This is a genomic window from Acinetobacter sp. FL, assembly GCF_040744925.1.
GTDB classification, from domain to species: Bacteria; Pseudomonadota; Gammaproteobacteria; order Pseudomonadales; family Moraxellaceae; genus Acinetobacter; species Acinetobacter radioresistens.
The window spans coordinates 288,357-403,699 of record NZ_CP160437.1 but is presented as its reverse complement, the minus strand read 5'-3'; the positions used below and the strand labels follow the sequence as shown (position 1 = coordinate 403,699).

Genomic DNA, 115,343 nt, shown 5'->3' with positions numbered 1-115,343 from the left:
GCAATCAATCATGATTATTACAACCGTTCAATTGGTGAAACTAAAATTGGCGAGCTGCTGACCTGTCTTGAACATATTAAATATTATAGCAAGCATTTAAGCCAGTGGATGAAACCATCTAAACGTCATGTTGCCATGATTCATCAGCCTGCCAAGGCATGGGTACAATATCAGCCTATGGGCGTGATCGGCATTATTGCGCCTTGGAACTATCCCCTACTTTTATCCATAGGCCCATTAATCTGCGCATTGGCAGCAGGCAACCATGCCATGATCAAGATTTCCAGCGCGTCTTCAAATTTTGGCCAGATTCTGGAACGAGCTCTGGCAGAAGCTTTTCCGCAAGATCTGGTCGCAGTAGTCAATGGAGGCGGCCCTATTTCAGATGCCTTTAGCCATCTGCCTTTTGACAAGATTATTTTTACTGGCTCAACCGCAGTAGGTAAAACTGTAATGGCAGCAGCAGCTGAAAATCTGGTACCAGTCATTTTAGAACTGGGCGGCAAGTCACCAGTGGTAGTACACCCTTCCATGAATATGAAAGATCTGGCACAGCGGATCGCTGTGGGCAAACTCTGGAATGCTGGACAGACCTGTGTTGCACCAGACTACATGTTTCTACCCAAAGGTAAGACAGAGGAATTTATAGCAGAATTCCGTACGATTGCCACGACTATGTATCCTCATTTACGTAATAATCAAGATTACACCTCCATCGTAAATGACAAGCAATACCGCCGGGTACAGAGTTATTTAGATGATGCGCGTGAACAGGGTGCGCAGATTGTGGAAATTAATCCAAAAAATGAACTGCTGGAAGATGTCTATAAAATTGCACCGACCCTAGTGACTGGGGTCACCAGTTTTATGCAAATCATGCAGAATGAAATTTTTGGGCCGGTACTACCCATCATGGAATATGATCAGATTGATGAAGTGATTGAGTTTATTAATCAACGTCCACGCCCACTTGCGTTATACTATTTCGACTATGATTCAGCACGCGCTGATTATATCGCACAGCGTACGCATTCCGGACATTTTGGTATGAATACCGTATTAACTCACGTTGCTCAGGATGACTTGCCTTTTGGTGGGATCGGGGCCTCCGGTATGGGTAAATATCATGGACCGGAAGGCTTCTTCAGTTTGTCGCATGAACGTTCAATGATGTCAAATTCCAAGCTCTATAGCTTAAAATTTATTCTGCCACCATTTAACAAGCCGCTCTACAAATTGATTTCAAAAACACTGTTGCGTTAAATGATCAAGGCATGATCTATCACACCAGATCATGCTGTGTTTTAACCGAATTCGCTTGTCTTTTAATCGGATTTTTGGTATAAAACGCCCCTTGAATGAATTCATCCGTTTATTTTATGACTGGCCACACATTTGCTGCTGGCTAAATCAATGGAGTTCCACCATGTCTAAGGTTTGCCAAGTTACCGGCAAGCGTCCAGTCGTTGGTAACAACGTCTCACACGCCAACAACAAAACCAAGCGCCGGTTCGAGCCGAACCTGCACCACCACCGTTTCTGGTTAGAAAGCGAAAAGCGTTTTGTACGTCTTCGTCTGACCACTAAAGGTATGCGTATTATCGACAAATTGGGCATTGAAAAGGTTGTAGCTGATCTTCGTGCTCAAGGCCAAAAGATCTAAGGAGTCATTGCAATGCGTGACAAAATTCGCCTAGTTTCGTCTGCTGGTACTGGTTATTTCTATACCACGACTAAAAACAAACGTACAATGCCTGAAAAAATGGAAATCAAAAAGTTTGACCCAAAAATCCGTCAACACGTGATTTTCAAAGAAGCTAAAATCAAGTAATCTTGATGAAGCGCCAAGAAACGATCTCCCTAGAGGTCGTTTTTTTTTGCATTTTTTTTGCTTGACTTGCTACACTTTTTATATCAATAGATTTTGGCATCTTTTGTGCTTTATTTTTATTATTTTCTTTTCACCTCCATCTTTAAGGAGTAGGTAGTGCCTCATGACGTAGATCTCATTATTTTACTGGCAGTCGGTTTTGGTATTGCTCTGATCTTTGGCTATATTGCTGCCCGTCTACGCCTTCCTCCCCTGATTGGCTATCTTATTGCCGGTATCATTATTAGCCCCAACACCCCAGGTATGGTGGGTGATATTCAACTGGCCAACCAGTTAGCCGAACTTGGTGTAATGTTTCTAATGTTTGGTGTGGGCATGCATTTCTCGCTTAATGACCTGCTTCAGGTTAGGCGAATTGCTGTGCCAGGCGCAATTTTACAGATTACAGTAGCAACACTGCTGGGAATCGGTATTAGCATGTTATGGGGCTGGAGTTTCGGCTCAGCTCTGGTCTTTGGTTTAAGTCTTTCCTGTGCCAGTACAGTCGTTTTACTTAAAGCACTGGGTGACCGTGGCCTGCTCGAATCAGTCAACGGCAAAATTGCTGTAGGCTGGCTACTGGTTGAAGATCTGGTTATGGTACTGGTATTGGTGCTGCTTCCTGCTACTGCAGTGCTTTTAGGCGGAACACCACTATCTGATGGTAGTGGCGATGAAAATATCTGGCTTACTTTAGGTCTGACTTTACTTAAAGTGACCGGTTTTATTGCTTTTATGCTGATTATTGGAAAACGCCTAGTCCCAATGATTATGCAGTTTGTCGCACGTCTGGGTTCTCGTGAACTTTTTACTTTAACTGTGGTTGCTGCGGCAGTTTCAATTGCTTATGGCTCATATGCGGTTTTCGGCGTATCGATGGCACTGGGAGCTTTCTTTGCCGGTATGGTAGTCAAGGAATCAGATTTTAGTCATCGTGCTGAAGAGGAAACCTTACCACTGCGTGAAATTTTTTCGGTACTGTTTTTCGTTTCAGTTGGCATGTTATTCGACCCTCGGATTCTAGTCGAAGAACCTGTTCACATTTTAGGTGTAGTCGCCATTATTATGATCGGCAAGACACTGGCAGCGATGGCACTGGTCCTGTTCTTCCGTTATCCGATTAATACAGCCCTGACTGTCGGTGCCTCACTGGCACAAATTGGTGAATTCTCTTTTATCCTGGCCACATTAGGCTTATCTTTAGGTCTGCTTAGCCTGGAAGGCCAGAATCTGATTTTGGCAGGGGCCCTCATTTCGATTAGCCTGAACTCATTTATTTTCTCTGCCATTGAACCAGCACAGCGCTGGATTCGTGAACGATCTCATTTAGCCCGGCTACTGGAGCGTAGCGGTGACCCGCTTGCGATGCTACCGGATGAAGTATCTCAAGACTATCTGCGCGATCAGGTTGTAATTGTTGGGCATGGGGAAGTTGGCCGTCGCATCACTCGCACTTTAATGCAAGAGAATATCAAAGTTGTTATTGCTGAAGAAAACCGCGAAATAGTAGAGAAATTACGTGAGCGGGGTATTGCTGCGGTCAGTGGCGTGGCGACTGAGCCTGGTGTATTGATACAGGCCCATATTATGCATGCGCGACTGTTAGTACTGTCGCCCATGGACATTGTAAATGTGCATCGTATTATCGATATTGCCAAACAGCTAAATCCACAGATTCAGGTACTGATCTGTGCGGAAAGTAAGGAAGAGGCTGAAGTTATCCGGGCAGAAAATATTGGCGAGGTATTCTTTGCCAAAGAAGAAATGGCTAAAAATATGAGTAATCATATCTTGAACCAGATCGAAATTGCGCACCATACAGCCCCGACACACTAGTTAAAATATTTAAAAAAGCGTACTTTGATGTACGCTTTTTTAGTATAAATTTTAAGTTTGCAGTGCTTACTAGCTCAGGTATTTTGGTTTTTCATCAATAACCTGAGCCTGCCACTGATTAACCTGTTTTTCAAGCAGACCAAATAATGCGGCCTGTATCATATGCTGTGCTACTACAGCAGTTTCATCACCAAGCAAGGCTTTAACTTCATCATTAAACTGGATTTTAACCAAGGGTTCTTTTTCTGAACCTGCATTGCGCAATGCCAATTCACCACCTTCGAGCTGTACCAGTTCCAATACTGCTTCCTGATTACCAAATAATTTTTTCAACTGTTGTATAGACATAACTCCTCCATGCTCCGACATGGTGGCAAAGCATTGATACTTTGCATCTCGAAATATTTATATAAGAGCAGGTCAATCAAATTTCAAGTCTATCCAATAGACCGTTTTAGAACTCAACCATTTCATTACGAAAACCATCAATCAGCTGGGTCAGTTCACGGTGCCATTCTCGCAGAATTTTAACATCTGGCAACCAGCTTTGTGGGCCTTGGGTGACTTTAATAATCAGATTGGATGAGGTCTCTTCTTCAGGTACAGGAGCATTAGGTTCAGGTGCATACTGGCATAAGCGATAAGCCCGCTTAAGCTCGGCAATAAAGCCATGTTTGGCCAGTTGCTGCATAACGACCACTTCAGGCGAAACCTGTCCTTTATCTGCCATCTGTTCCTCAATTGACTTTAAGGTAGGCTGTGAATCATTTAAACGGTAATAACGGGCCAGTTCCTGTAAAAATGCCAGTAATGAACCATGCAGATGAAACACAGCAGCCTCACGATAAGCCTGTGCCTGCTGTACATGCTCAATCTGCTCTGCCTGCTGGCAAGCCAGACGTGCAAAATAGAGTTTCTGGTTAGTACGGTCAGCATGAAAGCGGGCAACACGGGACATGAAAAGTCTTCCTAAATTTTGTTTTTACTTACAAGATTAAGATAAACAGAATTAGCCGGGATTCACAATAAGAATTATGGATGAGTGACATAACCTAGATAGATTTTTTCTTTTGAATGATATGACTACATTGCTCTATAGTAATATTTTATTGATCGCTATCCATCTCAGCCAGAGAGTATTCTTCCACAATATAGGGCATATCAGATTTACTCTAATTATTCCAAGTATAAAAAAGGAGCATTATCTGCTCCATCTTTATTTAAGCCTTAGGCTTGTCTTCCGCAGCTTTTACGCGAATACCATGACCATGCAGTCGCAAGGTATTGAGACCCTTGATTGCTTTTACAGCTTCACGCCCATGTGGCATCTCAACAAAGGCAAAGCCTTTAGACTTGCCAGTTTGTGCATCAAGTACTAGCTGGCAGGAGTCAACCGTACCATAGGCCTTAAACAGCTCTAGCAGTTCAGCTTCAGTGACGGTACGTTCCAGGTTGCGTACTAAAATTTTCATAAATTACCTTTTCCAGCGGCAGGTATGTAACATCAAAAAGTATATGCCTACTCTACTTTTCGAGTGCATTAGCACAATCTGACTAGTTTAATCGAGATCTATACCAAAACCTAAATTTATTGCAGCTGAATTATTCCAGCGTTTTTGCACAAAACTGCGCGATGACGGTTGATGGATCTGCACATCGACCAGTGATTCAGGCAAGTCATTTAAAAAATAACTTTCAATAATACGGCCCTGTTCATCATATTTATCTTGTGCCCAGCTACTGAATTCCTGCTTGGTCAGAATCAGCTCATCCTGCGCCCGGGTCAATGCCACATACAGAACACGGCGCTCTTCTTCTACCTGGTCAAAATCACCCTGTGCACGAGCATGTGGATACTGACTTGGTGAAACATGAGGAACGTAACAGACTTTTTGCTCTGCTCCCTTGGCAGAATGGATAGTAATCAGGGTAACCAGATCCTGATCAGTGCTACGCTCCACTTCTGACACCGAAATAGGCTCCAGTACATATTCTTCAAGAAAACCGGCCAGGCTGTTATGTTTACGGGCTAATTGCTTGACCAGATCAAAGTCTTTCAGACGTCTGGACCATTCTTTGTTTTTGTAATTATCTTCTAGCTGTTCAGAGAGTGCTTCTACAGCAAGACTGATACAAACCTCGACTTCATGTTGTAAAACATCTAGCTGCTTCATCATCAGTATTGCCTTAAGTGCCACCCGGCCATGCTGTTCCAGCCGCTCACAACGCATATCAATATCAGACAACTGAATCAGTTCATGAGCGAGCTTGCTGGCACCTACATCCCCTACACCATTCCAGAGCGTCAGAAAACGCATCCAGGCAATATCATCCTGTGGATTAGCTACCACCCGCAGCATGCTCAGCATATCCTTTACATGCGCAGATTCAAGCAGTTTTACCCCACCCACAAATTTATAGGGGATATTGGCATTGATTAATGCACCTTCCAAATGCCGTGCAGTAAAAGAAGAACGTACCAGAATCATATGCTCATACCACTGGGCGCCTGTATATTGACGCTTGATCAGATCTTGAGCAATCCAGCTAGCCTCTTCAAATTCATTACTGAACAGGTGCAATTGTGGTTTTATTCCGCGGCCTCGAGCGGCAATCAGATGTTTATCGTAATGAAGTGGACTTTTATCAAGCAGCCAGTTAGATAAATCCAGAATCTCCTGAGTAGAGCGGTAATTAAAATCCAGATTTAATACCTCGGCATCAGGCACACGTTCTTTAAAATGATGGATATTCTCAAAATCAGCCCCCCGAAAGCCATAAATCGACTGTGCGTCATCACCCACACAGAATAGTTTGATTTTACCCACCAAGGGCTGTAGTAAAGCCCATTGCAGCGGATTAGTATCCTGCATTTCATCAACCAGCAGAACTGAACACAGTCGGGTTACCCAGTTAACCAGTGCTTCTGAATGTTGTAAGTGCACCGCTACAATTGCCAGAATATCATCATAGTCCAGAAAATTACGCTCACGCTTTCGCTGTTCATAAGCTTGCATGAGTTCAGCGATCTGTGCCTTATGTTCCAAAGCATCTGGCCATTGCTGTGCAATTGCTTCACTCAGTTTGTTCCGGGTATTACGGGCATATGAATAAATATCACAAAGCTGTGCTGCCTTGGGCAATACACTCTCTTTATCTTTGCCACGTAACAGCCGGAACATCAGTATCTGGTCATCACGGTCAATAATACTGAACTGGCCCAGTCCAAATGCCTGAGAATTACGGCGCAGCAGGTACATACAAAAGGTATGGAATGTTGAGGCACGCAGACCCCGGGCTTTTGCTCCGAGGTGCTGCTCTACCCGAGTGACAATTTCACTCGCAGCACGACGGGTAAAGGTCAAGATCTGAATCTGGTCAGCGGGAATACCCTGATCAATTAAGTAAGCAGCCCGGGCTACAATTGTTTTGGTTTTGCCACACCCAGCACCCGCTAGGACCAGACAATTCTGGGCAGTGGTGGTAGCCGCCTGTTTCTGTTTTAGATTTAACTCATCAATCAGGGTACTTAAACTCATGCTATCTGTTCATCCGCACTTGAAGCACCAGTTTAGCAGAGCCAATATAGAAAGGCAGGCTCATCTACCCTGCTTTTCAGCCAGTTTTAAAGTACGACCGATATTTTCGCAAGTACGCTCCAAATTAATGGCTCCATTTTGGCAAGCTACGATAATATCGCTGCACTGGTCCAGAATTCCGAAAATTGCAGTAAAACCTTCTTCATACAGAGTGTCAGTTTGTGGGCCAATACTCCCCGCACAGGCGATCACAGGTTTACCATACTGTCGAGCCAGACGAGCGACTCCCACCGGAGTTTTACCAAAACAGGACTGTTCATCCAGTCTCCCTTCACCAGTAAAAATATAGTCAGCCCGGGCAATATATTTTTCCAGCTGGGTTTCCTGTATAACCAGTTCAACACCTGACTGAATCCGGGCACCCGTAAAAACTAACAAGCCAAATCCAAGCCCCCCTGCCGCACCTGCGCCAGGAACTTCGCGTTTTCTCAGGTTTAACTGCTGTTCTACAATATCTGCAAAATGGCTGAGGTTATGATCTAGTTGTAAAACCATATCAGGCGTAGCGCCCTTTTGCGGACCAAAAATATAAGAAGCTCCCTGCGCTCCAGTTAACGGGTTATTGACATCACTGGCAATAATAATTTCTGTAGTCTTCAAGCGTGGGTCCAGTCGAGACCAGTCGATTGTTTTTACCCGATCAAGTTCCCCACCCCCTAAACATACTTCATGGCCATTATTATCATAAAAATGTACACCTAGTGCCTGCGCCATACCTGCTCCGGCATCATTAGTAACACTCCCACCGAGCCCAATAATAATTCTGGATACCCCTAAGTCCAGTGCCAGACGAATCATCTCACCAGTACCATAGGTTGTGGTTAAAAGCGGGTTACGTTCTGCCGGAGTAAGCAGATGAATACCATTGGCTTTAGCCATTTCAATCACAGCAGTCTGGCCAGCATCGATAAGACCAAAATAGCTTTCAACTTTTTGGGCAGGTAGAGGACCCGTGACCTGACATTTAACCTGCTGTCCCTGAGCAACGGCAATCAGGGTATCTAATGTACCCTCTCCGCCATCTGCCATAGGAACTTTTATAAATACAGCTTCAGGAAATATTTTACTGAGTCCGTTTTGCATGGCATGACAGGCTTGTAGTGCAGTCATACTTTCTTTAAAAGAATCAGGAGCAAGTACAAAAGTAGGTGACATAAAGTTTTCTTTTTATGGATAAATTTAAACTTTCAATGAACAGAAAGAGGCATATGTCTCTTTCTTGTTTTAAACATCTGCCGAACTTTTTGGAATACGCTTAATCGCAGCTGCCAGTGTTAAATAGTTCACTCCCTGAAAAAGGATATCGACAGCCAGAAACAAGCCTAACACCCAAAACGGCGCATCGGGCGACATCAAAATGATAATACCGGTAGCCAGAGTCAGCAGCCCGGAAAGCAGGATCCAGCCCCAGCCTATTAAAGGTTTTAATATAAAAGCATTTACGCTTCGAATTACACCCGCAATGATCAGAAAAATAGCCAAAATGTTGGTCAGGACAATTGCTGTTTTAACTGGTGTACTAAAAGCATAGTAACCGGCTACCAGATAAAGAATTCCAAACAGCGCCCACAGCCAGCGTGAACCGCCTCTAAAAATTTTAAAGGCAGCAACAAAGTGCAAGATACCGCCTATCATCATCAAGATACCGAACAAAAATACTGCGGACAACGTTGCGAAAGGCAAGGAGGCTAATAGTAATATTCCGAATAGCACTAAAAGGATACCAATACCTAAATACCATTTACGATTTTCATGGAATTGATGCCGGATGAGATCATTGCCTACAGTTTTCATTTTCATTACTCTTCTAGTTATTAAGTCTTTAACTACTGTAAGTAACAAGTCATCACTTGTCTGTATAAATAGTTTTTATACCGGTTTCATGCCTTGCGGATAAGTTGTTTTTTATCCCCAGTTTATTTTAGCCAGCCAATCTCTGTAGCTGTTTGTCGACTAACCATCGTTTGCTGGAGGTTTTCTGCCATTCTGCTTTTATCGGCTGAAAGCGGAATATGGCCAGTCATAATCTCGGCACGCTTTTGCGGATATAAAGGTTGAAGATGAGGATCAGTATAACCTTGCGGATATAAAGGTAAACCAGTATTGAGATCATATTTATCGGATGCTCCAAATGCATGGAGCAGCTCATGCACCAGCACAATCTGATTTTGTTGTGCCTGCTTACTCGAAGCAAACAGGTTGACTGAGCCGATTCGCCCTTTTTCAAGTGCTGTAGAATGTTTTAGTATCCGGTTAAATTGAGGATCATAGAAGTTCAGATAGAGCGTTACACTGGGAGAGCCTTCTTGGCTCATCGAATTTTTCCAGGCATAAAAGCGGAATTTTAAACTCCACAATATGACATCGATTAAACCCGCCTGTTCAGGAACTTTAGGTGGAAGCTGTTGTAGAGGCCGGCCCAACTGAAAATAAAAATAAACTGGTTGTATTCGGTACGGAGCGGCAGCACTGCTGAGATACTTCTGTATATCTTTAAACTGATCGATTGTGAGCTGATCAATATACTGCTGTGTGGAACTACGCTGGTCAGCATTAATAGGATGTAATAAAACAGTCACCGGGCGGTCCCAGTTCTGGTTCTGGTCACGCCAGGCATTTATGGCGACCACCAGCAAGATCAGCAATAAAGCTATAATCCGAATACTTTTCCACACTGCTGTGCTTCCCCATCAATCTCTTACAGATTCTATTATTTTCTTTTGTTTAGTCATAAAAAATGCCAGTCGAAACCGGCATCTTTTTAGTTAAATATCAGGCTTCGGTCCATTTACCATTTTGGAAGACTAAACTCCATTTGGTCTGTTTACCTTCTGGTGTTTCAGAGCCGATATACTGCTGTTGGTTTTTACGGCTGAATTTTACCACTGTCGGGTTACCTTCAGGGTCAGTATCAGGTGCCTGTAATAGAAACTGATATTTTGGATCCAGCTGTTCGGCTACTGTACGCAGCTCGGCAACTTTAGGTGCCCGGGTTTCACGGATTTTTGGAAACTTACTGGCTGCCAAGAACAGACCGGCTGCCCCATCGCGTAGGACAAAATAGTCATCATGCTTGGTAGAGCGCAGATGCTCCATCTTGATCGGATCAACACGCGGTGGCGCAGGCTGCCCGTTTTTCAAAACTTTACGGGTGTTGTCACAGTTATTACAGGCAAAGTATGGACCGAAACGTCCAGTCTTAAGCTGCATTTCACCATCACATTTATCACATGGAATTGTTGGGCCATCATAACCCTTAATCTTGAACTCACCTTCTTCAACTTCATAACCGTCACAATCCGGATTATTGCCACAGATGTGCAGTTTACGACCACCATCGATCACATAGCTGTCCATAGCAGTTCCACAGATCAGACAGCGTTTTTTCGACATCAAATCGGCTGTTTCTGCTCCATCGTCATCAGATAGTGCGGCCAGTGACTCAACTGGTACAAGATTCAATGTACCCTTACAGCGTTCTTTAGGGGGAAGGTTATAACCTGAGCAGCCCAAGAATACACCGGTGGTTCCGGTGCGGATCTGCATCGGACGGTCACATTCCGGACAATGTACGTCAGGCACTTCAACCGGTTGATTACGACGCATTCCCTGATCACCCTGTGCATTATTCAGCCGCTGCTTAAAGTCACCATAGAAACTGTCCAGTAGTTCCTTCCAGTTGCGTTCGCCTGTCGCGACTTTATCTAGCTGTCCTTCAAGGTCAGCAGTAAAAGCATAATTCATCAGGTTATTGAAGCTTTCATCTAAACGATCAGTAACAATCTCACCCATTTTTTCTGCATACAAACGGCGGTTTTCCAGTTTGACATAACCACGATCCTGAATCGTTGAAATAATCGCTGCATAAGTCGAAGGACGGCCGATTCCGCGTTTCTCCAGTTCTTTTACCAGAGAAGCCTCAGTAAAACGGGCGGGTGGTTTGGTAAAATGCTGACTAGGATCAAGTTTCTCCAGTTTAAGCACTTCACCCACTTTCACAGCAGGAAGCAGTACATCATCATCAGATTTGTTTGCACCACGAATTTTAGTAAAACCATCAAAAACCAGAATTCGGCCTTTGGCTTTCAACTCGACATCAGAAGCCGCGACCGTAAGAGTAGATGATAAATATTCGGCTGGTGTCATCTGGCAGGCTACAAACTGACGCCAGATCAGGTCATATAGACGCTGGGCATCACGCTCTACACCTGCAAGCTGGTCACCTTTAAGCTCTACACTCGATGGACGTATTGCTTCATGAGCTTCTTGTGCCCCGGCTTTACTGCCATAGCGGTTCGGTTTTGCCGGTAAATATTTATCACCATATTCACTTTTAATATGGTTACGTACCATTTTAATCGCGTCATCACTCAGGAAGGTTGAGTCCGTACGCATATAAGTAATGAAGCCGCCTTCATATAAGCGCTGGGCCAACATCATAGTTTTCTTGACTGAAAATCCGAGACGTGTGCTCGCTGCTTGTTGCAGGGTAGAGGTAATATAAGGCGCACTCGGATTAACCTTGGTCGGTTTGTCTTCACGCTGCGCTACGGTAAACTCGGACTTTTTCAGTACTTCAAGCAGCGTATCAGTCTGGGCCTTATTTTTTAGTTTTAAGGTTTTACCCGCCTGTTTTACGGCTTCCAGACGAATCTGGTCTTTTTTAGACAGGGTATCAGCAAATACCTGCCAGTATTCTTCAGGAATAAAGGCACGGATCTCCCGTTCACGCTCAACCACCAGTTTGACTGCAACAGACTGTACCCGGCCTGCCGACAGGCCACGGGCAATTTTTTCCCATAGCAAAGGCGAGATCATGAAACCTACAACACGGTCGAGGAAGCGGCGTGCCTGCTGGGCATGAACCTTATTGGTATCCAGGCGACCGGGCTGCTTAAATGCTTCCTGAATGGCATTTTTAGTAATCTCGTTAAACACTACACGCTGGTAGCGCGAGTCATCACCACCAATTACTTCTTTCAAGTGCCAGGCAATTGCCTCACCTTCTCGGTCCAAATCCGTCGCGAGATAGATTTCATCAACTTGGGATGCCAGCTTCTTTAACTCAGAAACCACATTTTCTTTACCTGGTAGCACTTCATAATGCGCTTCCCAGCCGTGTTCAGGGTCAACCCCCATACGGTTGATCAGAGCCTGCTGGGCCTTTTTAGCTTTGTCGGCTTCGGTCAGTTTGGTCCGGGCAGCCGGTTTCTTGTCGGTATTTTTGGCTGAACCACCGGTAGGCAGGTCACGCACATGGCCAACAGAAGATTTAACAATGTACTGCGAACCCAGATACTTGTTGATGGTTTTCGCTTTTGCAGGCGACTCCACAATCACTAAGGCACGCTTGTTGGCAGCACTTGACGAACTTGCTGAGGTGCTTTTGGATGTGGATCGAGGAGCATTCGCCATAATTAACTGTTATTCCTGTAGATAAATTAAGAGATTAGTGAGCAGCCAAAGCATGCAGATAAGCTTTGATATCTTCTAACTGTGTAGCCCTGAGATCAGTTTCTTCATCCCAGTAAATTCCAACACAGTTTGCCTGCATATCAATAGCATAAATCCCTTTTAATGCAATGGGAGAATCATCCAAGCTTTGATCTCCCTCGATGACTTTAAGTTTCTGGTCAACAACACGCGCCCGCATTAAAGGCAGACGGGCATCTGGAATCAGGATGCTGTAATAAGCCACCATACTGGCACGGTTTTCTGTAGCCATCGGAATTTTAGTCCAGGCAGGGGCTGCAACCAGTCGTGGATGCAGGCCAATCTTACGGGCTTTTTCTCGCATCAGGCCGAGTGCTTTTTCTCGCGGGCTAACTCTTAACCCGACAATAGATCCAAACACAAAAACAATAATGACGATTGCGACCCAAATTCCAACGTTTTCCATAGTTCAACCTTTTTATTCCTTTATTAGAGTTGCACAAGGCCAATATAAAACGCAAGTTTACTGAATAAATTAATGCTGGAGCTGTTCGGGACTATAAATGAAGAAAACATATGATTTCTGTATAAATTTGTGTTTTTCAATATAAAAAGCATTTAGTACCAGATTTCCAGCTGTTCAAATTAGCTTCTGTTTTAGGCGGCCTAACAGTTTAAAATGCCTTCTCTTCATCTAAATCTATTGTTTCAATACTGATTTAAACTTAGTTCTAGTCCAGAAGTTTTAACATTCAAAATACTAATGCAGTAGAATTTCCGGACTATAATGTATTTTATATCCATCCCAATAAATATAGCCTTTTTCAAGCATTTCCTTCAGTAGCAGCTGGATATTTGCCTCTGGAAAAATGCTTTTTAACAGATCACGCAAGGCATAGATATTGTCAGGTTTTTTATGTCCCGCCTGATCCAGCTGACGTATAATCTGCCATTGCAGCGGATCAATACGGGCAAATTCTGAATACAGGTCTTCCGTACGGCGCTGCTGTTTTAAAGCAGCTTCGAGTGATGCAGATGAATTTGTTGAAATTTCAGTAGTGTGGATATCAAAAGTTTCAACAGAAGGCTGTGAAGGTAAAGGCATCGTGTGCACTTCTGCCCGCATATACTCTTCAAGCTTTAAGTTCAGCCAGCGTGCCAGTATTCTTTTGCGATATGACACGTGTCCATCCTGTGACCTGACAATTTTCAGATTGATCAATAGTCCCACCAGCTGCTGTGCTGTTTCAGCGAATATATTTAAACTACTGATAATTGAATGCTTTAAGCCCTGTATAGTTGCCGGCTTACCCGGCATTTTCCCTAACAGATCACAATATTTTTTAACGAGCTGCAGCTGAGGCTTTTTTTCAAAGGCTTCTCTGCTCGGCAACCTGTAAATTACGATTCTTGACTTCTGTTGTGCAGAAGCTTCCATTTTTATCAGGCTGCAACTGACTGCCGAAGCGCCCAGCAGCTGCACCAGTAACTCACTTTCTGGCATTGCTGAAATAACATCAACATGCACATCAGCTTCCAGAAGAGCCAGACACTGCCCCACGACTAACGCATATTCAAACTCTTTAAAATCTGCTTCTGCAATTTCCAGTACCACAATCCGGCCTGCCTGAATCCAGCCAGCCAGCTCTGTCAGGTCAACCAGTGCATATTCAAACTGTTTCTGGCAGTTAAACAGATACAGGGTTGAATAGTGCTGAAGCAGTTCACGCAGCAGACTGGCAGCTGGCTTATTTTTTTCAAGATCAAAGAGTATGACTTTATTCATGGTATTTCAGCAGTTGTAACACAGCGCGCTGCATTACAGCTGTATTTCAGTTCAAGGTCAAATGAATTTCAGATTAATAATGTGGGGGAATATTGGTAGAAGGATCAAACGGGGCAATACCTTCTGAAAGATCAGCAGCTTCAACACGCTGATAAAGTAGCTGCATTTGCTGCTTCAGATGGGTAATCTCGACGCTTTGTCGGGTGACCTGTTCATTGAGCTGTTCAACTAAATCATCCAGAAATGCAATTCTTACTTGCAAATCTTCAATGGGTGCGGAAAATGTCGCCTGATTATTATGGTATGTTTGTTTAGTCATTTAATACTCCTCACGGATTTTTTCAGGAAACACTATGGCCTATATTACTTTAAGGGATGTCCAGCTTGCATTTGGTGGACCCGCCCTACTCGATGGCGCGAACTTTACATTAGAACGTGGCGAACGGGTATGTTTGATTGGCCGTAACGGTGAAGGTAAGTCTACTTTACTTAAGCTGATCGAGGGAAGCCTGCTACCTGACCGTGGTGAAGTTTCAATACAAAATGGCGTAACAATTTCAATGCTGGCCCAAGATGTACCGATGGATTCGGGCAAGGTTGCTGACATTGTAGCTGATGGGGCAGGCGAAGCTGCCCAGGTACTCAAGGATTATCATGAAGCCAGTGATGCCTGCGTACTTGGTGATATGGAAGCCTGTGACCGTATGGGCCTGCTACAGCATAAAATGGATCAGCTTGATGGCTGGGCATTAGAAAACAAGGTCAATAATATTCTTAGCAAGATGGGATTAGATCCGGATGCTGATCTGGCTGATCTGTCAGGTGGACGTAAGCGCCGGGTTCTTTTGGCCCGTGCACTGCTTACCCAGCCGGATGTACTGCTGCTTGACGAACCGACCAACCATCTGGATGTCGAGAGTATTGAATGGCTAGAAAAATTTCTTATGGATCAGAATAATCTGACCTTACTGTTTATTTCACATGACCGTTCTTTTGTTGACCGGCTGGCTACCCGTATTGTCGAACTTGACCGTGGTACCCTACGCAGCTTTGAAGGAAATTATTCACGTTATCTGGACCTGAAAGCCCAACAGCTTGAAGCAGAAGAAAAACAAAATGCCCTGTTCGAGAAAAAACTGGCTGAAGAAGAAGCTTGGATTCGTCAGGGTATTAAAGCCAGACGTACCCGTAACGAAGGCCGTGTCCGCGCATTAAAGACTTTACGTGAAGAATCCAAGGCACGCCGCTTCCAACAGGGCAAAGTCAATATGGGGGTACAGGAAGCTCAACGGTCTGGCAAACTGGTATTTGATATTGAGCATCTCAGTGTTTCTTATGATGACCAGGTGTTAATCAAGGATTTCTCGGCGATTGTACTGCGTGGCGACCGTATTGGTCTGGTCGGCGACAACGGTGTGGGCAAAACCACCCTGATCAAAGCAATACTCGGTGATATTCCACATCAAGGTACAGTCAAGGTCGGTACCCAGCTAGAAGTGGCTTACTTCGATCAGCTACGTAACCAGCTTGATCTGGAGAAATCAGTTTCAGAGAATGTATCCGAAGGCTCAGATTTCGTCGATGTAAATGGCCAGCGCCGTCATATTTACAGTTACCTGCAGGACTTCCTGTTTTCACCAGAGCGTGCCCGCACACCGGTTAAAGCGCTATCAGGAGGAGAGCGGAACCGCGTATTGCTGGCTAAATTACTGCTTAAACCGTCTAACCTGATTGTCATGGACGAGCCAACCAATGACCTCGATATGGTTACATTGGAGCTGCTTGAGGAAATGCTGGCTGAATATAAAGGTACGCTGCTTCTGATCAGCCATGACCGTGCCTTTATGGATAATGTCGTAACATCGACTTGGGTCTTTGATGGCAAAGGCCACATTGAAGAATATGTGGGTGGCTATCAGGATTATCTGATGCAGCGGCCAGACCAGAAAGTAGTAGACCAAAAAGCGGATGTAAAAAAAGCTCAAGCAAAAGCAGAGACCGTAACCATGCCTAAAAAGGCAAAGCTGAGTTACAAGGATCAGCGGGAACTGGAACAGCTCCCTGCCGAAATTGAGCAGCTTGAAGCGGAACAGGCTCAATTAAATGAAAAACTGGCAGATGGTTCCTGGTTTGTAACAGATGCAGATGCAGCAACACAGGCTTCACAGCGTTTGTCAGAAATTGAAGAGCTCTTGCTTGAAAAACTGGACCGCTGGACTGAGCTTGAAGCAATGTCGCAAAACGGCTAAACAAATAGCCTGAACTTGTTACCAGATACAGGTTCAGGCTTCAATTTTCAATTTGAGTTCCTGCTGTTCCAGGAGCCGCTGCTTTAATAATTCTTCATACAATTCAAAATTCTCCAGATCAAAACATACCAGTGCAACTTCCTGTACTGTTTCCGAATTTTTTAATAGTGGAATCAGAGTATCAATAGCTATGGCAGCTGCTTCCACCTTAGGAAAGCGATATACACCTGTTGAGATGTTGGGATAGGCAATGCCAGTCAGATAGTGCTGTTCAGCCAATGCAAAACTGTTTTGGTAAGCCTGCGAGAGTAGTGTACGCTCATTTGCCTTTCCCTCTTCCCATATTGGCCCGACAGTATGAATCACATACTGGGCTGGCAAGCGGCCCCCAGTTGTCATTACAGCTTCACCGACTGTGCAGCTTCCTTGGCGTGCCCTAATCTGTCTGCACTCTTCAATTATATCAGCCCCACCAGCCTGATGAATGGCACCATCTACACCATGACCTCCCAGCAGGGTACTATTGGCTGCATTTACTATGGCATCAATTCTAATTCCGGTAATATCTCCATGAATCAGACGAAACTGTTTCATGTACTGTCTCCTTCTTTATTTGAATTTTTGTTCTTTCATATTTAGCGGTAAAACACGTATGTAACCAGATAAGAAGTGCTACCAATTAAGTGTTTCAGGTAACGGACAGCGGTTTTTCTTTTCAAAAACAGTTCATGCTAAACTGTCGGCACTTTTGAGGCACAGTATTGTCAGGATTTATGAGCAAGAAGCAGCACTATACGCCAGGTGAATTTCAGTGGTCTTTTTTGTTACCACAGTATTGGGGCATTTGGCTTGCGATTGTCTTTCTGATGTTACTGGCAATACTACCTTGGGCAGTCCAGCACCGTATGGCAAAATTTCTGGGCAATGTAGCATTTGAACGGCTAAAATCACGTCGAAAAACTACTGTCCGTAATCTTGAAGTATGCTTTCCAGAGTGGACAGAGGAACAAGTTCAGCAGCAGGCCCGTGAGGTATTTATTGACATGATGCTGGGGGTTTTTGAAACCTTGAATGCCTGGTATAGCCCTACCTGGTTTAATGGCCGGGTGAGTATTGAAGGACTTGAATACTTAAACCAGGCACAAGCCCGACAGCAAGGTGTATTACTGCTTGGTACCCATAGCACCTTGCTAGATGCTGGCGGTTATATCTGCTCTCAATATTTCAGTCCAGATGTGGTGTACCGCCCTCAAAATAATCCGCTTTTAGATATGCTGATTTACCGCTGCCGGGCAACCATCTATACCCATCAGATTGATCATGATGACATGCGCGGCCTCATTCGACACCTGAAAAATGGCCGTGCGATCTGGTATAGTCCGGATCAGGATTTTGGATTAAAACAGGGTGTAATGGCGCCTTTTTTCGGAGTGCCTGCCGCTACAGTGACTGCTCATCGGCGCTTATTGAAAATTTCCAGGGCAGTTGCCATCCCCTTATATTTTTATCGTTATGGTGATATTAAGGATCCCAAGTATCGTATCTTGCTTGAGCCCGCACTTGAGCAGTTTCCAGGTGAAGACGAAGTAGCTGATGCAACCCGGGTAAATTCCATTATTGCGCAACAGCTACGGATTGCGCCTACACAGTACATGTGGTTTCATCGCCGTTTTAAAAGCCGTCCAGAAGGCTATGACAAAATTTATTGAGCTATTGAAAATAGTAATTCAACAGTGCAATGAGCCCCCTATTTAACAAGAGAATAAATATGAAAGTGATGCAACTGCTTCCAGAGCTCAATAGTGGCGGTGTAGAGCGCGGGACACTTGAAATTGCACGGGCACTGGTCAGCCAAGGTCATGAATCTCTGGTCGTGTCCAATGGTGGCCGGCTGGTAGCCCAGTTAGAAGCCGAGGGTTCTACTCACTTAACATTGGCTGTTCACAAGAAATCATTGTCCAGTTTATGGCAGATTCGTCCACTTCGAAAATTAATCACGCAGTATCAACCTGATATTGTTCATGTACGCTCGCGCGTACCGGCTTGGCTGATACATTTTGCCCTACGCGGCATACCCGCTTCACAACGTCCACATCTGATCAGTACTGTACACGGATTTTATTCAGTTAACCGTTATAGTGCGATCATGACTCAGGCAGAGAAAGTCATCGCAGTTTCCGATAGCGTGGTGCAGTACATTACTGAACATTATAAAAACTGCCCGCCTCAAGATATTGTACGGATTTACCGGGGTATCGATCCCAAAGCTTTTCCACATGGCTATCAGCCATCAGCGCAGTGGATTCATCAGGCTTTTGTAGATTATCCTCAACTTGAGCATAAATTTCTGCTCTGTCTGCCTGGACGGATTACCCGCTTGAAAGGTCATGAAGTGCTCATTGAAGTGATGGCTGCGCTTAAACCCTTTTATCCACAATTACATGCTGTCGTTGTAGGCGGCGCCGACCCGAAAAAACAGGCCTATCTAGAAGAGCTGGCTAACACTATTCAAAACAAAGGACTGGGCGATGATATTACGTTTGTCGGCTACCGTTCCGATATCCGCGAATGGCTGGCTTTCTCAGATGTAGTGTTGTCACTTTCAACTCAGGCAGAAACTTTTGGTCGTACTGCTTTAGAAGCTTTATCAGTTGGAACACCAGTTATTGGCTGGAATCGCGGGGGTGTGGCTGAAATTCTGGCAAAACTTTATCCGCAGGGACTAGTTCCCTCCGAAGATATGAATACTTTACTTGGCACCATTAAACAGCATATTGAACAGCCACAGCAGGTTGCACCTGTCACCCTGTTTAGCCTGAGTGATATGTCTCAACAGACACTGGATTTATATCAGCAGGTGATCAATTCTAAAGAGCAGCAATATTGAAATACTGTAAACTAAAAGATTAATAGTATTTAATCTATCCAGTAGATTTTTAATACGGATACTTAACTTTCAAATGGCTTAAACTCGATTTCAAGCTATACTCTAAAACATAAACCCGAGTTCTGCTTCCTGCAAAACTCGGGTACATGAGGTTGTGCTTTCAACTTACTTTATTCTTATAGAGTGGTTTTCCCTACCAACATCTTATCCTTGATGTATACCATCAGCATTTAACTATCCTTAAGGGATTTTCCATTCCCAGTTCCTTGTGCTGATAGACTTAGAGTAAGCTATACTTTGTGTTGCTACTAGCCGTTTGGTGCCTAAATCGATGTAAGCAATTTCGTACACTTTTCTATGGCTTGAAAGTAGGTGTAGGTACTTGTTCTTTATAAGGCTCTACAATTTCATCTGTTAAAGTTTTTTCTTCCTGTTCAGCTTTGGCAACTCCCTGTTCGATGGCTTCTTGCGCTTCCTGCTCATCGGCTGCACTCTGCTCCAGTTCTTGCTGTGACTGCTCAAAAACGCGGCCACTTTGTAAAACGATATAAACTGGAAAGTGGTCAGAGCCGACATGACTTAGCCGCTGCATATCAACCAAAGCAAAATCAGTACTATGAAAAACATGGTCTAACGACCAGCGAAATAAAGGATAATTGGCATGAAAGGTATTTACAAAATGTCGGCCTACCCGCGGGTCCAGTAAACCGCTAATACGCTGAAACAGGCGTGTTGTACGTGACCAGGCCACATCATTTAGGTCGCCCATTACAATACAGCTCTTGTCCATGTCTTTAATCTGATCACCCACAATCAGCAGTTCAGCATCACGCAAGGTTGAATCTTTGGCCTCAGTTGGACTTGGCGGTTTGGGATGTAGACAGAATAGCTGTACCGGTTGTCCTGAACGTAAACGTACAGTGGTATGGATAGAAGGAATTTCATCACTTAAAATAAATTTGACTTCAGTATCTTCAAGCTTTAAACGGCTGTACAGATGCATGCCATATAAATTATCAAGTGGTACAGCTACCCGGAAGGGATAATCTTTTTCGATTCCTGACAGTTCATTTTGCCAGGTCTGATCAGTTTCCAAGGTAAGTACTATGTCTGGCTGATATTTTTGAATCTGCTCAATCAATAGGTGATATTGAGTATTAGGGGTCAGAACGTTCGAAACGATCAGTGAAATCTGCCGTTCGGGATCCAGCTGTTCTGGTTTGACCTTTTTGACCTGTTTTTTCCAGACAAATGTATAAGGCAAAACCATTTTTAGCTGATAGGCAATCGCTGCAATCAGGCCAACAATCCAGATTTCACGCCATATAGTCCAGTCCGCCTCCCAAACCAGCATTAAAACAAGTATAACCATACCTGCTGATAATAACTGTAGCCGTGGAAAATCTGCACCACGAATCCACCATTCGTCACGGGGGATCAAGGACCAGAAGCTGAGCCAGATCACCATACCGGCCATAATTTCTATCCAGATCATATTCACACCAATAATTTATAATTTTTTGAATAAATCAAACAAGTTAGCGTTCTACTATCTGCTCTATGTAGCACAGTTATAAAATTATTCACAATATTATTTATGTAGTGCTTGAAGTTGCAAACACTTTTGTTACACTCAAACCCCCTTTAATTTTTTAACGCACCGAGGCAAAGAGACAATGAAAGTAGGTCTGGTCGGTTGGCGCGGGATGGTTGGTTCTGTCCTTATGCAACGTATGGTTGAAGAGAATGATTTTGCTCATTTTGAGCCATTCTATTTTTCTACCAGTAATGCAGGTGGTGAAGCACCTGTATTTGGTGGTAAAACTGCCCCAGCACTTATGGATGCTTCAGACATTAGCTGTCTGAAGCAGATGGATGTCATTATTACCTGTCAGGGTGGCGACTATACCTCTGAAGTCTTTCCAAAACTGAAAGCGGAAGGCTGGAAGGGTTACTGGATTGATGCGGCCTCGACCCTGCGCATGAGTGATGATGCCATTATTGTCCTAGACCCGGTCAATCTCAACGTGATTAAGGATGCGCTGGTTAAAGGCACCAAAATATTTGTAGGTGGCAACTGTACCGTTTCCCTAATGCTGATGGGCCTAGGTTCACTGTTCCAGCATAATCTGGTGGAGTGGATGAGTGCCATGACCTATCAGGCAGCTTCAGGTGCAGGTGCACAGAATATGCGTGAACTGATCACCGGCATGGGATATTTATATAATAATAGTAAAGATCTGCTCGATGATCCCAAGTCAGCTATTCTAGATATTGACCGCAAGATTGCAGACTTGCAACGTGGTGAAGGTTTCCCTTCAGCCAACTTCGGTGTGCCACTGGCCGGTTCACTAATTCCATACATCGACAAGCAGCTTGAAAATGGTCAGTCGAAAGAAGAATGGAAAGGTCAGGCCGAAACCAATAAAATTCTGGGAAATTCACAGATAGTACCTATTGACGGGCACTGTGTACGTATTGGCGCAATGCGTTGTCACTCTCAGGCTCTCACCATCAAGCTCAGAAAAGATGTACCTCTTGATGAAATTGAAGATATGATCCGTTCTTCAAACGAGTGGGCCAAGGTGGTGCCAAATACCCGTGAAGCCTCAATGACTGATCTGACTCCAGTGGCAGTTACAGGTACTTTATCTGTGCCAGTAGGTCGACTGCGTAAACTGAATATGGGTAAAGAATATTTAGGTGCTTTTACTGTAGGTGACCAGTTACTTTGGGGAGCTGCCGAACCTTTGCGTCGTATGCTTCGCATTTTAATTGACTATAAAAATGTTTAATTAATTTTAAGTATTTTAATAAATAGAACCGGTCGACCATGGCCGGTTTTTTGTAATTGTAGTTTGAATAATTTCCACTGCCTTTATGGCAAGATCATGTATACTTTTTGTGTTTGCATTGTTTTCAGCTCCAGATCAAGATGACTGTTTATAAGAAATTAAAAATTGCTGTCCTAGCCATCATGACATCGCAAACAGCTTCTGCGATCATCATTGAACCAATTCAAGTGCAGTCCGCACCTGGAGAGCTTCTGTATGCAGAAATGGCTTTCAGCCAAGCCGATACAGATGAAAACATGCAGGTCAGCCTTGCCAGCCCAGAAGATCTGGCGAGCTTGGGAATTCAGCATCAGCCACCGGGCCATCTTAATTTTTTTAACCGCCGTAACGGTCAGGGCACTGGTGTCATCGTGATTACCTCTTCTCGCCCTCTCACCAGTTCCGAACTGAATATTGTGGTTAAGGTTAAAGAAGGAAATGCTACCCGGCTACAGCACATAAAAACCACACTTAAACCTAGCCAGACAGTGCCATTGCAAGCCTCGGTTAATGAAAAACCGCTTGTGCCTGTCATGGTTACTGAAAAAGATATTACCCTGAATTTGCCAGAGAGTACGGCGTATCAGGCCACCCAGCAGAAAAGCCGTAGCCCGCTCCCTAGTAAGCAGGACCGGCCATTGTTAATCAATAACAGTCGTCCGCCTGCCTTAATAAGTGGTTCGGCTATTTCTATCGTTCAGCAGCCAAGTTCAGTTATATCTTCTGTCGTACAGCCAAAAAATACACTTCATAGACAAGAGCAGGCACTGAGAAATAAACCGCAGCTTTCCGCTACACCTAATACAAGGCCTAGTACAACAGCTTCTGCCAGACCGAACCCCACTACGCAGTCTGCATTAACAGCAAAAACAGGACCTAGCACCAAGAAAACTGCTGAACCCCAACAACGGAAATTAGCTACAAAACCGGTAATCGCTTCTACTACCAGTAGCAGGGCTCCGGTAGAACAGCCTCATACTTATGTAGTTCGAAATAATGAGTCACTCTGGACTATTGCATCACAGGTTGCAGCCCAAACCCAACAGCCTGTTACAAACGTAATGCAGCAAATCAAGGAAGCGAATCAGCATGCATTTATTCAGGGAGACGTGAACCGGTTACGTCGTGGTGCAGTTTTAAATTTAAATGCTCAACCTGTGATGACACAGAATAAATCTCGTCCCAAAGCTGTTTCTCCCTCTTATTCACCTAAGACAAAATACCGTCTAAATGAAGCAGAAATGAGCTTGGTCGCTGAAAGTACAAAAAATACAGCTCAAGGAAATGCTAAAAGAAATAACGACCAGTCCATGAGCAGTGCGGATTTAGTATTAAAAGTTATGACAGCTCGTGAAAAAACCGTTAAATTACAGAAGAACGTAACGCAGCTAGATCTGGCATTACAGAAAAAGGATCACAAGATCCAATTATTAAATGCCCGGCTGGCGCAGCTCGAACAGCAACTCAAAGCACAGCAGACAAAAAAATAGGTCAAGACGCAGTTAAAAAGATTTCAATCAGAAATTAGCTGCCATGATGGTTCAGTATTAAGGGGTTTAAATTATGTTGTTGTATGTGATTCCATTTGTCCTGCTCTTGGTCATCGCAATTTTTCTTAAAAAACGTGAAGCGGCCCAGCAGGATGACAGTTCTGCAACAAAAGGCAGTTCACGGAAAAAAGCGTCTAAAAAAGTTGCAAAAACCAAAGCAGTTAAAACTACTCACAAGCGTAAAGCGGCTCGCATTGTAGAAGATCCGATAGCAACTCAACAAAAAACATCCACCCCTATTCCTGCTGATGTTCATCGTAAAATTGAGAATCTGATTGAACAGCGTAATTACTTTTCTGCTGAAGCACAGATTAATCAGGCACTGAACCGTGATAACACTCAGCATGAATTATATTTATTATTACTTAAAATTCATCTAGACCAAAAAGATGAATTTGCCATAAATCAGCTAATTCAGCATCTTCACTCTTTGGGATTAGAGGAAATTGCCAGACAGGCAGAACAGAAGTATCAAGCTTATAATCAGCAACAACAACCTGATGCGATCGAGTTCGCTGTAACAACAGATGTTCCTGAACCTGCTCCTGTCACTCTATCACAGCCACATGCACACAATAGTGCTGATTTTGATGCTCTGGTACAGCAAGCTCCGGTAAATATTCCCGTTTTAACGCCTTCATTTGATGAGTTACAGGCAGAACCAGCCCCATCTGTACAACCCAAAGAAGCTGTAGTTGAACTTGCGCCCTTAGAGTTTAATTTCGGTGAAATCAAGACTAAACCAACAGAAACCGAACAGCCGCCACAAGCCACTGTCCTTGATCAAGATAGAACTGTTGATTTTTCTTTCCCACTTGAGAGTCAAGAAGAGCGATCTACAGACAAGACAGCTCTTGCTCAGGAGCAAAGTCAAAACCAGTCCGTACCACTTGCGCTGGACTTCAATTTTGGTGAGCTTCATCTGAGTCCTCAAGAGGAAGAGAAACCTGAAAGTGTCAAACCGGTAACTCTTGATTTTGAAACGGTTCCGTCAGCAACCCATGCTCCAGCATCCGGTTTAGATTTCAAACTTGAACCCGTTGAAATTTCGACTGAACCTGCCCTGTCTGAGCCACAAGTTTCATCTGTTCATGCTTCTGAGACATCAGCTGTAGTTTCAACAACTGATATTCACCAGAATGATCCCCTGGTTCAGGCATTTCCCGAATTGGCACAGATCAATGCCATTAATTTGGATCTGGAATTGGCGCAGCGCTATGTCGAGTTGGGCGCCTATGAGTCTGCACGTCATCTGCTTAGTCAGAATCAGGACCAGTTCAATCCTGAACAGCAAGAACAGTCAAAAAAAATACTCAATCAAATAGCTTCTTGAGTGTGTTCAATTTAGTATAGGGCAGTCATATGACTGCCTTTTTTTATGATGAAAAAGATTGCTTTACTTTATATGGGAGGAACTTTCGGCTGTGTAGGTGAGCCATTGACGCCCATGCCGGAAACAGAGTTTCTCCCTAAACTGCAAAATACTCTTCCTGCCAAGTATCAGGTCGACTGTCTTGCTGCACCCGTAATTAAAGATAGTAGTGCCTGTAGTGCTGCTGACTGGCTTTTGCTTGTACAGTATATACAGCAGCTTAAAGTACGCTACACTTACTTTGTGGTGATCCATGGTACAGATACATTAAGTTATGCTGCAGCATTGCTGGCACGTTTTTTAGGCCAGTCTTGCCATGTAATATTAACAGGTAGCCAGTATCCGTTGCTTGATATTCAGGGCAATGTTCCCCGGGTATTTACAGATGCTGCCGATAATTTATATTTTGCTTTGGAACAGGTTTCCCGCAAACCGGCCGGAGTCTATCTGGCATTTCACCAGCAGGTTTTTCATGCCCAGTCTGTCATGAAAATGCATACTACCGAACTGGATGCTTTTAAAGGAATAGAGGCTGACCAGGATTTCCCTGTTTATAAGGAAGAGATTTCCGTCCAGGATGACATAATTGAACAGGCGATGAGTTTTAACCTGATCAGCTGGCAACTTCAGCCTCAACCTGTAGAACATCTCATCAAGAATTTGGGCTTATTACAAGATGAACCCCCACACTTTTTAATTCTACAAGGTTTTGGCACAGGAAATCTGGCAGTTAACCAGGCTGTTATTGAATGCTTGCAAAAATTTCAGCATAAGGGCTGCTTACCTGTTCTGGCTACTCAGGTTCCTTTTGGCAGCATGGATCAACGCTATGCAGTCAGTAGCTGGGTTAAACAAGCCAATATTTTAGTCAATAACACATATAGCAATGCAGATCTTTATGCAAAAGCCCTGCAAATCTATTTAAAATATCCATCTTGCGAGCAACGGTATCAGGGCTGGTCTACGCAGCCTTAAAAGAGGAACAGTATGCAACGTTATGCAGTCGGTATAGAGTTTTGCGGCATTCGTTATCGGGGCTGGCAAACTCAGCAGGCCGGTGTCCCGAGTGTGCAAGAAACTCTGGAGCGGGTTTTAAGTAAAATTGCCGATGAAAAAATTATTCTGCATGGTGCCGGGCGTACTGATGCTGGTGTACATGCCACTAATATGGTTGCACACTTTGATACCCATGCCATTCGCACGGAACGCGGCTGGATGATGGGTTCAAACAGCCAGTTACCAAAAGATATTGCACTACAGTGGTTACAACCCATGGGTGAAGATTTTCATGCCCGATTCAAGGCCTGTGCCCGCCGCTATCGTTATGTCATTTACAATGCCCCATATCGGCCTGCCTTACTGCATAAACAGGTGACTCATGTTTATCAGCAGCTTGATATTGAAAAGATGAAGAAAGCTGCAAAAAAGTTTCGTGGTGTACATAACTTTGAAAGCTTTCGTGCTGCTGCCTGCCAGTCTAACCAGCCGATACGTGATGTAACTCACTGCGAGCTGTTCGAGCACGGACGTTATCTGGTCCTAGATATACAGGCCAATGGTTTTCTGCATCATATGGTCAGAAATATTGTAGGTTGTTTGCTAGAAGTCGGACAAGGCATGTATGACATTGACCATATTGATAGTATTTTTGCAGCAGAAGACCGCCGTGCTGCAGGTATGACTGCTCCTGCAGATGGGCTGTATTTTATTCAGGCTTATTATCCCGAGCAGTTTGCATTACCGCAATTACCACTTGGCCCACATTGGCTTAACTTGCCAGAATAGAAAATGCCGGTCTCAGACCGGCATTTTTTTAACGCTGTTTGCGTTTTCGGTACTCTACCGGTGTTTCATTGGTCCAGCGCTTAAAAGCCCGATAAAAGGTACTCGGTTCAGAAAAGCCTGTCAGATATACAATGCGTTCTACACTTTCACTGGTATTGGCAAGAAGCTTTTTTGCCAGTCGGCAACGGTAATCAGAGAGTATTTGCTGAAAACTGGTATTAGCTTCACTCAGTTGGGTGCGTAGGCGTCGAGGCGTGATATTCAACTGGGCAGCTACAGTTTCCAAGGTTGTTTCACCACTTTCCAGCGTAGAACCGATCGCACGCCGTACTTCTCCGACCAGGTCATAACGTGCCAGTTCCTGCAATTTTTCCAGTGCCAGCTGTTCATGTAGCTGTAATAATTCCGGCTCGGCCTGCCATAAGGGATAATCTAGAATAGAGGGGTCAAAATACAGGCGGGTTTCTTTCTGGCCCAGACTGACCGGACAACCGTAAACCCTCAGGTATTCATCTGGCGATGCGCCTTCACTAAAATTAAAATCAATGAAGATCGGGGTGAAATTCCCCTCGGTAATAAATTTGAAGAAGCGTAGCACGCCTGACATCGCACACTCAGAAAAATGGCGGTTAACCAGATTATCAGGAGAAGCTACTGATCCGTTTGTTAAATAGCAGCTGTCTTCTTCTATGATAAGTTTAGCATGAAAAGCATCACTGATCAGGCGCTGATAAGCCAAAGCACGTTTCAGGCCTTCGCCAAAATTATCACTACTAATAAAGAGATGTTCAATTACCTGGCCCCGATATAACGGCAGATGTTCACCTAGATGTAACCCGATATCAGCGTCTTTACTGACTTCTTCAGCTGCTGTCCAGAAAGCATGTTGTGCACTTAAAGGTGTACGTGCATTGATTTCAACCTGATTCAGTGCAACGCCTGCTTTTGTTAATATTTCTTCGGTTGGTAATCCCGCACGACGAATCGCTTGATAGCCAAATCGCAACACAACCGATGCATCAGTTAGCTGACCCACGCAATACCCTTCCTTGTATGTTATTCATTTATACTTAAAACATTAATTTTAGATTAACTGTGATTGGCCGAACTGACAACTCTATTCAGGTATTTTTTGTTGAAAATATTTATGAAATGACTTCGCTTAATTTACTAGCAGCTAGAACCTCGACAGGCCTGATGTGTCTTGTGTTTGACACAAAAATTGGCTATAATTTGCGCCTTTCCAATTTGATCATCAGGTAGGCTATGGCCAATAAAGAGGAACTCATTGAGTTCGAAGGCGTTGTCACCGAAACGCTTCCTAATACTATGTTCCGTGTCCGTTTAGAGAATGGTCATGAAGTGATTGCACATATTTCTGGCAAAATGCGCAAGCACTATATTCGTATTTTGACTGGCGACAGCGTTAAAGTTGAAATGACGCCTTATGACTTAACTAAAGGCCGTATTACTTATCGTGCCCGCTAAGTCTGAGTAAATATAAAAAGCCACCTCTATTTCGTGGCTTTTTTTATACCTGTTTTTATATTTTATAAATTACCTATCCGAATTTCTTTATAGATTCCTGTATTTGATCCCGCCTTTTATCGTGTTTTACTGTTCTATAACGCTTTATGGTTTTTAAAAATCTTAAGCTTGATACTGTTTTCTGATTTATAGGTTAGATCATGAACAGTTTAAAACTTGTTTTCCTGGGTCTGGGCTTTACCGGTTTATTGACTGCCTGCACTACAACCTATCAGGCACAGCCAAATCTCGATACTTATCTGGAACAGTTTATTGGGCAATCTGCTGAACAGATTAAAGCCAAGATTAATCTGCCAGCTTTAGGCTATGAGCTTAAAGGTTCACCAGTGCAGACTGCAAACCAGCTCAGCTATACGATTTTGCGACCCCTTGCTGTACCTATTCCGTCTGGCCTGCAATCTGTAGGCACAGGTGGAGCTGTCATTGCCCCTCCTACCAGTTTAGGTGCCAACTCTTATGAAATTGATATGTATTGTCAGATCAGTTTTATTCTTCAAAATAATATTGCCAAAGATGTGCAATATCGTGGCCGTTCCTGTTAGCTCATCCTATAACTAAAATGAAAAACGCAGCATAAGCTGCGTTCTTTATTTCTTTTTTAAATTAGCCGAGTGCCTGCACTACTGCCTGGCCCATTTCAGCAGTTCCGATTTTTTGCATGCCTTGTGACATGATGTCTGCAGTACGCAAGCCTTGGTCTAATACCTGGCCTACTGCATCTTCAATCGCTTGAGCTGCAGTTTCTTCACGGAAAGTATAGCGCAGCATCATGGCAACCGACAAAATAGTGGCTAGCGGATTGGCAATATTCTGGCCGGCAATATCAGGTGCTGAACCATGACAAGGTTCATACATACCTTTACCATGTTCATCCAGTGAGGCAGATGGCAGCATTCCAATCGAACCGGTCAGCATTGCAGCTTCATCAGAGAGAATATCCCCAAATAGGTTACCGGTTACGATGACATCAAACTGTTTTGGCGCACGTACCAGCTGCATGGCTGCATTGTCGACATACATATGTGATAATTGGACCTCTGGATATTGCTCCGCCTGAAATGCAGTTATTGTCTGCTTCCAGAGTTCAGTGACTTCAAGTACATTGGCTTTATCAACCGAGCAGACTTTTCCACCACGCAGTCCAGCAATCTCAAAAGCGACTTTAGCTATTCGCTTGATCTCAGATTCGCTGTATACATCGGTGTTATAACCCTGCTTTTCACCATTTTCCAGTTCCCGGATTCCGCGTGGCTGGCCAAAATAGATTCCCCCCGTTAACTCACGTACAATCAGGATATCCAGTCCAGCTACAATTTCAGGTTTTAAACTTGAAGCATCTGCCAGCTGGGGATATAAAATTGCCGGACGCAGATTAGCAAACAGATTCAACTCGCTACGGATTTTAAGAAGACCACGCTCAGGACGGATTGAACGTTCAATCGTATCCCATTTAGGTCCACCTACAGCACCAAGCAGAATCGCATCTGCCTTTTTTGCCTGCTGACTGGTAACTTCAGGGTAGGGTTCACCATGTGCATCAATTGCGGCCCCGCCCAACAGTCCCTGTTCCCAGCTCAAGTCCAAACTAAATTTTTCATTCACACGGTGAAGGACCTGTTCTGCTGCTGCAATAATTTCAGGTCCGATGCCGTCGCCAGCTAAAATGAGGATGTGTTTGGACATATGCATTTCCATAATTTTAAAACCAGCGTATATCTACAGCTGATGAGCGATTAAAGTTTCTTTTCCACAAACTCGCCCAAACCCGTCAATACATTATAAGGACGGCAGAACCGGCGAATCGTGCGTTTTTCCTGTTGCAGATCGACACAGAGCGGATCAGGTGCTGAAACATTTAGCAAGCTTCCGGTTCTGCTTGAACGATCACGAAACATATGAAAGGTGTAGCGCTGATTAGCCTTGAACTGATGAATGACATGCAGTTTTTCAGCCCGATCCTGCGATATAGGATAAAAACGGATTACCACTTCATACTGTTTGGCTGGAACTGACAGGTACAACGGATTCGGCTGGCTGAGGGAACTGCCCTGCAAACGTACAATTCCTTCACGGATTGCTTCCGAATTTACCCGATGTGTTAAGGGATCAACGATTTGAATATCACTAATCCGCTCAAATTCACAGTTTTCTGTTCCTGAACAGTAAATCAGCGCATTCGTCTGAGATTCTGGTTTTTCCGCATATTTAATACGGACAGTGTCTACCGCGTTCTGAGTACTTTGACATGCACTAAGTAACACGCCACATAAACTGATAATAACACTATGGCCGAATATCCTGTTCATCGTCCGAGCCCAACCTCATATATAGAGAAACTATAAATATTTTTATAGTCAAACATGTTAGCAAGACTTGGGCTCCTGCGCTACGCCTAAATGTCGAGCTTAACCTTGAATATTATTGAAAACCCATGGACGTGACTTTTGGATTTTCGCTTCATATTCACGGATTAAATCTGCATCCTGTAAAGTCAGACCGATATCATCAAAACCGTTTAACAGACAATGCTTGCGAAACGGGTCAACCTCAAAACTGAAGCTTTGACCATCAGGTGTACGCACCTGCTGAGCGGCCAGGTCTACTGTGAGCTGATAGCCTTCATGGGTATTTACTTCCTGAAATAACTGATCGACCACTGACTCGGGTAAAATGACCGGCAGCATGCCATTTTTAAAACAGTTATTAAAGAAAATATCAGCAAAGCTTGGTGCAATAACGGTACGGAAGCCGTATTCATTTAGCGCCCAAGGTGCATGCTCACGGCTGGAACCACAACCAAAGTTCTGACGTGCCAACAAAATATTGGCATCCTGATAACGTGGCCGGTTCAAGACAAAATCCGGATTGATCGGACGCACTGAATTATCCTGACCCGGATAGCCTTCATCCAGATAACGTAATTCATCAAACAGGTTATCACCAAAACCGGTCCGTTTGATGGACTTTAAAAACTGCTTTGGAATGATCAGATCAGTATCGACATTCGCACGATCTAATGGCGCAACGATTCCCTGTTCAACAGTATATGCTTTCATGGTGTGCTCCTTAGAAAGAACGAACATCAACAAAATGACCGGCAATTGCCGCAGCAGCTGCCATCGCTGGACTTACCAGATGAGTACGTCCACCATTGCCCTGACGGCCTTCAAAGTTACGGTTAGAAGTAGAAGCACAGTGTTCGCCTGGCTGTAACTTGTCTGCATTCATAGCTAAGCACATGGAACAGCCCGGTTCACGCCATTCGAAACCTGCTTCAATAAAGATTCTATCAAGACCTTCGGCCTCAGCCTGCTGTTTTACCAAACCAGAACCCGGCACCACCATCGCCTGTTTGATGCTTGATGCCACCTGTCGGCCTTTAATGACTTCTGCTGCTGCACGGATATCTTCAATACGGGAGTTAGTACATGAACCAATAAAGACACGGTCCAGCTGGATTTCAGCCAAAGGCTGTCCGCCATTTAAGCCCATATACTGGTAAGCACGGGTCCAGTCATTGCGTTGTACATCATCTTTAGCCTGTTCTAACATAGGTACAGCCTGCGATACAGGAATAACCATTTCAGGTGAAGTACCCCATGAGACCTGTGGTTCGATCTCTTCGCCCTGCAATACAACTACCGTATCGAATACTGCATCACTATCCGAATGCAGGGTATTCCAGTAAGCCACAGCCTGATCCCATTCTGTACCTTGCGGGGCATAATTACGGCCTTTGACGTATTCAATGGTTTTTTCATCGACTGCGACCATGCCTACACGTGCACCAGCCTCAATTGCCATATTGCACACGGTCATGCGGCCTTCTATCGACATGTCACGGAAAACCTGACCACCAAATTCAATGGCATAGCCTGTGCCACCTGCGGTACCAATCTTGCCAATAATTGCCAGGACTACATCTTTTGGCGTGACACCCTGACCAAGCTGGCCATCGACACGAACCAGCATATTTTTCATTTTTTTCTGGACCAGACACTGGGTTGCCAGCACATGTTCAACTTCTGATGTACCAATCCCGTGAGCCAGACAGCCAAATGCTCCATGAGTTGCAGTATGTGAGTCGCCACAGACTACTGTCATACCTGGTAAGGTTAGGCCCTGCTCCGGCCCAACCACATGTACAATTCCCTGACGGATATCATTAATACCAAATTCTACAATATTAAATGTCTTGCAGTTGTCATCTAGGGTTTGCACCTGAATTCGTGAGGTTTCATCTGCGATACCGGCAATGCCCTGTGCCCGCTCTGCCTTGGAGGTAGGTACATTATGGTCAGGTGTTGCAACATTGGCACTTAAGCGCCAAGGTTGACGGCCTGCTAGCTGTAATCCCTCAAAAGCCTGCGGAGATGTCACTTCATGCAATAAATGACGGTCGATATAGAGTAGACATGAACCATCATCCCGCTGGGAAACCAAGTGATCATCCCATAATTTGTCATATAATGTTTTTGCTGCTGATTGATTGCCTGCCATGTCGACGTGCTCCAAGGACTGGGTATTTCCTAAATTATTTTAAATTATAATCGCTATTTTACATAAATCTAATTTATCATTTTTATTAATTATTAAACTTTTTGGAATTAAAAAATTTTATTCATTAGAAATAATTTAAAATCGGATTTGCTTTATTATTTCTTAAATTTTATAAATAATACTGAATATATAAAAAATCCTTATAGGATAGAGTATCCACATGAATCTTGCCGCCTTCGAAGCTTTTGTCAAGGTAATGGAAACTGGTTCCATTTCCCAAGCTGCCGAGCAACTATTTATCACCCAGCCTGCGGTGACCAAACGTATCCACAGTCTGGAGGATTACTTCGGAGTTAAACTTTTTGAATCTGCGGGACGAGGTGTACAGGCGACTCATGCGGCCCACTCTCTCTTGCCTAAAGTCAAAAACTGGTTAAATGAGCTAGGTGATATCCACCATACTTTGAGTCATGAACAAAGTCAGGTGCAGGGACGCCTAAAAATTGGCACTAGTCATCACATCGGACTGCATCACTTACCCCATCATTTGAAGAAATATGTACAACAATTTCCAGATGTGACACTGGATGTACATTTTGTTGACTCTGAACAGGCACACGAACAGGTGCTCGCGGGTGATCTGGAACTGGCATTTTTAACCTTGCCGCCACAGGGAGATAGCCGTCTGAATTACAGTACCATCTGGAATGATCCTTTGGTTTTTGTAGCCGCACCTTTTCACCCACTCGCCCAGCGCAGTAACTTAAAGCTGGAAGACCTGATCGCCTATCCGAGCCTGCTACCTTCAATTCAGACCTATACCAGCCAGATTACGCTTGCGGAATTTGAAAAGAAGGGATTAAAACCCAAAATCACAATGAGCAATAATCCTTTAGAATCAATCCGCATGCTGGTTTCAATCGGTCTAGGTTGGTCCGTCCTGCCACAAAATCTGATTAATCAGGATTTACAACGCCTGGATATTCCGCTGGAAATGAGCCGTAAACTGGGTCTGGTATGGCACCCGGGGCGCAGCCAGTCCAGAGCCATGCTGGAACTGATCGACATGATGGATACAGAAATAAAAATATAGCACCTCGAAGTGCTATATTTTGAAACCGGATATACAGCTTAGATTGACCAGTCATGAATTTCCCATCCCTGCGCCTCGGCCAAGGCCTGCAAGCGCTCATCCGGATTGACTGCAATAGCATGGCTTGCATATTCGAGCAAAAACCGGTCATTAATTGAGTCCGAATAAGCCCACGATTCGGTTACTGTACGGCCATTTAACCATTGTTCCAGACGAGCCAGCTTACCCTTCTGGTAACATGCTATTCCAGTTACCTTGCCAGTATACCGATGATCAATTAGCTCTGCATTGGTGGCAATAATCTCGGTAATACCGAATTCACGGAAAATAGGCGCAGTAATGAAGTCTGAAGTTGCGGTAATCCCGACAATTTCATGACCCAATGCCTGATGTTTTTTGACAGTTTCAAACCCTTGAGGCCGCATTTGCGCACGAATAACTTTTTGCATAAATCGTTCATGCAATTCGGTCAGGTAAGGTAAATCATGTTTTGTCAAAAACTCAAAAACAAATTCATTGTAAGCAATCGGGTCCAGCTGACCAGCTTTATAGTCTTCATAGAAGCTGTCATTGATCTGACGGTGACGTACCGGATCGACCAGTCCCTCATTGACCAGAAATTCTCCCCAAGAATGGTCAGAATCGGTGTTAAGGAGCGTATGGTCCAGATCAAATAAAGCCAATTTCATAAAAATTCTCGTTAAAACTGAAATTTAAAGCAAAAAAATGTAAATCTATCTCCGCTAGTCGATAGAAATTCGTTAAGATCATAGCAATTTTTAACATTTTACTTTGATCTTTTTTCGAGCTGGATGCAGTTATTTATCATCCCCGATTTCAAAGTTAAGCCAATAGATAAATTTAGGTAGCCAAATGATCGACTCAGAAGGTTTCCGACCGAATGTCGGGATCATTTTGGCAAACGATGATGGACAGGTGTTATGGGCAAAACGCATTGGACACAATGCATGGCAATTTCCACAAGGAGGGATCCAGTTTGGAGAGACCCCTGAGCAGGCACTTTATCGTGAACTGAGAGAAGAAGTCGGCTTATTGCCTGAACACGTTGAAATTATTGCGCAGACTAAAGGCTGGCTGCGTTATCGTTTGCCACACCGGTACATCCGCTCCGATTCAGAGCCTGTATGTATCGGACAAAAGCAGAAGTGGTTTTTATTAAAACTAGTGGCCTCTTCCGAGCATATCCAGCTGGACCTGTCCAATCCGCCAGAATTCGACCAGTGGCAATGGGTCAGTTACTGGTATCCACTCGGACAGGTGGTAAACTTTAAACGGGATGTTTACCGTAGGGCCATGATGGAATTGTGTATGCAGTTACCACAGCAGCCATCCTGAAAATTCAGCATTTTCGCGAATGATTTTTGTCAGGGCTGCTGTTATAAAGAGTAAACAGATTTAAAAATATTTGGAGCATTCATCCATGTCAAACATGCAGCTGGACACCCTAAGACGTATTGTGCAGGAAATCAATGCGTCGGTCAGTCTGCATGAGTCCTTGGAAATTATGGTGAACCGGGTGGCCGAGGCCATGAATGTGGATGTGTGTTCGGTTTATCTGCTAGATGAACGCAATCAGCGTTATCTGCTTATGGCTTCAAAAGGTTTAAAGCCAGAATCTGTCGGGAATGTCTCGTTACAGGTAGGTGAAGGCCTGGTTGGACTGGTCGGTCAGCGTGAGGAAATCGTCAACCTCGACAATGCTCCTAAACATGAACGATTTTTATATTTGCCAGAAACCGGTGAGGAAATCTATAACTCCTTTTTAGGAGTGCCAGTCATGTATCGCCGTAAGGTGATGGGTGTATTGGTTGTACAAAATCGGGAATCACAGGATTTCAGTGAAGCGGCTGAGTCTTTTCTAGTCACGCTGTGTGCACAGCTCTCCGGCGTTATTGCTCATGCCCATGCTGTAGGCAATATTGATGTCTTTCGAAAATTCAATAACTCTACCACTTATAAAACCTTTCAAGGCGTTTCAGGTGCAGGTGGAATCGCCTTAGGCCGTGCAATCATTTTATATCCTCCGGCTGATTTGGCTGCCGTGCCTGACCGTGAAGCAGAAGATATTAGCGATGAGCTGAATTTACTTGATCAGGCGGTACAGTCAGTGCGTACTGAAATCAAGGCACTGGATGAGAAAATGCAGGATTCCCTGATTTCTGATGAACGGGCGCTGTTTAGTGTCTTTTTACGGATGCTGGATGAAAATGCTTTGCCGGCCGAGATTAAAGAGTTGATTCGAAATGGCAGCTGGGCACAGGGCGCTGTCCGCCGGGTAATTGATAAACATATTAATCTGTTCTCCCTGATGGAAGATGATTATCTGCGTGAACGGGTGGCAGACTTAAAAGATTTAGGCCGACGTATTCTGGCTTATTTGCAGGAGGCTGAGTCTGGTCACCGTGAACTAAGTGCTGACAGTATTTTAATTGGTGAAGAAATCAGTACGGCGGCACTGGTAGAGCTACCTGTCGATAAAATTGCTGCGATTGTCACCTCTGAAGGCGCAACCAACTCACATATGGTGATTGTAGCGCGGGCATTAGGTATTCCGACTGTTGTCGGTGTAACCGAATTACCCGTTAATACGCTTGATGATGTCGAGATGATTGTAGATGCCTATCAAGGCCGGGTTTTTATTAATCCGCCACGGCGCCTGCGTCAGCGCTATAAAGATGTGCAAAAAGAAGAAGAGCAGATCGCCAAGGATTTAAAACAGTATGAGACTCGTGATGCGATCACGCCAGATGGACATGTGGTTCCGCTTTACGTCAATACTGGTTTAATGATCGATGTGGTCCGTGGTGTTCAACGCGGCGCCAAAGGTGTAGGCCTGTACCGCTCTGAAATCCCCTTTATGCTGCGTGACCGTTTTCCGGGTGAAGAAGAACAGCGTGCAATTTACCGCCAGCAGCTGAGCCACTTTGCCAATAAACCGGTAGTAATGCGTACGCTTGACATTGGTGCAGATAAAGATCTGCCATATTTTTCAATTGAAGAAGAAAATTCGGCGCTCGGCTGGCGTGGTCTGCGTTTTACATTAGACCATCCGGAAATTTTTTCCTCACAGATTCGTGCCATGCTCAAAGCCAGCATTGGGCTCAACAACCTGCATATTTTGCTGCCTATGGTAACCAGTGTCAGTGAAGTAGAAGAAGTGCTTTACCTGCTAGAACGGGACTGGGTCGCGGTTCAGGAAGAAGAGCAGGTCAAGATCACTAAACCAAAAATCGGAATCATGGTGGAAGTACCGAGTGTACTGTTACAGATTGATGAATTCGCCGATCTGGTAGATTTCTTTTCAGTGGGTTCGAATGACCTGACTCAATATTTGCTGGCAGTTGACCGTAATAATCCTCGGGTTGCCAATGTCTATTCACATTTTCATCCTTCAGTACTGCGAGCCCTCTACCGCCTGGTGGGAGAATGCCGGAAATATAACAAACCTATCAGTATTTGTGGAGAAATGGCAGGCGATCCACTTTCGGCAGTACTGTTAATGGCAATGGGCTTTAATACTCTTTCCATGAGTTCAAGTAATATTTTACGGGTACGAAAAGCAATCTGTCATACACCGTTTAGTGATGCTGAACAGTTACTGGAAGAAGTACTGAGAATGAATAATCCACTGGTCGTAAAAAGCTGGCTTGAGCATTACTTTAAAACGCATGGCCTGACTGATATGGTGAAATCTAGCCGTCTGGTGGTATAAATGTCAGCTTAACTTAAGCTGCAAAGCTGAAACAGGAAGGACGATAATCATCAGAATATCGCCCTTGCTTATGTTTGCTATAACCGCGTTTTGCATTTTTTTTGCGGTCTGTAAATACATGACTGCGGTTGACTTCATGCATATGTTTAGCAACAAAGTTATGAATAATAACTTCTGGCTGCTTCTTGCTTTTTGCCATAGTGTTTACCTATCAGGTCAGATTAATTCAGAGTATTATTTTTACACAGAGCCTGTGCCAGCAGATTATCGCCTATTTTACTCTGCTGGCAAGAGATATTGATGGGGGCAGTATGTATTTTTTAAAGTCACGCTACCCTCTCATCAAGATGCTTTTTTATACCCTTAAAATTATAGAAACTTTAAGCAGGAAAAGCCCGTTCCAGTACACGCTGCATATCAACTAAATGGAGATCGATCAGTCCTGTAACCCGACCATGAAATGCCGTATAGCGAGTCTGGATAAAGGCATTTGCTACAAAATCTGGAGCATATTTTTTCAATAGTACTGCTTGTGCCAGAATGACCAGGCGACTCACTAAAGTCCGTGCCATAAATTGCAGCTGATCTGGACTTTGTGCGAAAAGCTGTAGCAACTGCTGTAATTCCTGTTGTAACAATGGTTCATCCTGAATAGTTCCGGCAAATGAATGTATTAAAATCTCTATAGATTCGCGGTCACGCTGTACCGCACGTAATACATCTAGGCACATTACATTGCCTGAACCTTCCCAGATTGAGTTTACCGGTGCTTCCCTGAAAATACGTGCCATGATTCCGGTTTCGACGTAGCCATTGCCTCCAAAAACCTCCATTGCTTCGCCACTCAGTTCTACCACTCTTTTACAGATCCAGAATTTTGCAGCTGGCGTCATCAGACGTTGCCAGGCTTTAGACAGCGGATCATCTTGCTGGTAGCAGGAAGCCAGATGCATAGCTAACTGTACTGCTGCTTCAGATTCCAATGCCAGATCGGTCAGTACTGATTGCATGAGAGGCTGTGCTGCCAGAGGTTTACCAAAAGCCTGACGCTGCCGGGTATAGGCTAGACACTGAACCAGTGCCTGACGCAACATGGCACTACTGCCTACTACACAGGTCAGCCGGGTATATGCGGCCATTTCAATAATAGTCGGAATACCTCTGCCCGCCTCACCCAGCATGATTCCCCAAGCCTCCTGAAATTCGACTTCACTACTGGAATTACTGCGGTTACCCACCTTATCTTTTAAGCGCTGCACATGAATACTGTTTTTGCGGCCATCCTCCAGCCAGCGCGGCACAAAGAAACAGGCCAAACCATCTTGTTCGGTATTGGCGACCACCAGATGTGCATCACACATCGGCGCTGAAAAAAACCATTTATGACCGGTAATCAGATAACCCTGCCCACGTCCACGCTGTCCGACTGGTACTGCTTTGGTCTGATTGGCACGCACATCGGAGCCACCTTGTTTTTCAGTCATGCCCATGCCTAACCAGATTGATTTTTTCTGGTCTATGGGCAGGTCGCGTACATCATAATGCTGCGACAGTAATTTATCACCCAGCTGTTGCCATAGCGCCGGTTCACGCTGTAGCAAGGGAATACTGCCAAGCGTCATGGCAGTTGGACACAGACTACCGCATTCGATCTGCCCATTTAAATAAAAACGTGCTGCCCAGTTCAGCCAGCCTTGTGCATCATCTGGTTTACTAAAAGGATAGGCATGGACTTCATAGCTGCGGTTGAGTGCCATCCACTGATGCCAAGCCGGATGAAACTCAATTACATCACAGCGCCGGCCACGTGCATCAAACGCCTTAAGCTCCGGTGTATAGCGGTTAGCCTGTTCGGCATACTGATAATATTCGGCAGAACCGGCTATCGTACCTAACTGGCTTAGCCTAGCCTGATCTTGACTTTGATGGCGTTGCAATATTTCCTGTAATATCGGATCGGTATCAAACAGGTTATAGTCTTGAAGTTCATCAAACTGATTCTGGATTTGATGAGTCGCCCATGTATTCATTCTTCTTTCCATATAGTCATTCTTATCTTTCTTCAGTATAAAAGAATCAGCTCTATATAGTGTTCGGTTTCTCCTATATGAAAACACCAGCCTTTAAAGCTCGCCGCAAACCGCAACAGTCACGTGCGCGCATGACTCAGGCCGCCTTACTAGAAAGCTTTGTTCGGCTTTTAGATACTCAAGATTACCCTGATATCACTATTCGGGATATTACCGAGCTGGCAGGTGTCGGCTTGGGTACTTTTTATGAATACTTTGGTGATAAAGATGAACTGGCCGCACTTTGCATCCATCAGTACATTAAACAGCAGGCCAAAGCCCTAGAACAGTATGCCAATACCTTAGAAGCCTCTTTAGAATTAGCGTTATATATTGAAGCACTGGTTAATTTCCAGATTCAGAGTATTTGGCAAGAACAGCACATTTGGGCCACTTTATTTTTACTTGAACGTCAGATTTCCAGTTTGTCTGCCTATCAAAAACACTATCGCTTACATGTAGAAAGCTGGTGTAAGGTTCTTGTGCACCTCTGCAATTGTCCTAGGCAAGAACTCGAAAGTCTTGCCCTCAATCTGCACCGGATTATTTATGGCATGATTTCACAGACCCTGCTTCAGGAGCCGGAATACCAGCACTGGTTTGAACTGAAACAAGATATCCGGCGCGCTATCTCCGGCTTTTTACCCTTAAGCCCTTAAAATCTAATTAATTAATTAAAAATAAAATAATAATCGTTTTTACCTATACAAACCATTAATTTTTATCGTTGGTAAATCAATCAGATAACCTCTAAATTATGCTTAACAGAACAGATATACTGAAAGTTTATATAGCTCGTAGTTCAAGGCAGAGCCAATACGCAGTGAACATGCCGGTATATAAGGTTCCTTATCGATACTGGAAACAGTGGCAGCTAGAATACAGTGATTTGATCAGTAGTTCAGTCAGAAAAACTGGTCCTATTTTAGAGCACCACTGCACCAGACATTCAAAGAATGGAGCATAGCATGAGTCAAGACATCAAAAAGTGTCCAGTCAGCCACTTAACTACAGACTTCGGTGCGCCCGTTGTAGACAACCAGAATAGTATGACTGCTGGCCCACGCGGTCCGCTTTTAGCCCAAGATATGTGGCTTAATGAGAAACTTGCCAACTTTGTCCGTGAAGTTATTCCTGAACGCCGTATGCACGCTAAAGGTTCCGGTGCATTTGGAACATTTACTGTCACCAAAGATATTACCCGGTATAGTTGTGCCAGCATTTTCTCTGAAATTGGTAAACAAACTGAAATGTTTGCACGTTTTACCACTGTCGCAGGTGAACGTGGAGCAGCTGATGCTGAACGCGATATTCGTGGCTTTGCCTTGAAGTTTTATACTGAAGAAGGCAACTGGGATATGGTCGGTAACAACACGCCAGTGTTTTTTCTGCGTGACCCGCGTAAATTCCCGGATTTGAATAAAGCTGTTAAACGTGACCCACGCACTAATATGCGTAATGCCACTTATAACTGGGATTTCTGGACCTTGCTGCCTGAGTCATTACATCAGGTCACTATTGTTATGTCAGAACGCGGTATTCCTGCCAGCTACCGACATATGCATGGTTTTGCCAGCCATACCTATAGCTTTATTAATGCCAGCAGTGAACGGTTTTGGGTAAAGTTTCACTTCCGTACCCAGCAGGGTATTAAAAATCTGACAGATGCTGAAGCAGAAGTACTGATCGGAAAAGACCGTGAAAGCCACCAGCGTGACCTGTATGAGGCCATTGAACGGGGTGAATATCCGAAATGGACCATGTATGTCCAGGTCATGCCAGAAGCAGATGCCGAGAAAGTACCATATCATCCTTTTGACCTGACAAAAATCTGGCCACATGCCGATTATCCACTGATTGAAGTCGGTGAATTTGAACTGAACCGTAATCCGGAAAATTTCTTTCTGGATGTAGAACAGTCAGCTTTTGCGCCAAGTAATCTGGTTCCGGGAATTAGTGTATCACCTGACCGTATGCTGCAGGCACGCCTATTTAATTATGCCGATGCCCAACGTTACCGTCTGGGAGTAAACTATCAGCAGATCCCGGTGAATAAACCACGCTGTCCGGTACATTCTAACCACCGTGATGGACAGGGCCGGATTGATGCCAACTATGGCAGCCTGCCACATTATGAGCCAAACAGCTTCAGTCAATGGCAGGAACAGCCGCAGTATAAAGAGCCGCCATTAAAGATTACAGGTGATGCAACATACTGGGATTATCGTCAGGATGATGCAGACTATTTCAGTCAGCCACGTGCACTTTTTGCTCTCATGAATACTGAGCAAAAACAGGTTTTATTTGAAAATACGGCACGGGCAATGGGAGATGCGCTGGATTTTGTTAAATACCGCCATATCCGTAACTGTTATGCCTGCGACCCGGCTTATGGTGAAGGTGTTGCTAAAGCACTGGGATTAGAAGTAGCTGATGCCCAGGCTGCACGTGATTCGGACCCGGCCTATGGCCAGCCAGGTTTTCTCTAATCTGAAATAAACCCTTTAAAAAGAAACCATCTGGTATGGTTTCTTTTTTTGCTTGTCAGGCATAAGAGCATTAACTCTTTACAAAAAATTCTCACCATGTGCGAGAATATTGTTCCTGAAGAAATCAATTAAAAATAATTTCTGAAAAGACACTGCTAATAGATGCCAGGCATATCTTTATGCGTCCACTCTTTACCATTCAGCTCACGTTAGCCTTACTCTGGTTATATCAGGGGCTTGTTCCCAAGATTCTGTTTCAATCTCCTGATGAAATCATAATCTGGCAAAATATGGGCATTGATCTGGTGCTGGCTAAAATTTTGCTGGGTCTGTCCGGGGGCATCGAAATGCTGTTCGGTTTATTCTTCTTGAAATGGCCTAGATCTATTCTCTTGCATAGCTTAAACATCATCGGACTTATAGGACTGCTACTGCTGATTATATATATAGCACCTCTTCAACTTACAGCTGCGTTTAATCCGGTAGTCATGAATATTGCCATGCTAATGCTTTCTGTAGTGGCAGTTCAGCTTATTGTACAAGAACAGAATAAAGACCTTAAACAATGAGGCGTCTTCCTTCCCGTATGCAATAAAATGGCCCCAACAGTTTGGATGAATTTTGCATGGCTATATTCAGGTCCTGTTCAGGCTGCTCACGACCTTCATCTGTGAGCTGGAAAGTCCGGTAATGGATTGCCAGTGAACGACGGGGTGCCAGATCCAAATGTGCCTGAAATGCTTCTTGAGGATTCATATGCATATATTGCATCAACTCTCGCGGCTCATATGCGCCGATCGGAAGCAAAGCGATCCGGGGAGCTCCCAGTTCGGCATGAATCTGTTTGAAATGCGGTGAATAACCTGTGTCACCTGCAAAAAAACAGTGACCGGTCTCATGTATGATTGAAAAGCCTCCCCACAAAGCCCGGTTACGATCACGCAAACCACGCCCTGAACCGTGTTGTGCAGGTGTGTACACTATTTGAAACTTATGCAACAATGCAGCCTGCCACCAGTTCATTTCTATTACCTGAAACTTTTTAGGCAGATAAAAACTGTTGCCAAGCCCGGTATAAATTGGCATGGCAAATTTTTTGTGCAACCAGCGTAGAGTTGCCAAGTCCATATGGTCGTAGTGGTTATGACTCAAGAGTACGGCATGAATTTCCGGTAATTGTTCTAATGCAATACCGGCAGTACAGCTTCGTTTTGGACCTGTACCCTGCTGCGGACTGACATAGTCTGCCCACACCGGATCTGTCAGAAAATTATACGGCCCGATTTGAATCAGTACGGTAGCATGACCAATAAACCAGACCTGCCAATCGTCCATACTGGCATGTGGCCGGTTCTGTGGACCCGCATGTGCCGGAATTTCTGCCTGTGTATTTTCCTCTTCCCATGGCAAAGGTTTACGGCTATATAACCACTTGATCAGATCACGGCGCCGATAACCGGCCGGATGAGCCACATAATTAAAGAACTCTTCTCCATTGTAATGGTCAGAAGGGCTGAAACTAAAGTCAGGTTTTCTCAAGGTATGTGACCAGCAGGATTCCGTCTTTAAACGGTAAGAGTAAGGAGCTTGCTTATTCATGAATAAAAATCTTTATATAAAACGGCAAATCTGTAGGTATAAATACTGATATCTGGCCGTGATTATGCTGTGTCATCGAGGCGACCTTTCATACGTTCCATCCAGACCTTCTGGGTTTGGGGTTTTACAAAAAGTGCCACCACTTCCGGATGCACCTTTTTTGTATTGGCCTCAATCCGGTTTACACAGGCTTCAATCTGGTCTGAAGTCAGGTTATCTTTAAACTCAAGACTCAAGGCAGCCAGCACCTGATGTGCACCCAACTGTTCAGTAATCAGACCGTTTGCCGAGAGTACCGCCGGGTCCTGCTGTGCAATACTCAGAACATTTTGCCGCAATAAGGGATCTGCAGTTTCTCCCAGCAGCAATCCCTTGGTTTCCCGGCCCAGCAATAGGGCTGCCACAGCCAGAATCACACCAATGAGAATTGAAGCAATACCATCAAGTACTGGCATATTCAAAGTATGGGAAAAATACACACCGAGCAATGCAATTACCAAACCAAGCAGTGCAGCTGTATCTTCAAATAGAACTGTAAATGTAGTCGGATCTTTACTACGCCGGAATGCCTGAAAGTATCCAAGTTTACCCTTGCTTTTGCGAAAGCTTTTTAAAGCGATAAACCATGAAGTACCTTCTACAACAATAGCAATTCCAAGTACAACATAGTTAATCACCGGTGAAACGATTTCTTCAGGATGACGAATATGCTGAATTCCCTGATAGATCGAAACTACCGAACCTAATGCAAACACCATCAGGGCCACAATAAAAGCCCAGAAATACAGTTCTCGTCCATAACCAAAAGGATGACGCATATTGGCTGGCTGCTGGGATTTTTTCAGTCCATAGAGCAGCAAGATTTCATTGAGGGTATCAACAACTGAATGGATTGCCTCACTCAGCATAGCCGAACTGTTCGTCAGATAAGCTGCCACGAACTTGACCATTGCAATGATCAGGTTCCCGATCAGGGCTGCATAAACAACGAGTTTATTGGATTCAGACATGGAAAATGACCTAATTTTATTTTTATCAGACCGGCTGATTCAATTTTCTAATGGACTTTCCTGATCTTAGCCAAACTTGGGCCTAACTTTTTTTATTTTTTGTTGTTTTCTCTGCTGTTAGTTATTACATCTTCATCAGCTAAAGTTGCAGGGCACGCCCGTGCTTTTATAGAAGCCACTAAACTATAAATATTTAAAGTTTAATGTTTTTTTGCTCTATATTGACTGTGCCAGTCCTTCCAGAAGTATAGAACAATACCAAACATTACAATAATTACCCCAGCAAATGCATGTGAACCAATTTGTTCATTATTCAGTGTGGCGCCTAGTATAAGCGCCAATACCGGGGTAATCACATTACTTAAAGATACTGTAGAAGCATTTAAGCGCTTGATCAGCCAGAAATAACACAGCATCGCCACAATAGAGGACATAATCATGGTAAATAAAAACCCGATTATGGTTTTAGTACCCGGTATAGCAGTCGGTATATGTTCATAAATAAAAGGAACCAGCAGTAGTGAAGCCAGTGCTGATACTAAAAGCGAGCCTGTTGCTTGAGACATAGGGGCCAAAGGCGCATTAATCTCTTTAACCCAGAAAATCGAGCTGATATAGGACACCATACTGATAAACATCAGTATAACGCCAATTGGATTTACCTGAGTTTCTGCCTGATCTGCAAAAACGAAACTTAACCCTGCAACTGCTATCGCCATGCCCAGCCATTGTAGTGCCACCAATTTTTGAGTTTTCAAGATGACATGACCAATCAGCCCGGCAACCAGTGGCGAAAAACCAAAAATTAAAGCCATCAACCCCGAAGTAAGATAATTAGCTGCTAAATAGATAAATAACTGTGCACCAATCAGGTTCAGGCTACCGGCCAGATAACTCTTCATGGCCATCTGATCAAAAGGTAATGGAGCACGCATCAGTTTTAGAATCAGGAATGCCAGTATTGAAGCGCCAAAATAGCGAATAATGAGTACCCACATCGGGTGAACTTCTTCTACACTCCAGACAATGGCCAGTGGCGTGGTTGCCCAGATCAATACCAGTAGTGCATAAACAGATGAAGTAAACAGTAACGATGCAGATGGAGTGCCAGAAGCAGTTGAACTCATAAAATCGCTCATTCTTTAAAATTGAGTTTTTACCAATAAAAAACAGACCTATAGTGGGTCCATACTATAGGTCTGTTCAATAGAAAGCCGTTTTATTTAGGCAATTTTACGTAGCTCTTGGGCAAGGTCTAAGTGTGTATCTGCATGAAAAGCGATACCTTTGCTAATCATTTTTTTCAGATGGCGCATATCTTTAGCGGCATTAACCGTAATACCAGCCACAATAATTCCATTACTGACTCCGTACAGAATAAAAGATGAGGCAGGCCCCTGGCTAATATCCATAGTACCGCGCACATGCCATTCTGCCGCGCTCATGTCACCGACAAACTGGAAATTGATACCGAGCTGATCAGTCCAGAACCAGGCCGGATTTGCTTTAGGATGTTCAATACCCATCACATGGCGTGCAAAGATACCTGCCTGCAGATTGGCATTTTCCCAGGTTTCAACCCGGCTATACTGGCCATCTGCACGAAGCTGGGTAGCAACATCCCCTGCTGCATAAATATCAGGATTAGAAGTCTGGCAGTTCTCATTCACTTTTACAGCAAAATCAACGTCCAGCCCAGCCTCAACTGCCAGACGCGCATTTGGGATAATGCCGATGCCATATATGACTGCATCTGCACGTAGCTCTTCACCATCTTCCAGTTGAATTACCACCTCTTCACCCTGCAGGCTACAGCCTGCAATTCTGGTTTCAAGACGGATATCGATACCAGCCTGACGATGCTGGGTCAGCAAGAACTCACTGAGTAACCGTGGTGAGCAGCGACCCATCACCATAGGGCCCATTTCAATTACAGTTACCTGACAATGTTTAGAGCGCGCTGATGATGCCAGTTCCAGACCAATCACACCGCCACCAATCAGGATAATCCGGCGCTCGGGCTGCAATACGGGCACCAATGCCTGAGAGTCTTCCAGATTACGCAAGGTATAAACATGTTTACCTAAAGCATCCAGGTCCGGCAAGCGGCGCGGCGCGCCACCGGTAGCCAGTAACAACTTGTCATAACCAAGTACTTCACCATTTTTCAGGGTGAGCTGATGGGTATCGGCATCAATTTTTACTGCAGCATTGCCACGGGTGACCTCAACGCCTAGCTCTGCCAGCTTCTGCACTGAAAGAATCTCAACTTTGGTTTCTTCAGGCTTCAAGATTACATCTTTAGATAAAGGCGGGCGTTCATAAGGTAAATGGACTTCATCACCCACCAGTATGATTTTCCCTGTATATCCATTGGCACGAAGTTCCAGGATAGCGCTCGCACCTGCCTGACCGGCTCCTACAATAACAATAGTTTCAATGCTCATCTGTCTGTTTCCTTAATCTTTCAGTTCAGCAGAAACAATACCGAAACCTGCAATCCACTCACTGATAGCTTCATAGACATGCGTTGTCATCTGGTACTGCCCCAGCTCGGCAAAAGCGGCAAAGGCTGCAATCCAGCAGCGGATTTCCTGACCTCCACGGCCACCCTCACGGCGGATCTCGTCTTCGGTCATAGCCTCTAGCGCGGCAAAGTCCGCTTGGGCAAATTTTTCTAGTAATGCCTGATCCCACTTGGCATTCAGGGGCACTGCCACAGAAGTATCTCCTGCTGCCAGCTTCTGACCGACTGCAATGATTTTGGCCTGGCGTGCCTGACGTGCTTCAGCAGTCGGGTTACGGCCGGCGATCAGAAACTCTTCTACTTCGGGTGGTACTGCGCCCATTTGCGGCGTAGGCGGATCATGAGATAGACCACCTGTACCCAGAATCAGTACACGCTCCGCCTCAAGATCCAGTGACTTGATAAACTGGCCAATTGCCCGGCCAAGCGCTACAGTACGTTTAGGGGTAGGCATCGGAGCGGCTGCTCCGTTTACAAATACAGGAATGGTAGGATAGCGGTCGAGTTGACCATCACATAAAAAATGTAGTGGCTGCGTGACACCATGATCAGCCTGCATGCGGTAGGAGTAGGCAACATCGACGCCTTCATTTAGTACACAACGTACCAGACTCACGGCGGTCTGCTCTGGCACATCAATTTTGCCCGGACCATAGTTCCAGTCTCCCGCTGCACTGGCCCGGATACCTACACAAAAACTTGGCATCAGGTCATAGAAGAAGCCATTAAAATGATCAGGGCCAAAAGCAATAATTAGTGTCGGATTATAAGCCTTGACCTGTTCAGACAACTTGGCAAAAACGGTACGAACTTTTTGTTCCTGAGAACTGTCCTGTGGAGAAGCAAACTCCATTAAAGGGCTATGTGAAGCACAAATCAGTTTAACGGGCATAAGACGCTCCTTAACACAAGGCAGCCAACAGGCTGCCATTTAGTCCTTTACTGCATGGGAAGATTTTATTCATCGAAGAAGCCTGCACGTGGCTGACGCAAGCCACGAATTCCCAATCCACACTCGGCATTAATCAGGACGCCAGTCAATGGCCGGTTATTCTGGCGAGAGGCCAGCAGTACGTAAGAACCTGTCATTTCCTCAGGTTCTGGCAAAAAGTTAAGCGGCATACCGCGAGCAATTTTTTCCGGATCACGTGCATCCAGCAGCCCAATATTTTCCTGTCCCAATGACGCCGCACCTTTGATATTGACATTCATACCGGAGGGGGCCACTGCATTGACTCGAACTTTAGGTGCAAGTTCATAAGCCAGTTCTTTCATGATACCCACACCAGCATGCTTGGAAGCGGTATAAACCGGGCCACCACCTGCTGAATACAGTGCAGAATTAGACAGGGTAAAAACAATCGACCCTTCAGTTTTGACCAGCTCATTCAACGCAGCCTTGGCCCCTAGAATAAGTGACTTGGTGTTAATACCCATAATTTCATCAAAGGCTTTATCCAGCTGCTCGCCAGAGGTATTGACGATATCGGCATAGTGATCCCAGATGCCAGCATTACCAATGAAGCAGTCCAGCTTACCAAATCGCTCTACGGTTGCCTGAACAGCATGGACATTATCTTCATAGTTGGCCACATCACCAGCGACAGCCACAATCTGGTCACCAAACCGTTCTTTCAGAGCATCTACTTTAGACTGTGAACGTTGTAATACCCCCACATGCGCGCCTTCTTCCAGAAAACGCTCAACTAAAGCCCAGCCCAGACCTGAACCGCCACCAGTGATCAGTGCAACTTCACCTTTTAGCCAACCCATGATTACTCTCCTGCCATCTCTACATATAAAGCACCGTCTTCAATCACCACCGGAAAAGTCTGAATTGGATCGGTAGCCGGCAGACATAGTGCCTGACCGGTTTTCAGACAGAAACGGGCTGAATGCAGAGGACACTCTACCGTCCCGTCATCTTCAAGATAACCTTCTGACATGGAAGCATTACCATGTGAACAACGATCGTTCATGGCGAAAAAATCTCCGCCATTGTTGAATACTGCCAAGGCATCAATACCATTTATGCCGCAGTCTACTTTTAGCGCTTCACCTTCATCGAGCTCATCGACCTGGCAAACAAAAATCTTATTCATTAGAAGAATACACTCAGGTTATGTGACGTATAGGTCGCTTGATCAAGCGTGATCTTGCGGTTGAAAATCTGGAAGCCAAGACCACCTTCAACCTTGCGAATCTTGTCATGACGCTTGCCACAATAAATCGTCACGTCTTTTTCTTTCTGGGCACGGTACAATACATAAGTAACGTAGACATAGTATTCACCTTCTACGTCAGTTGGCTCAACAATAATATTTGAAACCATGTGGGTAGTACGTGATGGAGGCTCTTCAGCCCAAGCCATACCGGTTTCCAGACGTGCGACCCGGCGTTCCAGCAGGTCTTTGGTGTCATTAAAAACCCAAGTGGTTGGCGGTTGTACCGAACGGCGACGGTCACGGGTCTGCGCATTTGCAGTCGTACGCAGCGTATAAGAGATATCATCGGCCAGCATGTCTAGCCAGGCACGGAAATCCCAGTCGTCCAGTGCTTTGGCTTCACGGTATAAAAACTGGCTAATCTGATGATGAAGTTCTAAACTGATCTGACTCATTTCATTAGCTCCTTCTCATATTCGTCAGCGGCTTTCTCGACTTCTTCCCATGTTTCATGAATCAGCAGATCTGCCCAGCGGCGATATAAACCACGTGCTGCAGTTTCAGAGAAAATGTAATTGATAATCCCCGGAATGCCATCTTCACGAACTTTTTCATTGCCCAGACCCATTTTCATAATGAGCGGATTATTACGGGCCTTATAGCCGCGTAATACTTTCTGGATTTCGATCCAGTTCTCAGAGTCATCCTGCTCAAGAAAACCTGCCGGACCAAATGCACGTGTCGCAGAGCGTTCAAATGCTTCTTTAACTTCCTGAGAGGCTTCAGCATCAGCAATACAGAAAGCCCAGACTTCTGTCTTATTTGGACCACGCGGATGCCACACACGGAGTGTTGCTGTACCATTTAGCCATGACAATGTCGGGAACATATTATTGTGACCCGCCAAACGTAAAGCACGTACTTCACCCAGACGCTCTTTGACCTCTTCATAGGTTTCACGGAAATAATTGGCGACTTCACCATCTACCCATACATTTGCATCTGGCTTTTCCGTAAAGAAGAAGCCTGAACCGTGGCCACGCGAGCCATACTGGATAGCATCTTTCGCAGTTTCCCAAACTGGACGTGCAGTCTGTGCTGCGCCTAATTTCTTAGAAGTTTCATCATCCGGTTTTGCGCCCAGAACCTGAATGGCAGAAGCATGCGAAAACAGTGCATGGTACTGGTCAGAAGCAAACTGTTCCGCTGCAAATTTCCAGTTACATTCAATTTCCCATTTATGTACGCCGCCAATGATTTCTGTACCACCCGGACGACGGTCCAGCACCCCATCCAGATACCAGGCAATATCACCCATGTAGTCCACCAGATCAGGCGTGGTTTCATCCCAACAGCCAAAGATCAGGCCTTTATAAGACTCGACACGGTTGACTTCAATTAAACCCCATTTTTCTTTACAGGCACCTTGTGGAAAAGCACGGTCTTCCAGGGGAATATCTTTTAATGAACCATCTACACCGTAAGACCAGCCATGATACGGACAGGTAAATGCACGGGTATTACCACAATCAGCGAAACTGACACGCATTGAACGATGGCGACACTGGTTTAATAATGCTTTGATTGAGCCGTCTTTTTGACGTACCACAATGATTGGATCTTCACCCATATAAGTGTTGAAAAAATCACCCGCCTTAGGTATCTGGCTTTCATGACAAAGGAATAACCAAGTACGCCCAAATACGCGTTCCAGTTCCAATTCGTACAGATCCGGATCAGTGTAGATAGATGGCGAGATACGTCCATTTTGTGCATCGACCAAAGCATCGATTTCACGCACATCAATTTTGCGACTCATGAAAAGCACTCCTGTGACTGAGCGTCAACCAAAGTTATTAGACTCAACTAGACAGGGATAATGATTTTTTAACCGTTTTTAGTGAAATATTTATTTTGTTTTAATTAATAGATTTTTTAGATTATTAAGAGATAAAATTTCTATAGTAAAACTCGGGCATATTGTCAAATAGTATTTATTTTCTAAATAGTAGAATAATCTTCACGAGATAGTTGTTTATAGATTATACTTTTCGCCAATTATAATAAGACATTTTTTGGATTAGTCTTATGGAATTACGCCACCTTCGCTATTTCATTACAGTTGCAGAAGAACTGAACTTTAGTAAGGCAGCCTTAAAACTGTATACCGCCCAGCCCTCTCTTAGCCAACAGATCAAGGACCTTGAAGAAGATGTTGGCGTCAAGCTGTTACACCGTACCAAACGTAAAGTTGAACTGACTGAAGAAGGCGCTGTTTTTCTGGAACAGGCGCGTTTGACCTTGGCGCAGGCAGATAAAGCCGTAGCAATGGCGCGTCAGGTTTCTAAAGCCAAACAGCAGATGCTCAGAATCGGTTTTGTTCCGGTTGCTGAAATGAAAGTATTCCCTTATGTTCTACCTAACTTAAGGGTTCAGAATCCGGACCTTAAAATCGAACTGCTCAGCCTTAACAACAATGAACAGATGCGGTTAATTAAGAAGGGTGAACTGGACATTACCTTTACCCGGCAGAACTTTCAGAATGACGAAATTGAAAGCCAGTTTGTTTTGCGTGAGCCCCTGATTTTCATATTGCCTAAAGATCATCCGCTCACTAAATATGAGCGTATTCCAGTAAAAGCACTTGATGGCATAGATTTTATAATTCCAGCTGCGGAAGAGTCACTTACCCTGCATAACCTGATTCTCGATTTTGCCAAACAAAACGGTATTGAGTTCAATATCATACAAAAGGCAGATAACATCCTGTTTAATATTAATTCTATCGGTATCGGTCTTGGCTGTACAATTTTGCCGGGTTATATTGCGCCACTGATGATGGAAAATACGGTAATCCGACCGCTCAGTGTAGAGCTGCCTTTTTTAGATTTATATGTCAGCTATCGTAAAGACACGGCTTTAGTTACTGCGCATAAATTTATTGAACTGCTGACCAAGGTGTTTTATCTCGATATTAACCGTAATGATGCCTAATTTTTTTCCTGACTGATGCGTATACATTTTACCCTACTATTTTTTTAAAAAATATTAGGGTCTGTTTTTTAACTACCCAGCCATATTTTTTCAGGTACTAGCTCTCTTTTTTTACTATTTCAGCCTACTTAGCACGTATCTTAAAAAGCCAAATTTTAGTGCTGTATTTTTCTCACGATAAATTACAACTTAAGTCTAATATCTGAACCAGACTCCATAGTAAATTGAATCTAGCTTAAAGTTATAACAATAACCAATTGAAAAACTGGAGTTATATATGACGATCGGTATTTTTCATTCTTTGATGAGTGGTATTAAAAATCGTCCGCAATTTTTTCTGGCTTTTCTGACAGCAGCAGTATTAAGTATGCTGTTATTCTGGTTAACGTCCTGGTCTTGGTCGACCAATTTATTGATTGGCTGGAATACAGCAATATGGTTATTTCTGGCTAATCTGGCTTATCGCATGTGGCAGGCAGATCATAGCGACATGCAAGAACAGGCAAAACGCCAAGATGAGAGTAAATGGATTATTCTGCTTTTAGTCATCATGGCTTTAATCATGTGTATGGTCGCCATCGGAGCCCAACTTTCAGACTTGCCTAAAACAGGCTGGCTCAAATTTGGTCATCTTTTACTGGCATTTCTAACGATCATGTCATCCTGGTTATTAATGCATAGTGTATTTGCCCTGCACTATGCCCATGACTTTTATCTTGCCCGCTCCAGGGGTCAGAATGATGGCTTGAATTTTCCGGAAACTGAACGTCCGACCTATCCCGACTTTATTCACTTTAGCTATATTATGGGTACGGCCGCCCAGACAGCTGACATTGAAATCACCAATCGGCGCATGCGTATGTTAAATACCTTACATGCCTTGCTGTCATTCGGTTTTAATACCGTGATTCTAGCTATTTGTATCAACGTTGCTTCAGGCTTACTTGGCGGTTCTTAAATAATTTACCTTATAAAAAGGATGGCTAAAGCCATCCTTTTTAAGTGAAACACTATATCGGTTAAACACCGTGTGCCGTGAGATAGTTTTTAACAACGGTATTAAACTCATCAGCTTTTTCAACCTGTGACCAGTGACCGCACTGGCTAAAAATATGTGCATCCGCATTTGGTACTACATTCAGGATATCCCAAGTCCGTGACACTGGAATCACCGCATCTTGCGTCCCGTGAATCAGCAGTACAGGAACTGTAATATTTTTCATTTTTTCGAAATCAAGCGGGAATTCGAAACGATCACGATCACGTGCGCCCACAACATCCATCAGACGGTCAGATGCATAATCATTTTTTGCAGAAGCAAAACGTACCTTAACCAGCTCATCGGTAATCAGGTCTTTGTTGACTACAAACATTGATAGGGTTTTCTTGATTCCGTCTTCGGTCAGCACCGGATTGGCATGCGCTTTAAGTGCTGCTGTCTGTTTTGCACCGCCTGTGCCCATCGATACGATTCCAAGCACACGTTCCGGATAGTCAAGCGCCAGCTGGAATGCCAACCAGCCACCAAGTGAATTACCTACCAGCCAGGTCTTTTCAATACCCAGTGCATCTAGAGTACGGATAGCATGGTCCACCCAGGCACGAATACCATATGGAGTGCCCGGTGCCACTACAGTCTGTCCATAACCAATCGTATCAATTGCTATACAACGCGCCTGCTCGCCAAGCTGGGGCAGGTTTAACCACCAGTTTGCAGCAGCAGAGACACCAGTTCCCGACCCATGTAAAAACAGAATAGGTGTTCCCTCACCCACCTCATGATAATGGGTCAGCTCACCTTCAGCCGTCTCAATCCACTTATCTTCCAAACCAAAAAATGGGTCCGTTTTATAATCAGGGATTTGTACAGTGCTCATACTTACTCCTCGTACAGCCTTAACCTGTTTTTGCTTCATTCATAAAACAGGTCAAAAGATTCAATTTGATGATTTTACCTATTCATATTACATGTTCGGCAAAGTCCGACTGATACTTAATAACGATGACAAATAACAAAAAAACGATAATTTAAACTTTTGTTTTTTATAAAATTAATTTCATTATTTATTTAAAGATTCTGTATTTTCATTATAGCGTAAACAAAAAGAGGATGGCCTGTTTCAAGTCATCCTCTAGCAAGTCTCTGTGGCTAAAACTTATAAGTATAGGTTGTCGCTATACGATGTTCTTCCAGATCCATAAATCCTGGAATCTGCTCATAGTTCACATCAATATACATCCATTGCAGTCCTAAGCCCTTCAGCCTGCCTTCCGGTACTGTATAACCTATAATGAGATTATTCTCATCTTCTTTACCCCGGGTCCCGTTGCCATTATCTACATTCCAGCCTTCATAGTGGCGAACTGTTGCAGTTAATCCGGGTACACCAGCTTCTTTGAAATCATAGCTGTATCCTAGACTCCATGATTTTTCATCTTTACGGATAAAACTCGCCACTGACCAGTTGGCCAAGTAGGGTTGTGGGACCCAACCCGACAAGGTTGGAAAAAATGGAGCATGACTACCATGCTCACCAAACATTTGCTGATAACCGGCATCTAATGTATGCGAACCATGAGTCCAGGCAGCTTTTAATGACAGAGCCTGACTATCAATCTGGCCATATAGTGCTTCTCCTGATTCCTGATTGTCAAAATAGCGGACATGGGTCGCCAGCTGGTTGTGCTGGTCTAGTTTTTTGTTATACATGACGCCAATATAATGCTGACGATAGATTTCAGTGACGTCTCCGTAGAAATAACTGAGCCCAAGCTCGGGGCTAAGCTGGTAATCAACCCCAGCTACGATCATGCCATGACTGTCCCCCGCTTTGATCTGGTTTTTTTCTGTATTCAGTTCATTTGGCCACAATTTAAAATCATGCAACTGATTTTCATATCGTGCATTAATACCATCCAGATAACCTAATGTTATCTTGGTTTTATCAAGATCTTTAGATTCAAGCCATATGCCCTGATAAGTGGTCAACAGTTGCCGTGAAGGGTCAAAGTAGACTACTGGCGTCATGGGCAGGATCTCTCCGATCCGCAATTCGGTGTTATTAACTTTGGCTTTAAGAGTGATACCTAGCTTGAAATTATCGCGGGCCTGCTTTTTGCTAGCATAATCATAAGGCATGATATAATCATTATCTCCACGGTCATTACTCAGACGCAATGTATATTGCGCCAGCAGGTCTATGCCGACCTGAGCTTTCCCTAACTCCAAATAACCTGATTTTGCGTCCAGCGTGATTCCCTGTGACCAGCTGCCAAAATCTTGTGGCTTGTTCAGATCAGGCTGGCTAATCTGGCGATCCAGATAAAAATTACGCAGCTTTAGCTGAACTTGACTGTTATCAGTAAAATCTGCATGAGTAATAGAAGTTCCTGAGGTTGTTACCGCAGCAAAAAGTGCTATCCATAAGTTGTGGGAATGCATGGCTCAAATCCATTGATCAAGTAAAGCAATGGCGCCATCATGCTGAACAATAATCTGATAAAAAATCAGACTACAGTATGAAGATTCTGATTAAAAAGTATTTTTTAGACAGAGTATAATGATCTTTTATTATTTTTTAAGAGCTTTTAGCAATAAGCCATTTTTCTGGATAAATATTAAGATATGATTTAAAACCTGACTAACTGGCATATTGCCCAGAAGAATCAGATATTTTTCTCAAATTATAATTTTTATAAGTGTTTTTAAGTTTAAGTATTTTATTCAGATTTAATATGTCTAAATTATACTTATAAGAAATAACTTTAATCTGAACGATATTTTCTATATTTCAGTTCCCAGATTTTGTATAGACCCGTTAGCTTTAAGTCAAAAAGGCTGAGTTTTAATGAGCTTAAACTGGCCGTTCTGTTCTATAAAGTATTTGGTAGAGCAGCCTTCCTCATTATCATAACCGCCAGAAGTAATAAAGAGACGGCTATTCGCCCGGTAGTAAATTTCATAATCGGTAAAGCTCGCCTCTTTATAACATGCGGTCAATGCACCAGAAGGTAAAAACTGAGTAGCACCATTTCTCACATTAAATGCAATTCCAATAATACAGCTGGTCCCGCAGCCAAAAAAGTCAATAACATAATGTCCGGCAAAATTTGGCTTTTCATTTTTCAGATAGCCAAAACGGGTTCTATAATTTTTTGTATTTTCATTCAGTTGCATCGCCGCATTTTTACCCTTAAACACTGGAGCAGGATAATCAGAGAACTGCGGGACTTTTGCCAAAATAATACTGGAATTTAGCAGCAAAAATATGATCAGAAGTTTCTTCATATTTGTTTGGTTTTATTGAATATATTGAAGCAGTGTATATAAAATTGCTTTAAATAAAAAAGCGTCCAAACTGGACGCTTTTTAAACGGATTTTTTTAAAGCTTAAACACTTGCTGTTTTGCTTTTGACATGGTGAGTGCCAAGTCTTCAATCATATCCTCCTGACCACCTACGGTACCACGGCGACCAAGCTCCATCAGGATTTCACGCGCAGAAACACCATACTTCGCTTCAGCACGTTTAGCGAACAACAGGAATGAAGAGTAAACACCAGCATAACCTAAAGTTGCCGCATCACGGTCGGCTCGGATCGGGTTGTGCATCATTGGGATCACTAAATCTTCGGCCACATCCTGTACTTTGAACAGGTCAACACCAGTGTCCATACCCATACGGTTTGCAACAGCAATAAATAGCTCAAGTGGTGTATTACCTGCACCCGCACCTAGACCTGCAGATGCCAAGTCTACACGAACAGCGCCTGCTTCAACCGCAGCCACAGTATTGGCAACCCCCATACCCAGGTTATGGTGACCATGAAAACCGAGTTCGATGCCTGAATCAAGTGCATCACGCAAACATGCTACACGGTCAGTGACATCTTGTGGCAGCATATAGCCCGCAGAGTCCGTTACATAGATACAGTTTGCACCATAAGACACCATTTTCTTTGCTTCTTCAAGCAGTTGTGCTGGAGTTGCCATGTGCGCAAGCATTAGGAAACCCACAGTATCCATCTCTAGCTTACGTGCAGCTGTAATGTGCTGTTCAGAGCAGTCGGCTTCAGTACAGTGAGTCGCCACACGAATGGTAGATACACCAATTTCATGTGCCATTTTTAAATGGTCAACCGTACCAATACCAGGCAGGAGTAATGCAGAAATTTTTGCATTTTTCATCCGTGGCACAACTGCAGACAGATATTCTTCATCCGTTGCGGCAGCAAAACCATAGTTCACTGATGAACCACCCAGGCCGTCACCATGAGTCACTTCAATTAAAGGTACGCCAGCATCATCCAGTGCTGTTGAAATCGCAATCATTTGTTCAACAGTAGTCTGATGGCGCTGCGGATGCATACCATCACGTAAAGTCATATCATGAACAATAATCTTAGACACTTTGGTATTCCTTTAAGCTTTAACAGTCTTAAACACGTGTTCTGCAAACATTTCTGCTGTACGTGCAGCTGCTGCAGTCATAATATCCAGGTTGCCTGCATATTTCGGCAGGAAGTCACCCAAACCTTCTACTTCTAAGTAAATTGATATGCGGTTACCATCAAATACCGGACCATTTACCAGTTTATAACCGGGTACGTATTTCTGAACGTCCTTGATCATCGCATGCACTGAATCAGTGATTGCAGCCTGATCTGGCTCGCCTTCAACCAGACAATGAACTGTGTCACGCATCATTAGAGGTGGCTCGGCCGGATTAATAATAATGATGGCTTTACCCTGTTTTGCACCGCCGACCTTTTCGATTGCACCCGCAGTGGTCCGTGTAAACTCATCAATGTTCTTACGCGTACCCGGACCAACTGATTTGGTCGACACAGTCGCAATGATTTCACCGTATTCAACAGGCTGAACGCGTGACACTGCCGCCACCATCGGAATCGTTGCCTGACCGCCGCATGTCACCATATTAACATTTGGCACCTCACCTGCAGCCAGTAATGCCTCAAGGTTGACCGGTGGTACACAGAACGGACCAATTGCAGCCGGAGTCAAGTCGATCATTAGTACGCCAAGTTCATTTAGCTTGCGGCTGTTTTCAGCATGGACATAAGCAGAAGTGGCATCAAATGCAATTTTGATGTCATCTTCGATCACGTGAGGAAGCAGCCCATCGACACCTTCAGCCGTGGTTTTTAGACCCATTTTCGCTGCACGTGCCAGACCTTCAGAGGTTGGGTCGATTCCCACCATCCAGACTGGCTCTAACCATTCGCTGCGTTGCAGTTTATAAAGCAAATCAGTACCAATATTCCCAGGACCAATCATTGCACATTTAATCTTTTTCATGAATGTACTCTCTCAAAATCTAGCTTATTCAGCAGCGAACGCGGCTGTAACAGAGCCGAAACCTTCAATTTCAACCTTGAATTCATCACCTGGGTGAGCTACCACCATCGGGCCTAAAGCACCTGTTAAAATAATGTCACCTTTTAACAATGGTCGACCACGGCGCACCATCTCGTCTGCCAGCCATACTGCGGCATTTAAAGGATTAGCCAGGCAAGCTTTACCAATGCCTTGAGACACCACTTCTTCAGCGCGTGTCATCACCATCTTGCAGTTCACCAGATCAAGATTTTCTAATTTAACTGGCTGAGAGCCCAGTACAAATGCAGCAGAAGAAGCGTTGTCTGCCACGGTATCAATCAGGCTGATTTTCCAGTTTTCGATACGGCTATCGACCACTTCAATCGCGGGCAACGCATAATCAGTTGCACTGATGATGTCTGCATAGGTATGTTTTTCTTTGGTTAAGTCTTCTTTAATTACCAATGCAATTTCTGCTTCTACTTTTGGCTGAATTAGTTTGCCGGCAGGGATCAGTTCAGCATCGCCATACGCCATATCGGCAAATAGCATCCCGAAATCTGGCTGATCAACTCCAAGCTGAGCCTGCACAACCTTAGAGGTCAGGCCAATCTTGCGACCGACCAGACGGCGCCCTTGGACAAGTGCCCGTTCAGTATTTACATCCTGTACCGCATATGCGATATCAACATCAGCATTTTCACCCCCCAGTTCCGGACGGATCGGGGCAATAGCCTGGACAGTAGTTTCAGCCTGATAAAGTGCTAAAGCCACTGATTCAACGATAGCAGAATTTGACATCAAAGTTCCCTTAACTGCAAAGATTGTTCAAATACCGTTTCAGATGGAAGCTCGTCTGTGCATCAAGGAAAAATAAATCTGAAGAAAACAGATCAGTCAGCACAGTGGCTGGATAGGACACTTCCAGAAAGCAGGTATATATAGACAGTTTAAGAATGGGAAAAAGCAGCAATGAATGCCAATACTTATTTTATTTATTGCTATAGTTAAAGACTATTATTGCTTTTAAAAAAATGTGTATGTGAATAAATATAAAAAATATTATAGGAATGAGGAAAATGCCTGGTCAGGTGCTATGTAGTGTCTGACTAAATGACCAAGTGGTTATGTGTAATTAAACCGAAAAACATTGGGCTCGATAGCCAAACTATATCTGTTAAAAGCAATCGAGACTTTCATGCTGCCGGTCTAGGTTTCCAGCTCCATGACAGGTTCTGCTTGCTGATCAGCTATATACTGCTGCAAGAAACGGTTTAGAGCACTCACATCATCTGCGATAAATAAAGGATCAAACTGTGCGAGGATTGCCTTACTATGTACTCCATAACCTACTCCGACCCGTGGCATGGCTATATTTTTAGCCATTTCCAGATCATAAGAGGTGTCTCCCACCATAATGGCCTGTTCGGCATCAACTCCGGTATATTCCAGTATTTCTGCCAACATTAAGGGGTCAGGCTTAGAACGCGTTTCACTCGCCGCCCGGGTTATATCAAACAGTTCCTGACTCATGGTCTGAGCTAATACCCGGTCAAGCCCTTTACGGCTTTTACCAGTCGCAACCGCAAGTTTAATATTCTGCTGTTTCAGGCCGTCCAGCATCTCAGCTACACCCTCAAACCAGGCATCTGTCTTGGAATGGGCCACGTAGTGCTCAGAGTAGCACTGTAAAATATCATGATGTAATTCTGGAACTGCAGGGAAAAGGCACTGCGCCACTTCAGGCAGACCCAGTCCGATTATACTTTTAGCAGCCTCGTCGGTTAAAGGTTGTTGGTACTGACGTGCAGCAAATTGTAAACTTGCTACAATCTGTCCGACTGAATCAAACAAAGTACCATCCCAGTCAAAAATGATGAGTTCTACAGGTTTTTTCATATTATTCTCTAGATTCCAAAACAGTTATCCGGTACAGGTAAAGTGTGCCCGCAAGAGCTTATAATAATCCCGCCTGGAAGGAGACCAACTCCCTCCATCATTCAGTTCAAGGGCTTTAGGCTATCAGAAAAATATTTCCTCAATCCTTCTTCTGCGCCCGAAGCTGTGCAGCCAGACTTTGCATATCCTCTGGCAAAGGTGCTTCAATAGTCGGATAGCCAGGAATTTCCAGACGCATGGCATGCAGACAGAGCCGACGTGGTTTTGGTCCTTTATATTCTGTTTCATGTCCGTATTTATCATCACCTACCAATGGATGTCCAATACTCAAGCCATGCACACGAATCTGATGAGTACGACCCGATAGCGGAGATGCATAAACCAGTGTCGCGTGCATAAAGCGTTCTGCTACGTACCATTGGGTTTTAGAATCTTTCCCTTCTTTAGAGACCCGTACACGCCGTTCACCATTAGCCAGTTCGTAACGGTATAGAGGAGCATCAATGAGCTGTTGATCCAGACTGACCTGCCCTTTCACAATTGCCGCATAAGTTTTTTTAATCTTATGTTCACGTAACAGGTCCTGCAGGGTTTTTAACACACTACGTTTTTTTGAAATCATGACCAGGCCTGATGTATCGCGGTCAATCCGGTGAACCAGTTCCAGGTACTTTTTACCCGTCGCTGCACGCAAACCCTCGATCAGGCCATACGCCACACCGCTACCACCATGTACTGCAATACCTGAAGGTTTATTGACCACCATCAGGCCTTCATCTTCATAAATCACACGGCTTAGCAGACCTTGAGCGACTTTGTCAGAAACAGGTACCGGTGTTTCATCTTTGGGCTCAAAACGGATAGGAGCGACACGAACCTGATCACCAATTGCAAGCTTACTTTCTGCTTTAATGCGCTTTTTATTGACCCGCACCTGGCCTTCACGAATGAGCCGATAAATGCGGCTTTTGGGTACGCCTTTAAGCCGGCTAAACAGAAAATTGTCAATCCGCTGACCTGCTTGATGCTCATCCACTTCAAACCATGTGACACTTTGCCATTGTTGTGTAGAATTCATACAGTTACCAAGACTCGAAATTTGTTGAATTTGAATAAAAAATGATCATTCAGGCTAGTGGTTTCACAAGAAACATAAGCTTAGCCCATAGGCAGATGATGCAAGGTTTGATATAGTCAGCGCACGGATACCGCCGTAAGTGATCGAAATGAGGTTATCTTCAATATTTTTGAATAATAACCAGAATTTGCATTTCACCCCAAGCTCGGAAAGGTCCTAAAAGAATATGCCGACGCCGAAGGCTTATTATATCGGTAAATTGACAAACTGTTGCGTTAAATTGTGCCTGTGCACATAAATCAGTTTGTCTAAAAAAAATATGTCGCCAGCACAAGTTGGCTTTTAAACGTAAACTGATACACATCAGACAAGTCGCCTCCTGATGTCGTCTTCAGGCTAAAGCGTGATGCATTGGATCTGCACATAACGCACCGATACGATGATTATTCCGTATCAAGATTCTTAAAAAGAAGGGATCTTCAAGCTTTGTGACAGTGAAAGTTATCATCCAATGCACCGCCTGTCCGCCAGTGAAACGCACAGGAAACTTTGATCGTTTAAAAGATTAAAGCAGTATTGCCAACATCAATACGCGAATCAGACCGCAGCCCTATGCAGGCCGGTAAAAAAAGCTCAGACCACAATCTGTTTTTTGAGATCTGAGCATTGATCCCGTCATGTTCGATGTTCGCAGAAACGGTATTGCGACAAGTTGGTGTGGATCACTATTAGGTGTTACACCCATGAAACGTATGTTGATCAATGCAACACATGCTGAAGAAGTACGCGTTGCACTTGTCACTGGTCACCGTCTATACGATTTTGATCTCGAAAATCGTACCCGTGAACAAAAGAAATCTAATATCTATAAAGGTCATGTGACCCGTGTAGAACCTTCTCTTGAAGCTGTCTTTGTTGAATATGGAGCAAATCGTCAAGGTTTCTTGTCGATGCGTGAAATTGCAAATTCCTATTTCAAGGCTGATTCGCGCCAGACTTCAAACATCCGTGAACTAATTACTGAAGGGACCGAGCTTCTGGTCCAGGTAGAAAAGGAAGAACGCGGCAATAAAGGCGCGGCACTGTCTACCTTTATCTCTCTTGCTGGCCGTTATCTGGTTCTGATGCCGAATAATCCGAAAGGTGGTGGTATCAGCCGTCAAATTTCAGGTGCAGTCCGTGAAGAACTCAAGGAAATGCTGGCTTCTTTAGATGTACCCCGCGGCATGAGCGTAATTGTCCGTACGGCAGGTATTGGTCGCAGCCAGGAAGAGCTGCAAACCGATTTACAGCATTTGCTTGACCTGTGGACCCAGATTCAGAGTACGGCTAATTCAGGCCCTTCTCCAATGCTGGTACATCAGGAAGCTGGTGTAGTAACACGCGCAATCCGTGATTATCTGCGTGATGATGTGTCCGAGATCCTGATTGATTCAGAACAGGCTTACAATGAAGCTTATAACTTTGTCAAAGCAGTCATGCCACGTCAGCTGGACAAGTTAAAAACTTATACTTTAAATGAGCCTCTGTTTGCACATTTCGGTATTGAGAGCCAGATCCAGACCGCTTATGAACGTGAAGTAAAACTGCCTTCAGGTGGATCAATTGTAATTGACCAGACTGAAGCGCTGGTTTCAATTGACATCAACTCGGCAAAATCAACGCGTGGTCATGATGTAGAAGAAACAGCACTTTCGACCAACCTTGAAGCGGCTGAAGAAATTGCCCGTCAATTACGCCTTCGCGATATTGGTGGTCTGATCGTGATCGATTTTATTGACATGACTCGTGACCGTAACCAGCGCATGGTTGAAGCCAAGTTACGTGAAGCTACCCAGAGTGACCGCGCCCGCATCCAGTTTGGCCAGCTCTCACGTTTTGGTCTTATGGAAATGAGCCGTCAGCGTCTGCGCCCTTCTCTAGAAGAAGCGACTGGCTATGTCTGCCCACGCTGTCATGGTACAGGTATGGTACGTGACTTGCGTTCACTGTCGCTATCTATCATGCGTAAAGTTGAAGAAATTGCGCTACATGAACGTCAAGGTGAAGTTCAGGTTGAAGTGCCAGTAGAAATCGCGGCCTTCATGCTCAATGAAAAACGTCATAGCCTGGTTTATCTGGAACAAACTTCAAATACACGTGTCACTGTACTTCCACATCCACACCTGGAAACTCCACATTACGAAATTTCATATAACCCTGAAGGTTTTGCACCGACCAGCTATGAACGTACTGAAGCTACGCGTTCGAGTGAAAAAAACCTGGGTTATGAATCTGCTGACTGGCATCTAGAAGAAGCTGAACAGGTTGGACAGAACACGACAGCCCCAGCTGACAAGCCAGGTAAACCACAAAACCGTAAAGCACAGCCTCAGGCTGCTGCCCCGCAACAACCTGCTCAAGTGCCTGCCGCAAAAACTGCAACTAGCAGCAGTCCATGTGCGTGGCTGGAAAACCTGTTTGTACAAAAACAGGCACACACGGTAGATCATTCGCGTACAGCCAACAATGCCGCTGCTGCAATTGAACAGATGGTGAATACAGGTGCAGTTAGCCGGGGCCAGTTTGGCCAGATCAATAATACTGCTGTAGCAGTACAACCAGAAACGGTAGTTGCGCCAGTTGCTGCCAATAATGTTTATCTGTCACAACCGGCAGGTAATAGCGCTGCAAAAACTGATGCACAACCACTCGAAAGAGAAGAAAAAGCTTCAGGCCAGCAGCGTCATAACAAAAAACGTAATGGTCGCGATCGCGATAATCGTGACAGAAACCGTGAACCACGTGAGCAGCAATCTGAAACTTCAACTCAGGTTCATGAGGAAGTAGTTCAGTTATCACGTCAGGAACAGCGTGATCAGAAACGTCAACAGCAGAAACGTCAACCTCAGCAGGAACATCAGGTAGAAAGCCAGCAGTCTGAGCAGTCATACCCTGTACCACGCCGCGACCGCAATCAGCAACGCCCACCGCGCCCGAACCGCTATCGTGATCCAAGCGTGCTGAATGAGCAGCCTGTGGTAGCTGCCGCGCCTGCTGCAGTGACAGATAGCAACCAGGTAAAAGTTGATGTCATTGAAACCCCAAACAATGAAGCTCTTGCTACTGCACTGGTAATCAATATTGATCAGGGTCAAAGTGAAATCGTAACGCTAAATTCTGCAGATATAGCGTCAACTGTAAATGCAGAAGAGGCACCGGTTGAAGTAAAACCTGAGCCAGCTGCTCCAGCCAAGAAAGAAGCTGTAAATGCTCAACCAGCCCCGGCTGAAGCAAAAGCGAAAGCTAAAGTTGAAGAGCAACCACGCCGTGCCAGTAATGATCCGCGTATGCGTCGCAAGCAAGGTGGCTCACAGCAGAAACCACAGCAGGAAGTGCTACCAAAGCTTAGTCCTTCCCAAGTGCCACTCTTAGCGCAGTACACTGTAGGTAGCCTGATCCGTCATGTTTATGGTGAAGACTGTACGGTACTGATTGAACAGTTCGGACTGGTGCCAACATTCAATCGTGCTTTGCTGAAATTTACTGAACAGTACATCAGTACCCTTTCAGTAACCACTACAACAGAGCGCACTGAACCTGTAGAAAAAACGCCTGTTACCCGTGATGCTGCCGCGCCTATGGCTAAACCGGCTCAGGAACAGGAACCAGCGCCAGTTTTACCACTGACGCCTTCCCAGAATGCGACACCGCGTGTAGCAAACGATCCGCGTGAACGTCGTCGTCTAGCTAAACTTGCTGCAGAGCAGGCATTAGAGCAGAGTAAAGCTTCAGCATCTCAGGCAGAAGAGCAGCCTGCGGCTGTACAGTCTGAAAATCCTGTAGCGGAAAATCCTGCTGAGCATGTAAATTTAGAAATAAATGCTCAAGCAGATACAACTTCAGTCGGTACTGAGCAGGACGCAGCAGATGCAGCATCTCACCATGCAAAAGTGGTAGCTGAGACTCAGGCACAGGATCCGGCAATTCAGACTGCTGCAGCTATGTCTGAAGCAACTGCTGCTGCCTCGCCAAGTGCAATTGTTGAAGAAGCACAGGCTCAGCAAGCGGCCGAACCAGCTGCACCAGCAGAAAAGAAAGCTCCTAAACCGAGCAAGGTAGAAAAGTCTCAGCCGGCTGATCAGCAACCGGCACAAGCTTCAGTAGAAGAAACTGCCGAAGACGATAAGACGACTACTGCCGATAAGGATAAACCGGCCCGTCCGCGTCGCCCACGTGGCCGTCCACCGAAAAAGGCCACACCTACAGCCGAGTAAATTTGCACAATTACTCGTAATAAAAAAAACCTAGTCATTTCGGTGGCTAGGTTTTTTTTGATAATTTTATTGAATTAGGTTGAATGCACTAGACTGAACAGATTAAAAAACACTTGTATAGCTGCATGGGAAGCTTAAAGCTGTGTTTAAGTTTAGCTGAACCCTAGTCGACCCAGACCTTACCGGGACTAATCAAAAAATAATATAGGATTGTTATGAGTCAAACCCAACAGAGCGACCTCATCAGTATTACCGATGTCGCTGCGAAATTACCCCAGTTTATAGCGAAAGTACCTCATCTTCTGACTGGTCTGAAACAGGCTTATATCCGTACACCTGACACCCCTGCGGGGCTAGGGCTAGCTTTTGAAAAAGCGGTAAAACGTAACCCGCGTGGTTATGCTCTCTTGTTTGAAGATCAAAAATATACTTATCTGGCCTTGAATGAATGGGCCAACCAGATCGCACACTATTATCTCTCGATAGGTGCGCGCAAAGGTGACGTGATTGCTGTCATGGTGGAGAACCGCTCTGAACTGGTCGCAACTGTACTGGGACTGGCCAAAATCGGAGTAACGATTGCTCTGGTCAATACTTCACAAACAGGGAAAGTGCTAACTCATAGCATTAATCTGGTTAAACCGATTGCATTGATTGTTGGTGAGGAAGTTCGCAGTGCAATTGATGACATTCGTCAAGATATTCTCTTACCAGAAGACCGGTTTTACTGGTTTGCCGATCAGGCAACACGTGCAGATGTTGGTAAAGCACCAAAGCATTATCAAAATCTGGCAGAAAAAATTGAGAATTTTCCGAAATTCAATGTAGCCACTACCCAATCCGTACAGGGTAAAGATGGTCTATTCTATATTTATACCTCTGGTACAACCGGCCTGCCAAAAGCTGTGATTTTCACCAACAGCCGCTGGACTCTGGCTTATGGCACTTATGGTCATGTACTTGATCTCAAACCGAATGATGTCATGTACGTAACCTTACCGCTCTATCATGCGACTGGCATTGTTGTATGCTGGTGTGGTGTGATTGCGGGCTCAGCCACTCTGGCCCTACGGCGCAAATATTCAACTTCAAGCTTCTGGAAAGATGTGCATAAATATAATGCCTCTGCCATTGGCTATGTAGGCGAATTATGCCGTTATCTGATGGATGCAGAACCCACTGAACTGGAAACAGGCCACCGGGTTAAAAAAATGATTGGTAACGGCATGCGTCCAAATATTTGGGATAAATTTAAGCAACGTTTTGGCGTAAAGGAAATTCTGGAACTCTATGCTTCAAGCGAAGGAAATGTCGGCTTTAGTAATATTTTCAATTTCGACAATACAGTTGGATTTTCTCCAACTCCTTATGCAATCGTTGAATTTGATAAAGAAACGAATGAACCGGTACGTGATCAGCATGGCTGGTGCAAGAAAGTAAAAAAAGGAGAAGTAGGTTTACTTCTTGGAAAAATTACCCGTCGCTCCCCTTTCGATGGCTATACAGACCCTGAAAAAAACAAGTCAGTCATCTTAAAAAATGTCTTTAAACAGGGCGACCAATATTTTAATACTGGAGACCTGGTACGTCATATCGGCTTTCGCCATGCCCAGTTTGTAGACCGACTAGGAGATACATTCCGCTGGAAAGGTGAAAATGTTTCCACCACTGAAGTCGAGAATATCGTTTCAGAATATCCTAAAATTGCTGAAGCAGTCGTCTATGGGGTAGAAATTCCCCATACTAATGGTCGTGCGGGAATGGCAGCTATTACTTTGGCAGCTGGCGAAGCGCTTGATGAGCATGACCTTACTGCAATGGTGGTTGAGTTTAAAAAACATCTTCCTGCTTACGCAGTTCCGGTATTTTTACGTGTACAGGAAAAAGTAGAAACTACCGGTACTTTTAAATACCAGAAAAACAAGTTGAAGGAAGAAGCGTTTCATCCCGATAAAACCACCGATCGTTTATTGGTTTTACTTCCAGGCAACTCTGGCTATAAAGATATTAGTATGGAGATTTACCAAAGTATTCAAGACTACCAGTATCGTTTCTAAATAGACTAAAAAGAGCGTATTCGTATAAAAATACAGCAGGCGACTTATTTCTAACCAACTAAAGCAATAAAATTTAATTTTTGCTTGTGCTGGAAAAATAAATTGCTACAATACGCTCCATCAAGAAAATACGGGTCGTTAGCTCAGTTGGTAGAGCAGCGGACTTTTAATCCGTTGGTCCCGCGTTCGAGTCGCGGACGACCCACCATTTTCTTAAGATCCCAGATGGGTCGTTAGCTCAGTTGGTAGAGCAGCGGACTTTTAATCCGTTGGTCCCGCGTTCGAGTCGCGGACGACCCACCATCTTTTTAGAATATCTTTTCAAAAAGAGCAGCTTCTAAATCAGCTTTAAGATTTATATATGGGTCGTTAGCTCAGTTGGTAGAGCAGCGGACTTTTAATCCGTTGGTCCCGCGTTCGAGTCGCGGACGACCCACCAAGATTCCAAAAAAATCCCGGTCATTACTGACCGGGATTTTTTATTCTCTAAAGGAATTATATATTAAAAATATTGAATTCCCGAATGATATGATTAATGGCGAATACGGTTCCAGGCATCACGTGAAGCATGTTTTGCTTCTTCCCAAGACAGGCGTGATTCAGCTTTAGTCTGTTCCCATTTAGTGCGCAAATCTGGCTCAGCATCTTCAAAACGTGCATCTGGGCCATAAGCTGAACGATTTTCATAACCCACTCGGTATGCACCACGATAATCGCGGTCATAATCCAGATCCGGATGAGTATTTCTTGTGGCAGAGTAGTAAGGCTGATTTATACTATTTTCACGCCAGTAAGCATCTTCAACCGTTGGGTCCATTGCTTCACCAGCTGCATGGCCAGCTAATCCGCCCACGACAGCACCCACTGCACCGCCGACTACAGTACCTACTGGTCCAGCTGCACTACCAATTGCAGCGCCTGCGGCTGCACCACCTGTTGCACCTAAGCCTGTTCCTACTGGATGAGAACCTGGTTCACCTGTAATTGGATCAGCATTTAAATCTTTTTTTACATCATCCGATGCATGCTTAATACGATCGCGGTCATAATCTGAAGTCGCCATCATCATTCTCCTTATAATAATATTGTGATTCTGGAAATCTGCCGCTATGGTCAGATTTCCTGTTCGCTCGTTAAGTACACATTCAGCTTAGAAGGCATTTATGTAAAAAAACAGGCTTAAATAAAGAGCTTTCAGTTAAGCAATATTGTAGAAAGTAAAAAAAATTGGCCAAAATTACCTGTAAGATTTAAAAGCTTACGCATTTTTACTCAACCATTCACAACCTCTATTTTTCCCCCTACTTCTCTTCTTATTTTTTATAAAAATAAAAAGTCCGGCAATAAGCCGGACTGTTCAGGTATGAAAATTTATTTTAAGACAGCATGGTAGTTACTGATAAATAAAATTATTTATTTAAAATAAGATAACTACCAAATAAGGTAAAAATACCACCCGAAATACCGTCAATCCATTTGGCAGCACGCTGGTATGCCCGCTTGAAGGAAGGCAGGGAGAAAACGAAAGCTACAAATAAAAACCAGATTGCTGTCTCGACCGTTACCAGCAGGAGTAACCACCCATGTGCATGATCCAGAGCTGGATTGGCCAGAAAAAGTGAAAATACGCTACCAAAATATATAATGGCTTTTGGATTAGACAGATTGGTCAATAATCCCCGGAGGAAAAAACTCAAAGGGCTCTGAGGCAGGGAAATCTGTACAGGCTGGGTATTTTCTTCTTTACGAAAGGCTGAACGCAGCATCTGAAAGCCTAACCAGCATAGATAAATTCCGCCTGCGACCAATAAGGCATGTTTTAGCCAAGCCATTTTTTCAAATAAAATATTCAGACCCAGCAAGGCCAATAATGACCAGATCATGACACTTACACTGATACCTGCCACCACAGCAAATGTCTCCATCCGAGATTTACTGATTGCAGTTTGGGAAACCAGAAAAAAATCTGGTCCGGGCGTGATTAGGGCACAAAAATGGATAAAAATTAGTGTTCCGAGCGCAATTAACATTATGTATTTACCTGTAACCTGCATGTCTTTAGAACAAGAATACGCTGTATCCTGATCTGTTTATAAAAATTCTTCAAGCACCGAGTTTAAAAAAAGATGGCCATGTGCTGTACAGGCGAGTTGTTCAGTATTTTCTGAAAACAAATGACGTTGCCGTAATGAATCCAGCTTGGCCTGTATTTTTTCCAGTTCATAACCGGTTCTTTCTTTATAGAACCGGGCCGGCACGCCTTCATTTAAACGCAAGGCATTCATCATAAATTCAAAGGGCATGTCTTCAGGCTCAATCTTTTTAAATTGTAAGTGTTCAGCAGGTATTTTGGCCAGATAATCTTTAGGTAAGCGGGTCTTCTGAAACCGGTAAACTCCGTCTCTCAGACTGACTTTAGCATGTGCCCCTGCTCCGATTGCCAAGTAATCTCCAAATTGCCAGTAATTCATATTGTGTGCAGAAGGCTGTTCTTTACGCCATGCCGAAATTTCATACTGTATGAATCCATGTGCCTTAAGATATACTTCACCCTGTTCCTGAATGTGCTCTAGTACACTCTCTACCGGCAATACTGGTTGAGTCCGGAAAAATACTGTATTCGGCTCAATCGTCAACTGATACCAGCTGATATGGGTGGCTCCGTTTTCAACAGCCAGACGTAGATCTGTTAGAGCCTGCTCTAGCGTTTGTTGTGGCAGGCCATGCATCAAGTCAATATTGATGCGTTTAAAACCGGCTTCTTGTGCCTGATGTATAGCATTTATAGCATTCTCAGCACTATGAATCCGTCCCAGTTGTTTCAGATGCTGCTCATTAAACGTCTGCACTCCAATGGATAAGCGATTAATACCAGCCGCAAGATAGCCGGCAAAAGGATCATGTTCTACTGTTCCGGGATTGGCTTCCAGCGTAATTTCACATTGCTCTTCAAAAGGCAGTAAACCATTTAGCTGCTGAAACAGCCACTGGTAACCTGAAGCTGATATCAGTGACGGGGTTCCACCGCCAATAAATATGCTATGGAGTTTGCGGCCCTGTGCAAAGTGGAGCTGTGTTTTAAAGTCTTCCACCAACGCTTGCAAATATTCCTGTTCCAGTTCCAGAGATAATTTTCCATCGGGTACAGCATGTGAGTTAAAGTCACAATAAGGACACTTTCGCACACACCAAGGCATATGGATATAAAGTGAAAGTGGAATACATGAAGGATCTAGGCTACTCAAAAATTTTTCTCGGAGAAGGATGGAGCGTCTTACAATTTTAACATGACTGCATCATTGTACTTAACGCAATTCACATGAAAATCTCCTACACTCTTTTGTAACATCGAGAATAAATAATGAATTCAAAATGATGAAAATATCGAGTCAACTTTTATTATTATTTCCCCTGACTTTGGCCATCGGGGTAATGCTGACTATACAAACTGCATTAAATACCCAGATGCGTATGTATTTGCATTCACCACTCCAGCCGGCTTTTTTTTCTTTTTTAATTGGAACAATTGTACTGGCGGTAATGGTGATGTTGCAGTCTGCACCCAAACCTCAGTTAAATGAACTTGCCCAGATTCCATGGTATTTATGGTTAGGCGGACTGATTGGGGTTTATGCTATTAGCATGAGCATTTATACTGCCCCCAAAATGGGTTTTCTCATTCTCTCCGGACTGGTTATTTTCGGGCAACTGCTCATGTCAATGTTACTTGACCATTTTGGCTGGTTAGGCGTAGAGAAAAATCCGATTAACTGGCAGCGTTTACTGGGTGCAATTGTTATTTTCATAGGTGTATTACTGACACTGCAACGCTAGTCTGCCGCTTACCCCATATGAGTAAAATTAGTGTCTATTGCTACCACTACACGCTTTGAAATCAAGAAACTCTTTCAGTTGATGTTGCCTATTCTGGTTACTCAGTTTGCTCAGGCCGGTCTTGGCCTGATCGATACCATTATGGCAGGTCATTTATCTCCTACTGACCTGGCAGCAATTGCGGTAGGAGTCGGTTTATGGATTCCAATCATGTTGCTGTTTAGCGGTATTATGATTGCGACTACTCCCTTGGTAGCTGAGGCCAATGGCGCACGCGATTTTAATAATATTCCTACCATTGCCCGCCAGTCATTATGGATGGCTTTCATGCTGGGCATACTGGCAATGCTGGTGTTACAGTTGATGCCATTTTTACTGCCTCTATTTGGAGTTCCTGAAAATCTGCAACCCAAAGCTGGCCTGTTTCTCCATGCCATTGGCTTAGGTATGCCAGCAGTCACCATGTATGCAGCCCTAAGAGGTTACTCGGAGGCATTAGGTTATCCGCGTCCAGTCACAGCAATCAGCCTGCTGGCTCTATTGGTCTTGGTGCCTTTAAACATGATTTTTATGTACGGCTTGGGTCCTATTCCTGCTTTAGGTAGCGCCGGTTGCGGCTTTGCCACTTCTATCTTGCAATGGCTGATGTTGATTGCACTAGCGGGCTACATCTATAAGGGGCGTGCTTACCGCAAGACCCAGGTGTTTAGCCAGTGGGAAAAATTTAATCCGGTCTGGGCCAAGCGTATCTTGAAACTGGGTTTCCCGATTGGTCTGGCTATTTTTTTTGAAGTAAGTATTTTCAGTACTGGAGCAATCATATTAAGCCCGCTGGGGGAAACTGTTGTGGCCGCACATCAGATTGCTATTTCCGTGACCTCGCAGCTATTTATGATTCCCATGTCCCTGGCTATTGCACTGACTATCCGGGTAGGCATGTATTATGGTGAAAAGAACTGGCATGCCATGCGCAAGGTACAACACCTCGGTTTAATTACCGCGACTGTATTTGCAGTATTGACCATGCTGGTTATGTGGATTTTCCGCTCAGAGATTGTCGCTGTTTATACCCGGGATCTTGCTGTTACCCATATGGCCCTATATCTGATCCTGTTTGCGATTGCCTATCAGTTGATGGATGCATGGCAGGTCAGTGCTGCAGGTTGCCTGCGTGGAATGCAAGACACTAAAGGCCCAATGTGGATTACTCTTCTGGCTTATTGGGTAATTGCCTTCCCTGTGGGTATTTATCTTGCTCGTTTTACCCGTATGGGAGCTGCTGGAGTCTGGACCGGACTAATAGTAGGTTTGAGCGTTGCCTGCGTTCTGCTGCTGCTACGTCTTTATATGAATAATAAACGGCTAAAATTAAGTACCTCTACTGTTTAACCATATTTCCATCATGTCCTTAACCAGCCACACCGGCTGGTTTTTTAAACTTTAAAAAATAAAGATAGTCTGTTTTTATAAAGGTGTTTAATTAAGACCTAAAAAGTAAATCTATAAACAACAATAAGATCAGCTTTTTTCTGTTATGTGTTCTTACAGGAACTGAACAATTTCAACTAGGCAACTTTTCTATTGTCCCCTATGATCAAATAATTCATTCACTTTATTTTAATGATTGAGGTCTAATACCGATGGCTAAGAATGCAAGCTCGCCCGGCCGGCGTTTTATGAAACTTGCCGGCATGACCGCCAGTATTGCGACCCGAAGTGTATCTAATTCTATTCGTAATATCCGGGCAGATGAAGAACAAAAACAGGCCGCCAGAAGCCAGCTGTTTCAAGATATTGGAGTTCAGATTGCCAATACCTTGGGAGAGATGAAAGGCGCTGTCATGAAAGTTGGGCAAATTGCATCTCAATATAAAGATATTTTCCCGCCCGAGGTGGCTAAGGCCATTTCAAAATTACAGCGTCAAGCTCCTCCCATGCCTTTTTCGGCCATACAGAAACAGCTAGAAAAAGAGCTGGGACAACCGATTGATAATCTGTTTACATCTTTTGATCGGGAACCTTTTGCGGCAGCATCAATTGGTCAGGTACATAAGGCAATATTACCTAATGGCGAGCAGGTCGTAGTCAAAGTGCAATATCCAGGTGTGGATGAAGCCTGTGAAAGTGATTTGAAACAGGTTCGGCTGGCTTTACGCCTGATGGGTGTTTTAAAAATCGATAAAAAACTTCAGGACCGGCTGTTTGCAGAAATTCAAGACAGTCTAAATGCTGAACTTAATTATGAAATTGAAGCACAGAACCTGACTGTGTTTAAGACCTTTCATGAAGCATTAGATGAAAAAATTATTATCCCACGTGTCTATCCACAATATTCTACCCGTCGAGTACTGACTTTAAGTCTGGAACAGGGCAAATCTATAGAAACTGCCAGTACCTGGCCGCAGGATGTCCGTAATCAACTTGGCCGACGCCTGGTCCGCGCGCTAGGACAAGAAATTTTCTATCTTAAACGTTTTCATTGTGACCCACATCCGGGTAACTTTGCATTCCGTGAAGATGGCCATGTCATTGTTTATGATTATGGCGGAGTAAAGACTTTAAATACTGAAATTATTGAACACTTTAAAACTTTGATCAATGCTGCACGCCAACATGATATTGATACGCTTGAAGACCAGTTAATTACTTTAAATGCACTTTCAGAAAAAGGAAAATTTCCAAAAGAACTGTATGAAGAATGGCTAGATGTGTTACTTAGACCATTAACCACCCAGTATGATTTTGCTGAAAACTCTGCCCATCATGACGGGGTATTACTGGTGAAAAAGTCGCTAAAATACTGGGACCTGTTTAAGCCTTCACCGGATACTCTTATGGTGAACCGGACAATCTCCGGGCATTACTGGAATTTGATCCAGCTCAAAGTAAATGATGATTTAAGTGATTTATTTGAAGAACTGGTCGCCTCAGATCAACAAGATAAACTTTAAAATTGTTCTATTGCCCTGTTTGAATATGTAATTTAAATAGGGTGATAACTTGAAAATAATTATAAAATCCCTATATATTGTTATATTATAACATTTCATTTAGCTATGGAGTTTACCATGCGTAAAGATATCCACCCTGAATATCAGGAGGTATTATTTCACGATACTAACGCTGATGTATATTTTGTCATTGGTAGTACCATGAAGCCGAAGCAGACTAAAGAATATGAAGGCAAAACCTATCCATACGTTACCTTAGATATTTCGAGTGCCTCTCATCCGTTCTATACAGGTGAAGTTCGTCAGGTCGGCAACGAAGGCCGTGTTGCAAGCTTTAATAAACGTTTTGGACGTTTTAAACGCAGCAATTAAGCAGTAATAATTTTTAAATTGAATTCTTCTTATTTGAAGTCTAAGTCGTTGCTCTCCTCCACTTAGACTTCTTTTTTTAATTATCGATTAAACAATAAGTACTGGAACAGATAGAATCCTGCTGTCAGTAAGAGCACACCCATGATTAAACTCGACAGACTATAGGCAAGCCCCATTGCTATTTCATTCTGTCGCAACAACTGAAAAGTTTCCAGACCAAAGCTTGAGAATGTGGTAAAGCCGCCCAGTATACCCACCATCAGGAAAAGCCGTGTTTCCTGTTGTAGAACTGCGTATTTCTGGCTAATAGCAAAAAATATGCCTGCACAAAAACAACCTAACAGATTAATCCACCAGGTTGCCCAAGGAAATAAACTGCCTGTCTGGCTGAGTGATAATGTTATGCCATAACGCAGGCTTGCACCTATTGCCCCACCGCAGGCAACCAATAACCAGTTCATAATGATATATAGCTGATGTGGATAAGCCCTATTTTATCCACAAACTCAAAAAATATTCATTAAAAATTCGCCTTGAGAGGCTACACACAGCTCGTTAAATTCTGCATAAATCAGGAAAAATACTCATAAAAGCGCTATGCTAGGTTGCTTAATTCTTTATAGGGAATAGGATTTATGGCCCAGGAACTTCTTGAACAGCTACAAGCTGGCCAAGCAAATTTTACAGATGTCATCGCTTATATAGACTCTCGTTATATTCATAACCCTACTGCTTTTCGTAACGGCGCACAGCATAATGCAGCGACAGAAAATCAGGGTAGTGCCAAAGTCTTGAGTTTTGCCAAACTCAACAGTCTAAGTCAGGAACAGACCTTAGCTTTATTTGCTGAGCACTATGCAGCAGTCTTAGCAACCCCTGAAGGTACAGATCATCAAAATATCCGGCAGTTTATGCAGCATGGCTGGGATGAAGTACAGTTTCAAGCCGAAGCTTTACAAGCCAGGTAAATATTAAAAAAAGGACCTCATGGTCCTTTTTTATTCTGGTCGCTCATTAAATTGTGGTAACTCATCACAAATAGTCTCCCACTCTGCTTTAGAGCCAACAAAAATATGTTTCCCCGATCGCGTCTGGATCGGCGTATCTAACGTACCAATTCTAAGACGGTAAAAATCAGGAGTATCACTCTTAATACTGATAATTGGCGAGCCACACACACCACAGAAACAGCGTTCGGTCGTTGATGAAGACTGATATTTTTTTAAAAGGTTCTCACCCTGTATCCATTTAAACTGCTGGATAAGAACTGGTGCATTAGTCGCAAAAGCTGTACCATTGGCTTTACGGCATTTCTGGCAATGACAATAAATAATTTCATCAAGCTCAGTTTCAATTTCATAGCGAATCCCTTGACACAAACAGCTTCCCTTTAGGCTCATTCTAGTTCTCCATCATAAATTCTATTATCAGTACATACTATGAACTCTGTTGTTCCATCAGATAGGTATGCACGCCTTCACCAGCAGCCCGACCAGTAGCAAAACATGCTGTCAGTAAATAGCCCCCGGTTGGCGCATCCCAGTCTAGCATTTCACCACAGCAAAACACATGTGGCTTTGATTTTAGTTGCAGCCTTGCGGTCAGGGCATTCTGTTTTATACCACCAGCACAACTGATAGCTTCTTCAATCGGCCGGAAACCCTCCAGGACTACTTTCAAATGTTTGACCTGCCAAGCGAGCTGTACAGGATCTTTCCATAAGGTTTTATCGACCAGTTCACGAATCAGACCAGCTTTGGCTGCATCTAGGCCCGCCTTACGCCAGACATTACTCAGTGACTGCTTTCCTGACTGTAATTTTTTTATTAACTGTTCGTTATCTACATCGGGTAATAAATCCAGATACAGAGTTACAGGCTGCTGTTGCCGCTGTAACTTGCGTAAGGCCGGTCCGTGCTTGTAAATAAGGCCACTTTCCAGACCATAATGGGAAATTACGACATCACCCTGAGCTCTGTGTTTAGGGCTTACCCATGCTTCTACCCGCTTTAAAGGCTGGCCAAATAAAGGTTGCATAAAACTGGACCACGTTCTGACCACACCTGCATTGCTAGGTTGAAAAGGCTCAATTTGCTCTCTATCAAGCCAAGCCTGCCACTTGCCATCGCTACCTAGCTGTGGCCACGATACCGCGCCACAGGCCAAAATAATCGCGTCAAACTCCAGCTGAAAAGGCGTATTCTCAGGTTGTTTTAAATCCAGAAGTTGCACCTGTTTAGCCTTGAGACCTAAACACTGATGACGGTAATGAAAGTGTATGCCTTGCTGGTCCAAGCGTGTTAACCAGGCACGGAGCAGAGGCGCAGCTTTCATCTCTACGGGAAAAATTCGGCCAGAAGAACCAATATAGGACGCTATACCGAGTTCAGCCATCCAGTTCTGAATCCAGTGTGCATCCCAGCGCTGTATCCAGGGATACAGCCATTCAGGGTGATCATAGCGCTGGATAAATTCAGTAAGAGGCTCAGCATGAGAAATATTTAATCCGGTTTTCCCCGCCATTAAAAATTTTCGCGCAGCTGAGGGTTTCTGCTCAAATACATGAATCTCATAGGCATACCGGCTCAATACTTCTGCCGCCATTAACCCTGCCGGACCTGCCCCTATAATTGCAATACGTTTAGCTGACATCACTTTTTCCCTGTAATGGCAAAAAGTCATCAAAACGGGTGGAATAACCACAATGTTTGGTAATTATCAATTGCTGGCATGATTCACCACGCTCGAGATACTTGATTTCAAAATGTGTGCGTGCTGACTCTGGTCTAATCTGTTCTTTTTCATAGGACAACTGCCAAAGTTGCTGTAACTGCTGCTCAGCTTCCTCAATATACTCAGGAATATTGCTGGCCAGTGTGATCGTACCTTCCGGCTTGAGACGCGACAGTAAAAATTCAAAAAATGGCATATTTACCCAGCGTTGTGCCGGATTATGCGGTTCAGGATTCGGATATAAAATAAAGAATTGTTCAACCTGCTCCGGATACAGAGCATGAACTATCCATGGAATAGCGTCTGCATGTACAGGAGTCAGATTTTGTTGACCTTCGAGCTGATGCTGCTTTTGCATGGCCAAAAATTTTTCCCGGGTCCGTTCAATGGCAAATAAGCGCTGCTCAGGATACTGACCACTAAATAATAAGGCGTGTTTTCCTTTACCTGCCCCGATTTCAACACAAAGTGTCTGCTGATCAAGCGCTGAAAAATCACGTGGCGCATGCATACGATGGGCTTGAAATTGACGAATCGGCATATTCACATCAAACTATGGAGAATTTGACACAAGTCTATCAAGAGCTGATTACTTTGCCTAATAATCCTAGGCTCTCTACTGAAAGGATATTGATTATGCAGCAGCGTACCTTCCCTTGCCCACGCTGTGGCAAACCTGCCACATGGGAAAATAATGAATTCCGGCCTTTTTGTTCAGAACGATGTAAAATGATTGATTTAGGTGCTTGGGCCAATGAAGAATATCGTGTACCAACACAGGATTCGCCCAGCCGACAGGATTCCAGTTTTGAAGATGACTAAGCATCAACTCATACAGCCAGTCGAGTTACTAATATAAGCCAAGCTGCCCTACAGTACGCCCTTATAATTCTGTTCTTTTAGTTTTAATATTTTGGATGATATTGCTCCAGCAAGTGTATAAAATAACTAACAGATATTAATGAATAAATTTTTATCAATATTTATAAGTTTACTGCTTTTATGAATACTGCTTAAAAATAGTTACCACCTTAATAATCAAGTTAAATACTTGCTTAGGCAGTGATAAATATTCTACTTTTTGAATTATTTCACTGCCAAAAACCTTTAGCATTCTACTGATTATATTTTTTAGATTTATAATATACTGACCTAAAAATTTAAATATAGTTTGAATAAAGATGATATGCATGATAAAAGCTAAATCTCTTATAGATTGATTATCATAAATACTGGCTAATACTATTGCTCAAACTATATTCTTTAACTAGTTTATAATAATAAAGTTTCCTTATATTAAATATTTTATAAAAGTTACTTATACGCGTTTTATATACTTTTTCTTCCCTAAATTTTACTTAAAAAGTAGCGATAAAGCTGGAATAAAAGTTTAACCAATTTTCATAAAATTAATTTTACTTTTACAATGTATCTACTTTGTATATCTAAAATCTATGCTTTTAAGCTTTTTAAACAAAAAGTTATGTTATTTCAATAGACTCTAAACATCTGGTTATAAATTAAACATTTACTTTTTTAATTCAATACTTTTCTTAATAAAACCAAACATATATTTAAATTCAAGTTATAACATGCATAATTTCTCTTTTAGAAACTTTACTTTATCTCCTTGTTATGTCTTTATATCAATTACTTAAAATTCTATTTTTTATCTTTGTATTGCTGGCTATATTTTTTATTGGTTTAGGTATATATGCCTTAGACACAACACTTATTTTAATTGCAGTCTTATTTGCTACAGTTGCAGTTCTCATTGGCCTAGAGACTAAACAGATTCTTGCCAATCCATTTAGAAAGAAGTGAGCAGAAGCTTACTTCTTTCTTGGCTTGATTAACCTGCTTTACCCGCTAAAAATGGGTTATGTTGTTTTTCAAAACCAATTGTACTCATCGGACCATGGCCACAGATAAACTGTGTATCATCTGGTAAAGTAAAACACTCCCGCTGGATTGAATCCAGAAGTTGCTGATGGTTACCCCTTGGAAAATCAGTTCGTCCAATCGAACCTTTAAACAGCACGTCTCCCGTCCAGAGCAGGCCATGCTGTGCATTGTAGAAAATTACGTGACCTGGTGTATGTCCGGGTGTGAAGCGTACCTCAAATTCATTTTTACCCAGTTTAAGTGTTTCGCCCCCTTCCAGCCATTGGTCTACCTTAACAGGCTGCGGTATAGGAAAACCATAACGTGCGGAAACTTCTTGAATCATATCGAGCCAGAACTGGTCTTCCTTATGCGGTCCAATTACCGGCACATCCCACGTATTGGCCAGCTCTCCTACTGCACCGGCATGGTCAAGATGACCGTGTGTCAGCCACAGTGCTTTAACATTTATGCCCAATGCCTCGACTTCTGCCTTTAGCTTTTCAGCATCGCCACCCGCATCAATCAATATGGCTTCTTTAGTTTCTGCATCCCAGACAATGGAACAGTTCTGGGCAAACGCAGTAACTGGAACAATTTTGACTTGCAACATGGTATACCTCTGGCTATATAGCACTAGTTGGCTAGGGTTTGGGTTAATGTATCAAGATTAGCCTTAACCAGACTGGTGAGCAAATCCAGATGGTCTTCACGATTATTCAGCGCCGGAATATACGCATATTCTGCACCACCTGCATGCTTAAATGTTTCAGCATTTTCCATAGCCAGCTCTTCCAAGGTCTCCAGACAATCTGCAGAAAATGCAGGACTCATGACCTGAACTGATTTCACACCTTCTTGACCCCACTGTGCAAGTAGCTCATCAGTATAGGGCTTAATCCATTCCTGTTTACCAAAACGTGACTGGAAACTACAGGCCCATTCATGTGGCTGCAGATTCAGGCTTTTCGCTAAGCGCTGTGCAGTAATCCGGCAACGTTCTGCATAAGGGTCGCCCTTATCGGCATAGGGCTGTGGAATTCCATGAAATGACATTAATAGTTTTTCAGCACGTCCATGTACAGATTGAAACTCACGTACACTATTTGCCAGTGATTCGATAAATAAGGGATGCTGATAATAATCACGGATAATAGTCAGACCCGGCAGATTACGCTGTTTGGGTATCCAGCGGGCTACTGCGTCATAAAGTGGTGCGGTAGAAGTCGCCGAATATTGCGGGAAAAGTGGAAAAAGAAGTATATGATCTTGTGGATCTGCCTGAAGTTTAGCCAGAACTTCATTAATACCCGGGTTACCATAGGTCATGGCAGGTATGATTTTGAGTTCAAACTGTGGATATACGCTACCAAGACGGCTTTGCATCTGTTCAACTTGTTTAAACAGGACTTCACGCATAGGAGAATCCTGATTCCATACCTGGGCATAGGCTTTTGCTACGCGCTTGGGACGAAATGGCAACACAAAAAGATTGAGGATGACTTGCCAGAGCAGTTTGGGAATCTCAATAACACGCTGATCAGACAAAAACTGTTTAAGAAAACGGCGTACTGCTGGAACAGTAGGTGCATCTGGAGTACCCAGATTGGCCAGAATAATTGTGACTTTAGCTTTAGAAGCAGGCGTCATAACAGGTTTTCCAAAGTAGACTAAAGCGATGATCTTGTTAATTTAACAGCTTTTTATATATCTTAAAAATTAATTAATACCTAGAACCATATTGGTAAATACGATCAAAATCTGTATGCTGATTTTCAATCAGTTTTTGGCCTTTAGGAGTAAGTTTCCATAACATGCGCTGTCGGTCATCACGGCCGCTAGGCATAATCCAACCATTTTGACGCATCTGTAATTTAATATTGTGCAAGGCACGGATATTAATCTGTGAACGTGCAACGGCATGAGCACGTGGCATTTCAAGGCGTGCTTCCGACAAACCGGTATCATTTAAATACTCATTTAAAGATTTAGAAAAATATTCTTCCGGAGTAGGAGATTTGAAGGTATTGCCCAGAACTGCCAGCAGTTGTGCCCAAGATAATTTACGCTGCAACTTTAGTTCTTTAAAATTACCATCCTGATAGGCATGCAACCGGTACTCAAAAGTGTAAATCTCACGTGGGCCGACTTTGGGCAAATCCAATAATGGGTCATGTTCACGTGTCCCCATTTCAGTTTCTAGCTGGGCAATTTTTTCTTTGAGCTGGTCAATTTCATCCTGCAAACGCTGAGTATTTTGCGGACGCACCCAGCCTACAACGGGATAGCGTTCAAGCATCTGTGGCATATTCAGACGCACCGCCATTTCCAGATCACGCAGAGTTCGGTAGCTGAAAACCTGATCCATATCCTGTTGTAGCTGTTTGCGAAAATCTTTAAATTTTTCCCTTAATTCTGGTTTTTGGTCATGCAATTCTTTTGCACGTGCTTCTGGCTGCTCGTGCATAAAGACAATAATCGGTTTCTGCTTGCTTACTGCATAGATATATTCAAGGTGCATATATCCCACGCCAGAGACAGACTGCTCACCATACTGGCTACCCAGTAAAATTACGACATAATCACAATCATCAATCTGCCGGCGGGCAAATGCTGTGGTCAAAGGTGTGCGTTGCTCGAGGCCCCAAGAAAAAAAACCCATCCCTACCAGAGTTTGTGCCAAGACGATGCGCTCAGGTTGCATATCACTACCCGAGGTCGATATGAATACTTGATAACGCTTATCGAGCATGGCATGTCCTCATTTTTTCATAATAGTTATCTTCGCTCAGCTTACTTTATTAAACTATAGCAAGAGTGCTAATTTCCCCAATAAAATTTAAAAAAATTACCAAAAATTCAACAATCTTTCTTAAAGTTTCAGATTTTGAACACTCCAGCTCAATGTAGGAGAAATTAAGTGCTGTAGGATAGGTTTCAAATTCTCAGCATTGTGACCACTGACATAACACTGAATCCGGGTTTCAGACTCACAAGTCTGCTCACCAAGCAGTTCATTTTTTATCAGAATACGGGCTGTTTGTCGGGCCACAGCCTGTCCGGAATCAACTAAAGTAAGCTGTTGTCCGAATATGGCCTGGATAGCCGGCTTTAGAAAAGGATAATGGGTACAACCCAACACCAGATGATCTGCCCCCTGCTCAACTACAGGCTGCAAAATTTTCTTAAGCGTATTCAGACACTGCTGACTCATCTGTAGCCCCTGCTCAACCAGCGGAACCAGCTCCAGACAGGTAATGGGCAAAACTTTAACTCCCGTGGGCATGGCAAAACGTTCAATTACGTCTCTAATCAGGTTTCCACGAAAAGTGGCCGGCGTAGCCAGAACAGCTACGACTTTTGTTTTGCTTTGTAATACTGCGGGTTTTAGTGCAGGTACCAGTCCAATAATCGGAAAAGACTCCCCATAATGCTCACGCAGGTAATCCAAGCTGAAGGCTGAAGCAGTATTACAGGCCACTACTGCCGCTTTGCATCCTTGGCGGTAAAGCCATTCAATCGCCTGTGCAGTCAGCTCACGGATATTTTGATCACTCCGCGGGCCATAGGGAACATGAGCAGTATCGGCATAATATAATATCTGTTCATGGGGCAAATGCCGGGCTATTTCCTGGGCTACTGACAGCCCGCCAATTCCCGAGTCAAAGATCCCAATGGGTGCATCCCGCGATGCATGTGGCATAGGGTTAACAAGAGTATAGAGGGGCTGTATGGCTGTCATGCGGGTTATTAGCAGTTCAGGAAATTCAGCTATAAAGCTTAAACCTCAGGTGCCTAATTGCAAGTGCAAATCACCACTTTGTAGATGCAAAATAGTCTTTCCCTCAGCATTTTCTTCAAGTTCACCATATTGAACCAGATGATAGAAACTTTGACGCTGAATCAGGGCATTGATTCCAAAGCGCACATGTACATAAGGTCGTAACTCACCCTCATATTCACGCATAAAAATTGGATGGTCTTCATCAACAATTACCACATCCTGATTAGTAGTGGTTAGCTCTATATATTGTTTACCATTGAGCTTGATCTGGTTCACCTGATTAACAAATAACGGTTCATCCTCTACTTTAATTTCAATCTGCTCGGCCGGAGTTTTTAAATAAAACTGATCATTCTCTTTCCAGAGCACACTTGAAAACAGGTCTAAAAGTGACTGTCGCTTAATCAATTGACCTTCGTGCCACCATTCTCCATTGGCTTTTACGCTTAAATCCATTTTGCCACAACGCTTTGGCTGCCACTGGTCAACTGGAGGAATTGACCTTTTGTGACTTTGCTGTGCATCTTTTATGTATTGTGCAATGCTCAGTAAGTTTTTATCATCTTTTTGTGGCGATTCTTTCAGCTCTTCGAGCGAATTATTTTGTTTTACCATGGTTTATGCCTTGCTGACGGGAAATTAATACGACTCAGCCAATTGGCTTGATCAAGGTTTGAAACTATACTAGCCCAAACTATATTAAGACACGTTATGCAATTTGTGTCTCACAATCAAGAACACTCATGGCAGCGCCGAATTTTTCCAAGGATTACGGTGGCCACCCCCCCTAGCGATATGAGGAGTCCTACATGGAACACATCGAACGTGAATCGATGGAGTTTGACGTAGTGATCGTTGGTGCAGGACCTGCAGGTCTTTCAGCTGCGATCCGCATCCGTCAACTGGCGATTGAAAACAACCTACCCGATCTTTCCGTTTGTGTCGTCGAAAAAGGTTCCGAAGTTGGTGCGCATATTCTCTCCGGTGCTGTACTTGAACCCCGGGCCATGAATGAACTCTTCCCCGACTGGAAAGAGCTCGGTGCTCCGCTTAACGTCCCGGTGACTGAAGACAGAACCTTTTTCCTGCTCTCTGACACCACCTCCAAAGAAGCACCGCACTGGATGGTACCAAAAACCATGCATAATGATGGCAACTACGTCATCTCGCTGGGCAATGTCGTACGCTGGCTGGGTGCCAAGGCAGAAGAGCTGGAAGTCTCGATCTTCCCGGGCTTTGCTGCATCAGAAATCCTCTACCATGAAGATGGTTCGGTCCGCGGAATCCAGACCGGTGACATGGGCATTGGCAAAGATGGACAGCCAACCCATAACTTTATGCCGGGCTACGAGTTGCTGGCCAAATATACCCTGTTTGCCGAAGGCTGCCGTGGCCATTTAGGCAAGCGCCTGATCCAGAAATTCAACCTGGATAAAGATGCCGATCCGCAGCACTACGGCATCGGTATTAAAGAGCTATGGGAAATTGATCCTGCCAAGCACAAGCCGGGTCTGGTGATGCACGGTGCCGGCTGGCCGTTGTCAGAGACCGGTTCGTCTGGGGGCTGGTGGCTATACCATGCCGAAAATAACCAGGTGACTCTGGGCATGATTGTCGACCTGTCGTACAAGAATCCGCATATGTTCCCGTTTGCTGAAATGCAGCGCTGGAAGACTCATCCCCTGATCAGACAATATCTCGAAGGCGGCAAGCGGATTTCTTATGGCGCGCGCGCAGTCACCAAAGGTGGCCTGAACTCGTTGCCAAAGCTGACCTTCCCGGGCGGCTGCCTCATCGGTGATGATGCGGGTTTCCTGAACTTTGCCAAAATCAAGGGTTCACACACTGCCATGAAGTCCGGCATGCTCTGCGGTGAAGCGGTATTTGAAGCGATTGCCCGCGGTGTAGAAAAAGGTGGTGAAGTGGGCTATGCCCGTGCGGCCGAAGGCGAAGACTTCTTTGAAAAAGAGCTGACTGCCTATACCGACAAGTTCAACCATAGCTGGCTGAAAGAAGAGCTGTACAGCTCCCGTAACTTTGGCCCGGCCATGCACAAGTTTGGCCAGTGGATTGGCGGTGCCTTTAACTTTATTGACCAGAATGTGTTTAAGGTTCCATTTACCCTGCATGACCTGCTGCCCGACTTCAAGGCCCTGCAAACTGTAGAGGCAGAAAGCTTCAAGCCGAACTATCCGAAACCGGATGGCAAGCTGACCTTTGACCGTCTGTCTTCTGTCTTTGTATCCAACACGGTACATGAGGAAAACCAGCCGTCTCACCTCAAGCTGGCTGATGCGTCTATTCCGGTTGAGGTCAACCTGCCGAAATATGACGAGCCGGCACAGCGTTACTGTCCGGCCGGGGTTTACGAGATTGTTCAGGAAGAGACTGGACCGCGGTTCCAGATCAATGCAGCGAACTGTGTGCACTGCAAGACCTGTGACATCAAGGACCCTTCACAAAACATCACATGGGTAACACCGGAAGGTGGTGGTGGTCCTAACTACCCAAATATGTAATAAGAAAAGCCCGCTTCATGAAGCGGGCTTTTTTATAGAGATTGATAACAGGTATATATTTTTATAGAAAAGATCAGGCTTTAACGATCAGTGAAGCTGCAATTAGCCACATAATCATACCAATTATAATATCCAGAATTTTCCATGCCTTGGGCTTTTCAAAAACGGGCTCCAATAATCTTGCACCAAAAGCCAAACTGAAAAAGAATATAAAGGATGCAGATACTGCGCCGCTGGCAAAGGCCATCTTATTACTATACTGGGATGAGATTGATCCGAGCAGAACCACGGTATCTAAATAAACATGGGGATTAAGCCAGGAAAAAGTTAAACATAACAGTATAGTCTGACGCAGAGAAGCAGTTTTCTGTTTTGAAGCATGTAAACCTTCCTGTGCTCTATAGGCCTGATAAAAACTGCGTAGTCCGTAACCAAACAGAAAAATGGCGCCAAACCATTTCATCGCCTGAATGAGACCTTCCTGCTGGCTTAAGAGATGGGCAAAACCAAAAACACCAAGAGAAATCAGTAGTGCATCGGACAGCGCACAAACTAGAGCTACTGCAAATACATGCTGACGAAGCAACCCCTGTTTTAACACAAAGGCATTTTGTGCCCCAATCGCCATAATCAAGGAGAACCCTAAAACCAGGCCAGATAAATAACTACTCACGCACCATTAACCCTTACGTACCAGGTAATGATATTCCTTATGCTGTTCAGTATCTGTTAATTCTTCCTGAAGCAGTAGCTCGTGACCCAAGTGCATACAGAATTTCGGGATATCCCAAGAGGTTGAAGGATCAGTTGCGAATACCTCGACGATATCACCCGTTTTTACTTTTCGAATAGCCTGATGCAGCATCATTACTGGCTCTGGGCAACGTAACCCACGAGTATTTAACTGGATATCAGGCGTTAACGCAGGTTCAGACATGCTCTATCTCGAATGACATAAACCGCTCTATTTTAGCATAAAGCGCTCAATACTCTGACTGATTCATTTATAGGGTGCATTTTACTGGACCGTTTAAAACATATATACCAAAGCTATACATGCTTATAGTTTGTTACAGCCTTATAGCAATAGCACTGCACTGTTTTTTAGATTATTGCTAAGCTGATTATTCGCTATTATTAATTGATTGTTCTTACCTCCCACTTTTCTCTATAGCAATAGCAGGAGTGAATAAGATGCTTCATCAGGAAATGCAAAAAATATTACAGGACTTGCAAAAGGTTCAGGCGAAACCGGCGGTCAGTATCCTTGTCAAAACTCATCGTACTTTTCCAGATAATGAAAAAGATCCGATTGCTTTAAAAAATCAACTCAAAGCTGCTGAAGATTGCTTGAAGAAAAAGCATGGTGTAGAAATTACCCAGCAGGTCATGCGAAAAATTCACCAGGAGCTGAATGACTTCAGACCAAATTATAATCTTGATACGCTGGCTATTTTTGCCTCGCCGGAACAGGCGCATGTATTGCGGTTTCCATTTGATACAGTGGAGCGTGTAGTAATCAATGATCAGTTTGCTGTACGTGATATTTTAAAAAGCCTATCTTCTGCTGTGCATTATTATGCACTGGTTATTACCCGTGAAAAGGGCCGTCTGATTGAGGCAATTGATGACAGGGTTATTCACGAATTTAATCCAGAAGACACTGATTTACTCGAAAATCTGCCTTATGGTGCTTTTCCGGTAGTAACTGACAGTTTGGCCACCACCAGTGCTGCTGAACGTTCTATCAATGAAGATAAATATCTCAAAGAGTTCTTGAATCATATTGACAAGAACCTGCAGGCAGTTTTAGGCAGACGTAACTTGCCTGTAATTCTGATCGGTGATAAACGTAATATCGGTTTTTATAAAGAAATTTGTGACCAGCCTAATGTAATAATCGCCACTGTTGATAATGTAACTTATCTGGATAACGGTGATGCCCAACATATTGTTAACAGTATTCAGCCTGCGCTACAGCACTACCAGCAGCAGCGGCAATTACAGGCACGACAGAATATGCAGTCCCTTTATGGCACCCCGAGAATTCGGACAGATCTCCAGGAAATTTATCGGGCAGCATTAGAAGGTAATACTGCAACGCTTTATGTGCGTCAGGGTCACACACTACCGGGCCAACTGGCTCCTGAACAGCAGAGCGTTATACTAAATGATGCAGGCGATACAGAACCCCAGACTAATGATGTTATTGATGACCTCATTGAACTGGTCAGAAAAAATAGTGGTCAGGTTATGTTTCTAGATCAGACCATGATGGAAGGTCATGACCCTCTGGTTTTGGCTACCCGTTATTAATGTGACGTCCCAGCCATAGTCCTTGAGGGCTATGGCTCTTTTGAATGTTTTTTATATAAAACCGGGGCTATTTTTAGATTTATCTATAAAAATTGGAATTTTTCTAAAATAAAACTTCTGGCTCTGCCGTTTGCAACTTTTATCCTTTCGCTGATGTTTGTAGATGCACAGGTTTATTTTCTTCGGTATGATTAAATTACTTTTATTAGCTACCAAGAGTCTTTAGGAAAGATCATGCACGAGGAATCAGGCCCGTCGTGGGGTATGCGAGGCTTACGCAAATGGTTGGGCACCGCCCCCGGCACCCGCGATGAACTGTTAAAACTAGTACAAGATTCACGTCGTTTTTTGGAACCCGATACTGTCGCCATGCTTGAAGGCGTACTTGACCTGCCAGCCACTAAAGTTCGTGAAGTTATGACTCCACGTACTGCCATTATTAGCCTGCAGGAAGATGATCAGTTGCTTGATATCCTGCATGTCCTGATTGAATCGGCACATTCGCGCTTTCCGGTATTTTCATCTGATCAGCCAGATAATGTAGTCGGAATTTTGCTGGCCAAAGACCTCCTTCCGTTTATGACTACGCCAACACCTAAAATTGATGTACGTGCACTCATGCGTCAACCGCTGTTTGTACCTGAAAGTGCACGTTCAGATCAGGTGTTGAGAATGCTCAAGAATACCCAGACCCATATTGCAATCGTTATTGATGAATATGGCTCGACTTCTGGTCTGGTAACACTTGAAGATATTCTGGAAGAAATTGTCGGCGAAATTGAAGATGAACACGACAAGATTGATGAAGAAGCACAATATATTATTCCAGACCAGACACATAGCACAGCCAATGCATGGATTGTTCAGGCACTTACACCAATCGAACACTTCAACACAGTTTTAGATGCTGATTTTTCTGATGATGAGGTAGAAACTGTCGGCGGTTTGCTGCTACAGGAAATCGGTCTGGTAAGTGACCTGCAAGGTCAGGTGATTGAACTTGAAGACTGGGAATTCAGTATTGTAGAAGCAGATGCCCGCACTATTCATCTGATTCGAGCTGTACGTAAATGAGAGCATATTTTGACAAGCTGTTATCCACTTCAGAACAAAAAAAACAGCTCCCCCTTATTTTTCCTTTATTAATTTCTTTATTTGCCGGCGCTATTTTTAGCTTTGCGCTGGCCCCTTATTACTGGTGGTGGCTGGCGATACTCTCACCAGCACTCTTGTATGCGTCATTACGTCATCGCTCAGCCAAGCAGGCGTTTGTACTTGGCTGGGCCTATGGTTTCGGCTTATGGTTTGTTGGTGCATTCTGGCTGTTTACCTCAATCCATACATATGGCGATACTAATGCAATCCTCAGTGTACTGATGATTGCCATTATGGCACTGGTTATGGGACTGTTTAGTGCCTTGCAGGCTTGGGCTTATCGGCGCTTTTTCCCTGAAACTCCTCTCACTTTTGCACCTCTCTGGGTATTTTCAGAATGGGCCAAAACTTGGGTGTTTACCGGGTTTCCATGGCTGTTTGCCGGATATGCCTTTACTGAACGCTTCCTAGACAGCTATGCCCCACTTTTTGGTGTGTTTGGGGTCTCTTTTGTTGTTATTACTCTGGCCTGTGCCTTGGTCGAAGTTTTAAATCGACGGGTATTCTGGGTGGTTCCCTCTGCCATGCTATTGCTGGGAGCTTGGGGTGCTGCACAGCTTCACTTTGTTGAACAGAAAGCAACCAAACCGCTATCAGTTTCCCTGATTCAGGGCAATATTCCACAGGACCTAAAATGGTTGACTGAATACCAGGCCAAAACCCTCATGATTTATGTAAATTTGAGCCGGACCGAATGGGGGCGTGACTTGATTGTCTGGCCGGAATCCTCGATTCCAATGTTCCAGAGTGATATTGAACCGTTTTTAAAAGCTATGCAGGCTCAGGCAGAAAAAACTGATACTGCCTGGGTAACTGGTATTCCCTATTGGGATTTGAAAGAATCCAAACAGACCGGTTATCCGATGTATTATAACAGTATTATGGCTTCTGGCAGTGAAGCAGAAGGTCTGTACAAAAAACAGCGACTGGTTCCATTCGGGGAATATATTCCGCTTTCAGGCTTACTCAGCTGGGTTTTACCAGGTGTACAAAATGATGTCATGCTCAGTGGTTTTTCCCGTGGTTCAAGCGAACAAAAACCACTGATGATTAAAAACCATCCCTTAGCATCAGCTATCTGTTATGAAATTGCCTACCCCAACCTGACTCGCCGCAACGCCAGCACCAGTGACTTTCTGGTGACTGTCTCGAATGATGCCTGGTTTACTGGTACAGCTGGACCTTGGCAGCATTTACAAATGGTTCAGATGCGGGCCAAAGAAAATGGACGCTGGTTTATCCGGGCAACCAATACAGGTGCAACAGCATTTATTGATCATACCGGTCATATAGTAAAACAGGCTCCAACTGATCAGGAGTTTGTACTGCGCGGCGAACTGCCGGCCATGCAAGGCCAAACTTGGTATAACCGTTTTAGTGACTGGCCGATTCTGGGCTTTTCACTTTTTCTTCTGGTCTTGGGCTGGATCTATCGTCCACGTAAAGTAGATGTTTCATTTAAATCGCGACGCTAAGGCCTAAATTTTTATTCTAGATAAAAAAACCGGATTTCATCATCCGGTTTTTTGTACATTTTAAATAGGTATTAAAGTCAAAGCTGAACACTCAGATAAGAAAGTATGACAGCCAGAACACTCATTGGCAGATGGCGATATAATTTGAGCATACACTGCTCCCAGCGATTAGGAATTTCCATTGTGAGCTCTACAGCACTAGTTTTTAAAGCAGCCCAGAAACTTAAAAAAACTAAAGCACCTATTAAACTGGTTGCGAAGAAACCCACCATAATCTGACTACTGCCCTCTACGGTTTGCCAGAAGTCTAAAATGAAATGGCTGACAGGCAATAAGCTCAGCACCAAAAGCACAGATTTAAGCATGGTTAAATGCAGTGAGTTTAAATTATCTGAGAATAAGACTGCTTTCATATTTATGACTCCCTGACATTTACTGTCTCTAAATATATTATTCAATCTTTTTTTAAATAAGAAGTTTATTTTTATTCATGTTTCACTATTATTGTAACTATTCGATATGAAAATAATTCTTATTATTAATATTAAATAAAATAATATCATAAAATTAACTAAAAACAATTATTTAAATAATATTGGATATCAAGAATTATTATCACTTCACTTAATATTTATTGTCTATACTAAGTGAAGCTATTTATTTACTATTTATATTTTAAATTTAACCCAATCATTCTATTCCTTTCGCCATACTCATTTTATTTATACTCGTATTAAATATTATAAAACTTATGGCTGGTAATAAATATCGGCATCTGTACCCTCACCACCCTGTTTACCATCTGCGCCAAATGAATATAGGTCATAGCTACGGCCTTCTGAACCGGGAATTACATACTGGATATCATTATCCCAGCTATCTTTAGGGTAGCCCCCTTTTACATAACCTCCCGGTAGCCAGTTCTTGGCTGTCGCTGGCTGGTTAACCAATGCATCCAGTCCCCCATCCTGCATTGAAGGAAATTGGCCATTATCGAGTTTGTATTGGTCCAATGCTCCTGCTACACCTTTTAAGGTAATGACTGTGGTATCAATCTTGGCTTTTTCACCTCGTCCCATTACATTCGGTACAATCAGCGCTGCCAGTACGCCTAAAATCACAATTACCACCATGACTTCAATCAGGGTAAAACCAGACTGACGGGTTCGATAACTCTTGTTCTGCATTAAAATTTTCTCACTTTACTTATAGTCTTTAAAAAAATTAAACCATATTGTTCATATTCACGATAGGTAACATCACTGCAATTACTATTACCAGCACAATACCGGCCATGAGTACCAGCATCAGTGGCTCCAGCAAAGCGAGCAACGTAGATATAAAAGTAGCCACTTCACGGTCCTGCATGGTAGATGCCCGCTCCAGCATGCGGTCCAGCTCACCGGATGCCTCGCCACTGCGAATCATCTGTACCATCATTGGCGGGAAATAACCGGCACGTTCAAGCTGGGTCGCAAGGTTACCGCCTTCTGTTACTTTTTCTGCAGCAAGATTGACAGAATCCCGGATTACCCAGTTATTACTGACCGCCGCACCAATTTTAAGCGCATCAACCAAAGGTACACCGGAGCGGGTTAAAATAGACAGGGTACTGGCAAAACGGGCAGCATTGATACCACGAGCCAATTTACCAAAGAGAGGCAACTTCAGTACAAAGCGGTCAAAGGTATAATGGCCGGCTGAAGTCTTTAAAAAACGTATCAGCAGCATAATACCCACTACACTGATCACCAGTAAAAATGGCCAAGCCTGACGGATAAAATCACTGGTCTTCATTAAAATAACCGTAATGGCTGGAAGTGCCTGCTTGCTCTGATCAAATGTTTTTACAATATCCGGCACTACATACGTCATTAATCCCATTACGATCGCAAATGACATCAGCATCAGGATAATCGGATAAACCATTGCCCCCTGAATTTTCTTCTGCATGGCAAAGCGGTTTTCTGTATAGTCGGCCAGCTGATCCAGAATCAGGTCCAGATGCCCTGAACGCTCACCTGCTGCGATGGTAGCAATATAAAGATCAGGAAAACGCCCAGACTGTTGTATAGCCTGAGCCAGTGAATGGCCTTCGAGCACCTTGGAACGTACCGACATCAGTAAATTCTGCACATGTACTTTTTCACTTTGTTTGCCTACAGCCCGAATAGCTTCTTCTAACGGGATTGCGGCAGCGACTAGCACTGAAAGCTGACGGGTCATGAGTGCCAGGTCATAGGCATTTAAGCCTTTTTTGCGCCATGATCTGGTCTGACCTTTTTCTTTATTTTCTACTGGTTCGACACTGACCGGAATCCATGTCTTATCACGCAGCTGCTGTCGTATCTGACGTGCGGAATCGCCTTCCAGTATGCCTTTTTGCTGCTTTCCCGAAGCATCCATTGCAGTAAATTGATATGCTGGCATTGTAGTTTTCTAGTTTTTCCCAAAATTTATCATCATTGCTGTTGCATCAGGCAATACAGATCATTCATATTCATGTTGTTGTCCGCTTGCTCACTGTAATATAACCGAGTCGATAGCATGACGCCATTTTATCTAAAACCTTTAACGAAATTTATATGCCTAGCTCGTCCCATAATAACTGCTGTATATACCGTGTCCGGGTAGCTGTACCTGTTCATCTCTATGATAGTTTTGACTATCTGCTTAGTGCCGAACAATACTTACAGGCAGAAGTCGGTGCGCGGGTAGCAGTATCTTTTGGACGGCAGAATCTGATTGGTATCATTGTAGAGAAAATTTCTCCCGATGTTATGCCTGATCCGCGTATCAAACTTAAGGCTATTACTGAGCTGCTCGACAAGGAAGCCATTATAGACAGCAAAGTTTTAAGTTTGTTGACATGGTCTGCACAGTATTATCAATTTCCTTTGGGTGAGGTAATGCAATGTGCTCTACCCGGCCTGTTGCGTCAGGGTAAACCGCTAAATCTGCTGGCTCGAGTCTGGAAGGTGGTACAACCTGATGCAGAACAGCTGCTCAAGCGTTCAATCAAGCAGCAAGATGCTTATAAGATTTTAAAATTACATGCAGCCGGTACAACAGAAGATATCCTGAATTTAAGTGGTGTTGAAACTGCTACCTTAAAAGCTCTTGAAAAAAAAGAAATCGTCCGCTGTGAATTAACAGCAATAAATACCACGCCTGAACCGGTGCAGCTGGCACAAATGCCGCTCACACCCAATGAAGATCAGCACAAAGCAATTCAGCGTATTTTAAAATCCTTGAAGAAATTCCAGGCCTTCTTACTTGATGGTTTGACTGGTAGCGGCAAAACAGAAGTTTATTTGCAGGTGATGTACGAGGTACTAAAACAGGGCAAGCAGATATTGGTTCTGGTTCCCGAAATCGGGTTGACACCTCAGACCATTTCCCGGTTTAAATCACGGTTTAATGTAGATATTGTACTATTACATTCTGGTTTGAGTGAATCCAAACGTTTGCAAGCATGGCAGCATGCCCAAACCGGCAAGGCTTCCATTATTCTCGGAACCCGTTCAGCAATTTATACGTCGTTGCCCCGGCTGGGACTGATTATTCTGGATGAGGAGCATGATCTGTCATTCAAGCAACAGGAAGGCTTTCGCTACCATGCCCGTGATGTAGCTCTCTACCGTGCCCATCTGGAAAACTGTCCGATTATTCTTGGCTCAGCCACACCCAGTCTGGATAGCTATCATCTGGTAGAACAAAATAAACTGACACGACTGGAACTTAACCAGCGGGCTGGCAATGCGGTCTTACCCAAAATGCAGTTAATAGATCTGAAAGTAGCCAGAAAACAGCATGGAATCAGTGAACAGCTCATCAAGCAGATTCAGCAGCGGCTGGACAAAAAAGAACAGGTGCTAGTTTTTTTAAACCGGCGTGGTTATGCGCCGGTGCTGGTCTGTAATCATTGTGGCTGGCAGGCCAACTGCCCCCATTGTGATGCGCATTTTACTCTGCATACACAGCCCTATAATCATCTGCACTGTCATCATTGTGGTTCCATTCATCGTGTACCGGAAAGCTGTCCCGAATGTCAGCAAACGACCTTAAAAACGCTCGGAATGGGCACTGCCAAGGTTGAAGAAACCCTGACTGAGCTCTTTCCAGATTTTGATGTAATTCGTGTGGACCGTGACAGTACCAGCCGGGTTGGCCAATGGGACCGTATCTATCAGCGGATTCATCAAAGCCAGCCTGCTATTTTACTCGGTACCCAAATGTTAGCCAAGGGCCATCATTTTCCCTACGTGACCTTGGTTGCGATTCTGGATATTGATGCCGGACTGCTCAGCTTTGATTTTCGTGCGCCGGAACGTACAGCCCAGCTCATCATTCAGGTAGCTGGTCGCGCTGGCCGTGGAGACCGCAGAGGCGAAGTCTATCTACAAACATTAAGGCCTGATCATCCACTGTTAACTACATTGATCGAGAAAGACTACCATGCTTTTGCCAAACAAGCGCTCATCGAGCGCCAGCAGGCACAGCTGCCGCCTTATCGTTATACGGTACTGGTACGAGCCGACTCCAGAAACCAGCAATACAGTCAGGAATTTTTAGCTGAAATTGCCCGTAAGCTACGTGAACTTGCAGGTAGTCAGGTTGATATCTGGGGCCCTATCCCTGCCCCTATGGAGCGTAAGGCGGGTCGCTATCGGGCCCATCTGGTCCTGCTTTCAGCTGACCGGGCACAGCTGCATTTTTATTTACGGCAATGGTGGGCGATGGTAGTACAACAGTCACGACAGCATCAGTTAAAACTGAGTATTGACGTTGACCCGCAGGAACTCAGCTAGACAGATACGAGCGGCCTCTACAGCTTGGCAGTATTTTCAGGTTTAATAGTACAAAGAACAAAACAAACGCCCGGGATAAACTTATGTCTTTGATGTTATATATGACGATTTTTCTTGGAGCATCCTTAATCCTGGTAGCCCTGAGCAGACGTTTAGGTTTGACATCAGTGCTCGGCTATCTGGTGACAGGCTTAATTCTGGGTCAAAGCGGATTTAATCTGATTAAATTTTCCCTGATTCAGAATTTTATAGATTATGCATCGATTCTTCTTGTATTTTTGATAGGACTGGAACTCAGGCCGCAACGAATCTGGTTGATGCGATCACACCTGATTAAACTGGGTGGTATTCAAATTGTTATCACTGCAGGGCTCATCGTAACCTTGGGAATAACTGTATTGCAGTTACCGCTGCTGAACAGTTTTATTGTCGGTTTTGCTCTAGCCCTCTCTGCCATGATTCTGGCCCTGCAGTTACAGACACAATATGAACAGCTTAATACCACTACTGGTCAATACACACTTGCAGTTACTCTGGCACAGGCATTGGTCGCCATATTCCTAATTGCCTTATTACCCTTATTTACCCGTACTGAAAGTTCACAGCATGGGATTGCCTATTTTGCTGCAACTCTTGCAACTATTAGTGGCGTTTTTCTTTTTGGCCGTTATCTGATCCAGCCATTTTTAAATTATCTGGCCAAACAGAACAGTATTGAACTGATGGCCGCTACAGCCCTGTTTACCGTACTGGCCATTTTTCTTACCGTAGATGCTTTAGGGCTGCATGTGCTGATCGGTGCATTACTGGCAGGGATGTTACTGGCAGATACTCCTTTTCGACATGCATTTGAAACCATGATCAAACCTTTTCGTAGCCTGATGTCCGGTTTTTTCTTTCTAAGTCTTGGTTTATATGCTTCATTCGCTGTGATTACACAGTCCCCAGTCTTTATTGTCTCTCTGGTTGCGGCCCTACTGATCATTAAGTCAGTTGTATTAGCTGTACTTGGACATTACTCGCGCCTGAACTGGAGTAATGCAAGTTTGTTGGGTTTAGGCCTTTTTCAGAGCGGAGAGCTAACTTTTCTAGTGCTGTATGCGGCATTAAAAGAACAGTTAATTGAACAGGTTCTAATGAACCAGCTAACCGCAGTTATTATATTGTCAATGTTGCTCAGCCCATTTATCTATTTACTGGCCCAGCACATCATAAAACAGCGACCCGAACAAACCAGACAAGATAATGTTAATACTGAAGCCTCTCCGGCACTGATCATTGCCGGTTTTGGCCGTTTTGGTCAAATTATTGCCCGAGTTGCCCATCAGCAGCGGCTACCCTTTACCATCATTGATAATAATCAGCCTGGAGCAGAGTTTATTGAAGCGTATGGCGGACGGTTTATTGAGGCAGATATTACTGATTCTCAAACCCTGCAACAGGCCGGTATTGAACAGGCCAAGATACTCGTTATCGCAATTGATGATGTCGAGGACTGTATGAATGCAGTACGCTATATACGGCTGAACTATCCTGAACTAAAACTATTGGTACGGGCTCGCGACCGCTATCACGTACATTTGCTACGTGATATGGGAATAGAGCATTTCTGGCGGGAAACCCAGCTTTCTGCATTAGATATGGCAGAATATATGTTACATGCTCATGGTTTATCTTTAGAAGAAGCCCATGAGCAAGTAGATGCATTTCGCCAGCACGACTTAATACTGCTTAAACAGCAACAACGTCTTAATCGTGATGATCATAAAATTTATGAAACTCATGGCAATGCTTTAGCAGAGCTCAAACATTTGTTTGCCTATAATGAGCAGATACAGGCAAGATATGAAGAATCTGATTTAAACCTGAATGTGGAAAATTATCGTAGTGATGTTACACAGGGTGGTCAAAATTAACTTGTATTTTAAAATAAAGACACCATAAAGACAGGGTTTGGAGAAATTTATGTCTGATTTACGTCAACGCTTCTATCTTGAGAATAGCCCTGTTCGTGGTGAAGTTGTTCATCTTGAAGAAGCCTTACAAACTATTCTGGCACAGCGTCCCTATGCACCCGCCGTACAGCTGTTGATTGGCGAAATGCTAAGTGCGACTGCTCTGCTGGCCAGTACCCTGAAAATTAAGGGCCGTATCAGTTTACAAATTCAGGCTGCCGGTACTTTTAAATGGGCTATGGCTGAGTGTACCCATTTAGGTCAGGTCCGTGCCTTGGCTGAGTATGAAGAAGATCCACGTTTTGGCGAGGCCACAGATAGTAGTGTCGTACTCGGCTCTCTGGTCAATCCAGTGCTATTTATCAATATCGAACCCGAATTTGGCGAACGCTATCAAGGGATTGTACCGCTTGACCGTTCAACTTTGGCAGAATGTCTCATGCAGTATTATGATCTGTCTGCACAGATTCCGACCCGGTTAATGTTGGCCAGTAATGAACAGCGTTCCGGTGGCTTACTGATTCAGCTTTTACCACGTAATAGTGAAGAAGAACAGCAAATCGTGGATGAAGACTTATGGCCACGGTTAACCATGCTGACTGAAACATTAAAATCGGAAGAACTGACCGAACTTGGCGCCGAGGAAATACTTTATCGTCTTTATAACGAGGAGGATGTCCGCTTGCCTGAGGTTGAACATTTACGTTTTGGCTGTACCTGTTCAAAAGAGCGTTGTGCTGCTGCTCTGCAACAGATTGGCGTAGGTGCTGTGCGTGAAACACTAGAATTCCAGAATCCAATCGTAATGGACTGCCAGTTCTGCCAGGCACAATATACTTTCACTGCTGAAGAAGCCTTGGGCCTGTTTGGCGAACATCTCAGTTAAAAATTACTAAAAATCAGACTTTTAAAGCCCTAATTCCTTAGGGCTTTTTTATTATTCTCCTTATTCGCTTACCTGTTTCTCACGCTTTAATATTTAAGTTCTTATATCTTTATCTAAAAATAAGTTTTTGATTAATAAATAAAAAATTTAACTTCCTCTATACCAAAGCTGGCTCAGATTTTACGACTGTCTTACTACTTTCTCCTTATCGCAATATCCTATTGATTTTTTAGTTGAAATTTTAAAGATGAGCCGTTATAAATTAGGCGTTTTACTCTAAAACAAGACTGAAAAAATTATTATTTTATATTTGGGGTTTATTTCATGAAGAAACTATTGTCCTGCATGGCTGCGGGGATCTTTTTTACAACGATTAGCACTTTAAGTTTTGCAAGCGTTGATCCTTTGGTCGGTAAATGGAAAACGGTAGATGACCGGACGGGCTATTCCCGCGCTGATGTAATGGTCAAGAAAAACGCAGATGGTACTTATACCGGCACAATCGTAGAAACCCGTGCAGTACCTGGCCGCCCAAAAATGGAAATATGTGAAAACTGTCCAGGTGATTTAAAAGGTAAGCCTTTTATTGGCCTTCCCTTTATTTATAACTTTAAACAGAATCCAAATAATCCATATGAATACATTGATGGTCGTGTACTTGATCCGATCGGAGGAAAAATTTATAAGGGTAAGGCTAAGGTCAATGCAAATGGCAAACACCTCACGCTAAGAGGCTACGTAGGTGTATCCGTCGTAGGCCGTAGTGTGACTTGGGTTAAATACTAGAATATTTAATTGAAACTTAAATCAAAAAGCTCCAGTTCTCGGGGCTTTTTTTGTCACGCTTTGAAACAATATAACTAACGCTTTACTCTGGCTTTTTTTTATACAACTCCAATAATGAATTAAAACAGATAAATGAATATACGTAGAGCTGATCTATGGAAAAAAATTATTATGAACAATTGGGTATCTCACGAGATGCCAGTCCTGAAGAAATCAAGAAAAGTTATCGAAAACTGGCCCGTAAATATCATCCTGATGTCAGTAAAGAAGCAGATGCGGAAGCACAGATGCAGGCCATTAATGTTGCCTATGATACGTTAAGTGATCCGAAAAAAAAGGCTGAATATGACCAGATGCTGGATCATCCACAAGGCTTCTCTGGCTTTAATCAGAATGCAGGTCAGGGTGGCTTTGATGGCAGCCGTTTCTATCGGCAAGGTTTTTCTCAAGGAGATGCTTCAGATTTTAATGGTTTTGAAGACCTTTTTGGTCGTTTCGGTACAGGATTTGGTGGAGGCCACTATCAGTATCAGCGCGAGCCTCGTAGTTATCGTGGTGAAGACCAGCACGCCAAGATCGAAATTGATGTAGAAGTCGGCTATCAGGGAGCGACTCAAAATATCACTTTGCAGATTCCGACTGTAAATGCATATGGGGAACCAGAGGTACAGCGCAAAACCTTACAGGTTAAAATACCTAAAGGTATGAAAGAAGGCCAGCAAATCCGCCTAAGCGGTCAAGGTCAGCTCGGTATTAATGGCGGCGAGAATGGTGATTTATATATTGAAATACAGTATCGGGATACTGACCGAATCAGGGTAGATGGTACGGATCTTTATTATACCGTCAATGTTACTCCTTGGGAGGCTGCACTAGGCAAAGCGATTACCGTAAATACACCAGCCGGTTCCTTGAATGTAAACCTGCCTAAAAATGCCCAGTCTGGCCAACAACTTCGCCTGAAGGATAAGGGAATTCCAAATAAAACACCGGGCCATCTTTATCTTATTCTGAACATTGTAGTGCCACCGGCAACCACTGCACAGCAACAGCAGGCTTATGAATCTCTGGCTGAAGCATTCGTATCTTATCAGCCTCGCGCTTATTAAGGAGCATGGAAAATGGCGATTATTCATTACCGTGAAGTTGTATATCAGGGCCAACATGACTCTGAAATTATTGACGAGCAATCTATGCTAGATCTTGAACATTTTGCTCAAGTGTGTGGACAGAGTCAGGAATGGGTTCTGGAGTTGCTCGAATACGATATCTTACCAGTACGCTCTCAGCAATCTTCATATCAGTTTCTGGGCGAAGATGTAGCTCGTGCCCGTAAGGCTTACCGTTTACAGCGTGATTTTAATGCCAGTTTATCTGCAGTTGCAGTAATGCTGGATCTGATTGATGAAGTTCAGCATTTACGCAAACAGATTGGCATATTTAAACCCAAATAGCTGTATAACTTGGGCCAGATAAACTATAAAACTTAACTCTGGAGTAGAGAAAAATTAATCGACCGATTTACGTAATTTAAATCTGGCCCGTTTTCTCTGCTGCTGTGCTGAATGATACCTTTCTTCATCGAGTAACCAGGACAGGTTTACATTACGCTGATGATGCTGCTGAGCCAGCAGATCCAGAATACTGCGCTCTCCCCGCCCTAGCAAATGTCGCCGGTAAAATAGATAAATGAGCAAGACTGTGCAAAATAGCATGGCTACCAGCATGAGCCAGAACCCGTTCTCTACACTAAGTCCCGGCATATATTCAAAGTTCATTCCATAAATACCGGTTAATAAGGTCAAGGGCGCAAAAACAGTTGTAATAATCGCCAGAATCCGCATATTTTCATTGGTCTGGTTGGAAATAGCAGAGAAATGTAGATTAATGGCACTTTGTATGGAGTTTCGAAGCCGGGTGGTATGCTTTTGTACCCGTTCAATATGGCCAGTTAGATCATCCAGTCGAATCAACAGGATATCCTGAGGATCAACCAGATCTTCTCCCATTAGATGATGATAGTTCTGAACAATTTCATCACGGATTTCCTGCATAGCCTCAATCTGTTCTTCACAGAGATTTTCAATTTGCTGAAATAGAGTCATTTCCTGAAATAATTGATGCCACTGTTTGAAACGTTTTCTGCCCTGCAGCAACTCACGCTGCCAGTATTCAACCCGCCGTGTTAATGGCATTCGGATATCGAGATAGTTATCGATAATGCTACATAAAAGACGTAATGCCAGGTCAAAAGGAGAGGTAGCGAGTTTTTGTGGTTTTCCAGGATCATCAATATTGCAACTGAGGCTGGCCTGAAGCCGGTGGATAAAGACTTCCAGTATAGTATTGCCTTTTTCCCGCACTGTAATTAGTAGATCAGGGTTAAAAATAAAACTGACTGGCGTGGTAGCCAGACCAAAAGCACTTTCCTGCGGTTCCAGTCCAAGATCAATATTTTTGATCTGGTCATCTGGCGTAACCAGTTTTCTAAGGATCAGTAAATTGTATTCTTCAGTACTATCGAAAGTACATGGATGCTCTACGTTTAAAATATCTTTGACATGATATTCAGACAGGGACAGCTGTGAAAGCTCATGAATTTTATTCTGCCAGTCTTTAACATGATTAATTACATCGTCACGGGTCGAATCAATCCAGATAAACTCAAGCTCGTGGCCTTCTTCGGGTTGATGACTCACAAAAATGCACTGTTCGCTCAGATGTCGATAGAAATAATAAACCTGCATACCTGATAATTATTATAAAAATTTACATATGCATCATGACATAAAAAAAGCCTGCATCAAGCAGGCTTTTCTTTTCATTTCAAATTGATAACAAACTTAGTTAGAAGTTTGCTCAATATCTTTCATCGTCAGTTTAATACGGCCACGGTTATCTACATCAGCAACCTGAACTTTCACTTCCTGACCTTCTTTAAGAACATCAGTTACGTTAGCGATACGCTCATTTGAAATTTGTGAAATATGTAACAGCCCATCAGTACCTGGCATGATATTTACAAATGCACCAAATTCAACAATACGGATAACTTTACCGTCGTAGATCTTGCCTGGCTCAACCTCAGCAGTTAAGGCCTGAATCTTGGCAATTGCAGCGTTCGCAGCAGCTTTAGTTTCACCGAAAACACGAACGGTACCATTATCTTCAATATCAATTGCAGCTTTAGTTTCTTCAGTAATCTGACGAATTGTCGCGCCGCCCTTACCAATAACATCACGAATCTTGTCTGGATTAATTGTAATCACAGCAAATGTTGGAGCATGCATACTAATTTCAGGACGAGCACGAGAAATGACTTTATTCATTTCATTCAAAATATGCATACGACCAGTAAATGCCTGATTCAGGGCAACTTCCATGATCTCTTCAGTAATACCTTCGATTTTAATATCCATCTGAAGGGCAGTAATACCATTAGCAGAACCGGCTACTTTAAAGTCCATATCACCCAAGTGATCTTCATCGCCCAAGATGTCAGAAAGTACAGCGAAACGTTCTCCTTCTTTAACCAGACCCATTGCAATACCTGCAACTGGAGCTTTTAATGGTACGCCTGCATCCATCAGTGCAAGTGAAGCACCACAGACAGAAGCCATAGAAGATGAACCGTTTGACTCGGTAATATCAGATACTACACGTAGAACATACGGGAAGCGGTCAACCGGTGGAAGCACAGCCTGTACACCACGACGCGCCAAACGTCCGTGACCAATTTCACGACGTTTAGGACCAGATTCACGGCCAGTCTCACCTACTGAATACGCCGGGAAATTATAGTGCAGCATGAAGTTGTCAGTTTTGGTCCCTGACAGTGTATCAACCATCAACGCATCACGGGTATTACCCAGTGTTGCAGTAACCAGAGCCTGAGTTTCACCACGGGTAAACAATGCTGAACCGTGAGCACGTTCCAGTACGCCAACCTGTACATCAAGTGCACGTACAGTCTTAGTGTCACGACCATCGATACGTGGTTTACCTGACAGGATATTGTCACGTACGGTACGATATTTCAGCTCTTCGAACAGTTCGTTTACTTCGTCAGCAATACCAGTCTCGTCACTTTCAGGAACAAACTGTGCAATAGCTTCAGCATGTAAGGCATCAAGAGCTGCATAACGCTCCTGTTTTACAGCAATTGTATATGCTTCAGAGATTTTAGCTTCAAAAGCAGTTTTTAGCTGTTCAAGCAGTGCATCATTTTTAGTAGGTGCAACCCAAGTTGACTCAGTCGCGCCTGCTGCTGCTGCAAATTCTTTAATTGCCTGAATAGCAATCTGCATTTCATCATGACCGAACAGTACTGCGCCCAGCATCTGGTCTTCTGAAAGCTCCTTGGCTTCAGACTCCACCATCAGTACCGCAGTTTCAGTACCGGCAACCACAAGGTCAAGATCACTTTCTTTTAACTGTTCATGATTTGGGTTAAGAATATATTCGCCGTTAATTAAACCAACACGTGCACCAGCGATTGGGCCACGAAATGGTGTACCAGCGATTGACAACGCGGCTGAAGTACCCAGCATGGCAGCAATATCGGCATCCATGGTCTTGTCAGAAGAAACAACGGTTGCTGTTACCTGAATTTCGTTGTAGTAACCTTCTGGAAACAATGGACGAATTGGACGGTCGATCAGACGTGAGATCAGAGTTTCAGCTTCAGATGCACGGCCTTCGCGTTTACCGTAGCCGCCCGGGATACGACCGGCAGCATATTGTTTTTCTTGATAGTTCACAGTCAGTGGAAAAAAGTCCTGACCAGCTTTGGCAGTCGGTTGAGCAACTACAGCAACCAGTACAGAAACACCACCCATAGTGATCAGCACGGAATTCGCCTGACGTGCTACACGGCCAGTTTCCAGTACAACCTGATGCTGACCAAATTGAAATTCTTTACGGACAATGTTAAACATCGACATATATTTTAATATCCTGATTTTATTCTAGTGGAGGCCCCTAAGGTTTGACATTCATATCATTCCCGACAGCAATGATAAATGACAAAGCTTAGAAGCCGCACCTCACTAGTTTTAAACACAAAAGAAGGGACGAACTATTCGCCCCTTCTCACTTTAACCTGCAAAAGCAGATACACTTTCATTCTCAGCAAACGAAAAATCGATCATTCGACTTACCGAAAACAAAATAGGAATTGCCAGATTAACGGCGCAGACCTAGAGCAGCAATCAAATCGCTATAACGTGTAGTGTCTTTACCTTTAAGGTAATCAAGCAGCTTACGACGCTGGTTAACCATACGGATCAGACCACGACGGCTGTGATGGTCATGTTTATGTGCTTTGAAGTGAGTCTGTAAATCATTGATTTGAGCAGTCAGCAAAGCTACTTGAACTTCCGGTGAACCTGTGTCGTTTTCAGCACGAGCAAATTTAGCAACAATCTCTGCGCGATCTTGATTTGTTAAAGCCATTCGATTTCTCCGAGATGCTTTGAAAAGAGTTTTGATACCTACCAGTTTGACCGAGCCAAACTGACTGCCGTGCATCACTACAGCAAGCGTCATATTTTAAGCGAAAAACGCTCTAATTGCAAAAATTGCAGGCTGTTTTTCTGATTTAACCCTTTACCCTGACCGATTTATGACTTTTCTCCGCCTTAAATTTTTTATGAATATTTCTTATGTTTTATAAAATTGAAACTCACAAAATCCCTTAATTATTTTAGTACTTTATTAAACTCTTTAAAGATAATATATTTTGCCAATTCTAAAAATAAGTATTTAAAAAAAAAGCCCAAGCTAGGCTTGGGCTTTTTTGCGCTGTAGTTTCTTCTTTTCTCGTTATTATTCTTTAATTTATAGTTGTTCTTAACTTCTTTAAGCCAATCTTATTATGAATGAATTAATAATGTCCTGTATATAATTGTATATTTCCTTATGTGTAATATTTTGTCAGATCTAATTATGTATAAAAGTCGTATTTTACGTATCAATATGTAAGCTAAAACCTACAAATGAGTAAATTTTATCTATTGGTTTATTTATGTTTGAGTACCTTTGACATTTTAACAGGCAATAAAAAAGCCTTGTAGTCTCTCCCAAAACTACAAGGCTTAGCGGCTGTAAGTTTCCTCTTTTTCACTTACTTCATGCAAGTTCGCTGTCATTCGACTGATTATAGTTATAATGCGATTATTGCTTAGCTTTCCGTGCTAGGCTTTTTATGTGAAGCCATCATCTCAGAAACTCTGCATTAGCTCTAGGCGCTAATTTCTCGAATTGATGTAAGCAAAAACTTACAAGAAGGCTTATTATTAACTTTTATTTCACAAAATTAGTTTTCCATTAATTTTACTAACCAATCCACTTTTACGGGTGGTTTTTACTGTTAAAGACTGGACAAATGCTTCCGGGTCTACCAGTAAGCTTACTACTTTCTTAGCTCGAGTAATGGCTGTATAAATCAGTTCCTGACTTAACAAGTTTTTAGCTGTCTGGTCTAATATGACTGCGGTATGAGTAAATTCTGAGCCTTGTGACTTATGAATAGTCAGCGCAAATGCTGTTTCAATATTTTTAGGTAGCCGTGTAGCAGCCACCCATTTGTTCAGACTGGGAAAATAAACTTCAAACTGGTCAGGATGCTCCCGATGTCGAACACAGATACCGATATCACCATTTGAAAGCCCCAGCTGATAGTCGTTATAGGTCATCATAACTGGACGGCCAATATACCAGTCACCTACTGCAATTGTTTTCAAAGCCTGATTCAGCCATTGTTTAGCATACTGATTAAGTTTCTCAAGCCCTAATGCCCCGTGTCGAGTAGCTGCAAGCAGTCGGTAATGGTCAAATGCCTGAACCAGAGGTTTGACTGTATCCTCAGAAGTTTCTTCTGCCTGTAAATAATTTTTAAGTGCTTTAAGATAAGGTAAATAACCCTGCATCAGTTTTTCATAGAATTCTGTCCAATTCAGGCTTTGAGCTGAAGCAGGCAAGAATTCAAGTTGTACCTGATCCTGCATATCATGACTTAATGTAATAGCTGAAAGTTGGTCAGCCGGTACAATCTGTTGCTGGAAATAATCCAGAATCTCTGTATGAGGTTTTCCAGCTTGAAACTGCTGGATAAACTTGGCCATTTTTCCAATAAGTGCATCTTCTGTAAAACGACGGCTATTTACCAGATGGACCCGGTGTTCCGCCAAGGCAGGAATCTGTTGCAGGTCAGCAAGAACCGAGCCTACTTCAACTGAGGCTAACTGCTGAGCATCTCCAAGTAAAATAAGCCGGCAGTGATCTGGTATAGCTTCAAATAGTAGGGTTGCGAGTTCCAGGTCAAGCATGGAAGCTTCATCAATAACGATAACATCATAAGGTAACGGCTGCCGGCTATGAAAACGCGGTTGCTGGTTTTGACCCAGCCCAAGCAGCCGGTGAATGGTTTGAGTAGTCTGCATTTGCAGGCTCTGTGTGATCAAACCAGATTCCAGTAATTTGGGATCTTGAAAAGAATAACGTAGTGCTTCCTGCATACGCTGGGCAGCCTTTCCCGTAGGCGCTGCCATAGCAATACGGATATCGGGAATAGCCTGGTTAAGAACCGCGATAATACGTGCCAGTGTATAGGTTTTGCCTGTTCCTGGTCCGCCAGTAATAATACTCAGTATTTTTCTGGCAACCATTGTCAGGGCAGATTTCTGATATTTATCTTGTAACAGCCCAGAATAGGCAGTCAGGTCAACCGCAGGAATCTGCTGCTGCCACAGGCGTTCAATCTGCTTTGCCAGTCGGGTTTCCAAGGTCCAGTAGCGGTACAAATATAATGAGCTACCATCAAATATAAATGGCGCAACCGGCAAGTGCTCCTGCTGCTCAAATCCGACCAGATTATTTAAAACCTTGACCTGATCGTCGGTGGCTTCAATACAGCTATTGCCCTGCTGAAGAGCCTCGAGAACCTGGACAATTATATTAGTAGCATTTTCATGTTTTTCACCGTCATGAAAAGGGGTCTGTGCAATAAAACTGCTCCATGTACTGATCCATTGCTGTTGGGAGCTTTCATGAAGCTGTTTATTTTCCACACAGTTATCCTCATAGTTATCTACAGAGTTATAAACAAATTTATCCACAAATTAAGTATTTGTTTATAAAATATTTCAAATAACTTATTAAGCAATTTTACTCATTTTATCTTCAATAAAATAACCTAATAAAGCATCAAGTCGCAGGATAAATTCTGTACTGGGTTTCCAGTAATAGATGCCATGGTCCGGTTGACCGTTCATGCCACGCAGATAGAGATAACTTGCTCCGCCCAGATCCCGGCTGATCTCGTAATTTTGCATCTGTATACTCAGATAACGATGCAGTGCAACCAGATAAAGACCAGCCTGTAACCAATAACTTGAATGTGACATACTGGCTCGGATTGAGGCATGATTATAGTCTGACTGATCACTACCCAGAAAATTACTCTTATAATCGGCAATATGATATTGATGACCATCAAAATAAACCAGATCGATGGAACCATTCAGATAACGCGCAGATTCAGCAGGATTTAGTTCAGGCATATCAATCCCGTATTCAGCAAACAGCTGGTGAATTCGCTGAATTGCCAATACATGATCTGAAAGTGCCAGACAAAATGGAAATTCAGCCAAATGCTGTTCCGGTTGTAACTGCTTTAACTCAAAACCTGCGTGTAACGGAGTCCCAAGTACCTGTTGGAGCCACTCTGCCAGCCAGTTTAACAGTAGCTGTTCATCTTCTGCCTGTTCGGGAAAATCCCGCTGATATTTGTCCCGTAATTCATTCCATAGGCCGCTATAATCATTTTTAAAACGGCGGCGGATTTCCAGTATCCAGTCTGCCGGCTCCTGAAAATCAATATGCTCAAAAATCTCATGCAGAAAATTACCAGCTACAGTACCCATCGGAAAGTTTTGTTTGATCCAGCTTAAGGGCTGGGTTGCCGGTAAGTACGCTTTATCTACTACATGCAACTCGTCTTCGGCACTTTCTGGTCGCTTTACTTCATTTGCAAGCGGATCAAAGATTTTTCTAGTTTTGAGATGCTGCGCCAGATAGCTAAAGCTGGTTTTGGCCCGAGGATAAAAACGCTGCTGGGGCAGATTCAAGGCTTGGACACTGATTTGCTTTGAGACCGAACTGGCAGAAACTTTTGCCGGTAGCTGCTCTAGAAGCGGCTCATCCATGCAGTGACGATGTACAAAAGGCTCTGCCCGATTACGCCAGAAAGCCAGGCTGTCCCTAGCTTTACCTTCAGTATCTTGCAGCATGGCATAAACACGGTGACTGGCGCGGGTTAAGGCAACATACCAGAGACGACGGTTTTCTGCTGCTGCACGTTCCTGATGCTGGTTTACTGCATTTTCATCTAGCAGGTTTTTGTCTGCTACCGCAATAACCCGCTGCTTTTCAAGCTGACCTGTTACAGGGTTTAACTGCTCAACCGTAGAGAAATTCAGGGTTTTATTCATTTCCTTAAATGCTTTGTCAGCACCCAGCAAAAATACCACCTTAAATTCCAGTCCCTTTGACTGGTGAATGGTCATCAGTTGTACACCTGCTTCATTAGACAGGCGTCGTTCCAGTTCCCATTCTCGTTCGCTTGGTGACTGTAACTGTTTAAAATACCAATAATACAGATTCTTGGCACCCGGATAAATTTCGCTATGCTGGCTCAGTACTTCGGTTAAATGCCGCAGATTTACTACAGCCCTTTCGTTATCTTTACTGGCAATGGCTACCAGTTTCTGCCAGACCTGAAAATGTTGCAGACAGTACTGCCAGGCACTCAGGAAACCACGTTCCAGCCATAATTCACGGATATCATCAAACTTGTGTATAAAACTGCTCAAACCATCAGTGCGCTGCTCCAGCTCGACCAGACTTTGCAAATTAAAATCGAGTAACCGGCTCAGTAAAGCCCGTTTAACCTTACCCTCATCATACGGATGCATGATAGCCGTCAGCAGTGCTCCAACATCACGGGCCACTTGGCAGTCAAATACGCTACGCTTAGAGGGCCGGTTAACCCGGATACCTAAAGACTCTAAAGCATACTGGGCTTTGTCTAGCCCATCATGATTCTTGGACAGGATAGCAATATCATTTTCATTTAAAGGACGCTGACCGCCTGACTCGTCAAATAACAACTCTTTGGCTATACCGTGGTTTAATAATTGACGAATCTTCCAGGCAACCTGTTCGGCCTCTTTGTTTTTATCACTAAGCTGGACCCAGCGTAGTGGACAGTAGTTTTTACGCTGCCGGTCGGTTAAAGGCGGATGCTGACGTGCTCCTGCCTGAATCGGGGTATAAATAACCTCTTCACCAAAGTTGACTTCACGTTGAAATAGCGCATCGACCACTTCTACCAGTTCAGGAACTGAACGGTGGTTTTGTCTTAAGGTATAGAGTTTACCCTGTTTGATTAAAACATCCTGCCGGGCCTTGATATAAGTCAGCATGTCTCCGCCCCGGAAACCATAAATTGCCTGTTTTGGATCACCGACCATAATCATACAGCTGTGCTGATGTCGCTGTGGATGCCGCCAGATACTAGCCAGCATATTATCCTGGTCTTGATTGGTATCCTGAAATTCGTCGACCACAATCAGGGGATAACGGGCTTGGACATATACTGCAAAACGCTGGCCTTGTTCACCCTGCAAAGCCTCAGCCAAAGTCCGGATTTGCTGTGAAAATGTGGTTTCCCCACGCTGCTGCAGTAATTGTGGAAGGCGCTTACGCACTTCCTGACTAATATAAAACTGTAAATAGGTATCTAACCGGGAAAGATCAGTTTTTAAATTGGCTACACATTCGCAAAACCGGCGCAGACCCTGGATAATCTGATGATTTTCAAAGTATTCTAGTACCTCGGCAGCACATTTGTTCAGAACCTTTTTTGTGGCCAGATCTGTAATACACTTAAAGATATCGGTCCAGTGTGCTGCAAATAAGGCATAAGAACGCTGGGTATGTAAAGCCTTAATAAAATCTGGCAGATTCTGACACAGCGTTGTTTCCATTAACTGCTCAGTCCGCCATTTTTTTCCGACTATACTATTGTGCTGTCCATCTGCCCGATAATAATCGGCCAGCCCTTCTACTAAAGACAGATCCAGTTTTAACAAGAGATCCAGCTCCGCTTCAAACTGTTCCAAATCCATGACTGGTGCGGCAACAGGCATAAACTGGGCTGAAGAGAAATTCAGGCTGTTTTCTACAATCGCCAGATAACCGTCAGTATTTTTGAGCTGTTTGCTTAACAGTAAATAGTCAATCAAGGGCTGCGGCTGAGCTTGAATCCACTCTCTTAAAATGTCATGGACGATTTGCTGACTATAGGCCTTAGCATCTTCAGTTAACTGTGCCCGTTCAATTTTGCCACTTTCAAAGGCAAACTCACGCAGCAATTTCTGGCTAAAACTGTCCAGCGTACTGACAAACAGTTCATCCAGCTGGTCTATGACCAGTTTAAGTCGTTCGCAGACATAACCAACCTGTGTCGAAAATTGTTTACAGAGCACCTGATACAGGGGATCTTTTTCCTGTTCTGCCTTATGCAACATTTCAATTTCTGTCAAATCCTGACAATCATTAAAATATTGATAGGCTTCTACCAGACGGCTACGAATCCGGCTTTTTAGTTCAGCTGCCGCTGCTCGGGTGAAAGTGGTGGCAATAATCTGGTTGGGGAGATATTTCTCAATAAGAATACGCACTATCAGGCTAGACAGGGTATAAGTTTTTCCTGTGCCAGCCGAGGCCTCGATCAAATGCAGGCCAGAGAAACACATATCAGCAATCGGATATTCCGAAATAGCCTGTGGCTCATTCATGTTGTTTCAACCCGCTGATATTCAAAAATAGGTGCATATAACTCATAAGAGAAAGTTTTACAGCAATGCTCCAGTAAGGCAGTGGCGTCCTGTTCCTGCAAGATAAACTGCCAGTCACGGTGGAGCCGTACCGCCTCATTTTCTGTTGCGGAAAATGAACTGTACTGATGGGTTTCATTCCAGTCTTTTAACAGCGCATCAAAATTATTAATGACTTTCTGGCCAACTTCATTTTCAGTCCATTCATGCTTTTTACCCTTTTCAGCCACATTTAACATCAGGGCAGCCGGTAGAACCAGCGGCTGGCTTTGGCCATATTGCCAAGCCTTAAACCAAGGATCAAGCAGCTTTCGTGCTTCCACTGAACAGACACCCGCACAGATTACAGTCTGGTCACTGAAGACAACCACACGCTGTAATTTCCGGCTTGTCTCTTCTGACTGGTTCAGATAAGCCAACCATAAAAGATATTCAAGCCAGACTTTGGCGCGGCGCTTAGCCCGTGCACTAGATGGCTCCATACTGACCCAGTCAGTCATACCTGCTTGAGGAATATTAATCTGCATATGCAGTTCAGCACTGACCTTCCACATCTGCTGGGTGACTGGAGTGACCTCGGGTGCATAACGTTGCAGACGGGCCTTTAAAGTTTCCTGTTCAGCCAGGCTGATCTGCCAAGTACTATGTGCCACTTTTCCAACCGGTAGCTGGTGCATCAGTATTTGTGGCTCTTTCACACTATTCTGCTGATAGAGAAAATCTCGAATAGCATAGCGGCCTAATCCATCTAGTATTAAGGGTTCATGCTGAGCTGCACTTTCACTCGAACTCAGATTTTCAACCCCTAGGGTCTTTAAATACAGTCGCGCTGGAAAGATGACATCTTGTATCCATTGCTGGCTATGGAGAACCTGAATATTTTCAGTATTTAGCGGGTATGGTATGTTTGCCCACGGCTGGCGTTGTCCACGCGCCTGTAGTAAGTGCTGTGCCACATTAAACCATTGATCCTGATAGCGGATCAGCTTTTCAGTGGCAAAACCAGCCGGGTCAAAAGGTTGCAGGTGATGAACGTGATAAAGCTGCTCAAGCTGTCGGGGTACTTCAATCCCATTCAGGGAAATTTTTTGGTCTATCACCTCATCGGGCTGTTCAGAAGCGACAATCAATGCCAGATGCTGTACAAATTCCTGCAAGGTACTCGATGGCTCACGTACTTCCCCGTCATTAACATCAAAGCCATTATAAAATAGCCATAAATTTTCCTGAGCTAACAGTAATGCATCTAGAAATGCGCCCTGATCATCTTCCAGTCGTGAGCGGTCACCCAGCTGTGGACGCAGTATATCCATCAGGTCAAAAGGTAACCGTTGGCTGCGACTTGGAAATGTGCCACTGTCCAGGTTTAGCATAACTACCAAGCGGTACGGTAAGGGCCGGATTTGCCCGATCTGGCTAAAGGTAATCTGGCCGGTAGGTTCCGCCTGCTCAATCTGGGCATCGAGCGCTGTATTAATTTCTTCAATGAGGTATGCCAGGGGTAAACAGATACCATGTAAATTTTGCTCTTCTTGCTCACTATAAAAGTTGGCCAGTGTCAGCATTCTAATCTGTTTATGAATAATTTCGCGTACCGGTTTCAGTGCAGTAACGCCCTGTTGTTCAAATTCTGCAATATCTTCATTTAAACGCTGTAACCAGCTCTCAACTACTACTCGTTCTCCCAGCTCATGGCACAGTAGCCAGTCCCGGCGCCGGTCAAAGTCTTGATAAATTTCGATCAGCTTGGCAACTAACTCAAAGTCACTCGGTTGTACCTGGGCAAAGCTTAGGGTTTCATTAAAAATCGTATGGTCAGGAATAGCAATGCCCAGTGCCAGCCGGTCTAGTGCAAATTTGAATGTAAAACGGAAGTCCTCATCATGCCGGCTCAGGCTATATTGTAAATGCCGGGCATCCAGTCCGCGTTTAAAGCCGGCTGCAGCCAGCAGGACCAGCATACGTTCACTGCGATTGACATCCAGTCCGTAACACTGTTGGGTTGCCGTCAGATTTAACCAGTCTGAAAATTCTTGCAAGGTGAAGCGGCCACGCACCAGCTGAATTCGTTCCAGAACTGCGCGCCAAGCATTGCTGGCATCAAGTTGTGCCACACCGGCAATTTTAATAGGCAGATGAACCTGCCGCTCTCTGGTGGCTGCCTGAAAAATATTAGAATCGGTGCTAGATATACCGTATTTAGGGGCAACAGCAAACACACTGCGAATTAAAGGTTCAAGTTCTTTTAGATTAGGTACCAGCACTAAAACATCGCTAGGCCTACGCTGCTGGTCTTTTGATTTTTGCGAGAGCCAGTAAGTCAGCTGGTCTTTTAAGACTTCAAGCTGACGTAACGAAGAATGACAGACATGAATCTGGATAGAATCATCTGTTGCATTTAGTGGATATCGATGTTTCTGCGGTTCTGCCAGATACAGGATATCTGACTGTAATTTACCCAGCAGATTATCAGGAAACTCGTCAACAAAAGCATCTACCCATTGTCCTTCTTCCCCTGAGGATAAACTCGACAGCAATGAAAAATGGTCACGTGCCTGCTTGCCAAAACGGGTCAGCAGCGGATGACGCGACTCTCTGACTTCTGCATTAAAATGCAGGGTGAAATCCTCAAAAAACTTTTTGATATCGGCATCGGTTGCCTGCGGATTTTTACTAATGAAACGCTCTTTTACGCGCAGATCATAACGCTTTTTCCAGACCGGATCGACACTATCTGCCCAGTATTCCTGTGAAGGATTGTAGTGCAGAATAAAGACATCAATATATTGTCCCAAACGGCGCAAAAACTGTAACTGGTTCGGTGGCAGATCCAGCAATGTAAATACCACCAGTTGCTGAGGCAAACGTTTAAGCGCCTGCTTGCGCATTGCTTCCTGCTCCAGCTGTTGCCAGAACTCGGCATCAATTTCCTGCATCAGCTCGAAGTCTTCATGAAATACTTCCTGCCAGAGCCAACGCTGCCAGCCTTCCAGTTCATGTGCCTGGTTCAAGGTAAAGGCAGAAATTTCAGTGCCTGTTGTATAAAATAATGCTTCGATATCGAGTGGCTGATTCTGTCCCCAAGCTTTTAGCCAGTTGGTTGGACAACGACAAACATCTGTACACCCTTTTTTAGTACAATAGCCACGGTAAACCATATAGTTGCTAAACAGGCTAGAGACCTGCTCAGCTACCCAGTACAGCATGCCTTGTTTCTTGAGCTGCCGGATTATGCCCGGTTCAAGTCCTTCGGCGGTATCGTAAATCCGGCAAATAATCGGATATAGGGGATGCTGCTGATCTAGCTGTAATTTTTCAGCTTCAATAAAAGGACCCAAGGCCTGATAAACCCGCCACTTCATAATCAGGCGCGGAATATTGGCTTTACGGACCTTATCTTTATCAGCCAGTACCTGCTGATAGGC

101 protein-coding genes and 3 tRNA genes (2 of these 104 cut by a window edge) are annotated in these 115,343 nt (G+C 43.8%); 43 read left to right on the top strand and 61 right to left on the bottom strand.

Going from position 1 to position 115,343, the window contains the following annotated elements; all coding sequences use genetic code 11:
• From ABZP31_RS01855 to ABZP31_RS01840, 4 genes are all read left to right on the top strand, one after another.
• Positions 1-1,263, top strand: partial view of a coniferyl aldehyde dehydrogenase gene (locus ABZP31_RS01855; protein ID WP_005023304.1) — the 3' portion only. It extends 186 nt beyond the left edge of the window; the window shows 1,263 of its 1,449 coding nt (coding positions 187-1,449); the start codon falls outside the window, past its left edge; its stop codon occupies positions 1,261-1,263.
• Between the two features lie 163 nt (positions 1,264-1,426).
• Positions 1,427-1,663: a 50S ribosomal protein L28 gene (gene rpmB, locus ABZP31_RS01850; protein ID WP_000048256.1), complete on the top strand. Its 237-nt coding sequence runs from the start codon at positions 1,427-1,429 to the stop codon at positions 1,661-1,663.
• Positions 1,664-1,675: 12 nt separating this feature from the next.
• Positions 1,676-1,831 carry a 50S ribosomal protein L33 gene (gene rpmG / locus ABZP31_RS01845; protein WP_001205031.1) on the top strand — a complete coding sequence of 52 codons (156 nt, stop codon included), beginning with the start codon at positions 1,676-1,678 and terminating at the stop codon, positions 1,829-1,831.
• Between the two features lie 156 nt (positions 1,832-1,987).
• The gene (locus ABZP31_RS01840; protein ID WP_005016649.1) at positions 1,988-3,706 is read left to right on the top strand and encodes a cation:proton antiporter; all 1,719 of its coding nucleotides are present in this window, start codon (positions 1,988-1,990) and stop codon (positions 3,704-3,706) included.
• A 69-nt stretch (positions 3,707-3,775) separates the two neighbouring features.
• Here the strand turns inward: ABZP31_RS01840 and ABZP31_RS01835 are convergent, their stop codons facing one another.
• From ABZP31_RS01835 to ABZP31_RS01785, 11 genes are all read right to left on the bottom strand, one after another.
• Positions 3,776-4,054: a hypothetical protein gene (locus ABZP31_RS01835; RefSeq protein WP_005016657.1), complete on the bottom strand. Its 279-nt coding sequence runs from the start codon at positions 4,052-4,054 to the stop codon at positions 3,776-3,778.
• Positions 4,055-4,160: 106 nt separating this feature from the next.
• The gene (locus ABZP31_RS01830; RefSeq protein WP_005023301.1) at positions 4,161-4,664 is read right to left on the bottom strand and encodes a DUF6586 family protein; all 504 of its coding nucleotides are present in this window, start codon (positions 4,662-4,664) and stop codon (positions 4,161-4,163) included.
• A gap of 262 nt (positions 4,665-4,926) precedes the next feature.
• The gene (locus ABZP31_RS01825; protein WP_005016663.1) at positions 4,927-5,178 is read right to left on the bottom strand and encodes an RNA-binding protein; all 252 of its coding nucleotides are present in this window, start codon (positions 5,176-5,178) and stop codon (positions 4,927-4,929) included.
• Between the two features lie 87 nt (positions 5,179-5,265).
• Positions 5,266-7,245: an ATP-dependent helicase gene (locus tag ABZP31_RS01820; protein ID WP_248133901.1), complete on the bottom strand. Its 1,980-nt coding sequence runs from the start codon at positions 7,243-7,245 to the stop codon at positions 5,266-5,268.
• 60 nt (positions 7,246-7,305) lie between these two features.
• On the bottom strand, positions 7,306-8,460 hold the full coding sequence (locus ABZP31_RS01815; protein ID WP_248133899.1) for a glycerate kinase: 1,155 nt from the start codon (positions 8,458-8,460) through the stop codon (positions 7,306-7,308).
• Between the two features lie 69 nt (positions 8,461-8,529).
• Positions 8,530-9,099, bottom strand: coding sequence for an HdeD family acid-resistance protein (locus tag ABZP31_RS01810; RefSeq protein WP_005016669.1), 570 nt, complete (start codon positions 9,097-9,099; stop codon positions 8,530-8,532).
• Positions 9,100-9,221: 122 nt separating this feature from the next.
• Positions 9,222-9,980 carry a hypothetical protein gene (locus tag ABZP31_RS01805; RefSeq protein WP_005016671.1) on the bottom strand — a complete coding sequence of 253 codons (759 nt, stop codon included), beginning with the start codon at positions 9,978-9,980 and terminating at the stop codon, positions 9,222-9,224.
• A gap of 97 nt (positions 9,981-10,077) precedes the next feature.
• Positions 10,078-12,720 carry a type I DNA topoisomerase gene (topA, locus tag ABZP31_RS01800; RefSeq protein ID WP_248133898.1) on the bottom strand — a complete coding sequence of 881 codons (2,643 nt, stop codon included), beginning with the start codon at positions 12,718-12,720 and terminating at the stop codon, positions 10,078-10,080.
• A 34-nt stretch (positions 12,721-12,754) separates the two neighbouring features.
• On the bottom strand, positions 12,755-13,204 hold the full coding sequence (locus ABZP31_RS01795) for an ammonium transporter (RefSeq protein ID WP_005016678.1): 450 nt from the start codon (positions 13,202-13,204) through the stop codon (positions 12,755-12,757).
• 294 nt (positions 13,205-13,498) lie between these two features.
• Entirely contained in the window at positions 13,499-14,524 is a 1,026-nt protein-coding gene (locus tag ABZP31_RS01790; protein WP_248133896.1) for a hypothetical protein, read from the bottom strand.
• Positions 14,525-14,597: 73 nt separating this feature from the next.
• On the bottom strand, positions 14,598-14,843 hold the full coding sequence (locus ABZP31_RS01785; protein ID WP_005016680.1) for a SlyX family protein: 246 nt from the start codon (positions 14,841-14,843) through the stop codon (positions 14,598-14,600).
• A gap of 34 nt (positions 14,844-14,877) precedes the next feature.
• Here ABZP31_RS01785 and ABZP31_RS01780 point away from each other — a divergent pair, with 34 nt between their 5' ends.
• The gene (locus ABZP31_RS01780; protein ID WP_005016681.1) at positions 14,878-16,773 is read left to right on the top strand and encodes an ATP-binding cassette domain-containing protein; all 1,896 of its coding nucleotides are present in this window, start codon (positions 14,878-14,880) and stop codon (positions 16,771-16,773) included.
• 33 nt (positions 16,774-16,806) lie between these two features.
• On the opposite strand, the gene ABZP31_RS01775 is transcribed toward ABZP31_RS01780, so the two are convergent.
• Complete coding sequence (locus tag ABZP31_RS01775) at positions 16,807-17,367, bottom strand: O-acetyl-ADP-ribose deacetylase (protein WP_005023276.1); 561 nt, start codon at positions 17,365-17,367, stop codon at positions 16,807-16,809.
• A gap of 179 nt (positions 17,368-17,546) precedes the next feature.
• Here ABZP31_RS01775 and ABZP31_RS01770 point away from each other — a divergent pair, with 179 nt between their 5' ends.
• Together ABZP31_RS01770 and ABZP31_RS01765 are read left to right on the top strand one after the other, a co-directional pair.
• On the top strand, positions 17,547-18,482 hold the full coding sequence (locus ABZP31_RS01770) for a lauroyl acyltransferase (protein WP_101160053.1): 936 nt from the start codon (positions 17,547-17,549) through the stop codon (positions 18,480-18,482).
• 59 nt (positions 18,483-18,541) lie between these two features.
• Complete coding sequence (locus ABZP31_RS01765) at positions 18,542-19,660, top strand: glycosyltransferase family 4 protein (RefSeq protein WP_248133895.1); 1,119 nt, start codon at positions 18,542-18,544, stop codon at positions 19,658-19,660.
• Positions 19,661-20,015: 355 nt separating this feature from the next.
• Here the strand turns inward: ABZP31_RS01765 and ABZP31_RS01760 are convergent, their stop codons facing one another.
• Positions 20,016-21,155 (bottom strand): endonuclease/exonuclease/phosphatase family protein, encoded by a 1,140-nt coding sequence (locus ABZP31_RS01760; protein ID WP_034428679.1) that lies wholly within the window; start codon positions 21,153-21,155, stop codon positions 20,016-20,018.
• Between the two features lie 181 nt (positions 21,156-21,336).
• Here ABZP31_RS01760 and asd point away from each other — a divergent pair, with 181 nt between their 5' ends.
• From asd to truA, 5 genes are all read left to right on the top strand, one after another.
• Positions 21,337-22,455 (top strand): aspartate-semialdehyde dehydrogenase, encoded by a 1,119-nt coding sequence (asd, locus tag ABZP31_RS01755; RefSeq protein WP_005405982.1) that lies wholly within the window; start codon positions 21,337-21,339, stop codon positions 22,453-22,455.
• Positions 22,456-22,595: 140 nt separating this feature from the next.
• The gene (locus ABZP31_RS01750) at positions 22,596-23,984 is read left to right on the top strand and encodes a FimV family protein (RefSeq protein WP_005405677.1); all 1,389 of its coding nucleotides are present in this window, start codon (positions 22,596-22,598) and stop codon (positions 23,982-23,984) included.
• Between the two features lie 73 nt (positions 23,985-24,057).
• On the top strand, positions 24,058-25,377 hold the full coding sequence (locus ABZP31_RS01745) for a hypothetical protein (RefSeq protein ID WP_101160044.1): 1,320 nt from the start codon (positions 24,058-24,060) through the stop codon (positions 25,375-25,377).
• Positions 25,378-25,425: 48 nt separating this feature from the next.
• Entirely contained in the window at positions 25,426-26,391 is a 966-nt protein-coding gene (locus ABZP31_RS01740) for an asparaginase (RefSeq protein ID WP_248133982.1), read from the top strand.
• Positions 26,392-26,403: 12 nt separating this feature from the next.
• Positions 26,404-27,201, top strand: a complete 798-nt coding sequence (gene truA, locus ABZP31_RS01735; protein ID WP_248133891.1) for a tRNA pseudouridine(38-40) synthase TruA — start codon at positions 26,404-26,406, stop codon at positions 27,199-27,201.
• A gap of 28 nt (positions 27,202-27,229) precedes the next feature.
• Here the strand turns inward: truA and ABZP31_RS01730 are convergent, their stop codons facing one another.
• Complete coding sequence (locus ABZP31_RS01730; protein ID WP_005016726.1) at positions 27,230-28,237, bottom strand: AraC family transcriptional regulator; 1,008 nt, start codon at positions 28,235-28,237, stop codon at positions 27,230-27,232.
• 230 nt (positions 28,238-28,467) lie between these two features.
• On the opposite strand from ABZP31_RS01730, the gene infA reads away from it, so the two are divergent.
• Both infA and ABZP31_RS01720 read left to right on the top strand, forming a co-directional pair.
• On the top strand, positions 28,468-28,689 hold the full coding sequence (gene infA, locus ABZP31_RS01725; protein ID WP_001284370.1) for a translation initiation factor IF-1: 222 nt from the start codon (positions 28,468-28,470) through the stop codon (positions 28,687-28,689).
• 200 nt (positions 28,690-28,889) lie between these two features.
• Entirely contained in the window at positions 28,890-29,291 is a 402-nt protein-coding gene (locus tag ABZP31_RS01720; protein WP_005016730.1) for a hypothetical protein, read from the top strand.
• Positions 29,292-29,352: 61 nt separating this feature from the next.
• Here ABZP31_RS01720 and leuB read toward each other — a convergent pair whose 3' ends face one another.
• From leuB to leuC, 4 genes are all read right to left on the bottom strand, one after another.
• Entirely contained in the window at positions 29,353-30,432 is a 1,080-nt protein-coding gene (gene leuB / locus ABZP31_RS01715; RefSeq protein ID WP_005016753.1) for a 3-isopropylmalate dehydrogenase, read from the bottom strand.
• A gap of 50 nt (positions 30,433-30,482) precedes the next feature.
• The gene (locus tag ABZP31_RS01710; protein ID WP_005016754.1) at positions 30,483-31,055 is read right to left on the bottom strand and encodes a hypothetical protein; all 573 of its coding nucleotides are present in this window, start codon (positions 31,053-31,055) and stop codon (positions 30,483-30,485) included.
• Positions 31,056-31,154: 99 nt separating this feature from the next.
• Positions 31,155-31,805 carry a 3-isopropylmalate dehydratase small subunit gene (gene leuD, locus ABZP31_RS01705; protein WP_039900834.1) on the bottom strand — a complete coding sequence of 217 codons (651 nt, stop codon included), beginning with the start codon at positions 31,803-31,805 and terminating at the stop codon, positions 31,155-31,157.
• A 10-nt stretch (positions 31,806-31,815) separates the two neighbouring features.
• Positions 31,816-33,249, bottom strand: a complete 1,434-nt coding sequence (gene leuC / locus ABZP31_RS01700; RefSeq protein WP_248133890.1) for a 3-isopropylmalate dehydratase large subunit — start codon at positions 33,247-33,249, stop codon at positions 31,816-31,818.
• A gap of 220 nt (positions 33,250-33,469) precedes the next feature.
• Here leuC and ABZP31_RS01695 point away from each other — a divergent pair, with 220 nt between their 5' ends.
• On the top strand, positions 33,470-34,342 hold the full coding sequence (locus ABZP31_RS01695; protein WP_005405980.1) for a LysR family transcriptional regulator: 873 nt from the start codon (positions 33,470-33,472) through the stop codon (positions 34,340-34,342).
• Between the two features lie 38 nt (positions 34,343-34,380).
• Here the strand turns inward: ABZP31_RS01695 and ABZP31_RS01690 are convergent, their stop codons facing one another.
• Positions 34,381-35,031, bottom strand: a complete 651-nt coding sequence (locus tag ABZP31_RS01690; RefSeq protein ID WP_367156874.1) for an HAD family hydrolase — start codon at positions 35,029-35,031, stop codon at positions 34,381-34,383.
• Between the two features lie 184 nt (positions 35,032-35,215).
• Between ABZP31_RS01690 and ABZP31_RS01685 the strand changes: the two genes are divergently transcribed.
• Positions 35,216-35,698: an RNA pyrophosphohydrolase gene (locus ABZP31_RS01685; protein WP_005016769.1), complete on the top strand. Its 483-nt coding sequence runs from the start codon at positions 35,216-35,218 to the stop codon at positions 35,696-35,698.
• Between the two features lie 85 nt (positions 35,699-35,783).
• A complete protein-coding gene (gene ptsP / locus ABZP31_RS01680) occupies positions 35,784-38,075 on the top strand; it encodes a phosphoenolpyruvate--protein phosphotransferase (RefSeq protein ID WP_005023238.1) in 2,292 nt (763 codons plus the stop codon).
• Positions 38,076-38,088: 13 nt separating this feature from the next.
• Here ptsP and ABZP31_RS01675 read toward each other — a convergent pair whose 3' ends face one another.
• Together ABZP31_RS01675 and ABZP31_RS01670 are read right to left on the bottom strand one after the other, a co-directional pair.
• Positions 38,089-38,274 carry a hypothetical protein gene (locus ABZP31_RS01675; RefSeq protein ID WP_005023237.1) on the bottom strand — a complete coding sequence of 62 codons (186 nt, stop codon included), beginning with the start codon at positions 38,272-38,274 and terminating at the stop codon, positions 38,089-38,091.
• A 181-nt stretch (positions 38,275-38,455) separates the two neighbouring features.
• The gene (locus tag ABZP31_RS01670; RefSeq protein ID WP_248132331.1) at positions 38,456-40,105 is read right to left on the bottom strand and encodes an acyl-CoA dehydrogenase family protein; all 1,650 of its coding nucleotides are present in this window, start codon (positions 40,103-40,105) and stop codon (positions 38,456-38,458) included.
• 77 nt (positions 40,106-40,182) lie between these two features.
• Between ABZP31_RS01670 and ABZP31_RS01665 the strand changes: the two genes are divergently transcribed.
• The 3 genes from ABZP31_RS01665 (at position 40,183) to ABZP31_RS01655 (ending at position 43,202) form a co-directional block, all read left to right on the top strand.
• A complete protein-coding gene (locus tag ABZP31_RS01665) occupies positions 40,183-40,803 on the top strand; it encodes a TetR/AcrR family transcriptional regulator (RefSeq protein ID WP_005023232.1) in 621 nt (206 codons plus the stop codon).
• 309 nt (positions 40,804-41,112) lie between these two features.
• Complete coding sequence (locus ABZP31_RS01660; RefSeq protein ID WP_005405433.1) at positions 41,113-42,633, top strand: catalase; 1,521 nt, start codon at positions 41,113-41,115, stop codon at positions 42,631-42,633.
• Positions 42,634-42,812: 179 nt separating this feature from the next.
• Complete coding sequence (locus ABZP31_RS01655; RefSeq protein ID WP_005405434.1) at positions 42,813-43,202, top strand: DoxX-like family protein; 390 nt, start codon at positions 42,813-42,815, stop codon at positions 43,200-43,202.
• On the opposite strand, the gene ABZP31_RS01650 is transcribed toward ABZP31_RS01655, so the two are convergent.
• The 9 genes from ABZP31_RS01650 to hcaE form a co-directional block, all read right to left on the bottom strand.
• Entirely contained in the window at positions 43,192-44,232 is a 1,041-nt protein-coding gene (locus ABZP31_RS01650; protein WP_005405435.1) for an MBL fold metallo-hydrolase, read from the bottom strand. The two genes, ABZP31_RS01655 and ABZP31_RS01650, sit on opposite strands and share 11 nt — an antisense overlap.
• Positions 44,233-44,294: 62 nt before the next feature.
• A complete protein-coding gene (locus ABZP31_RS01645) occupies positions 44,295-45,242 on the bottom strand; it encodes a cation diffusion facilitator family transporter (RefSeq protein ID WP_005405436.1) in 948 nt (315 codons plus the stop codon).
• 200 nt (positions 45,243-45,442) lie between these two features.
• A complete protein-coding gene (locus ABZP31_RS01640) occupies positions 45,443-46,369 on the bottom strand; it encodes an EamA family transporter (RefSeq protein ID WP_248133887.1) in 927 nt (308 codons plus the stop codon).
• Positions 46,370-46,465: 96 nt separating this feature from the next.
• Positions 46,466-47,689, bottom strand: coding sequence for a 3-phenylpropionate/cinnamic acid dioxygenase ferredoxin--NAD(+) reductase subunit (gene hcaD, locus ABZP31_RS01635; RefSeq protein WP_248133886.1), 1,224 nt, complete (start codon positions 47,687-47,689; stop codon positions 46,466-46,468).
• 12 nt (positions 47,690-47,701) lie between these two features.
• Positions 47,702-48,661 carry a 3-carboxyethylcatechol 2,3-dioxygenase gene (locus ABZP31_RS01630; protein WP_034682761.1) on the bottom strand — a complete coding sequence of 320 codons (960 nt, stop codon included), beginning with the start codon at positions 48,659-48,661 and terminating at the stop codon, positions 47,702-47,704.
• A 65-nt stretch (positions 48,662-48,726) separates the two neighbouring features.
• Positions 48,727-49,542 carry a 3-phenylpropionate-dihydrodiol/cinnamic acid-dihydrodiol dehydrogenase gene (gene hcaB / locus ABZP31_RS01625; RefSeq protein ID WP_005405891.1) on the bottom strand — a complete coding sequence of 272 codons (816 nt, stop codon included), beginning with the start codon at positions 49,540-49,542 and terminating at the stop codon, positions 48,727-48,729.
• A 2-nt stretch (positions 49,543-49,544) separates the two neighbouring features.
• Positions 49,545-49,871 carry a 3-phenylpropionate/cinnamic acid dioxygenase ferredoxin subunit gene (hcaC, locus tag ABZP31_RS01620; RefSeq protein ID WP_005405782.1) on the bottom strand — a complete coding sequence of 109 codons (327 nt, stop codon included), beginning with the start codon at positions 49,869-49,871 and terminating at the stop codon, positions 49,545-49,547.
• Positions 49,871-50,389: a 3-phenylpropionate/cinnamic acid dioxygenase subunit beta gene (hcaF, locus tag ABZP31_RS01615; RefSeq protein ID WP_005023210.1), complete on the bottom strand. Its 519-nt coding sequence runs from the start codon at positions 50,387-50,389 to the stop codon at positions 49,871-49,873. Before hcaF ends, hcaC begins: the two co-directional genes overlap by 1 nt.
• On the bottom strand, positions 50,386-51,753 hold the full coding sequence (gene hcaE / locus ABZP31_RS01610; RefSeq protein ID WP_005023208.1) for a 3-phenylpropionate/cinnamic acid dioxygenase subunit alpha: 1,368 nt from the start codon (positions 51,751-51,753) through the stop codon (positions 50,386-50,388). The genes hcaF and hcaE overlap by 4 nt, the downstream gene beginning before the upstream one ends.
• Positions 51,754-52,022: 269 nt before the next feature.
• Between hcaE and hcaR the strand changes: the two genes are divergently transcribed.
• Together hcaR and ABZP31_RS01600 are read left to right on the top strand one after the other, a co-directional pair.
• Positions 52,023-52,928, top strand: coding sequence for a DNA-binding transcriptional regulator HcaR (gene hcaR, locus ABZP31_RS01605; RefSeq protein WP_005016808.1), 906 nt, complete (start codon positions 52,023-52,025; stop codon positions 52,926-52,928).
• Between the two features lie 277 nt (positions 52,929-53,205).
• The gene (locus ABZP31_RS01600; protein WP_034679616.1) at positions 53,206-53,886 is read left to right on the top strand and encodes a DUF1345 domain-containing protein; all 681 of its coding nucleotides are present in this window, start codon (positions 53,206-53,208) and stop codon (positions 53,884-53,886) included.
• 61 nt (positions 53,887-53,947) lie between these two features.
• Here ABZP31_RS01600 and ABZP31_RS01595 read toward each other — a convergent pair whose 3' ends face one another.
• From ABZP31_RS01595 to ABZP31_RS01560, 8 genes are all read right to left on the bottom strand, one after another.
• Positions 53,948-54,805 carry an alpha/beta hydrolase gene (locus ABZP31_RS01595; RefSeq protein WP_106438676.1) on the bottom strand — a complete coding sequence of 286 codons (858 nt, stop codon included), beginning with the start codon at positions 54,803-54,805 and terminating at the stop codon, positions 53,948-53,950.
• A gap of 272 nt (positions 54,806-55,077) precedes the next feature.
• Positions 55,078-56,370: an OprD family outer membrane porin gene (locus ABZP31_RS01590; protein WP_106438675.1), complete on the bottom strand. Its 1,293-nt coding sequence runs from the start codon at positions 56,368-56,370 to the stop codon at positions 55,078-55,080.
• A 387-nt stretch (positions 56,371-56,757) separates the two neighbouring features.
• On the bottom strand, positions 56,758-57,216 hold the full coding sequence (locus tag ABZP31_RS01585; protein ID WP_075040791.1) for a hypothetical protein: 459 nt from the start codon (positions 57,214-57,216) through the stop codon (positions 56,758-56,760).
• 95 nt (positions 57,217-57,311) lie between these two features.
• Positions 57,312-58,337 (bottom strand): 4-hydroxy-2-oxovalerate aldolase, encoded by a 1,026-nt coding sequence (gene dmpG, locus ABZP31_RS01580; protein ID WP_106438674.1) that lies wholly within the window; start codon positions 58,335-58,337, stop codon positions 57,312-57,314.
• A gap of 12 nt (positions 58,338-58,349) precedes the next feature.
• Entirely contained in the window at positions 58,350-59,246 is an 897-nt protein-coding gene (locus ABZP31_RS01575; RefSeq protein ID WP_106438673.1) for an acetaldehyde dehydrogenase (acetylating), read from the bottom strand.
• Between the two features lie 24 nt (positions 59,247-59,270).
• Positions 59,271-60,068 carry a fumarylacetoacetate hydrolase family protein gene (locus ABZP31_RS01570; protein WP_106438672.1) on the bottom strand — a complete coding sequence of 266 codons (798 nt, stop codon included), beginning with the start codon at positions 60,066-60,068 and terminating at the stop codon, positions 59,271-59,273.
• 408 nt (positions 60,069-60,476) lie between these two features.
• Complete coding sequence (locus tag ABZP31_RS01565) at positions 60,477-61,166, bottom strand: HAD-IA family hydrolase (RefSeq protein ID WP_017400689.1); 690 nt, start codon at positions 61,164-61,166, stop codon at positions 60,477-60,479.
• A gap of 139 nt (positions 61,167-61,305) precedes the next feature.
• Positions 61,306-62,244, bottom strand: coding sequence for an RluA family pseudouridine synthase (locus ABZP31_RS01560; RefSeq protein ID WP_262475044.1), 939 nt, complete (start codon positions 62,242-62,244; stop codon positions 61,306-61,308).
• 743 nt (positions 62,245-62,987) lie between these two features.
• Here ABZP31_RS01560 and ABZP31_RS01555 point away from each other — a divergent pair.
• The 5 genes from ABZP31_RS01555 (at position 62,988) to ABZP31_RS01535 (ending at position 68,996) form a co-directional block, all read left to right on the top strand.
• The gene (locus ABZP31_RS01555; protein WP_248133980.1) at positions 62,988-66,500 is read left to right on the top strand and encodes an Rne/Rng family ribonuclease; all 3,513 of its coding nucleotides are present in this window, start codon (positions 62,988-62,990) and stop codon (positions 66,498-66,500) included.
• A 215-nt stretch (positions 66,501-66,715) separates the two neighbouring features.
• On the top strand, positions 66,716-68,557 hold the full coding sequence (locus tag ABZP31_RS01550) for a long-chain-acyl-CoA synthetase (protein WP_248133875.1): 1,842 nt from the start codon (positions 66,716-66,718) through the stop codon (positions 68,555-68,557).
• 132 nt (positions 68,558-68,689) lie between these two features.
• Positions 68,690-68,765: transfer RNA gene (locus tag ABZP31_RS01545), tRNA-Lys, on the top strand.
• Between the two features lie 19 nt (positions 68,766-68,784).
• Positions 68,785-68,860 (top strand) — tRNA-Lys (locus ABZP31_RS01540).
• Between the two features lie 60 nt (positions 68,861-68,920).
• Positions 68,921-68,996: transfer RNA gene (locus ABZP31_RS01535), tRNA-Lys, on the top strand.
• 93 nt (positions 68,997-69,089) lie between these two features.
• Here ABZP31_RS01535 and ABZP31_RS01530 read toward each other — a convergent pair.
• From ABZP31_RS01530 to hemW, 3 genes are all read right to left on the bottom strand, one after another.
• A complete protein-coding gene (locus ABZP31_RS01530) occupies positions 69,090-69,620 on the bottom strand; it encodes a glycine zipper domain-containing protein (RefSeq protein ID WP_005023186.1) in 531 nt (176 codons plus the stop codon).
• 346 nt (positions 69,621-69,966) lie between these two features.
• Complete coding sequence (rhtC, locus tag ABZP31_RS01525) at positions 69,967-70,587, bottom strand: threonine export protein RhtC (protein ID WP_005405878.1); 621 nt, start codon at positions 70,585-70,587, stop codon at positions 69,967-69,969.
• Between the two features lie 60 nt (positions 70,588-70,647).
• Complete coding sequence (gene hemW / locus ABZP31_RS01520; RefSeq protein ID WP_248133873.1) at positions 70,648-71,802, bottom strand: radical SAM family heme chaperone HemW; 1,155 nt, start codon at positions 71,800-71,802, stop codon at positions 70,648-70,650.
• 127 nt (positions 71,803-71,929) lie between these two features.
• Between hemW and ABZP31_RS01515 the strand changes: the two genes are divergently transcribed.
• The 4 genes from ABZP31_RS01515 to ABZP31_RS01500 all read left to right on the top strand — a co-directional run bounded on the left by ABZP31_RS01515 (position 71,930) and on the right by ABZP31_RS01500 (position 75,714).
• The gene (locus ABZP31_RS01515) at positions 71,930-72,391 is read left to right on the top strand and encodes a DMT family transporter (RefSeq protein WP_034682790.1); all 462 of its coding nucleotides are present in this window, start codon (positions 71,930-71,932) and stop codon (positions 72,389-72,391) included.
• A gap of 81 nt (positions 72,392-72,472) precedes the next feature.
• On the top strand, positions 72,473-73,780 hold the full coding sequence (locus tag ABZP31_RS01510; RefSeq protein ID WP_282437443.1) for an MATE family efflux transporter: 1,308 nt from the start codon (positions 72,473-72,475) through the stop codon (positions 73,778-73,780).
• Positions 73,781-74,031: 251 nt separating this feature from the next.
• Positions 74,032-75,342, top strand: a complete 1,311-nt coding sequence (locus tag ABZP31_RS01505; RefSeq protein WP_248133871.1) for an AarF/UbiB family protein — start codon at positions 74,032-74,034, stop codon at positions 75,340-75,342.
• A 117-nt stretch (positions 75,343-75,459) separates the two neighbouring features.
• A complete protein-coding gene (locus tag ABZP31_RS01500; protein ID WP_005016847.1) occupies positions 75,460-75,714 on the top strand; it encodes a type B 50S ribosomal protein L31 in 255 nt (84 codons plus the stop codon).
• Between the two features lie 80 nt (positions 75,715-75,794).
• On the opposite strand, the gene crcB is transcribed toward ABZP31_RS01500, so the two are convergent.
• Positions 75,795-76,175, bottom strand: coding sequence for a fluoride efflux transporter CrcB (crcB, locus tag ABZP31_RS01495; protein WP_248133870.1), 381 nt, complete (start codon positions 76,173-76,175; stop codon positions 75,795-75,797).
• A 174-nt stretch (positions 76,176-76,349) separates the two neighbouring features.
• On the opposite strand from crcB, the gene ABZP31_RS01490 reads away from it, so the two are divergent.
• Positions 76,350-76,682 carry a HopJ type III effector protein gene (locus tag ABZP31_RS01490; protein WP_005016849.1) on the top strand — a complete coding sequence of 111 codons (333 nt, stop codon included), beginning with the start codon at positions 76,350-76,352 and terminating at the stop codon, positions 76,680-76,682.
• Between the two features lie 30 nt (positions 76,683-76,712).
• Here ABZP31_RS01490 and ABZP31_RS01485 read toward each other — a convergent pair whose 3' ends face one another.
• The 3 genes from ABZP31_RS01485 to ABZP31_RS01475 are packed head-to-tail and all read right to left on the bottom strand — an operon-like array spanning position 76,713 to position 78,994.
• Positions 76,713-77,114, bottom strand: coding sequence for a GFA family protein (locus ABZP31_RS01485; RefSeq protein WP_248087766.1), 402 nt, complete (start codon positions 77,112-77,114; stop codon positions 76,713-76,715).
• Between the two features lie 37 nt (positions 77,115-77,151).
• Positions 77,152-78,366, bottom strand: coding sequence for a TIGR03862 family flavoprotein (locus tag ABZP31_RS01480; RefSeq protein ID WP_101159984.1), 1,215 nt, complete (start codon positions 78,364-78,366; stop codon positions 77,152-77,154).
• Entirely contained in the window at positions 78,356-78,994 is a 639-nt protein-coding gene (locus ABZP31_RS01475) for a tRNA (guanine-N(7)-)-methyltransferase (RefSeq protein ID WP_248133869.1), read from the bottom strand. The genes ABZP31_RS01480 and ABZP31_RS01475 overlap by 11 nt, the downstream gene beginning before the upstream one ends.
• Positions 78,995-79,083: 89 nt before the next feature.
• On the opposite strand from ABZP31_RS01475, the gene ABZP31_RS01470 reads away from it, so the two are divergent.
• A complete protein-coding gene (locus tag ABZP31_RS01470; protein WP_005016860.1) occupies positions 79,084-79,269 on the top strand; it encodes a DNA gyrase inhibitor YacG in 186 nt (61 codons plus the stop codon).
• Between the two features lie 1,030 nt (positions 79,270-80,299).
• On the opposite strand, the gene ABZP31_RS01465 is transcribed toward ABZP31_RS01470, so the two are convergent.
• The 5 genes from ABZP31_RS01465 to ABZP31_RS01445 all read right to left on the bottom strand — a co-directional run bounded on the left by ABZP31_RS01465 (position 80,300) and on the right by ABZP31_RS01445 (position 84,730).
• Positions 80,300-80,944, bottom strand: coding sequence for an MBL fold metallo-hydrolase (locus tag ABZP31_RS01465; protein ID WP_005405922.1), 645 nt, complete (start codon positions 80,942-80,944; stop codon positions 80,300-80,302).
• Between the two features lie 23 nt (positions 80,945-80,967).
• Complete coding sequence (hemH, locus tag ABZP31_RS01460) at positions 80,968-81,981, bottom strand: ferrochelatase (RefSeq protein ID WP_005023159.1); 1,014 nt, start codon at positions 81,979-81,981, stop codon at positions 80,968-80,970.
• A gap of 73 nt (positions 81,982-82,054) precedes the next feature.
• On the bottom strand, positions 82,055-83,083 hold the full coding sequence (locus ABZP31_RS01455; protein WP_005016874.1) for a DUF4062 domain-containing protein: 1,029 nt from the start codon (positions 83,081-83,083) through the stop codon (positions 82,055-82,057).
• A 120-nt stretch (positions 83,084-83,203) separates the two neighbouring features.
• Positions 83,204-84,073, bottom strand: a complete 870-nt coding sequence (gene murI / locus ABZP31_RS01450; protein WP_119878297.1) for a glutamate racemase — start codon at positions 84,071-84,073, stop codon at positions 83,204-83,206.
• 45 nt (positions 84,074-84,118) lie between these two features.
• Positions 84,119-84,730, bottom strand: coding sequence for a DUF1285 domain-containing protein (locus ABZP31_RS01445; RefSeq protein WP_005023153.1), 612 nt, complete (start codon positions 84,728-84,730; stop codon positions 84,119-84,121).
• A gap of 194 nt (positions 84,731-84,924) precedes the next feature.
• Here ABZP31_RS01445 and ABZP31_RS01440 point away from each other — a divergent pair, with 194 nt between their 5' ends.
• Positions 84,925-86,634 (top strand): electron transfer flavoprotein-ubiquinone oxidoreductase, encoded by a 1,710-nt coding sequence (locus ABZP31_RS01440; RefSeq protein ID WP_151829003.1) that lies wholly within the window; start codon positions 84,925-84,927, stop codon positions 86,632-86,634.
• A 73-nt stretch (positions 86,635-86,707) separates the two neighbouring features.
• Here ABZP31_RS01440 and ABZP31_RS01435 read toward each other — a convergent pair whose 3' ends face one another.
• Entirely contained in the window at positions 86,708-87,307 is a 600-nt protein-coding gene (locus ABZP31_RS01435; protein ID WP_017400679.1) for a LysE/ArgO family amino acid transporter, read from the bottom strand.
• A gap of 6 nt (positions 87,308-87,313) precedes the next feature.
• Positions 87,314-87,571: a sulfurtransferase TusA gene (gene tusA, locus ABZP31_RS01430; protein ID WP_034684926.1), complete on the bottom strand. Its 258-nt coding sequence runs from the start codon at positions 87,569-87,571 to the stop codon at positions 87,314-87,316.
• Between the two features lie 257 nt (positions 87,572-87,828).
• Here tusA and ABZP31_RS01425 point away from each other — a divergent pair, with 257 nt between their 5' ends.
• The 3 genes from ABZP31_RS01425 (at position 87,829) to lnt (ending at position 91,580) form a co-directional block, all read left to right on the top strand.
• A complete protein-coding gene (locus ABZP31_RS01425) occupies positions 87,829-88,950 on the top strand; it encodes a hypothetical protein (RefSeq protein WP_034684928.1) in 1,122 nt (373 codons plus the stop codon).
• Positions 88,951-89,184: 234 nt separating this feature from the next.
• Entirely contained in the window at positions 89,185-90,024 is an 840-nt protein-coding gene (locus ABZP31_RS01420) for an HlyC/CorC family transporter (RefSeq protein WP_034684930.1), read from the top strand.
• Entirely contained in the window at positions 90,021-91,580 is a 1,560-nt protein-coding gene (lnt, locus tag ABZP31_RS01415) for an apolipoprotein N-acyltransferase (protein ID WP_151829005.1), read from the top strand. Before ABZP31_RS01420 ends, lnt begins: the two co-directional genes overlap by 4 nt.
• A gap of 77 nt (positions 91,581-91,657) precedes the next feature.
• Here lnt and ABZP31_RS01410 read toward each other — a convergent pair whose 3' ends face one another.
• The 3 genes from ABZP31_RS01410 to gspF form a co-directional block, all read right to left on the bottom strand.
• Positions 91,658-91,993 carry a hypothetical protein gene (locus ABZP31_RS01410; protein ID WP_026444089.1) on the bottom strand — a complete coding sequence of 112 codons (336 nt, stop codon included), beginning with the start codon at positions 91,991-91,993 and terminating at the stop codon, positions 91,658-91,660.
• A gap of 336 nt (positions 91,994-92,329) precedes the next feature.
• Positions 92,330-92,767: a type II secretion system major pseudopilin GspG gene (gene gspG / locus ABZP31_RS01405; RefSeq protein ID WP_005023137.1), complete on the bottom strand. Its 438-nt coding sequence runs from the start codon at positions 92,765-92,767 to the stop codon at positions 92,330-92,332.
• A 37-nt stretch (positions 92,768-92,804) separates the two neighbouring features.
• Positions 92,805-94,010, bottom strand: coding sequence for a type II secretion system inner membrane protein GspF (gene gspF / locus ABZP31_RS01400; RefSeq protein WP_034683416.1), 1,206 nt, complete (start codon positions 94,008-94,010; stop codon positions 92,805-92,807).
• Positions 94,011-94,165: 155 nt separating this feature from the next.
• Between gspF and ABZP31_RS01395 the strand changes: the two genes are divergently transcribed.
• The 6 genes from ABZP31_RS01395 to ABZP31_RS01370 all read left to right on the top strand — a co-directional run bounded on the left by ABZP31_RS01395 (position 94,166) and on the right by ABZP31_RS01370 (position 101,472).
• Entirely contained in the window at positions 94,166-96,391 is a 2,226-nt protein-coding gene (locus tag ABZP31_RS01395; protein WP_367156873.1) for a primosomal protein N', read from the top strand.
• An 83-nt stretch (positions 96,392-96,474) separates the two neighbouring features.
• Positions 96,475-98,307 carry a cation:proton antiporter gene (locus tag ABZP31_RS01390; RefSeq protein WP_248134798.1) on the top strand — a complete coding sequence of 611 codons (1,833 nt, stop codon included), beginning with the start codon at positions 96,475-96,477 and terminating at the stop codon, positions 98,305-98,307.
• Between the two features lie 49 nt (positions 98,308-98,356).
• Positions 98,357-99,232, top strand: a complete 876-nt coding sequence (locus ABZP31_RS01385) for an Hsp33 family molecular chaperone HslO (RefSeq protein WP_248134796.1) — start codon at positions 98,357-98,359, stop codon at positions 99,230-99,232.
• Between the two features lie 324 nt (positions 99,233-99,556).
• Positions 99,557-100,018, top strand: a complete 462-nt coding sequence (locus ABZP31_RS01380; protein WP_005405863.1) for a DUF2147 domain-containing protein — start codon at positions 99,557-99,559, stop codon at positions 100,016-100,018.
• Between the two features lie 155 nt (positions 100,019-100,173).
• The gene (locus ABZP31_RS01375; protein ID WP_034686533.1) at positions 100,174-101,127 is read left to right on the top strand and encodes a DnaJ C-terminal domain-containing protein; all 954 of its coding nucleotides are present in this window, start codon (positions 100,174-100,176) and stop codon (positions 101,125-101,127) included.
• A 12-nt stretch (positions 101,128-101,139) separates the two neighbouring features.
• On the top strand, positions 101,140-101,472 hold the full coding sequence (locus ABZP31_RS01370) for a chaperone modulator CbpM (RefSeq protein WP_034671095.1): 333 nt from the start codon (positions 101,140-101,142) through the stop codon (positions 101,470-101,472).
• Between the two features lie 54 nt (positions 101,473-101,526).
• On the opposite strand, the gene ABZP31_RS01365 is transcribed toward ABZP31_RS01370, so the two are convergent.
• The 6 genes from ABZP31_RS01365 to ABZP31_RS01340 all read right to left on the bottom strand — a co-directional run.
• Complete coding sequence (locus ABZP31_RS01365; protein WP_005405997.1) at positions 101,527-102,765, bottom strand: magnesium transporter CorA family protein; 1,239 nt, start codon at positions 102,763-102,765, stop codon at positions 101,527-101,529.
• Between the two features lie 96 nt (positions 102,766-102,861).
• Positions 102,862-104,955, bottom strand: a complete 2,094-nt coding sequence (pnp, locus tag ABZP31_RS01360; RefSeq protein ID WP_171054432.1) for a polyribonucleotide nucleotidyltransferase — start codon at positions 104,953-104,955, stop codon at positions 102,862-102,864.
• Between the two features lie 247 nt (positions 104,956-105,202).
• The gene (rpsO, locus tag ABZP31_RS01355; RefSeq protein ID WP_005016930.1) at positions 105,203-105,472 is read right to left on the bottom strand and encodes a 30S ribosomal protein S15; all 270 of its coding nucleotides are present in this window, start codon (positions 105,470-105,472) and stop codon (positions 105,203-105,205) included.
• Positions 105,473-106,326: 854 nt separating this feature from the next.
• Positions 106,327-108,087, bottom strand: coding sequence for an exodeoxyribonuclease V subunit alpha (gene recD / locus ABZP31_RS01350; protein ID WP_248134794.1), 1,761 nt, complete (start codon positions 108,085-108,087; stop codon positions 106,327-106,329).
• A gap of 87 nt (positions 108,088-108,174) precedes the next feature.
• On the bottom strand, positions 108,175-111,879 hold the full coding sequence (locus tag ABZP31_RS01345) for a UvrD-helicase domain-containing protein (protein WP_248134792.1): 3,705 nt from the start codon (positions 111,877-111,879) through the stop codon (positions 108,175-108,177).
• Positions 111,876-115,343, bottom strand: the 3' portion of a protein-coding gene (locus ABZP31_RS01340) for an exodeoxyribonuclease V subunit gamma (RefSeq protein WP_248134790.1). Its footprint extends 225 nt past the window's final position; the window shows 3,468 of its 3,693 coding nt (coding positions 226-3,693); its start codon lies off the right edge, out of view — the gene reads right to left on this strand; the stop codon is at positions 111,876-111,878. The genes ABZP31_RS01345 and ABZP31_RS01340 overlap by 4 nt, the downstream gene beginning before the upstream one ends.

Excerpts from the sequence above, each read along its gene's own strand:
- ABZP31_RS01570 (WP_106438672.1), bottom strand. The coding sequence starts at position 60,068 with ATGTCAAATTCTGCTATCGTTGAATCAGTGGCTTTAGCACTTTATCAG.
- ABZP31_RS01455 (WP_005016874.1), bottom strand. The coding sequence starts at position 83,083 with ATGCTCGATAAGCGTTATCAAGTATTCATATCGACCTCGGGTAGTGAT.
- ABZP31_RS01810 (WP_005016669.1), bottom strand. The coding sequence starts at position 9,099 with ATGAAAACTGTAGGCAATGATCTCATCCGGCATCAATTCCATGAAAAT.
- ABZP31_RS01685 (WP_005016769.1), top strand. The coding sequence starts at position 35,216 with ATGATCGACTCAGAAGGTTTCCGACCGAATGTCGGGATCATTTTGGCA.
- ABZP31_RS01395 (WP_367156873.1), top strand. The coding sequence starts at position 94,166 with ATGCCTAGCTCGTCCCATAATAACTGCTGTATATACCGTGTCCGGGTA.
- ABZP31_RS01530 (WP_005023186.1), bottom strand. The coding sequence starts at position 69,620 with ATGGCGACTTCAGATTATGACCGCGATCGTATTAAGCATGCATCGGAT.
- ABZP31_RS01655 (WP_005405434.1), top strand. The coding sequence starts at position 42,813 with ATGCGTCCACTCTTTACCATTCAGCTCACGTTAGCCTTACTCTGGTTA.
- gspF (WP_034683416.1), bottom strand. The coding sequence starts at position 94,010 with ATGCCAGCATATCAATTTACTGCAATGGATGCTTCGGGAAAGCAGCAA.
- ABZP31_RS01745 (WP_101160044.1), top strand. The coding sequence starts at position 24,058 with ATGTTGTTGTATGTGATTCCATTTGTCCTGCTCTTGGTCATCGCAATT.
- leuD (WP_039900834.1), bottom strand. The coding sequence starts at position 31,805 with ATGAAAGCATATACTGTTGAACAGGGAATCGTTGCGCCATTAGATCGT.
- ABZP31_RS01565 (WP_017400689.1), bottom strand. The coding sequence starts at position 61,166 with ATGAAAAAACCTGTAGAACTCATCATTTTTGACTGGGATGGTACTTTG.
- ABZP31_RS01550 (WP_248133875.1), top strand. The coding sequence starts at position 66,716 with ATGAGTCAAACCCAACAGAGCGACCTCATCAGTATTACCGATGTCGCT.
- hcaC (WP_005405782.1), bottom strand. The coding sequence starts at position 49,871 with ATGAATAAGATTTTTGTTTGCCAGGTCGATGAGCTCGATGAAGGTGAA.
- ABZP31_RS01440 (WP_151829003.1), top strand. The coding sequence starts at position 84,925 with ATGGAACACATCGAACGTGAATCGATGGAGTTTGACGTAGTGATCGTT.
- ABZP31_RS01660 (WP_005405433.1), top strand. The coding sequence starts at position 41,113 with ATGAGTCAAGACATCAAAAAGTGTCCAGTCAGCCACTTAACTACAGAC.
- ABZP31_RS01380 (WP_005405863.1), top strand. The coding sequence starts at position 99,557 with ATGAAGAAACTATTGTCCTGCATGGCTGCGGGGATCTTTTTTACAACG.
- ABZP31_RS01480 (WP_101159984.1), bottom strand. The coding sequence starts at position 78,366 with ATGTCAGCTAAACGTATTGCAATTATAGGGGCAGGTCCGGCAGGGTTA.
- ABZP31_RS01650 (WP_005405435.1), bottom strand. The coding sequence starts at position 44,232 with ATGAATAAGCAAGCTCCTTACTCTTACCGTTTAAAGACGGAATCCTGC.
- ABZP31_RS01770 (WP_101160053.1), top strand. The coding sequence starts at position 17,547 with ATGAGCAAGAAGCAGCACTATACGCCAGGTGAATTTCAGTGGTCTTTT.
- ABZP31_RS01665 (WP_005023232.1), top strand. The coding sequence starts at position 40,183 with ATGAAAACACCAGCCTTTAAAGCTCGCCGCAAACCGCAACAGTCACGT.
- ABZP31_RS01790 (WP_248133896.1), bottom strand. The coding sequence starts at position 14,524 with ATGAATAAAGTCATACTCTTTGATCTTGAAAAAAATAAGCCAGCTGCC.
- gspG (WP_005023137.1), bottom strand. The coding sequence starts at position 92,767 with ATGCAGAACAAGAGTTATCGAACCCGTCAGTCTGGTTTTACCCTGATT.
- ABZP31_RS01815 (WP_248133899.1), bottom strand. The coding sequence starts at position 8,460 with ATGTCACCTACTTTTGTACTTGCTCCTGATTCTTTTAAAGAAAGTATG.
- hcaB (WP_005405891.1), bottom strand. The coding sequence starts at position 49,542 with ATGGGTTGGCTAAAAGGTGAAGTTGCACTGATCACTGGTGGCGGTTCA.
- hemH (WP_005023159.1), bottom strand. The coding sequence starts at position 81,981 with ATGACGCCTGCTTCTAAAGCTAAAGTCACAATTATTCTGGCCAATCTG.
- ABZP31_RS01560 (WP_262475044.1), bottom strand. The coding sequence starts at position 62,244 with ATGAATTCTACACAACAATGGCAAAGTGTCACATGGTTTGAAGTGGAT.
- topA (WP_248133898.1), bottom strand. The coding sequence starts at position 12,720 with ATGGCGAATGCTCCTCGATCCACATCCAAAAGCACCTCAGCAAGTTCG.
- ABZP31_RS01555 (WP_248133980.1), top strand. The coding sequence starts at position 62,988 with ATGAAACGTATGTTGATCAATGCAACACATGCTGAAGAAGTACGCGTT.
- ABZP31_RS01750 (WP_005405677.1), top strand. The coding sequence starts at position 22,596 with ATGACTGTTTATAAGAAATTAAAAATTGCTGTCCTAGCCATCATGACA.
- ABZP31_RS01600 (WP_034679616.1), top strand. The coding sequence starts at position 53,206 with ATGACGATCGGTATTTTTCATTCTTTGATGAGTGGTATTAAAAATCGT.
- hcaD (WP_248133886.1), bottom strand. The coding sequence starts at position 47,689 with ATGAGCATTGAAACTATTGTTATTGTAGGAGCCGGTCAGGCAGGTGCG.
- ABZP31_RS01820 (WP_248133901.1), bottom strand. The coding sequence starts at position 7,245 with ATGAGTTTAAGTACCCTGATTGATGAGTTAAATCTAAAACAGAAACAG.
- ABZP31_RS01780 (WP_005016681.1), top strand. The coding sequence starts at position 14,878 with ATGGCCTATATTACTTTAAGGGATGTCCAGCTTGCATTTGGTGGACCC.
- ABZP31_RS01740 (WP_248133982.1), top strand. The coding sequence starts at position 25,426 with ATGAAAAAGATTGCTTTACTTTATATGGGAGGAACTTTCGGCTGTGTA.
- ABZP31_RS01470 (WP_005016860.1), top strand. The coding sequence starts at position 79,084 with ATGCAGCAGCGTACCTTCCCTTGCCCACGCTGTGGCAAACCTGCCACA.
- ABZP31_RS01645 (WP_005405436.1), bottom strand. The coding sequence starts at position 45,242 with ATGTCTGAATCCAATAAACTCGTTGTTTATGCAGCCCTGATCGGGAAC.
- ABZP31_RS01490 (WP_005016849.1), top strand. The coding sequence starts at position 76,350 with ATGGCCCAGGAACTTCTTGAACAGCTACAAGCTGGCCAAGCAAATTTT.
- ptsP (WP_005023238.1), top strand. The coding sequence starts at position 35,784 with ATGTCAAACATGCAGCTGGACACCCTAAGACGTATTGTGCAGGAAATC.
- rpmG (WP_001205031.1), top strand. The coding sequence starts at position 1,676 with ATGCGTGACAAAATTCGCCTAGTTTCGTCTGCTGGTACTGGTTATTTC.
- rhtC (WP_005405878.1), bottom strand. The coding sequence starts at position 70,587 with ATGTTAATTGCGCTCGGAACACTAATTTTTATCCATTTTTGTGCCCTA.
- pnp (WP_171054432.1), bottom strand. The coding sequence starts at position 104,955 with ATGTTTAACATTGTCCGTAAAGAATTTCAATTTGGTCAGCATCAGGTT.
- ABZP31_RS01515 (WP_034682790.1), top strand. The coding sequence starts at position 71,930 with ATGATGAAAATATCGAGTCAACTTTTATTATTATTTCCCCTGACTTTG.
- ABZP31_RS01370 (WP_034671095.1), top strand. The coding sequence starts at position 101,140 with ATGGCGATTATTCATTACCGTGAAGTTGTATATCAGGGCCAACATGAC.
- ABZP31_RS01835 (WP_005016657.1), bottom strand. The coding sequence starts at position 4,054 with ATGTCTATACAACAGTTGAAAAAATTATTTGGTAATCAGGAAGCAGTA.
- hcaR (WP_005016808.1), top strand. The coding sequence starts at position 52,023 with ATGGAATTACGCCACCTTCGCTATTTCATTACAGTTGCAGAAGAACTG.
- ABZP31_RS01830 (WP_005023301.1), bottom strand. The coding sequence starts at position 4,664 with ATGTCCCGTGTTGCCCGCTTTCATGCTGACCGTACTAACCAGAAACTC.
- ABZP31_RS01695 (WP_005405980.1), top strand. The coding sequence starts at position 33,470 with ATGAATCTTGCCGCCTTCGAAGCTTTTGTCAAGGTAATGGAAACTGGT.
- ABZP31_RS01375 (WP_034686533.1), top strand. The coding sequence starts at position 100,174 with ATGGAAAAAAATTATTATGAACAATTGGGTATCTCACGAGATGCCAGT.
- ABZP31_RS01670 (WP_248132331.1), bottom strand. The coding sequence starts at position 40,105 with ATGAATACATGGGCGACTCATCAAATCCAGAATCAGTTTGATGAACTT.
- ABZP31_RS01585 (WP_075040791.1), bottom strand. The coding sequence starts at position 57,216 with ATGAAGAAACTTCTGATCATATTTTTGCTGCTAAATTCCAGTATTATT.
- asd (WP_005405982.1), top strand. The coding sequence starts at position 21,337 with ATGAAAGTAGGTCTGGTCGGTTGGCGCGGGATGGTTGGTTCTGTCCTT.
- ABZP31_RS01710 (WP_005016754.1), bottom strand. The coding sequence starts at position 31,055 with ATGAACAGGATATTCGGCCATAGTGTTATTATCAGTTTATGTGGCGTG.
- murI (WP_119878297.1), bottom strand. The coding sequence starts at position 84,073 with ATGACAGCCATACAGCCCCTCTATACTCTTGTTAACCCTATGCCACAT.
- infA (WP_001284370.1), top strand. The coding sequence starts at position 28,468 with ATGGCCAATAAAGAGGAACTCATTGAGTTCGAAGGCGTTGTCACCGAA.
- rpsO (WP_005016930.1), bottom strand. The coding sequence starts at position 105,472 with ATGGCTTTAACAAATCAAGATCGCGCAGAGATTGTTGCTAAATTTGCT.
- ABZP31_RS01500 (WP_005016847.1), top strand. The coding sequence starts at position 75,460 with ATGCGTAAAGATATCCACCCTGAATATCAGGAGGTATTATTTCACGAT.
- ABZP31_RS01390 (WP_248134798.1), top strand. The coding sequence starts at position 96,475 with ATGTCTTTGATGTTATATATGACGATTTTTCTTGGAGCATCCTTAATC.
- lnt (WP_151829005.1), top strand. The coding sequence starts at position 90,021 with ATGAGAGCATATTTTGACAAGCTGTTATCCACTTCAGAACAAAAAAAA.
- ABZP31_RS01510 (WP_282437443.1), top strand. The coding sequence starts at position 72,473 with ATGTTGCCTATTCTGGTTACTCAGTTTGCTCAGGCCGGTCTTGGCCTG.
- ABZP31_RS01690 (WP_367156874.1), bottom strand. The coding sequence starts at position 35,031 with ATGAAATTGGCTTTATTTGATCTGGACCATACGCTCCTTAACACCGAT.
- ABZP31_RS01420 (WP_034684930.1), top strand. The coding sequence starts at position 89,185 with ATGCACGAGGAATCAGGCCCGTCGTGGGGTATGCGAGGCTTACGCAAA.
- hcaF (WP_005023210.1), bottom strand. The coding sequence starts at position 50,389 with ATGAGTCAGATCAGTTTAGAACTTCATCATCAGATTAGCCAGTTTTTA.
- ABZP31_RS01365 (WP_005405997.1), bottom strand. The coding sequence starts at position 102,765 with ATGCAGGTTTATTATTTCTATCGACATCTGAGCGAACAGTGCATTTTT.
- ABZP31_RS01485 (WP_248087766.1), bottom strand. The coding sequence starts at position 77,114 with ATGAGCCTAAAGGGAAGCTGTTTGTGTCAAGGGATTCGCTATGAAATT.
- ABZP31_RS01675 (WP_005023237.1), bottom strand. The coding sequence starts at position 38,274 with ATGGCAAAAAGCAAGAAGCAGCCAGAAGTTATTATTCATAACTTTGTT.
- ABZP31_RS01505 (WP_248133871.1), top strand. The coding sequence starts at position 74,032 with ATGGCTAAGAATGCAAGCTCGCCCGGCCGGCGTTTTATGAAACTTGCC.
- leuC (WP_248133890.1), bottom strand. The coding sequence starts at position 33,249 with ATGGCAGGCAATCAATCAGCAGCAAAAACATTATATGACAAATTATGG.
- leuB (WP_005016753.1), bottom strand. The coding sequence starts at position 30,432 with ATGTCCAAACACATCCTCATTTTAGCTGGCGACGGCATCGGACCTGAA.
- rpmB (WP_000048256.1), top strand. The coding sequence starts at position 1,427 with ATGTCTAAGGTTTGCCAAGTTACCGGCAAGCGTCCAGTCGTTGGTAAC.
- crcB (WP_248133870.1), bottom strand. The coding sequence starts at position 76,175 with ATGAACTGGTTATTGGTTGCCTGCGGTGGGGCAATAGGTGCAAGCCTG.
- ABZP31_RS01595 (WP_106438676.1), bottom strand. The coding sequence starts at position 54,805 with ATGAGCACTGTACAAATCCCTGATTATAAAACGGACCCATTTTTTGGT.
- tusA (WP_034684926.1), bottom strand. The coding sequence starts at position 87,571 with ATGTCTGAACCTGCGTTAACGCCTGATATCCAGTTAAATACTCGTGGG.
- ABZP31_RS01575 (WP_106438673.1), bottom strand. The coding sequence starts at position 59,246 with ATGAAAAAGATTAAATGTGCAATGATTGGTCCTGGGAATATTGGTACT.
- ABZP31_RS01385 (WP_248134796.1), top strand. The coding sequence starts at position 98,357 with ATGTCTGATTTACGTCAACGCTTCTATCTTGAGAATAGCCCTGTTCGT.
- ABZP31_RS01785 (WP_005016680.1), bottom strand. The coding sequence starts at position 14,843 with ATGACTAAACAAACATACCATAATAATCAGGCGACATTTTCCGCACCC.
- ABZP31_RS01765 (WP_248133895.1), top strand. The coding sequence starts at position 18,542 with ATGAAAGTGATGCAACTGCTTCCAGAGCTCAATAGTGGCGGTGTAGAG.
- ABZP31_RS01775 (WP_005023276.1), bottom strand. The coding sequence starts at position 17,367 with ATGAAACAGTTTCGTCTGATTCATGGAGATATTACCGGAATTAGAATT.
- ABZP31_RS01640 (WP_248133887.1), bottom strand. The coding sequence starts at position 46,369 with ATGAGTTCAACTGCTTCTGGCACTCCATCTGCATCGTTACTGTTTACT.
- ABZP31_RS01825 (WP_005016663.1), bottom strand. The coding sequence starts at position 5,178 with ATGAAAATTTTAGTACGCAACCTGGAACGTACCGTCACTGAAGCTGAA.
- hcaE (WP_005023208.1), bottom strand. The coding sequence starts at position 51,753 with ATGAGTCGCAAAATTGATGTGCGTGAAATCGATGCTTTGGTCGATGCA.
- ABZP31_RS01630 (WP_034682761.1), bottom strand. The coding sequence starts at position 48,661 with ATGCCCGTTAAACTGATTTGTGCTTCACATAGCCCTTTAATGGAGTTT.
- ABZP31_RS01590 (WP_106438675.1), bottom strand. The coding sequence starts at position 56,370 with ATGCATTCCCACAACTTATGGATAGCACTTTTTGCTGCGGTAACAACC.
- ABZP31_RS01425 (WP_034684928.1), top strand. The coding sequence starts at position 87,829 with ATGCTTCATCAGGAAATGCAAAAAATATTACAGGACTTGCAAAAGGTT.
- ABZP31_RS01795 (WP_005016678.1), bottom strand. The coding sequence starts at position 13,204 with ATGGAAAACGTTGGAATTTGGGTCGCAATCGTCATTATTGTTTTTGTG.
- ABZP31_RS01720 (WP_005016730.1), top strand. The coding sequence starts at position 28,890 with ATGAACAGTTTAAAACTTGTTTTCCTGGGTCTGGGCTTTACCGGTTTA.
- truA (WP_248133891.1), top strand. The coding sequence starts at position 26,404 with ATGCAACGTTATGCAGTCGGTATAGAGTTTTGCGGCATTCGTTATCGG.
- ABZP31_RS01345 (WP_248134792.1), bottom strand. The coding sequence starts at position 111,879 with ATGAATGAGCCACAGGCTATTTCGGAATATCCGATTGCTGATATGTGT.
- ABZP31_RS01445 (WP_005023153.1), bottom strand. The coding sequence starts at position 84,730 with ATGGTAAAACAAAATAATTCGCTCGAAGAGCTGAAAGAATCGCCACAA.
- ABZP31_RS01465 (WP_005405922.1), bottom strand. The coding sequence starts at position 80,944 with ATGTTGCAAGTCAAAATTGTTCCAGTTACTGCGTTTGCCCAGAACTGT.
- ABZP31_RS01760 (WP_034428679.1), bottom strand. The coding sequence starts at position 21,155 with ATGATCTGGATAGAAATTATGGCCGGTATGGTGATCTGGCTCAGCTTC.
- ABZP31_RS01410 (WP_026444089.1), bottom strand. The coding sequence starts at position 91,993 with ATGAAAGCAGTCTTATTCTCAGATAATTTAAACTCACTGCATTTAACC.